The following is a 113,134-nucleotide window of genomic DNA, read 5'->3' as shown; positions in this document are numbered from 1 at the left end:
CGCGGACATAGCGGCGGAGCATCGCCCGCAATTCCCGGGTCGGGATGAGGTCATAAGGCAGCTTGTCAATGGCAAAGAACCGCAGGTCTTCCGGCAGGTCGCGCCCTTGTCCGCCATCGGCAAGTCGGGCGCGATAGATCAAATAACCGGGGTCGCAGTCAGCAACATCGAAGATCGAGTAAAGAAAGGTGTTGTCTGACAGCAGCTTGAGGGATTTGCCGTCGTCGAGCGGCAGTTCGCTGCCGGCCTTACGGCGTTTGGCCGTTGGCAGAGCCCAGCCACCGCTTCCATCCGCTCGCAGCAGAATCTCGCCGCTGGCTTCGATCAGATAACCGATGATCATGTTGTGCGAGGCCAGCCAGCCGGACGGCAGCGGATCCTTGACGCTGGCATATCGGCCGCGGCAAAAGCCGAGCGGCGCCGAAGGGCTCGTGCCGAAAGCCTGCACCTGGCCGATCAGGACGACATGATCGCCTGCATCGACCCTGTTGTAGGTCGTGCAGTCGAACCAGGTAAGGCTGTCCGTCAGGATTGGAGCGCCGGTATGAACTCGGTCGTGATTGACGGAGTGGAACTTATCGGGGGATTTCGAGGCGAAGGTCGCCGAGATGTCGACCTGTCCCTCATGTAGCAGGTTGACGGCAAAGGAATCCGCCATCGTAAAAGCAGCGAAGCTTGACGCCGATTTTGCGACGCAGACCAGCAGCAGCGGCGGATCGAGCGAAACCGAGGTGAAGGAATTGGCCGTCATGCCGCGCGGATCGCCGTCCGTGTCCCGCGTCGTGATGACGGTGACGCCGGTGACAAAGGTTCCGAAAGCCCGACGCAACGCGATTGGGTCGATAGGCGTCGGATTCTTTGCGGTTCCCGTGGTCAACATGGGATCAGCGCCTCCTGTTGGTTGTCAGTTGAAGGCTAACCGCAAGAGGAGCGACCTTCTTCCTTCACTCAGCTGGAAGAGCGCGGGAAATATTGCTGCTGTTTGCGGTAAGAGACGGGGGGGCCGATCCGAAAGGTCAGGTCGATTGATCTTCCGCCGAAGAACGACCTTCCGTGACACCATGCAGGTGAATGGCCAATTCGATGGCAAAGCGTCGCTCTGGCGTCTCGACATCGATGCCGAACATTTCCTGGATTCGCGACAGGCGATAGCGCAGCGTGGTTACGTGCAGGCCCATCGCATCGGCGCAGGCGCCACTGCGGCAGCCCTCCCTCAGATAAGTCGACAGCGTTTTCAGATAGGGCGTGCCATGCTGGCGGTCATGGGCGGCGATGGCGCCGACGCTTTCCTGAACGAAAGCGCGTACGTCGTCGACGCCCGCGGCCGCTACGAGCATCGGCAACGGCCCAAAATCCTGCCCGGACAGCGCACCGGTGCGACCGAACGAACGGGCGATGGCAATCATGCGGCTGCAGCGATCCCAAGCCAACGGATAATCCGTCAGGGTGGCGCAGGCGTTGCTGGCGATGACGATCGGTTCTTCGTCAAAATATTGGCCAAGATCCGCTGCGATGCGCCGCATCAGTTTCGATGTCCGCTCCTGTTTCCAGACGTCGTCATAGGGAATGAGGCACACCAGCCCGCCATCGATGGCCACGACGCACGCGGGAACGGAAGCTTGCTGCATGATACGAGCGAGACTGTGATGCAGATCGACGGACGTTCCGCCAAGATTCTTCGCGCTCTCGGGAAAGTCGACCACGACGATTTGCTGAGTCGTCATGAAATTGATGCCGAGCCGCTGGGCTCGCTGCTGGACATCTGCCGCGTCGCGCCAACGCCGCTCCACCACCTCGAAGAAAAGCTCGGTCTGTGTGCGGGTTTCGAAACGGAATCGGATGAAACTGCGCATCATTTGGACGCTGAGCGCGAACTTGGCGCTGTCAAGCAGCAACTGGTCCAGATCGCTGAAGGCACGCGACGTGGAAAAGATGATCAATGCCCCGACAAGTTGGCGGTCGACCGTCAAGGGCTCGATGCGGGCGGCGAGATTGAGCCGGGAGCTGCCGTCATCGAGAAAAAGCGTCGCCCCGCTGTTGCCGCCCCGCTCAATTGTATCGCGTGCTGCCTTTCCCAGTTGTCGGCTCAGCGGACCGGCCGCTGCTGATTGCCAAGCGGCATCATCGAACTGCACCTCGCTTGGCGAGCGGCCGGCGATAATCTGGTTCGCAGTAAAATCGACGACGACGACCGGATTGGGCAGCAGGCTGCCGACCATCGCCGACAATGAAGAAACTGAGCCGTCTGCAAGCACGTGTTCAAGTAGGGAGGTGTGCGCCTTGAGCGCCTTTTGCAACCTGTCTCCGGCCTGCCGTTCGGCTTCCAGCCGCTGCTCCCTCTCGATCGCGATGGCGCCGAGATGGACGATCATACCCAGAAACGCCAAATCCTCTTCCGGAACCTCCATGATATCTCGCGACACAACGCTCAGCACCATTGGCCGGCCCTCGAAGTCGCTGCAGTTCATAGGCATGACGAGGACGGTACGGTAATCTCGCTCGAAAGCTTCGCGGCGATAACCTGGAAACTCCGCGGATTCGCGCACGTCGCGGATATAGACTGGCTCGTTCCGCTTCAAGGCGATCAGCGAGGGGCTCGTCGCCAGTTCCCAACGGTCAGGGAGCGTTCGCTCGATCAACGTCGGATCATAGCGAACCATCACATGGGCATAACCATGAGCGGCATCGATCGACATGATCGAACCGAGCGTCCAGTTTGCATGGCGGCAGGCGGCGAAAACCAAGTGCTTCAGGATCATGACAAGATCGCCGCCGGAATTGATCTCACTCGCGACATCTTTGAGAACCGAGATTTGCGCCTTCCTGTCCACAATCGCTCCCTGCGCCACGACCCGCTGAGTTAGGCATGCGCGGGAGCTGAATTCTACATCGTTTCGAAGTGCCGGCCTTTCTGTTTTTCCTCCTTAACGAAGGAAGACATTCACCGTCGTTGCTCATTAGGTTGCGCCACAATCCAGCGAACAGATGAGGAATCCATGGATCTCGGAGTGAGAAAGTTCTGCACATTCATCGAGGAAGTATTCGTCGAGGGTGGCAAGAAAGCCGACCAACCGATCTCCATGGTGGTGGTCGCAGCCGTGTTGAAGAACCCGTGGGCCGGTCAAGGATTCGTTGAAAATTTGCGCCCAGAGATCCTCCGGTTGGCGCCGGGTCTTGGCGCCGAAATGACCAAGCGATTGGTGGCGCTCTTGTCGGCGGATAAGGTCGAGGCTTACGGCAAGGCGGCTTCGGTCGGCATCAATGGCGAGATCGAACATGCATCGGCGCTGATCCATACCTTGCGGTTCGGCAATATGTTCCGCACGGCGGTAAACGGCACGACCTATCTGAGCTTCACGAATACCCGCAACGGGCCAGGCGCCCTTCTTTCCCTGCCGATGACCCACAAGAGCGAAACCGGCAAACGCTCCCACTTCCTGACGGCCAACTTCCAGGTTCCGGACGCACCCGGTGCGGATGAGGTGCTGATCGCCATTGGCGCCTGTGATGGCGGGCGGGCGCATCCACGTATCGCCGACAGGTTCCAGGACATGGCGGAAATGGAAGCTGAGGGGCAGGCACGCTGAGCTTCGTCTTTCGTGGCAATCCCGGGGCGCCGAAATGACCTTCCTCTATGATGCCGATGCCGAACGCGGCGCCGAGTGGGCAGCGCTCTTTGCCGAACGTGCTCCCGAAATCGCCTTCCACTATTGCGCGGACGCGGTCGACCCGCGTTCGGTGAAGTATCTTGGCGTCTGGCATCCGCCCACAGACATAAGCGCGAAGTACCCGAACCTTGAGGTGCTGTTTTCGCTGGGAGCTGGGGTCGACCAGTTCGATTTCGACGCCTTGCCGGCCGGGTTGCCCGTCGTGCGGATGATCGAGCCGGGCATTTCCGACGCGATGGCAGAATACGTCACGCTGGCAGTACTGGCATTGCATCGTGATCTCCTCGCCTATCGTGTGCAGCAGGCGGGCGGCGTCTCGTAGACCGCCACCGTGGATATTGAGGTAAGACAAGCCGCAAAAAAAAGGGAGGCGCACCGCCGTGCCGCTACGCACGGGTCCCAGACTGCCTTAGCCGCATGACAACCGAGCGAATTGGCGCGCGCCGGAACCCAACCGCGCGATTTCTTCGGCAGGGGCAACGACCCTCCACGGCGTTCGGAGCGGCTCCCGTCCTCTAGGGATGACGCGCAAACCACAGCCTGGCGAACCTTTTGGCGAACCAGTCAATAAATCATTGATAAATAACGATAATGATGGGCACTGAGGGACCCGAACCCAACCAAGAACAGGCGCCAGGGTTCGCTGGGTCCTTAATTCGCGCCAGATGTATACATACCTTATGCGTCCGCTCTCGACCCTCCTGACATACTTAAGCATCACGTCGTTCGTCCCACGCCTATTCCCTGGCATGAGTGAAAAGGCGGATTGCCGGCCATTGGGCGATTACTTGCCGAAGTTTACCGAAAAGCTTTCCATCTTGTTTGGTCGCGGCCCGCACCTGAACAGCAACCCAGCCGGCTTTCATGGTCGCGCCGACATGACAATGGCAAACAATGGCGTGCAATTGCCAGTCCGATAGCTCGAAGAAGCGTCTGGCTTCGCCGTAGGTTTCATTCCTCAGTCCCTGCGCGCGCAACATCGGATCGGCGAAAGCAATGCTCAGCGGAGATTCAAGACCTTGCGCCTTGTCACGTACATCGAGGCGCATGTATTCGGTGCCGGGGAGTGCTCTGAGGCATCGGTCGGGAAACCGCTCGAGAAGCGCTGCCCAATGTTCCAGTCGCTGGCTTCGCGTCATCACCGAGCAGGCTGCATCGACTTCCGCGACCGCGTGCAGCTCTTCGAGTGTTTGGTGTTTCATGGCCATCTTCCTGTTCGCGGGCTGCTCTGCCTGCTGCAAAGCGCGCGACAGGTCGGAATAGCCCAGCCGTCCCTATGGCGCTCGAACATTCATTCGGCGGGAAAGTTCCATTGCAATCGAAATTTGTTTCAGGCGGCCAGCCTTGGGATCGGAAGCTACGCTCCGCCTGTGCCGGCGCCGGAGAATGTGACTATGAGCGGGGCATCTCGGCGACTATCCGAAGCGCCGCTCGCGGCGGGTGTTCATGATCACGCGAAGCCTAGCTTACTGCTTCCGGCCTCGCCGCGAACTTTGTCGATTGAGCGGATCGTCCGTCAGCAAGGAGCCCTTGATGAAACATCCGAGATCGATGGCAAAAGTGGCCGTCCCATCCGATCCATTTGTCGCGATCGCGAAACACGATCGGTGAAGCATACCGCCGTCCGACGGCATTCGCCTTTTCCTCTCTTGACTCGCTGGCCAAGGCGCAGACACACTAAATTTGCCGCATGGTTCAAGGGGAGGACCGTCGTGGAAAACAACACAGAATCTGACCGACAACTGGCGCTGCGCCTTTCGGCTTGGTTGCTCTTAGTGGGGCAAATTCTCTACGTCATCGTTACGCTGTTCCATGCCGGCGGGGATGCCAACAACCACCCAGTCATCTTCCAGGGTTACGCCGCCAGCGGCACATGGACTATGGTGCATGTAGCCCAGTTCGCTTGCACTGCCATTTTGCTGGCGGGCCTATTGACCCTGTTCTTTGGCCTTGACGTTCAAGGTGAAACTGCCAAGTGGACCGGGCGATTTGGCGCAGCTTTGACCGTTGTGAGCCTTTCACTGTACGCAGTGGTGCTGGCGGTCGACGGTGTCGCGCTCAAGCAAGCCGTGAACGCTTGGGTGAACGCTCCCGAGGCCGAGAAGGCGGCGCGCTTTGCAACAGCAGAGGCGGTACGTTGGCTGGAGTGGGGAACGAGAAGCTACGAGGCCTTTGCGTTGGGCCTGGCGTTGGTCCTCTTGGCTGTCACAGTAGCCTTAGCGGCGAAGATCCCGCGGCCGATCGCCTACCTGATGGCGCTCTCAGGTCTCGCTTACTGGCTGCAAGGCTGGACCGCCGGGTCTGAAGGCTTTTCGTCAACGCACATAATCGGCATCGAGGCGGCCGAGGTCCTAAATGTGATTTGGGCCGGATGGCTGCTCGTCGCATCCTGGAGGCGTCATTGATTCCGCCGCGTTCAAACACCGCGCAGGTAAGACGCCAGCGATGTTTTGACGGAGCCAATTAGTCTGCACGTCCGCCAAGGCGCCGTCGACATCTCAAGAAACTGATACACCCGCAGGCCGAATTCGCGAGACAGCAAACCCTAGAAAATCGCACGCCTTTGCCGCTGGAGAATCCCAAGAAAGCCAAGCGGCGCGTGGCTCTGGTGCTGGCCGCACAACGGGCAAAAGCCGGATATACATAAAGCCAAACTATCTCTCGAATGGATCAAACAGCAGCCACTAATACATGACAACGACGGATCGGTATTTTCCTGCTCTCCGTTGGATAGCAGACCACCGAGCATTGGCGGGTCGTCGAAGGTGCATTACAATCAGCAGCGCAGGGGTGGGGCTTAAATTGCGATTCTAGGAGGGAATACCTTGACTGAACAAAATGAGACTCAAAACGTCGATCTTATCGGTCTGACGGCAGATATCGTCTCAGCTTACGTCGCTAAGAACGCTCTCCCCGTAACCGAATTGCCCGGACTTATTGCTTCTATTCATTCGTCACTATCGGCAACGACCACCCAAAAGGCGGCCGAAAAGCCAAATCAGGAGCCCGCAGTCATTCCGAAGAGGTCTGTGTTTCCTGACTACATAATCTGTCTTGAAGACGGGAAGAAATTTAAATCTCTAAAGCGCCATCTAGGCGTGAACTACGGTCTGACGCCCAATGAATATCGCGAGAAATGGGGATTGAAGCCGGAGTATCCGATGGTGGCGCCGAACTATGCGGCTCGACGATCGGCATTGGCAAAGTCCAGTGGGCTCGGCCGCAAGCGCGCGGCAAAACCGGCGAAAAGCACCGCCAAAAAGCGTTCGTCACGATGAAAGCGGAGCCTTGCCCGTTTTTGCACGGGCTGCGAGGGGGCCACAGGTGACAGCCGACGCGCGAGTTTGTGATACGGGGCGGGGCGGAGTGTATCATTTTAATACAATCTTCAATTTGTAGACTCCTGCGATGCACCGGCAGCTACTGTCTCCGTCCAGACGCGAGGAGAAAAAAGCCCGGAGACCGGGAGGAAAACGATGTCCGTCCAAAAAGAAGACTATCGAACGAACAGAGCCGACTATTTGATCGCCGCTACGAAAGGCTTGCCGGCCGTTGATGTGGGCCGTGATGAGATACTGGAAAGAAGAAAGAAATCTCTGTGGCTAAGAGACCCGCGAACGGCCAGATTGGCCGCAAATCCGTGTGATAGCTTGCCGGAGCCAAGAGCCAAACCGCGAGGCAACTAACGGCTCTGGGGCTTCCGGCGACATCCTGCCCTTGGCTACTCCGGCTTCGTCCTTATGGATGCGTGCCGATCATTTCGGCAGAGATCTATATTTGTCGTCAGCCGGTGCCGTGTTTCGTTTCCGAGCCCCCGCCGGTTAGGCCCGGTGGCACGCCACCAAACCCCATGGCCACCGGGCCGCTCCCGTATCGGAGCCACGGACCGTTCGGCAATGCCTTCCACGGAGCGAAAATGCCCGCACCTGCGGCCCGGCCCCGTTCTCGATGGCCCATCGCGATGTCAGACGCCTGCTCGAAGGCTCCGGCTACAGCCAAATTTCCTTGGACCGCATCGATGCCGATATATTTGTCGGCCACGACCTCGACCAGGCCATCGAATTCCAGCTCGCTCTCGGACCGGCCGGCGAGGTCTACAGGGAGGCGGGGGACGAAGCCGTCGAGGTAGCCCGCGCGAATACCGAAGCGCTCAAGGCCGAACTGGCGCCGTGCTCGACGTCCGACAGTGTCGGGTGCTCCGGCTCGCGGCAGGTAACCGCAAGGCGGGACCGCTGATTAAAACAACGTCTCGGTTGGTCAGTCCATGATTCCGACCCACAGGTTGAAATCTGATACCTTCGTTGTGAAATCGGAAGCTGCCATTGCGTTTCGGTTCAAGACTCGTCGTCGCAGCGGCGGATCAGCTTACTGTAGCTATGGCCTCCGTATAGGTGTGAGATTCGGATAGCCCACTGGACGTTCCGACGAGAACAACAACAGCATCGGCTGAAATCGCGCCTTCGCCGACCAGCTTCCTTGCACCGGTCAGCGCAGCTGCGCTCGACAGTTCCAGATAGAGGCCGCAACGCGCCAACTGATCCTGATCTTCATGCACCTCGATGTCGTGTGTGACGACTGCCTTGCCGCCGCAGGACGCGATCGCGTCTATCGCCTGGTAAGTCACTGTCGACCCGCCGATCGAGACGAGTGTTGTACGGCCCGGGAATGTGCCACGATAATCTTCCCCGGCAAGCACCTTCGACAGGCGGGCGAACGGCTCCACGGCATGAACCCTTGGTGGGTCGACGAGAAAGCCTGCCCGCCGCAAATCGCAATAGCCGCGCGCAATCGCCCACAGCAGATCGGCCCTGGCGGTTGGAACCACGATGTCGGTGCAACGCCCCCCAAGATCGCGAAAGATCTCGAGTGCAATCGACCTCAAACCATCCACTCCGAACGGATTGCTGCCGACGGCTGGCAAAATGAAGTTTGTGGCCGGGTACCATTGTCCTGTCTTTACGCGGCCGACCATCGCCTGCCAGCGCCGTTCGGGCGTTTCGGCCGCCATCAGCGTCGCCCCATGCACTTCGATCGCGCGGCGCAAGTTGGGATTCATGTCCGGCGTCGTGACGACAACGCAGGCCAACCCGACATGAGCTGCATAGGCGGCAAGCGACGCGCCGGCGTTGCCGCTCGAGGCTGCCGCCACCGTGGTCGCGCCCGCATCCAGAGCTCTTTGGACAACAAATCGGCTCATGCGGTCCTTGTGCGATCCTGTCGGATTGGCGCCCTCGTTCTTCACGAAAAGATCTTGAACGCCCATTTCCCTGGCCAGTCCGTCCATCCGAACGAGTGGGGTATCGCCTTCGCCGAGCGTGGGATGGTCCGGATAGATTTGCCAGTCCGCGAGGCGATCCAGGGATTTGGGCAATTCAGCATATTCGATGGCGAGGCTGGCAGGCACGCCACGGTCGTGACAAGCCGGGCAGCCTTGATGGTAGTCTCCAAGCGCGAAGACCGTCCCGCAGCGCACGCAGCGCAGGCCGAACGCCAGCGGATTGAGCGCTCGTGAGGGCCTAAGCATGGAGAGCCTGAGAATGGTCAAGTCTAGGGCCGACATCCGCCATCAGCTTGAAGAGGCAGTCGCCGCGCTGTGTCAGCGACGGCACTCTGCGGCACGCCACGATCCCCGAGGATCCGAAATATAGCGTTTGCGGTTCGCGCGTCGGATCGTCGGGAAAATGGATGCGGGCAGCCAGCTGCCCTTTGGTGACTTCGTCACCAACCTTGGCGGCAGGTTCGAAGATACCCCTTTCGCGCGCATAGACGAATGCGTCGTGGCCGTTGACCGTCATCAGACGCGTTGGCGGGGCAGGTTCGACGGAAATGCCGCGCAAAATGCCGAGATCGCTGAGAACCCGGCGCAGGCCCGACAGGGCTAGCTTCAGTCCGTTTTGCGATAGGGTCGCCCCTCCCCCCAATTCCGTCGTGAGCGCCAGCGCCCCGCGCGCCTCCGCCGCGGCCGCGAGCGTGGTGAGACCGCCGCCGCCGGTCCCGTCGCTTATGAAGCTTATCGGCGCACCGAATAGTTTCAGCAGCCCAAGCAAGCGTTGATGCTCCTGTGCGGTACGCCCAGGGCGCACCAGCGCGCTCGCGATATAGTCGAGCGAGCGTCCGCCCGAATGAAGGTCGACGACAAGGTCAGCCATTGGGATCAGAACTTCGCTGACATAGTGGGCGATCATCTGGGTCGGCGTTCCAAGCGCGGCGCCCGGAAAGACGCGGTTGAGGTTGCCTTCGTCGAGTGGCGACACCCGCCGGCCGGCCTCCACCGCCGGATAGTTGAGAGCCGGGATGATGATGAGCCGCCCCGAAACCTCATGTGCTTGCGTTGCTCGGGCAAGACTGGAGAGTGCCACTTGCCCCTCATATTCATCGCCGTGGTTTCCCGCGATCAGCAATGCAGTGGGTCCCGAGCCGTTCTTGATGCACACCAGCGGAATCGGGATCCAGCCATAGGCCGACAGGTCGGTCGAATGCGGCAGTCGAAGGCAATCCGACTGCTTTCCCTCTGCAGCATAGTTGATTGGCGTCCATATCCGGGTTTTTGCAGACATGGCGGATTGTTTGTTCATCGCAGCACTTTCTCCAGGAAGCGGCGCGTGCGCTCGTGTCGCGGAGCCGTGAAGAAAATCGAGGGTGGAGAGATTTCGACCACCCTGCCCTCGTCCATCAAGACGACGTCGTCGGCTACCGCTCGCGCAAAGCCGGTCTCATGGGTGACGCAAATCATGGTCATCCCGCCTTTGGCCAGGTCGATCATCACATCCAAGACTTCCTTGACCATTTCGGGATCGAGCGCGGACGTCGGCTCGTCGAAAAGCATGACCCGCGGGTCGAGGCACAAGGCCCGCGCGATCGCCAACCGCTGCTGCTGGCCCCCGGAAAGCTGGGGCGGATACTTGTGCGCCTGCTCGGGTATCCTTACCCGCTCCAGATGGCGCATCGCGATGTCGGTAGCCTCCACCGCCGGCCTCTTCAGGACACGCCTTAGTGCCAGGATGCAATTCGCAAGCGCAGTCAGATGCGGGAAGAGGTTGAATTGCTGGAACACCATCCCGACCTCTGGACGGCCGTCTGCAGGGCGACCCGGGGTGCTCGTAGCCTCTTTGCCGCGGATCCGGATCGTTCCACGTTGATAGGTCTCGAGCCTGTTGATGCATCGCACGAGTGTCGACTTGCCCGAGCCGGACGGACCACAGATCACGACGCGCCTGCCAACTGGCATCGTAAGGCTGACATCCTTCAGCGCGTGAAAGGCGCCGTACCATTTGTTGAGACCAACAATCTCGATCGCGGTTGCCGCATCGCTCGCAACGACGTCGCTTCGATGCCAATTCGTGTCTGACAGGGAAATGGCATGCGCCATCGGTTCGCTTTCTCCGTTTAACGTTGAGAAGGCTGGGCGAGCTTGCGCTCAAGCAGTCGCACCAGCTTTGCCGCCACCAGCGCCAATGCCAGCAAGATAATTCCAGCGACAGCCAGCGGCTCGGCGTAGCGGTAGGTCTCGGACGCGACGTCGAATGCGCGTCCGAGCATTTCTGGCACCGCGATAGTGGCGAGATAAGGCGTGGCCTTGAGGATGGAGATGAAGTAGTTGCCCGCTGGCGCAGCTATGTTGCGGATCATCTGCGGGGCCAGCACCAAGGCGATCGTGTCCGCGCGCGAGAGGCCCAGAGCCTTCGCGGCCTCCGACTGACCCCTTGGAATTGCATCGATTCCTGCCTTGAACACCTCGGCGAGATAGCCGCTGAAGTAAATGCTGAGGCCAAGCACGCCAACGAGCATCGCCGGCAGCACGACGTTGAAGTGGGGAAGCACGAAATAGAGGAAGTAGAGCCAGGCCAGCGCCGGCGTGGAGCGGATGAAATCGATCACGAAGCGCAACGCATATCCTGGCACCGATCCCAAGCGTCGCGCGATCTCGAAGACGAAGCCGAGAGCGCAGGCGCCGATGCAGCTGAGCACCGTCACTTCGACGGTCGTTCCGATCACGCCGGCAATTGTCGGGACGGTCGAGAGGGCAAAGACAGGATCAAAATTCACCGGACAGGCTCCTTGCCGCGCCCGTCCGCAACTGCAGCCAGCGGCCGAATATCGTGATCGGGTAGCAGACCACGAAATAGGCAAGCAGAAGCGCCGTGTAGATCCCGAGGGGATTGTATTCGACCTCGGCCAGCTCCTTGGCCTGGAATGTCATGTCCGACAGGGTGATCAGCGAAACAAGGGCCGTGCCTTTGATCAGCTGAATGAGTTGGTTGACAAAAGTCGGTGCCATGGCCATCAGCGCCTGCGGGAGCTCGATCAGCAGCAGGGTGTGGTGACGCGCCAGACCGAGGGCCGACGCGGCCTCCCTTTGGCCTTTGTCGAGCGCCTCCAAGCCACCCCTCACCGCTTGGCTGCCGTACCCTCCCGCATTGAGCCCCAGAACCATGGCGCCCACCGTCGTTGCCGGCAGATGGATGCCGAAGCCCGGCAATGCGTAATAGAAGACGAAAAGCAGAATGATCACGGCCGAGCTGCGCCAGAACTCAATGATCAAGGTTATGGCGAAATGCGCAGCGCCCTTGGTCAAATACTGCGCGACGCCGAATGCCAAAGCGAACGGCACTGCAAACAAAAGCCCGAATGCCGTCACCATGGCGGTAACCTTGAGCCCGCCAAGAATGCCAAGAAAGATGTCAAGGAATGTCACGTTCTGAAGCCCAAAAGGTCGCACGACCGTTTGACCACCGGTCGTCCCATGAACAGTTCTGGCCTGCGCGCGGCGACGAGGAATCAGTTGCCGTTGCAGAGCTGATCGCTTTTGAGGTCTGGTGCTGTTTCTTCGTCGCTGAACCCGTACTTCGCCATGATCTTGGCCACGGTGCCGTCCGACTTTAGCGCCCGAAGCTGTGCATTGTACAAATCACGAAGGTCGCTGTCGTCCGTGCGGAATGCGATCGCTGAGTAGCCGAAACGATCTTGCCCGCCAGCACCCTGAAAGGGCGTCACGCGCTCCAGGCCGCTGATGTTCGCGTCGGAGAGGATACGGGCCACCGTCGGCGCTGAGAATGCCGCCACATCGATCCTGCCTGAGAGCAATGCCGACACGTTCGACTGGATGTCGGGAAACAGCTGCGTGCGATCCTGTGGAACTCCGGCGGCGGAGGCGTTCTTTGCGGTGGTGCTGCCTCGGCCGACGCCGAACCTGACGTTCTCACGCGCCGCTATGTCGGCATAGCTATGCACCTTCTTGGGATTTCCCTTCATCACGAGCGCCGCATCGGCGAGCTTGAGGTCCGGGTCGCTGAACGCGACGAGCTTGCAGCGTTCTGGAGAGATATAAAGACCGGCAGCGATCGCGTCGAAGCGGTTGGCGTTTAGCGCTGGTATCAAGGCGCCGAATTCCGCAATTACCATGTTGACCTTTGATACCCCCAATCGGGCGAAAGCGGCCCTGACGAGATCCGGGTGAAAGCCGATTGGCTCGCCATCCTTGCCGCGAAAGCCCCATGGGGCGCCATTCGAAATTCCGATCACGATAGTGCCTTCTCGCAGGACCCGTTCTCGCGTGGTTTCGGCGCGGCCGGCCGCTGCGACTGTCAAAACCGCCACGAACGCCAGAACCGCTGTTCGGCTACAAACGCGCGCTCTGCTCCGCATCGATTTCTCCTCCTGTGACGTTTGTCGTGGCCTATAAGGTAGACCAAGTATAACAGGTATGTCAAATTTTTGTTAAGTTCATATTCCGGTTTTGTGAAATGCGGCCCAGGGATGGACAATCCGGGTTCGGTCATGTAGGTATCCCTAGTATACCAGAAGTTGAGCGGGTCAATGGTTGGACAAAGCGCGAATGCACTTCACGAGACAGTGAGGCAGGAAATCATGCGCAGAGTGAACACGGGGGAGTACGCAGCCGGCCAAGCTTTGCCCTCCGCTGCCGCTTTGGCCGAAGAGTTTGGTGTAAGCTCAATCACCATAAAGCGCGCGTTGCGCGACCTGCAGCCGGCTGGCGTTCTACGCTCGGTGCCGGGGCTCGGTACATTCGTTCGCGAGCAGCGGCGGTTCATTCGTGATCTCGACTATTCCTTGACCTCGCACGCGGACGCGTTGCGTCTTGGTCTAAAACCCTCGATCCGGCTCCAGTCGTTCACCCAGGAGAAGATTGCCGATCCCGCGTTCGAGGTGCTCGATCCCCCAGCTGGTTTCATGCTTTGTGTGCGCAAGGTTATTTCGGCCGACGACATTGCGGTCATGTATGACACCTCCTACTTGCCCCGCTCGATCGATGACGAGGTCATCAATGATTTCGGGGACAAATTCATCGGTGACGCACTGCGTGAGCGCGGAACGCAATTTACCAAGACAAAGCTCCTCATCGACGCCGCGCCGGCGTCCGAGCAGGCGCAGCAGATTTTTTCCATTCCCAACGGTTATCCAGTGTTGCGGCGCCTTTATCGCCTCAGCACAGCCGACAGCTCGTTTTCGATCTTCGGTGTAACGGAATCTCCCTTTGACAGGTTGGCATGCACGGTTGAGCTCGAGGCGAGCTAGGCCGACGCGCCAACACTGCGGAACGGCAACAAGCGCCGCGACCATCCAGGAGGAACCATGCTTCCAGCCCCGCCGTCACCGGACGTCCCCCAGGACGAACTCTGCCGGCGCCTCGCCGCCGTCCGGCGTGAAATGAGTGCGCAAGATGCGCAATTCCTGGTTCTTACCGATCAGAAGAATGTCGAATATTTCACCGACTATCGCACGTTGTCCTGGGGGTATCACTCTCGGCCGCTGTTCTTGCTCATAGACCACAAAGACATCACAGCCGTCGCCAACCGGATCGAATCGCGCAATCTCGAATCGCGATCGCGCGATTTTTCCATTTCCTACTACGACGGCTACCTGGCTGAGGGGGCACGCGCGATCGTTCAACTGCTTTGGCTCCGCGACCCGGCCGCGAAGGCAAAGACGGCAATCGACTACGGCCAGGATATGCATGGCCGCGGCTCCCTGGAGCTCGTAGACGGCATACGCTCCCGTGGCGGGCAATCACAGCTCGGCCCCGCGACCAATCTGCTGTGGCGCACCCGTATGATCAAATCGCCTTTCGAGGCGGAGCTGAAACGCGTCTCGTTTGCGATCGTCAACGCCGCGTTCGACGACGCTGTCGCTGATGCCAGGCTTGGCATCACCGAGGTCGAGCTCTGCCGCCGGATCCAGTCCCGGATATTCGAATACGGCGCTGAGCGTGCCGACCCCATCGCCATGACGTTTTGTCGAGGACAGTTCAATTACGCGCGGCCGCCCGCGATGCGGCCGCTGGAAGTTGGCGAATATGCCTGGACGGATTTTCGGTCCACCTATGGCGGATACCCGGCGGACAGAAACCGGATCGCCCGTGGCGGCGAGCCCGAGTCCTGGGAGATCGAAGCCTACACAAACACCCGCGCGCTGACGATCGCGCTAGCCGAAGGCGTGAAGGCTGGAATGACGTGCGGGGACCTGTTCGGGGATTTCGAGCGGCTCTGGCGCGATGCAGGCCTGCCACCGGCATATGGACTTGTCTCGCGCATCGGACATGGCGGTGGCCTGGACGTGACGGAGCCGCCGTCTATTTCAAAAGACAATCCCGAGGTCATAACATCCGGAATGATACTCCATCTCGAGCCCAAGTTGGAGAAAGACGGGGCGGTCTTTCAGTTTGAAGAGGTAATTTATGTCGGTGACAAGGGAATCGAATTCTTGAGTGATCTGTCTCCAGAGCAAATCCCGGTGATAAACTAGCCGGGACCGTGGCATTTTGTAAGCTTTGGCGTTCGTAATTTAACCTGACACTTTCTTGCATTGTCGGACAATGTTTGTTCAGAGGCGTTTTTCCAGCGGCGGCGGGCAAGCGGCGAGAACAGCAAACGGGCGAGGATTATGAATTGTGCGATATTACCCAGCGAGGCCACGACAGCGGCGTTGAAGCCTCTTGTTGCAATATGCTCCCAGGACGTCGAATTTTACCTTATGCTGAGCCATATTCTGGAGGTGGACGGCTTCTCCAGCACACTGGCCAGCACCGATGACGAAACGCTTGAGCTGGCAGAGGCGACCACCGTCCAGGCATGGATTTTGGATTGCCGTGCCGCCAACCAGATGGCGGTCACCTGCGGACGGCTGAGGCAGGATCCGCGGACCGAGAGCCTGCCGGTCATCGCGCTCATAGCACCCGACGCGCAAAACCAGCACATCGGTCTGCTGAAGGCAGGGATCGACGAGTGTTTCGTAAGGCCAACGGCGCCGGCGAAACTGCTGATCTACCTACGCTCACGGTTGGGAAATCCGGTTCGCTCCGAGGCCGGTCTGTCACTCAGCTACGGCGGAATTGAAATGCAGATCGATACCCATCACGTGCGATGCAAGGGCGAGGAAATTCTTCTCGGGCCGATCGAATTCAAACTCCTGCGCTACATGCTCGAGAATCCGGAAAAAGTGATCAGCCGCGAAGAGCTGATCAAAATCGCCTGGCCGCGCAACGTCTTTGTCGGGCCGCGAACGGTGGACGTTCATATCAGCCGACTGCGACGATGCTTCAGGCAGTTCCTGCACGCTGACGTGATCCGCACTGTTCGACTTGGTGGCTACGCCCTGGAAGACCAATCACTCGCAAGAAGCTAAAGCGCGTCGCGCTGAAGCGACGCGCTTTTAAGCTTTTGTTTTGATGCATGTCGTTGTCCCAGAACCGCTGCACACTTCTCGGCGACATGCATTAGGCCGCAAATCCTGCCTTGCCGCCAACCCTTTCGCTCGTGACCAGTCGCCACGCGCTTCGAGCTCGTTCAGTCCGCCATCCAAGCGCGGGCCGATGAAGACCGCCAACCGGCCGGCCTTCATCGGCGAGCGCCCGCAACAATCAGTGCGCCTGCAAATATCGGATTGGTTTGCCAACGCTTATCACCTGCGCTGCCGCTATGATCCCTTGAGCGTCGATGCCGTAGTGTCGGTAGAGATCCGCAATGGTGCCGGTTTGCCCAAAGCGCTCGACCCCCAAGGCTCGAGTCCGGTGGCCATGGACACCGCCGAGCCACGAAAGCGTTGCTGGATGGCCGTCGACCAGCGTCACCAGCGGGCAAGTCCCTGGCACGGCCGCCAGCAACCGTTCGACGTGGCTGCGAGCGTGGCTTAGGCCTCGCTCACGGCCTCGCTGCGCCGCAGTCCAGCCCGCGTGCAGGCGATCGGCCGAAGTCACGGCCAACAGCCCGACGTCGCGACGATCTTCTGCCATGAGCCCGACCGCTTCGATCGCCTCGGGTGCGAGCGCTCCCGTATAGGCAATGACGAGCTGAGCGTTCGGGCCAGGAGGACGAAGCCAGTAGGCGCCGTTGACGATGTCCCCAGCCAGCCGGTCGTCGATGTCGCGCCTCGGCTGCTCGATCGTGCGCGTCGACAGCCGAAGGTAGACTGCTCCGCCGGCTGCATCGGTTAACCAGCTGACTTCATCTGGCTCCTTGGCCCCGTCACGCTGAATGTACTCGAAGGCAAAGCGCATAATGATCGCCAGCTCGTCGACAAAGGCCGGCTCAAAGCTTGCCAGGCCATCTTGCGCCATGCCGATGAGCGGCGTTGCTATCGACTGATGTGCGCCACCCTCCGGGGCAAGCGTTACTCCCGACGGCGTCGCGGCAAGGATAAAGCGTGCGTCCTGGTAGCATGCGTAGTTCAACGCATCGAGCCCGCGCTCGATAAACGGGTCATAGAGTGTCCCAACCGGCAGTAGGCGTTCGCCGAATATCGAATGCGAGAGACCAAGGGCAGAAAGCATGATGAAAAGATTCATCTCGGCGATGCCAAGTTCGAGATGTTGTCCCTTGGGCGAGAAGTCCCAGTTGAAGGTCGAAGGGATGCGCTCGCTACGGAAGAGGTCCGCGACTTCCTGGCGCGCAAACAACCCCCGGCGGTTTACCCAGGGACCGAGGTTCGTGGACAGGGTCACGTCAGGTGATGTGGTGGCGACGCGCTTTGCGAAGTCATCGTCGAGCTTGCCGATGCCGTGCATGATGAGGCCAAAGCCCTGTTGCGTCGACATGGAGCCCTGCGCGGTGAACTCGAGCCGGGGTGGCACGGGCACGGTCGGCGCGCGGTAGCGGCGCCGACCCTTCGATACGAAGGGGACTGTCTCGAGAAAAGCCTCGATCTCCCCTCCCCTCAGCCCCAGCCCTTCGAATGGCTCCCACTCGTGGCCCGCACGCACCGCCATTCTCTCACGCAGGATTTCGACCTGCGCTGGCGTCATCAGGCCGGCATGGTTGTCCTTGTGGCCCGCAAGCGGCAGCCCAAAGCCCTTGATTGTATAGGCGATGAAGCAGACCGGCCTGTCATGCTGGCGAGCCGCCTCGAAGGCCTCGAGAAGGCTCGGCAGGTCGTGGCCGCCGAGGTTGGTCATCAGCTGTGCCAATTCGTCATCGGATCTGTTGTTGATGAGCCGCGAGAAAGGTCCCTGATCGCCTAGGTCGTCAAGCAGGCGCTTGCGCCAGGTAGCGCCTCCTTGGAATGTCAGTGCCGAATAGAGTTGGTTGGGACATCGATCGATCCAGTCGCGCAGTCGCTCGCCGGCGGGCTCGGTGAAGGCTTCCTGCAGCAGCGAGCCGTATTTGAGGAAGGATGGCGACTTCCCATCCGAAGTTGCGAAACATTGTCTCGAAGCGCTCCCACAGTCCCTCGCGAACCACAGCATCGAGGCTCTGGCGATTGTAGTCGACCACCCACCATGTGTTGCGCAGCCCGTGCTTCCAGCCCTCCAGAAGCGCCTCGAAGATGTTTCCTTCATCGAGCTCAGCGTCGCCAATCAGCGCCACCATGCGGCCCTCCGGCTGGTCCTTTGCCAGTTCCTTGGCTCGCAGGTAGTCCTGTACAAGTGAGGAAAAGAGCGTGTGCGCAACGCCAAGTCCGACGGACCCGGTGGAGAAGTCCACGTCGTCGACATCTTTGGTGCGGGAGGGGTAGGACTGCGCGCCGCCGTAAGCCCGAAAAGCTTCGATCTGCTCGCGTGTTTGGTTGCCAAGAATATACTGGATGGCGTGGAAGATCGGGCTGGCATGAGGCTTGACCGCCACGCGGTCGGCGGGCCTGAGGACCGCGAAGTACAGTGCAGTCATGATCGTGGCCAGGGAGGCTGACGAGGCCTGATGACCGCCGATTTTCAGGCCGTCCTCACTCGACCGCAGATGGTTGGCGTTATGGATCATCCAGGTGGACAGCCAAAGCACCTTTTTTTCGATCTCCCGCAGATGCGACGGCTTGTTCATCGATACCTCCATCTCCATCGTAAGCCTGTGCCCAGAAATGTAGAGGCGTATCGAAAGTGAAAGTGGCTATTGTTGAGCGCAGTTGCGGGTAAAATTGGCTGCATGAGCGAAGAAACAGTCAAGGAGTGGTGAACTGTGCCAAGATCGGAAATCGACGAAATTGACCGCAGACTGCTCGTCTCGCTCCAGGAAGACGCGCGGCTGACGACCGAAGAACTCGGGCTTAGGGCCGGCCTGTCAGCCTCGCCCTGTGCGCGCCGCGTCCGCAACATGGAGACTGCCGGGATCATCAAGGGCTATGTCGCGGTGGTTGACCAGGCTAAGGTTGGCTTGCCGATCAGCGTGTTCGTGTCGATCAAGCTCGAACGCCAGCGTGAGGAGGAACTCGATCGGTTTGCAGCGGCGGTGGGGCGATGGCCAGAGATCGTCGATTGCTACCTCATGACCGGACAGCGGGACTATCTGCTTCGTGTCGTGGTGAAGGACCTGCCTGCCTACGAGGCCTTTCTCAAGCAGAAACTGACGAGACTCGAAGGGGTGGCCTCGATCGAATCGAGCTTTGCTTTGGGTCAGATCAAGCAGTCGACAGTTCTGCCGATGGTTAAGGAGGGATGAGGAATTGTGTGGGGCCGCCGCACGCCCGACCATGCCAGCAAGTGATGATCGAACAAGCCAATCGAGGGCCAGACCGTGATGCTGCCGATGATGTACACTTGTGGTGCCGCCTCTGTGTCCCGGGCCGAACCGCGCAATTAGATGTTTTGTTCCGCCGCAAGGTCGGCCGATCCGGCCGTCAGGCGCCGCGCCCCCAAGCTGATCCTTTCGTTGTCATGGACCGGTGCGTGGCGACACACGGGCGGTGGAAAATTGCTGCGGGAAAGAACCCGCGAGGCCTCAATGCCTATGCTGGCTGAAACGTGAAACCGCCTCGATGAGCAATCTGGTGTCGACGGGCTTCGACAGTCTTGGCGAATCGCGGAACTGATCGGGAAAGACGGTGGAGCTGTCATAGCCGGTGAGAAAAACAAAAGTGACATCGCGGGTGGCGAGGTGCTCGGCGAGCGGGAAGCTGCGTTCGCCATGCAGGTTGACGTCGAGCACCGCCCCGTCCAGCTCGACGCCATCGATCTGTTCGAGCGCCTCCTCGACGGAGGGCGCGGGACCGACGACATCGCACCCTGCATCGGTCAATTCGTCGGAGAGATCGAGCGCAACCAGGAACGAGTCCTCGACGACGAGGATCTTAAGGCCGGACAATGGGGCGCTCTTGTTCATTCGTGCTAGGCAACTGGTCGACAGTTTCCGTTCGGGGCAAGGGAATCTCAAGTCGGCACTCGAAGCCGGCGGGCCTGAAGTTCAAATCTACACTTCCCCTCAATTCGTACTTTAAACTCTGCTGGATGAAAGTTGTTCCAAAATTCATGCGGGATGGCTCTGCCACGGCCGGCCCGCCGATTTCCTTCCAGGTGACCGACAACATGCCCGGCTTCGCGAAGCCCCAGGAGACTTCGACGCGCCCGGTGTCGACGGAAAGCGCTCCGTATTTGGCGGCGTTGCTGGCAAGCTCGAAGAACACCATGCCGAGCGTCGCCGCCGTCACTCCATCGAGGTGGAGCGGCCGGCCGTGGACAACGAGGCTCTGGCGTTCGCTGCTGTAGGGAGAGAGCATCGCCCTGAGCAGCTGCTCGAGGTCGGCATCGCCCCAATTGTAGGACGACAGCACCTCATGCGTACGGGCCATCGCGTGCAGCCGATCCTGGAACGAGGTCGAGAATTCGCCCATCGAATTTGACGAGCGGATCATGCGCGAGGCCAGCGCCGTGATCGTGGCGAGGATGTTTTTTACGCGGTGCTGCAGTTCATGCAGAAGCCTTTCCTGGCTGCGTTCCGCTTCCTTGTGGTTCGATATGTCGACCAGGGTCGCAATCGCGCCGCGCACCTTGCCGGATTCGTCGAACAGCGGATTGGCCGACATCATCACGTCGATGCTCGATCCGTCCGACCGTGCGATCCGCGCCTCATAGCCGGGGATGGCCTTGCCCGTTCGCATCGCCTTCTGCAGGGGCTGATCGCCCGTTGCCACTGCAGCGCCATCGATCATCAGCGGCAGCCCGGCCGGCACCTGCGTCAGCTTGCCGTCCGTGGTGGCGCGCCGTCCGGCGAGTTCCGTCGCGCGGCGGTTGGCGCGGATCGCCTCGCCGTTGCCGTCCTCGGCGATAAAAATGCCTACCGGCACAAGGTCCAGGATAGTCTCCAGACTTTCGAGGCGGTTGCGCAGGTCGTGCGAGAGCGCGCCGATCTTTGCCTCCGCCTGGGCGATCTGGGTAACGTCGACGAAGGTGACGACGACTCCGGCGATGACATTGTCGACGGTGCGATAAGGCATCATGCGCATGATGTAGGCGTTGCCGCTTTCGGCGCCCTCGATCTGCCGTTCGATGGTGCCCAGCCGCCGCAGCACCTGCTCCATGTCGGCCTGAAGTCCGTCGGCGGCAAAGCGCGGGCGCACATGCGCGAGCGGCCGGCCGACATCGCTTTCAACCAGCCTGAACAGGTCGCGAGCGGTGGGCGTGAAGCTCTTGATGCAGAGGTCGCGGTCGAGGAAAACGGTGGCGATCTGCGTGCTTTCGAGCAGGTTCGCCATGTCGTTGTTGGCGCGGCTGAGCTCGTCGACGCGGATGTTGAGCTCGGAATTGACGGTCTGCAGTTCCTCGTTGATCGACTGCAGCTCTTCCTTGGAAGTCTCCAGTTCCTCGTTGGACGATTGCAGCTCCTCGTTGATGGAGGACAGTTCCTCGTTCGAGGACTTCAACTCCTCATTGGAGGATTCGAGTTCCTCCGTCGTGATCTGCAGCCGCTCTCTGGTTTCCCTCAGCTCTTTTTCGAGCTGGCTGACATTGGCGCTCTCGACATCGTCGGTCGTGTGGACCGGCTCGTCATCGGCCTCCGGCTTGATGCCGCCGATGTCGCGGAAGACCAGCATGTAGAGTGGGTCCGCTGAGCCGTCGGGCGGCAGCGGCTGCACGGCCAGGCTGATGGTCTGGCGTCCGCCATTGGTGCCTATGGTGATCTTGTTCTGGATCGCCACCTGTCCGGTGCTGACGGCCTTGTGGATCGCTGCCCGCAAATCCATGCGCAGCCCGCGCCTGGCCATGGAGAAGACGTTGTGGTCTGGAGCGCCGGCGGCCAGCTCCAGATACTTGCCAGTGCCTCCCGAGCTGTGCATCAGCTCGCCGTCGGCGTTGATGATGACATAGGCCGGCGCATAGCGCTCGACGAGGACCCGTTCCGCAACCTCCCGCAGGGTTGTCGCCGTCGCCGCCCGGCGCGCAAGCGGGGGCGCCTGCCTGGCCGCCGCCGCCAGCGGGAACTCCGGCAGCCGCTGCATGGCGACCCCGCTGCGCTTCTGGAAGATGCGGCTCGCCTTGTCGATGGTCGAGAACAGGCGCGCGTGGCGCGTTACGTTCTCGGATGATCCGAGGAAGAGATAGCCGTTGTTGCGCAGCGCGTAGTAGAAGATCGGGACGATCTTTTCCTGCAGCTCCGACCCCATGTAGATCAAAAGGTTGCGGCAGGCGACCAGGTCGAGCTTGGAAAAGGGCGGATCGCGCAAGAGATTGTGCGCCGAGAACAGACAGATTTCCCGCAGCTCGGCTGCGACGCGATAGGTGCCGTCCTCGCGCGAAAAGAACTCCTTCAGCCGCTTCGGTGTCACGTCGGTTGCGATCGTCGCCGGGTAGCGACCGGCGCGGGCGATTTCCAGCGCCCGCTCGTCGATGTCGGTGGCGAAGATCTGCAGGTTGGGCGAGGCAGCGCCTCGCGGCGCGTTCTCCTTCAAGAGCATGGCGATCGAATAGGCTTCCTCGCCGGTGGCGCAGCCAGGCACCCACACCCTGATCGTCTCGTCCGGCTTGCGGTTCTCGAACAGTTTGGGAATGACGAAGCGTTCGACCCCTTCGAAGGCCTGCGGATCGCGGAAGAAACTGGTCACGCCGATCAAGAGGTCCTGGAACAGAAGGTCCACCTGCTGCGGCTCGTCGCGCAGCCGCTCGTAGAAGGCGGCCGGCTCGTCGATCTGAAGCACCTGCATGCGGCGCTGGATACGCCGCAGGATGGTGTTGTCCTTGTAGCCGCTGAAATCATGGCCGGTGCGTGTGCGAAGCAGCGCCGCGATGCGCGAAAGCTGTTCCGCCACGTCGCGCTTGCGCCGGTCGCGCTCGCTTTCGGTACGGTTGGCGTGGCTGAAATAGCCGACCAGCTTCGCGGCCATTTGTTCCGCGGGAAGCACCATGTCGATCATGCCGCTCTGGACGGCGCTGCGCATCATGCCGTCATATTCGGCGCTCTCCTGGGCCAGCGTCAGCCCGCCGCGCTCCTTGATTGCCCTCAGCCCGATGGTGCCGTCGCTGCCCGTTCCGGAAAGGATTATCCCGGCTGCATTTTCCGCCTGGTCGTGTGCCAGCGAGGCAAAGAAATCGTCGATCGGCGTCCGCCTAGCGCGCATGGTGGCCATCTTGGCCACATGAAAACGCTGCCCCTCGACGGTCACCGAGACGCCCGGAGGCGTGACGTAGATGTGGTCGGGCTCGATCTTCAGCCCCTCTGCCGCCGTTTTCGTTTCGATCGCGGTCGAGCGCTGGATGATGCTTGCGAGCACGCTCTCGTGCTCGGCGTCGAGATGCTGGATCACCACATAGGCAAAGCCGCTGTCGACCGGAACTTCAGGAAAGAATTTCTGCAGCGCCCCGATTCCGCCCGCCGACGCGCCAATTCCGATGATGGGGAAGGGCGCGAACTCTTTCGCGCTTTCGCGCGAATTAGCCCTTGCCTTCCTTGTGCTTGCCTTCCTCGCCGACTGCGCCATCGTCTGTTGCCTGCACCCGTCTGCTTTCGAGGATGCGCTCGATCAGAGCGGCATCCGCTTCGTATTCCTTCGCCCGCCGGCCAAACTCGCTGGCGAGTTGGGAGCGATGCTGTGTCTTTTCCCGCTCCGCCATGCGCCGGGCGAACTCTGCCCGCTGCTGGTGCGATCGCAGCAGGCTCCACAGGATCTCGTCGGCCTCGATCGCCTGCGCTTCCATCACCGCGTCGGCGGTAAAGGCGTGCCCGGTATGGCACCGATAGCGCAGCATGTCACCGTCTTCGATCTCCCACAGCGGCCCGTGGCATTCCGGGCATGTAAACACCGAGAGTTCGCCAAGTCGATCTTCATTTTTCATCGTCGAATGCTCCAGTGCAGCGATTGCCGCTTCCAGCCTCACACCCGGCGGCGCAGCCAAGGTTTCCCCGGCCGGCTCGGCGGCCAGCTTCGCCAGCAAGCCGCCCAGCTCGGCCGCCGGTAAGCAATGGTCGATCTCGACGTAATGCAGCGCACTCTCCACCATGGAAGGTACCAGCGTGTCCTTCGGATGCTGGACGACCGTAAGCCCGCCAACAGCCTTGATGGCCCTCAGGCCGGCGGTGCCGTCGGAAAGGGAGCCCGAAAGCAGCACGCCGATGACGCTGGCGCCATAGCTGAGCGCCGCCGAGCGGAACAGCGGGTCTATCGCTGGCCGCGCGAGGTTTTCGCGCGGGCCACGCCGCAGCATCATGTGATCGTCATGCAGCAGAAGATGGAAGCCGGGCGGCGCCACATAGATGTTGCCGGCCTTGCAGGTCGCGCCGTTCTTGGCCACCGAGGTTTTGAGGGTTGCCACGCGATCGAGGATTTCCGGCAGGTAGCTGACCTGGCCGACATGGAGCACGATGAACACGGCTGCCGGCAGATCGGCGGGCAGGTCGCGCACGATCTGCTTCAGCGGTTCCACCCCGCCAGCGGAGGCGCCGATGACGATGATGAAACGGTTGCGCTTGGCTCGCCGCAAGCCTGTCTCCGTATCGCGAGCAGGTGAAATGCGGTTTCGATCGTAGGCCATGTCACTACTAAGGTTACGCCCGGCCCTAAATCATAAGTCGTTTAAGGGGACTCGGTTCCATGGAGGCGCAGGCCAGCCTGGACAAGTAGGCCCCCTTATCAAGCACACGGCGATTCTTCATCTTTGGGTCTTTTTCGACGTTTTGCTTCACAACCGGTGCGAGATCGGCGCAGCTTCCGCTGATCATCGAATAGGCGCGCGTGATTTCGGCGCCGAACAGATAGATCTGAGCCGGGTAATAGACCCACAGCAACACCACCATCAGCGCACCCGCGGCGCCGTAGGAGTTCGCGATCGAACTGCTGCCGATCTACCGGCTGATCAGCGACTTTCCGATGGTGAACAGAAGCGCGGTGACCAGGGCGCCGACAGCGACATCACGCCATTTGAGACTGCGGTCCGGCAGGATCTTGTAGATCGCGGCGAAGAGCAGCGTGATCAGCAGGAACGAAAAGATCATGTTGATGGAACTCACGACCAGTTCGTCGAACGGCAGGCGCTGGTTGACCACACCCCTCAATGCCGAGATTAGCCGCGCTCGCCGCGAGGGAGATCAGGAGCATGAAGCCGAGTGCCGCCACGAGGCCAAGAATCGCCGCCCTCGCCCGCACCAGGCTCGAAAACGAGATGTCGCTTGGTTCCACTTTCCAGATCTTATTCAGCGACTGCTGCATCTCGCCAAAGACGTCTGAGGCCCGCGAAGAGCTGATCAAAATCGCCTGGCCGCGCAACGTCTTTGTCGGCCCGCGAACGGTGGACGTTCATATCAGCCGACTGCGACGATGCTTCAGGCAGTTCCTGCACGCTGACGTGATCCGCACTGTTCGACTTGGTGGCTACGCCTTGGAAGACCAATCATTCGCAAGAAGCTAGGCCGCAAATCCAGCCTTGCCGCGAGAGCCTTTGGCCCGTGACCAGTCGCCACGCGCTTCGAGCTCGTTCAGTCCGCCATCCAAGCGCTGGCCGATGAAGGCCGCCAACCGGCCGGCCGTCATCGGCGAGCGCCCGCAACAATCACTGCGCCCGCAAATATCGGATTGGTTTGCCAACGCTTATCGCCTGGGCTGCCGCCATGATGCCTTGAGCGTCGATGCCGTAGTGTCGGTAGAGGTCCGCAATGGTGCCGGTTTGCCCGAAACGCTCGACCCCCAAGGCTCGAGTCCGGTGGCCATGCACACCGCCGAGCCACGAAAGCGTTGCTGGATGGCCGTCGACCAGCGTCACCAGCGGGCAGGTCCCTGGCACGGCCGCCAGCAACCGTTCGACGTGGCTGCGAGCGTGGCTTAGGCCTCGCTCACGGCCTCGCTGCGCCGCAGTCCAGCCCGCGTGCAGGCGATCGGCCGAAGTCACCGCCAGCAGCCCGACGTCGCGACGATCTTCTGCCATGAGCCCGACCGCTTCGATCGCCTCGGGTGCGAGCGCTCCCGTATAGGCAATGACGAGCTGAGCGTTCGGGCCAGGAGGACGAAGCCAGTAGGCGCCGTTGACGATGTCCCCGGCCAGCCGGTCGTCGATGTCGCGCCTCGGCTGCTCGATCGTGCGCGTCGACAGCCGAAGGTAGACTGCTCCGCCGGCTGCATCGGTTAACCAGCTGACTTCATCTGGCTCCTTGGCCCCGTCACGCTGAATGTACTCGAAGGCAAAGCGCATAATGATCGCCACCGTCAGCCGCGCGTCTTCCCGGAGCGAGACGAGCAGTCTGCGGTCAATTTCGTCGATTTCCGATCCTGGCACAGTTCACCACGACCGAAGAACTCGGTCTTAGGGCCGGCCTGTCAGCCTCGCCCTGTGCGCGCCGCGTCCGCAACTTGGAGACTGCCGGGATCATCAAGGGCTATGTCGCGGTGGTTGACCAGGCTAAGGCTGGCTTGCCGATCAGCGTGTTCGTGTCGATCAAGCTCGAACGCCAGCGTGAGGAGGAACTCGATCGGTTTGCCGCGGCGGTGGCGCGATGGCCGGAGATCGTCGATTGCTATCTCATGACCGGACAGCGGGACTATCTGCTTCGTGTCGTGGTGAAGGACCTGCCTGCCTACGAGGCGTTTCTCAAGCAGAAACTGACGAGACTCGAAGGGGTGGCCTCGATCGAATCGAGCTTTGCTTTAGGTCAGTTCAAGCAGTCGACAGTTCTGCCGATGATGTAGGTGCGCCGCAACGCGCTCCAGAGAACGAAGAGGGGCCAGCACCGTCGAGCCGGCATGCTGACCCCTCTGAAGCCCGCAGCGCTTTCCAAGGAGATGGGACACCTAGCGGCCAGCAGACTTGCAGTTGCCGAGGATAACGGCATCAGCGCCGAAAGGAAGAGGGTGAACGCCGACGGTTATGCCCTGCGGCGCTTCGAAAGCGTGCGCAGTAGATCAGATTCGTCGGTGGTGCCGTCATGGAAAAGTTGGAACAGTTCCGTGGCCAGGAATGCACGCTGCTCCCGGTCTTTCTTGGCTAGGCGGCGCTCATTGCACAAGCGGTCAAACACCCGCTGGAGCATATCCAGATCAGCGGGCCAGTAGACACCACTGGAACGCGACACTGACATGGCCGCCGCCCTCGGCGCGGTTTATGCAGACTATCTCATAGAACGGGTTCGGACGCGAAGAGAATACCGTGTTCAATTGTGGAACGAATTCACGGCTTGGTGATTTGCGGCGTAGCGGCCGATCCCTCCAGGTGTAACCGCTCCTAATTGCAGGAGGCCCGTCGCTTACGCTCATTAGCTGCGATGGGCCTTTTTTGTTGGAACAAATTCGTTGGCGCTGGGTTCTGGCTGACTGGGGACGTTTCCTATGGCTGAGAACGATCAAGAACGCGCCGAGCGCGTGCAGGCGCAGAAGGACTTTCGGGTGCAGTTTCTCGTGCGGGAAACCGGCATTACCGAAGCTCAAGCACGTGACCTTATCAAGATGCTCGGCAACAGTCCGAACTCACTTCTCCGCGAGGCGCGGTTGCTGGCAAATGATTAGCCGACAGTCCGCTTAGGCGAGCGGGTTAGGGAGTGGCGAGAACCAGCCTCAATCAATCGAACGGCATGCCTTCTTTCTTGACGGCAGCCTCGAAAGCGACTCGGGATATCATCGGGCGACAAATCGCCGGCCCGTGGCGAACACGCTCCGGAAATCATGTGGCGACCGATGCAGGCCAGTCTCTTTCTCAACGGACGTGAGGCAGGTTTCCGCAGAGGTATATGGCCAGTTTTGTTGCCGCCCGCTCCTGTCCCGCCGAACACGAAGATATGCGAAGGGGACCGTGACGGAGTCTGGAAATCTTCGATGTTGATATTGGCAAGGCCGCGAAGCTAGGAGCAAGAGAACAGCCACGAACCGTCACCCTTGATGACCCTCTTTGGGGAACCCATTCGCTGGCTGTGAATTGTTGCAATGTGGGTCGGTTCAGATTTGGGACCGTCTCTCGCAGCGAGCCCGGCGCCTATGCTCCCTAGCATGCGTCGGGCTTTATCTTATCCTCGACGCTAGAACCGCGCCGCCAATGCGGGCGGCTTCGTGATGTGCCCTCCCCCGGCGCGTTTATCCTGCTCGCGATCGCGCTCTTCTTTTCCGTAGGTGCCTTCACGGATTCTACAGAACTGACGCCAGTCGACAGTGTGATTTGCAGAGGTCCCGTCCAACTTGCCTAGTTTCGAATGCGTAGGGTTGGCCGAATGTCTGCCATATTTGGGGTAAAGGCTGGGGCATTCGGGAGGAATCCAATGCCGGCACTTACCCTGGCAGTCGAGATTGCAGACGCGGTAGCAGCGGCGAAGAAGCAGCGGCAGTCTTCGTTTGACGTGAAATCCAAGGCAAGGGAACTGGCGACGGCCCACCCCAATTCAGGGGCCAGCGTCGGTGATGTTACAGATATTCTCGAACAGGAGAGCTTGGCTGCTGGCCTTGTTCCGGTATGAGAGCCGGACCTCTAGCCCTCCGCTTGCACCCGAGCCTAAGCCACCGTAACGGGCCCGGGTCCACAGGGATCACTTTTTGACGATTGGGGCGGCCCGGAAGCCACCGCCCTTTGCCTCAACCGAGGCAACTTCCTTTTTGCGCGGCATGCGGTTCAATTCGCCGGCTCGTGCGCCTAGGCAAGCCGATCCAGACTTCGGTCAGCGCTCGGGCACTCATTTCATTTCCAGCGGCTTGTGGTTGGGCTACCGGTACTCCCATACGAGTTGTGGAGTGTTGCCGGCAGCTGCTGCGGCCTTTTGTTGGCTTGCGGGTGTGACTCTTCGGATGTCTGCTGGGTGGCGTCGAGGTCCGCGCCCCGCCACGTCGTGGGTATCGACAGTATGCTGGGAAATCGATTCGCGGAGATAGGCAACTGGGTAGCGGATCAGGCCGATGTCATTCACGAACCTAGGGCCGTATGCGTATAGGCGACCGCAATCGAGCCAGTTGTCGGAACAGCCAATCACGACCTTGGCTTCAGATTGGCGCAATTCGATTTCGTCGGGCAGGGATTCGAGGAGCGCCCTGATGGTGTCTGCCCTGAGCAAAGTCCCGTCCAGCCTCCATGTGGATGGGCTTCGAGAGCTGCACGACCGGATTTTATGTGCGCAGCACTGCGACGACGACCCTCGCCCGCCTCAGCGCCGCTCTGACCCCCCCGCAACCTTCAGACCGCCTCGGCGTTTGAACGAGGCCCGAGGTTCATGGGCAAGGAATATCAGAAGCGCAAAGACGGTCTGTCGCACCTTGACTTAGAGACGGCGGCCGGCGCGCTCGATATGCTACAAAACCGGATTCTGAGAGAGAACGGCTAGCCGCCCCCAGAGTGACCGCCCCTTTCTTCGGTACTGATCTACTGCCCATGCATCGGAACATTGTGGCGGAACCGATTATGCAATGATATCAATGCCTTGCTATATGAGTGAACTTGCGTACTGAAAACTAAAAAATCCCAAACCTTAACGCGCTGTTAAGGTTACGAGTATGTGAATTCGGACGAACTCGCTTGCGGTGGAGAGGTCATTTGTAGCCGCGCGTGCAACCACTCCACTCCTGGGCGGTATGGCTTGGATATCCCGCCCAGAATTGCACTAAGGTCGCAGCCCGGGACATCGTCGAGCGGTGGGCTCCTGCTGGTCAAGCGCCCAATGAAACCTTGGGAGCATCCGCGGATGCAGGTTCCAGCAACGGCACGCTTCGTGGACTGTGCCGTGCCAATCGGTGCACTTGCCTTCTCGACGGGCGCTATTCATTGGAGCGTTTGCCTACATGTCTGAGTTGCGGCACCTTGGTCGCTTTGATAGACAAGGCCCCCTCCCCTGCGCTTCCGGACGACGGTAGCCTTCAGAGATGATTGCCGCAGAGGCGAGTTGCACGTGTACAACGACGGCGTCCTCTTCGAAGCATCGAGGCGAAGCTAGAACAGCTGACAGTAACTTGGTCGAGATACCTCGCTCCGTGCGGCGTTGTGTCCGGGCCCGCAGGGACTCGCGCAAAGCAACTGTCGCATGGGAGAAATTGCCACCAACTGTACGAGCTGAAGCTGCTTCTTTTTGCTCCGTTTTCGGTCATGTGGCCCCCTGAGCGCGGCTGGGCCCGCCGCATTGATGTCCCAAGGATCGCTGCGGCGGCCTCGGCCGTCGCGTGCGCGGAGGATAACCCAAGCCGCGTGGTCGGCAATGCGAAGCAACAGGAGTTGCACACGTACAACTTTTGCCGACATGAGAACGCCGCTCCGGTGGGGAACTGCGCCCAAGCATTGCGCAAAGGGGTTCAGCCCACAGTGTCGGAGGTCAATTGCGCTACAGTCCCCGGCATTTCAAGATCGGTGGGGGAGCGAACGCTGCGCGAGCCGCGGCCATACAACAGGTCTGGACTGAGCTCAATTCGGCCGCTCGTCGAAGGGCTCCTTCTTTCTCGCGGCTTTCGATGCTCTTTCGCAAATCCAACCTCGCCAGATCGGCAGGCGGTGGAGCTAGCAGCGTTTGCCGCGCTGCGAGGCAGGATTAATGGGGTTCAAAAAGATCGGTCGTCGAGTGGCTTGCCAGATCCCAACAGGTGGCCCGGATCCGGCTCGGTGAGCGGGGCCCGCCAAGCATGGCACGGGCACAACTGTCGCCCGGGTGCAGCCAAAGGACGGATTAGTGCGGCGAAAGACGGCGCACGTCCAAATACCAAGGTGACGGGTCGGCAAGAGCCTCGCCGGCGCCCAACTGTCGGTCCCTTCGGTCCGACGCCTATTCCGGGAGGTCGCTTGATGTTCCACGGGATATCCCAAGGCGGACGCTGGGAAGCATTCGCCGCCGTGGTTCAGCCAACGCAACGTGTCACGGGAGGTGTGGTGACGAAAAGTTGCACACGTACAACTACGATGGCAGCGGCCGCCCCATCGCCAACAATTGGGCCTGGAGGCCAGTCGCTGGGATGACCGCCTCGATTTTGCGGTGACGGCGTTCGCTACGTGTCCAGGAGGAAGCTCGATGTCACGAGCCCAGCCAACGTCAAGACGAGACGGGGTCGGGGCGAGGCGGGGAAAGTTGCACACGGACAACTCCTGAGTAGCCATCTGCGCCGAAGCCCGAGAAAAAGGCCTGCGTGTCGCTAGGCTCGGGTGCATTTGCAGGGCGCTCGGCTGAGGGGAAGGAGGGGCGGTGCTCTCGCACGAAAGCGGTCGGGGCAAGCGGGCACAAAGATACCCTGAAAACAATCAGTAGCCTCTGATAGCAGGCGATGGAGTATGCCTGCACCTGGCGCGCCATTATTTGTGTAAATTGCAAGCCGCCGGCGACTCACTTAGGAGCTTGGCTCGTTAACCTTTTGGTAACCAAAAAGCATTTGTCGGCAGTTCAGAATCAGTCCATCCTGATCAGCGCATTTACGTCGCCCTTTGGCCAAAATGCGCAGATCAAGAGAGGGACGATGTTGGAGAAAGTCAACCAGAGCGTTCCAACGGGCGAAAGCCTTCGCGAACTCATTGCCGCCGACGCCACCGAACTGTCACGACAGCTGCAAGCGCACCAGGCGAGGATATTCCCGCCGACCGCGCAGAAGGGCATGCGCCTGTTTACCCCAGGCGAGGCCGCAGGTTTCATCGGCATTCACGAAGGCTATCTCCGGCAGATCGTTTCGGAGGGACATGGCCCGCAACCGCAGGCGAACGGCAGGCGATTGTATTCGGTGGAAGACATCGACCGGCTGCGTCAGGTGCTCGACGAACAGAACTCAAAGGGACCTGGAAAATACATACGCCACCGTAGGGCAGGGGAGAAGCTCCAGATTCTGTCGGTGATGAATTTCAAGGGAGGCAGCGCCAAGACCACCACGGCTGCCCACCTTGCCCAGTTCCTGTCGTTGCGCGGCTACCGGGTGCTTGCTATCGACCTCGATCCGCAGGCCAGCCTGTCGGCGATGTTCGGCCATCAGCCCGAACTGGATGTCGGGCCCAACGAGACCATCTACGGGGCGATCCGCTACGATGAGGAATGCCGTAGCATTCTCGAGATCGTGCGCTCGACGTATACGCCCAACCTACACCTTGTTCCCGGCAATCTCGAACTGATGGAATTCGAGCACGAAACGCCAAAGGTGTTGGCGAGCCGGCAGCCAGGCACGATGTTCTTCGCCAGGCTTGGTGAATGTCTGGCCGAGATAGAGAGCGCCTACGACGTGGTCGTCATCGACTGCCCGCCGCAATTGGGCTTCCTGACCTTGTCTGCCTTGTGCGCGGCCACGGCCGTCATCATCACCGTGCATCCGCAGATGCTGGATGTAATGTCGATGTCCCAGTTCCTGCTCATGACTTCGGATCTGCTATCCGTCGTGGAGAACGCCGGCGGCAACACCGACTATGACTGGATGCGCTATCTTGTCACCCGGTTCGAACCCAACGATGGTCCGCAAAGCCAGATGGCCGGGTTCATGCGTTCGATCTTTGGCAATCGGGTTCTCGAAAACGCCATGCTCAAATCGACCGCGATCTCCGACGCAGGGCTGACGAAGCAGACCCTTTATGAGGTTGAACGCGGACAATTCACACGCGGGACCTATGATCGTGCCCTGGAGAGCCTGACCCTTGTCAACGGTGAGATCGAGGAACTGATCCGCAAGACCTGGGGGCGGAAATAGCCATGGCCCGCAAGAACCTCTTCGAAGTGTCCGAAGCCACCAGCGAACAGTCTCAACCAGACGCAGCTAGAACGGCGCTTGTAAGGCCCCTGATGGGCCTGGACAGGCCTCTAAAGCCCGGCCGTCCGGTGGGAGCCATCTCGCAATCGCTCGAAAACATCAACTCGCGCGCACAGCGAGCCGAGGAGATCGAGCGTAAGCTGTCGGAAGGGCAGGCGATCGTTGAACTCGATCCCGGCCTGATCGACCAGTCGATCGTCATCGACCGCCTTGGGGTCAGCGATGAAGTGCAAGCCGGCCTGGTCGCGCAGATCCGTGAGCATGGGCAACAGGTGCCGATCCTGGTGCGTCCGCATCCAGACAGCGACGGTCGCTACCAGGTGGCCTACGGCCACCGGAGGCTGGCTGCGGTCAGGCAGCTTGGCCGACTGGTTCGCGCTGTCGTCAGGGACCTGAGCGACGAGCAGCTTGTCGTCAGCCAGGGCCAGGAAAACAACAGTCGCAGCGACCTTTCCTATATCGAGCGGTGCTATTTCGCGGCCAAGCTCGAAGCCAAGGGTTTCTCGCGCGACATCATCATGGCCTCACTTGGCGTCGATAAAGCGGCACTCTCAAAAATGATAGCGCTTGTCGCTCGTCTGCCGGCGGACATCATCGAAGCCATAGGCACCGCGGAATCGTTCGGGCGCCAGCGATGGGCGGAACTCGCCGACCTGCTCGACGAGCGCGGCAAGCGCGCCAAGGCGCTGAAGGCCATCCAGGAGCCGGAATTTGCCGCGCGTACCAGCGACGAGCGCTTTCAGGCTATCCATGATCTCGTCAAGACCACCGCAAAGAAGCCCGAAAGGACGGTATGGGCCGCCGCCAACGGATCCCGGCTGGTCAACATCAGTGACAGTGAAGCGAAGATGACCTTCGCTTTCGACAAGCGCATCGAACCGGAATTCGCGAGCTTCGTGCGGGAGCGCCTGCAAGCGCTCTATGATGAGTTCCGGCAACAGGTAACGGACTAAGGAGCACTCAACCGCAAAAGAAAAAGGCCCCCGAACGTCACCGCGCGGAAGCCCTTCTCAGTCGTGTAGCAACTCTGAGAATCGCAAATCCACGAATCACTGTCAAGAGTCTCGGCGTCGTTTTGGCGAGCAGGTTTCTTTTGCCTAGCAAATAGGCGGAAGGGAAGATGGGAACGCATACAGCAACGACGCCCTTTGGGCGGCGGCCGATGACGCTTGGGCTACTCGCCAGCCAAGTCGCGGTCGGTGAAATCGATGAGAAAGCTCGCGCTTCGAAATGGCAGGTGTTTCGCGATATCCGAGAGGCCAAGGAGGCGCTCGGCGCGACCGATCGTGCCCTGGCGATCCTGAATGCGCTTTTGTCGTTTCATCGCGCGGACGAGCTCACGGCAGAGGAAAGCCTGATCGTATTTCCTTCCAATGAGCAGCTCATCCGTCGTGCCAATGGCATGTCGCCGGCAACACTGAGGCGTCATCTGGCTAACCTGGTGACAACGGGCCTTGTCATCCGCCGCGACAGCCCGAATGGCAAGCGATTTGCGCGAAGAGGGGAGGGCGGTGCGATCGACCAGGCCTACGGGTTCGATCTCTCGCCGATCCTTGCGCGGGCAGAAGAGTTCAAAGCCCTGGCAGCGGCCGTCCAGGCCGAGCGCAAGGCGCATCGCCTGGTCAAGGAGCGCCTCACCATCAGCCGGCGCGACGTCGTCAAGATGATCGAGGCTGGCATCGACGAAGGCGTTCCTGGCAATTGGCAAGGGTTCATGCGCCGGTACGAAGCGATTATCGCCCGCTTGCCGCGGACGGCTGCACGCTTGACCCTCGAGACGATCTGCAACGAGCTGGAAGATCTTTGGATCGATGTGCATCAGGCGTTGGAATCTTTCATTAATTCGCAGAATCAGAACGCCAATGAGTCCCAATCTGAGCGCCACATACAGAATTCAAACCCACATGTTTCTTCTACCGATGAATCTGAACATGGCTTAGGAGAAACAGATGAAGCGAGCGGCGTTGGCGTCAAAAATGACAACGTGCGCGCACTGCCGAACCGGGATTTGCCGCTGGGGATGGTGGTGGATGCCTGCCCTGAACTTCTGACCTTGGCGCGCGACGGACATATCCGGACATGGCGCGATTTTGTGGAGGCCGCGGCCCAGGCCCGGCCGTTCATGGGCATCAGCCCCAGCGCCTGGCAGGAAGCAGTCGAGGTCATGGGGCTGGAAAAGGCGGCGATCACTGTAGCGGCAATCCTCCAGCGGTCCGACCGGATCGCCAGCCGCGGCGGTTATCTGCGCAATTTGACAGAACGGGCGCGCGACCAGAAGTTCTCGGTGTGGCCGATGATCATGGCGCTTTTGCGCGAAAAACTGGATGCGCACGCCAAGGCAGCCGGCAACAACGGAAGGTCTGTAACCGATCCCGCCGACGGCGATCGAGGTGTTACCGTGGAGATCAGCGAAGCGCTGCGCAAGAACATGAAAAAGAAGGGCTGGGAGCGGTGAGGGTGCTGGCGCCAGGCGTCGCACCATGGCGAGTGGTCCGCATAAGCCTCAGGCTATCTGTGGGGCGGTGCGGATCCTGGCTGGCGCCAGCTCAAAAGCGATATGCGGGTGGTGAGCGGTACTGCGTGGATGTCGACCAGACCCTATTCCAACTGCTTATCCGTCTCGACGCTTTCGGCCGCGTCGGACGTTTCGCTAGGTCGCTTCGCTCGGCTTATGGGAGTTCAATCTCGCCGTCTACCACGTGGTTAAGGTCGGTGCCCTCCGCCGTCAGCGTCATGCGGACGTTTAACTTCTTCTCGCCGCCGATTTGCCCTTCGCGCGCCGTCTCCTCGATCTTGCGCTGGGAGGTGACGCCGACTTCCTTCAGGAACTTGCGGATCGACATGTTGAAGGCGTCTTCGCTCATGGCCGAACTCCTCTGTGTCCGGAAGGGATTGTAAGGGAAGGCAAGGGATCAAGGAAGCAGGACGTGACGCTCGGTCCCATAGAAACAGATCCGAGCCGGGAGGAGGCATCGTATCCTTGAACTTGATCGGCCCTTGGAAGGAGGAAGAGCGGGCGCTTGCTGCCAAGCCGCTACCTGAATCGTTTCCCAATAATGCACAGGGGCCGTCTTTGTGCGGGTAGCAATGTTCCCGAGAGAACGGCTGGGGAAGCGTCAGACAATCAGCCTTGCCGCGCGTCCCAACTGCCGTTCCGCGTCGTTGTAGTAGCGCGAAGCTTGGCTGATCGATCGGTGCTGCGACTGCTGCATGGCTTCGACGAGGGGGATGCCACGGCGAGCGGTTTCGGTGAGGTAGCCGGCGCGCAGGCCGTGCGCGGAAATCAGCTGCGTATCGAGGCCTGCCGCGGCGGCGCGGCGCTTCAGGATCATGTTGACGGCCTGCGGGGTCAGCGCCCGCGGCTCGAGATTGCCCCAGCGGTCGATGCCGCGAAAGACGGCGCCTTCGGTGATCCCGGCCCGCGCGAGCCAGTCTTTCATGGTCAAAACCGGCCGGCCGATGAGCAGCACGAAGGCGTCGGTATCGGCTTGGGTCGTCTTGGTGCGCCCGAGGTGGATCGACAGGCACGGCAGTTTCTCGCTGTTCGGATCCTTCGGGTCGACGGGGACCGGATCTTCGTCCCTGAGCTGCTCGGCACGCAGGCGGGCGACCTCGCTGCGGCGGCGGCCGCCGGAGGCAAAGGCGGTGAGCAGCAGGGCGCGGTCGCGCAGGTCGACCAGCTTTTCGCCCGCGCAGGCCTTGAGTAGCGTGACGAGAATATCGGCGGTCACTGCCTTGCGGCTCTTGCGGCCGCGTGGCCGGGCGCTGGCGCGGACCGCGAGCTTGATGGCGCTCTGCAGGCTCGGCGCGTTGAATCGGCCCCTCAACCCCCGCCATTTCGTCAGCGTCGACCAGCTGGAGAGCCGCCGGCGCACCGTCGCGGGCGCATGCGGACCGTCGCTGCGCAGCAGGCCTTGCTCCTTCAGCGCAACTGCCACGTCTTGCGGCATGCCGTGCGCCAGATCGGTTTCGCGTCTGGCCGGGTCCCAGAGGTGGTGGGCGACGAACTTGATCAGCAGCGCCTCCGGCGCCGGCCAGGGCAGGGGTCTTCCGGTGGCGGCGAGCGACCACGCCTCGAGATAGCCGAGGTCGGAGGCGAGCGCGCGCAGCGAATTCTCGCCGATGCCTTCCTTGGCGAGGTGCCGAAGTGTGGCGACATCGTCGTCGGTGAGGAGCTCGGCCAAAAAGTCGCGGCGGTCGAAGGGCAGCACGGAATCGAGCGCGTCGAGGGCTTCGGCGCGCTGAACAACGCCGCGGTCTGGCGGATCGCCAAATTCAGCCGTCATTGGCGAATGGTCCCAGAACGACGACGGCTTCGCCGTGCGCGGCAGCGGCCAGCTTGCGGTCCAGCGTGGCGAGCGGCAGAGACCGCTCCAGCGCCAGCGCCAGATAGACTGCATCGTAGGCGCTCAGCCCATGCGCTTCGGCGAGCGCCATGACGCTAGCGTCCGCGCCCTGACCGGCATCCTCCAGCGGCAGGCGCCGCAGCCGGCCGAGCGCGGCGAGCGCCTCGCCGTCGTGGATGCGCCCGCGTCGCCGGGCGACAAGCAGGATGCTGCGGATTTCGTGCCAGAATAAGGATGGCACGGGGCAGCGGCCGCCAAGTCCCCCTACCAGCGCCTCGGCGGCCTGGCTGTGCTCCTCCGGCAGCAGCCAGGCGGCGGCGATGGACGCATCGAGGATCAAAGACATCAGTAGCGGTGCCCCTCGTGCTTCCAAGCCAGAATCTCCTCGGTGGTGACAGGCTTGGCCCGAGCCCGGGCGGCGCGGACCTCTTCGATCAGGGCGGTGAGGTCGGTATCCTTGCGGATCCTGCTGAGTTTGGCGATCGGATCGTTGCCGCGGGAAATGATCACCTCCTCGCCGGCTTCGACCTTGGCAAGGAGCTCCGACAGATGGGTCTTGGCTTCGGCAACCTTGACGGTGATGGTCATGACGGCGTGCTCCGGAAATTGGGCCCTGTGGTCGAGCGCAGCGTGGCCTGGCCCGGCGATCGGTGTTTTGGGCGACGATAGAGCCAAAAGCAGAGGTGGTCAACCGGTGAACCATCTCACTATCGATAAGAGCTACTTATCGATAGTGATATAGCCGCCAGTGGAAACCACCTATAAGTCAAGTCAAATGGCAGATAGCTGGACTATCGCGAATCAGCTATCGTGAAACCAATGACTTACGACATCGCCAAGCTGCCTCTGGAAACCCTCATCGGGCCGGTTGCCCGCGCCACCGAGCTGTTGGCTCGTCTCGACGAGCGGCTGTTCCGCTCTCCCATTCGTGAGGGCTGGATCGAGCGGCAGAATTTTGCTGACGCAACCGCTGCACTTTGGCTCGAGGGCGAGCTCGTCCACCTCGAGGACCTGGTGCTGCACGACGCGCACATGGATGTCCGAGCGCCGACCCACGAGCTCACCCGCGCGCATACGGTTTTGCGCGCCAGACGGCAAATTATTTCCCGCGCTCCGGACTGGGCGCTGAGCCGCGAGGGCCTTCGCCAGCTCACCGGCCGCGGCGCGGCGGAGCCGGCAGAAGGAGGCCGGGAAGGGGAGGGGAGTTTTGTGCCGGCGCTTGGCGCTGACGAGCCGATCGACACGGACGAGCCTGATCCGCTGGCGCAAGAGTTGGCGGCGATCGACGCCGTGCTGGAACGGTCGACCAAGGTGCTGGAAGGCGGAACGGCAGCGGCTCGCAAGGAGGCGGCGCCAAAAGCCGATCGTCCAGCTCTGGTCTACGATCTTGACTGGGACGAAGATGCCCGGCTGGCCGAGTGGCAGGGTGTGCTCGGTGAAACGCGCCAACTGCCGGTGATCCTGCGCGCGGCGATTCTGTTCGACACATGGTCCAGCATCGAAGTGCTGCAGCATGCGTCCTGGCTGGGGCCGTTGCTGGTGTCGGCACTCCTGAGGCAGGAAGGGCTCGCCGGCTGCCACCTCGCCTCACTGCATCTCGGCGCCAAGAATATCCCAAGAGAGCGCCGGCGGGCACGCAATCGCGACGACCGACTATTGGCCTGCATCGACGCCGTACAGGAGGCGGCGCTGGCGGGATTGAAGGAGCATGATCGCCTGGTGTTGGCAAAAAGCCAGATGGAGCGGCGGCTGCGTGAGCGCCGCGTCAGCTCGAAATTGCCAGGCTTGGCCGAACTCGTCATGTCGCGTCCACTCGTCTCCACGGGCATGATCCAGGACCGCCTTAAAGTCTCGAAGCAGGGTGCGCTCAACCTTGTCAGCGAACTCGGCCTGCGCGAGATGACGGGCAGGGGAAGGTTTCGGGCGTGGGGAGTGATTTGAGCGCCGCGGAGCTGCTTTCGTGACGCGGACCTCAGCCAGGGACATCGCCGTTCCATTTATCTTTAAGCGCCGACACGAATGCGCTGGTCAAGAGAAGTTCCCGTCTTGCGCGCTTCATTGAAGATTGCGCCCGCTGGGTCACAGACGGCTGGCGCGCTGCCGCCCCGCCGTTTTCTCGGCTTCTGTTGCAAGCCATGACACTGGTCTATGGGCGCCACGCCAGCGACCGCGGGGAACAGGAACTGTCCGCCCAACTCATGGGGTTTCTCAGCACCTCATTTGGAAGCGGCGAAACTACCCACGCCTGGCCGCAGCGCTTCTCACGAGAACTCGTCACGCCATGGCGCGCGATTGCGCGCAACTCCGAACAGGAGTGGGACGTCTGCGACGAGATGATTTCCGGCACCGACCCGTGCGCGATCTGGATGTGCCGTTGATGCATTTCGCCGGAAGGATGGAGGGAACTGGTCGCGTCAGCCTGAGCACCCTGCACAGCGCGAGGGGCAGAAAGTTCGACGCGGTCATCATGTACGGCGTAAACGCTTCCGACATCCCGGGCGCGCGCGATAAGCAGACACCCACGAGCCTTCGCGAAGCCCGGCGCTTGTTCTACGTCGGGGTGACGCGCCCGAAAAAACACCTCAGCCTGGTCTTTCAGGAGCACCACCATTCACCATGGGTCCCAGAACTGTATCAACGAAGTCAGCAGGATTGAAGCATACATAAGCTGCCGCAGCATGACGTTGTCCCCGAAGTTGACGTGGGCAGTCTTGTACCTATATATTCCCCAGGTCAACCAGAGAGGTCGCCATGGCTCGCGCGGCACCAAACACAAGCACCATAAAGTCCGACAGTCTGCAGGCAACGTTTCTTCGGCGCGCCACGTCGGCGCTCGAGCGCATGGCGGCAACCGCGTCGCCGAAAACGCTCTCCGAAGCTCTGGCGGCTCCGACCGATGCCGGATCGCTCGCACGTCTTCTGAGCCGGTCCGATGTCGTGGGGCCGGCCGTCATTGAGCTCGATCCGCTGGTTCCAGCCCTTGCCAGGAACGTCGAACATCGCAAGCTCTTGATCGAGCGCGCGGGCGGCACTTTGTCCGCCGAAGATGCGGGAAGTCTGCTCGGCATCTCGCGACAGGCCGTGGACAAGCGTCGGCGCGCCGGGTCCCTGCTCGCCCTCCGGGAGGGAAGCGACTGGCGTTACCCGGCTTGCCAATTCGATAATACGGATGTCGCCGCCGGCATTCCGGACATTGTTCAAGCTCAGGCCTCGTCTGGGCCGTGGGTGGCTCTGGACTTCCTGCTTGCGCCTGATTCCGCCCTTGGAGGGCGCTCTCCGCTCGAGGCTTTGAAGGCTGGCGATCGGGAGACAGTCTTGCGCCTGCTGCGCAGCGAGGCGCAGGACGGGTTTGCATGAAGTCTGGAAGTCGTCGGACCGCGCCGCGTGGCCCATCCGGCGCGGCGCCCCCGCCGCCCGATTGGCTTGGAAAGATTTCGCTACCTATCGACGAAATCGGCCCGGGACAGGTGCTCTACCGCGTTCACCGATCGTCGTTCGATCCGGTCTTCTTCGGTCCAGGTTCAGGCGTGCCGCCAACGAACCGCTTTGACTGCGCAAGCAGTCGGTTCGGTGTCCTCTATTGCGGACTGACCCTTCGTGGCGCGCTGGCCGAAACACTGCTGCGAAACCCGCAACGCCTCATGGTTGCCTCGACAGACATCGTTGGCCGGTCCGCGACGAGCCTCGTCTGCCCCCGGGCGTTGCGCGTTGTGCGTCTCCATGGGGCGGGTCTTCAAATCGTTGGCACAGATAATGCAATCTCAACCGGACCGTATGAGCCCTGCGCGCGTTGGTCCGATGCCCTGTGGGATCACGAGGACAAGCCAGATGGACTAGCCTACCAGTCGCGCCATGATTCCGGTGAAACCTGCCTTGCTCTCTTTGAACGACCGGACGTTCGCCTCACGGCCCAGCAAACGCGTCCCTTGTCGCAGATGCTGAGAGAAGTGGCGGAGGTTCTCAATATCTTCGGCAAGTCGGTATCCGAGCCGTCAGCATAGACCAATCCTCCAGACTTCGAATTTGGCGATTGCAGGTTCAAAATCCTGCCGGGCGCACCAAGGTCAACATCTCACCAGCTGGCAGTCCTAACATCAGCCCCACTTGCCAAATAGGCGACCGGCCGTTGCACCTGCGGCGGCACAGAGCAGGCAGGCCCCTGGAGCTCAAGTCCTATCCAAGGATAAGAAAATGGCAGACGAACCGAACCGGAATCCGACTGCTGACGAAATCGCTGGTATGCAGTGGTGGAATTCGCTTGCGTGATAGCCATCCGCGTCCTTGCGTTCCGCCATTGAGACGGCAATCGAAAGCGACAATCGGCCGAAGCTTTACAGCCAAAAAGGAAAGTCGGCGGCCCATCTTTCAATGGGCATTGCCTGAACCCGCCGACCTGCGGATTGCCATTGGCCCCGCGATTCGCAGCTTTGCCGGAACGAAGGTGTGCCGTCTAGCAATGCAGGCGTGTACAGTTCCAGGTGCGGAAGTTTTCAAGACTCTGCATCAAACCGCAGCCGCCGGATCCCGGGTTTTTCGTTCTGTGCCCCTGCACGGGCTGGCGGGCAGCCAGGGCCTATGAAGAAGCGCAACGGGCGGGCTTCCGATACTGGCGGAGGTTCCTGACAGGGCAGGAATCCCGGCTGGGAAATTCGACGGTGTCGGCCATTTCTTGCAGGAGCACCAGTCGCTGCCGTCATTCTCTGGCGGCGAAGCCGAAAGGCCCGACAGGGCCCGTTGTGGTCACTGCTCGGCGCGGCCAGTCACAGCAACATCCGAGCATGGAACAGAACTCGCTACATATAAGACATGCCCGCCGAGATGACCTGCCGACTCTGCTGGACTTGTATCAGCATCTTGCTCCAGGCGATGCGCGTCCGATGCTGGACCGCGCAGAGGAAGTGTTCGACCAGTTCATGGCCTTTGGCGGCAGTACAATTCTTATCGGTGAGGTCGGCGGGGTGCTGGCAGGTAACACGCACCGACTTTAGAAACCGAGGCTTCGGCAAGCGGCTCCTGCTTGCCGCATCAAATGCTGCGTGGCGGGCTGCTACAAGGTCATGCTGATGACGGGTTCGAAGAAGCCTGCAGCGATCAATTTCTATCTCAGCGCAGGTTTCGAACTCGAAGACGGGGTTCCAAAAACGTCGCATCCCTAACCGAGCGGAGTCATAGCCGAACGGCAGAAATGCCCGAGAAAAGGCCATCGGCAGAGTCACGCCGAACGGCAATCCCCATACGGTCTTACGGTTGACTCGCCACCTCTTTTCCGACACTTTGAATTGGTCAGGCCAATTTACCGATTCATATTGGTTTTGGGCGTTGTCTGGGAGGTTGGGCATCGATGCCGATCGAAGCCATCGTTCCGCGCCGGCTGTACCGGCAGGTTGCCGATCAGCTTCGGCAATTGTTCGACAGCGGCGAATACGCGGCCGGTGATCGCCTTCCCACCGAGCGTGAGCTGGCCGAGCGCATGGGCATTTCGCGGCCGACTATCCGCGAGGCGCTGATCGCGCTTGAAGTCGAAGGCCGCGTCCGCATCCGCGTCGGCTCGGGAATTTACGTGACCGAGCCGCCCCGCTCGGCTCCGCCGCCGAGCGCCGGAGAAGGGCCGTTCGAGCTTCTGCGGGCCCGCGAATTCATCGAAGGCGCAATTGCCGAGGAAGCCGCCCAGCATGTGAGAGCCGAGCATATTCGCATCTTGGACAGGGTGCTCGGGCGGATGGACCGGCAGCGCCACCCGACCAGGACCACGATTTCACTCGACCGCGAGTTCCATATGGGCGTTGCGGCCATCCTCGGCAATGCCGTTCTCGTGCGCGTCGTCGGCGACTTGTTCGACCAGCGCATGAATCCCTATTTCGAGCGGCTTTCGAGCTATTTCGAGGATCGCACCACCTGGCAGGCGGCTCTGGAGGAGCACCGAGCGGTGCGCGACGCGCTCGCGGCGCACGACCCCGGCGGAGCGAAGGCCGCCATGCGGCACCATCTGCGGCTGTCGCAAGAGAGGTTTTCGCGCAATTTCGGCGAGGGGTCCGCTGTCGCGGAGACTGCCGGGAAGAAGGAACCGCCCATCATTCACACGGAATGATCGGGCGCGGCAGTTCGGACGATCATCACAGGGAGGAGATCTTGCCATGAAATTCCGATACGCAGCAATTCTCGGCGCCATCGCCGCACTCGCCTTGCCGTTCTCGGCGGCATCGGCGCAGACCGCATTGAAATGGGCGCATGTCTACGAGACGTCCGAGCCTTTCCACACCGAATCCGTGTGGGCCGCGCAAGAGATAGAGAAGCGGACGAACGGCCGTTACCACATCGACGTGTTCCCGGCCTCGCAGCTCGGCAAGGAAGCCGACATCAATCAGGGTCTGACGCTCGGTACGGTCGATATCATCATCTCGGGCTCCAGCTTCGCTGCGCGCGAATTCCCGCCCATCGGCGTGACCTATTTTCCCTACACTTTCCGCGATGCCGATCATCTGCTCGCCTACACCAAGAGCGACATCTACAAGCAGCTTACCAAGGGCTACGAGGAGGCCTCCGGCCACCACATCGTCGCGACCACCTATTACGGCACGCGGCAGACGACCTCCAATCGCCCGATTGAGAAATGTTCCGACATGCAGGGGCTGAAGATGCGCGTTCCCGACGTGCCGGCCTATCTGGCCATGCCGCGCGCCTGCGGCGCCAACACCACGCCGATCGCCTTCGCTGAGGTCTATCTGGCGCTGCAGAACGGCACCGTCGAGGCGCAGGAAAATCCGCTTACCACGATCGAAGCGAAGAAGTTCTACGAGGTCCAGAAGAACATCGTGCTGACCGGCCACATCGTCGATCATCTCAACACGATCGTCTCGCAATCGCGCTGGTCGCAGCTTTCGGATGAGGACAAGGCGATCTTCACCGAGGTCATGCAGGAGGCGGCCGCCCGGGCGACCAAGAAGATCGTCGAGCGCGAGCAGAAGCTCGTCCAGTTCTTCAAGGACAAGGGCGTGAGGGTGACCGAAGTCGACAAAGCTGATTTCGAGAAGGCGGTAACGGAGAAGGTGAAGTTCGAGGATTTCGGCTATCGCAAGGCGGACTGGGAAGCGATCCGGGCGGTCAAGTAAGCAGCCCGGGCCCGGCGCCTGCCGCGCCGGGCCTTCTTTCTCGACCGAAGCAGCCAAAAAAATCCCGTTCTGCTGGAGCCGTGCCGATGACGCCAGAGGTCCACACCCAGGTCACCGCCGAGGAACTCGCCCACTCCTTCGAGGAGGAGGCGGCGCCTGTCGATCTGTCCCTCTATGCCGTCGAGGATTGGGTGACGCTGGCCGCTTTCTGGGGCATGGTGGTCTGCGTCTTCCTGCAGTTCTTCACCCGCTATGTCTTGAACAACAGCCTTGCCTGGACCGAGGAGGTCGCGATCAACTTTCTCGTGGTCGTCGTCTTCCTCGGCGCCGCGATGTGCGTGCGCCTGTCGCGCCACATCCATGTCGACGTGCTCTACCACTATTTGCCGGCGTCGGCCGGGCGCTTCCTCGCCCTCTTCGTCGACGCCGTCAGGATCGGCTTCTTCGTCTACATGTGCGTGCTGATGTGGCGGTACGTGTCGATCGTGGCCCGGGAGCGGATGACCACGATCGACCTGCCGCGCAACGTCTTTTTCTACGCGGTGTTCGCCGCTTTCGCCCTCATGCTCGTCCGATCGATCCAGGTCTTCGTCGGGAATTTAAGACGCGGCTATTCCGTGCTGGAGCGCCCGGGGGCGTTCGACGGGATCGGAGAATAGGCCCATGCTTCTTCTCATCGGCTCCTTTCTCGTCCTGATGCTGGTCGGCGCTCCCGTGGCGGTGTCGATGGCGACGGCTTCGCTGCTCTATCTCGTGATCTATGGCGTTGCGCCTGACATCATCACCGCGCAGCGCATGATCGCCGGCGTCGAGAGCTTTCCGCTGCTCGCCGTCCCTTTCTTCATCCTGGCTGGCAATCTGATGAACATCGCCGGCGTGACCGGCCGCATCTACAGCTTCGCGCTGGCGCTTGTCGGATGGATGAAGGGCGGCTTGGCGCAGGTCAACATCATCGGCTCGGTGATCTTTTCCGGCATGTCGGGAACGGCGCTCGCAGACGCCGCCGGCATCGGAACGATCGAGATCAAGGCGATGAAGGACCATGGCTACCCGGTCGAGGCGGCGGTCGGCGTGACCGCCGCCTCCGCGACGCTCGGCCCGATCTTTCCGCCGTCGCTGCCCTTCGTCATCTACGGCATGATGGCGAACGTATCGATCGGCGCGCTGTTCATGGCCGGCATCCTTCCCGGCGTCGTGATGACGGCATTGATGATGATCACCGTCGCGATCTTCGCGCATCGAAAGGGCTGGGGCTCCGATACGCCTTTCGAATTGAAGCAACTGGCCGCCGCGTCGGTCGAAGTGGTGGTGGTGCTCTGCTTTCCCGTGGCGGTCTACCTGGCTGTGCAGATGGGGTTCTCCATCAACGCCGCCGTCGGTCTGTCGCTTCTGGTTCTCATTGCCGCCGACTGGTATTTCGACTTCTCGGCCGTCATGGCGCTGATGACGCCGGTGATCCTGATCGGCGGCATGACGATGGGCTGGTTCACGCCCACGGAAGCGGCGATGGCCGCCGTCATCTGGTCGCTTTTCCTCGGCTTGGTCCGCTACCGGTCGATGACGTTCAAGACGCTGGCCAAAGCCAGCTTCGACACAATCGAGACGACTGCATCCGTCCTGTTCATCGTCACTGCAGCCTCGATCTTCGCCTGGCTGCTGACGGTCAGCCAGGCCGCGCAGGCCTTCTCCACATTCGTCTTTGCGCTCACCGACAACAAATGGGTGTTCCTCGTCCTCGTGAACATCCTCATGCTGGTCGTCGGATGTTTCCTCGACACGATCGCGGCGATCACCATCCTCGTGCCGATCCTGCTTCCGGTCGCCGCGGTCTACGGCATCGACCCGGTCCATTTCGGGTTGATCATGACGCTCAACCTGATGGTTGGCCTCTTGCACCCGCCGCTCGGCATGGTGCTGTTCGTGCTTTCGCGGGTCGCAGGCCTTTCGGTCGAACGCACGACGATGGCGATCCTGCCCTGGCTCGTACCGCTGCTCGTCGCGCTGGTCCTGATCACGTTCCTGCCGGTGATCACCCTGTGGCTGCCGATACAAATGGGGCTCGTCCGATGAGCGCCACCACGGTCGCGGCGATGCTGTTCGGTCCCGGGGATCTGCGCCTTACCCACTGCGAGCTGGGCGCGCTGGCGCCCGGCATGGTTCGCGTGCGGTTCGGGGCCGGCGGCATCTGCGGATCGGACCTGCACTATTTCCGCCATGCCCGGACGGGCGACTTCGTCGTCACCTCGCCGCTGATCCTCGGCCACGAGGTCGCCGGCCAGGTCGTCGAGGTCAATGGCGAAGCCGAAGGGCTGAAGGCCGGCGACCACGTGGCCGTCAATCCGTCGCGCTGGTGCGGGTCCTGTCCGCGCTGCCGCGAGGGCCGTCCCAACCTTTGCGACAACATCTACTTCATGGGCTCGGCCTCCAAGACACCGCACATGCAGGGCGGCTTCGCGCGCCTGTTCGACGCGACGCCGGCGCAATGCGTGAAGGTGCCGGCCGGTGTGTCCTTTGCCGCCGCGGCGCTCGCCGAGCCGCTGGCCGTCGGCCTGCACGCGGTGGAGCGGGCAGGCGATGTGAAGGGTGCCCACGTCGCCATCTTTGGCGCCGGCCCGATCGGCCTGCTCACCATGCTGGCGGCCAGGCTCGCCGGCGCCGGCGAAATCACCGTGATAGATATCGCGGCCGCACCACTCGCTTTCGCCAAGACCCTCGGCGCGGATCGCGTCATCGACATTTCCGGCGGCAACGACGAGCTCTCGGCGACGGCAAGGCAGGCTCCGTTGGACACCGTCTTCGAGATTTCCGGGACGGCGGCCGGGCTCGCATCGGCGATCCGCAATGTGCGCCGGGGAGGTACGATCGTCCAGGTCGGCAATCTGCCCGGCGGCGAGCTTCCGCTTCCCGCCAATGCGGTCATGGCGAAGGAACTCGATCTGAGGGGCACGTTCCGTTTCGGCGAGGAATTCCGCACGGCCGTCGATCTGATCGTCGCCGGCAAGGCCGACGTCGAGCGTCTCATCACCGCCAGGCGGCCGCTCGCGGCGGCGCCTGAAGCCTTCCGGCTTGCTCTCGATCGAAGCCGGAGCGTCAAGGTCCTGCTTACTGCCGACTGAAAGCTTCGAGAAGCTGCCGCTCGGCGCAAAACGCCGGCCGCTCGACCGCGACGCTGCACGACAAAACGACAGCGGGGGGCGCCTACGCGGCGCTCCAGGCCACCAAGCCGCTGACCTGGCCTTCGCGCTCTCCGACAGGCCCATCGGCCTGGCTGCTTGGATTGCCGAGAAATTTCGCGCCTGGAGCGATTGCGGCGGCGAACTCGAGCGCGCGATGCCTATCGAGACGCTGCTCACCGAATTTCGATCTACTGGTTCTCCGGCAACATCCCTGCGTCGTTGCGACTGTACAAGGAAATGCGCCTGCAACCGCTGACCTTCGATGCAGGCGAGCGGGTAAGCGTGCCGTTCGGAGTGAGCGTCTTCCCGCGCGAGCTGCCCATGCGCCCGCGTTCCTGGGTCGAACGCGCACTCAATGTTGTTCGCTGGACCTACGAGGATGGTGCTTCCTTCGGTATCGCAACTGTCCTTGGGACTACCCTGGCTCCGCCTTATGGATGCGTGTCGATCAAATGCGGCAGGCGCGTATCGTTGTTGTCAATTCTCGTACTTCTCCCAGACGCTAGCCAAATTCCACTGAGCCATCACAGTTTAGCGATGCAGGGTTGCCTTCTGAATGTTAAGCCTGCGGATCAAGACTTTTTATTCTGCGGTTTTCCCTTTCGCTTTGTCGAAGCCATCTTATCGAGTTCTTTTTCGCTCATTGACTTCTCCATGCTCTTGGAAGCACCCTTGAGCTCGCTTTTCTTTTTTTCTCCGCGCTTCGCTGCAAGGGCTGCGCCCGCGGCCATCTGCTGGGCCTGGATTTAGCAGGCATCTGCTTACTCCTTTTTCAGTCTGTCTCTCCCCTCTCCCTTTGAGAATTCCGGATAACGCGGGCTCTGGGGCGGCGGTTCCCGACTGCTCGGTCTTGCAGCAGGGGGCCCTGCTGCAAGACAGCTGAAAAAACGTCGCGGCACGGCCGCTGCTCGTGTCCGGCTCCCGGTGCACATGCACCAAGGCGAACGCGTTTCGGCAACCCGGGGAAAGAGCTCGGTTGGGCCGCAGCGTCGGGTGGGCACGACTTCCGCAGCTTGCGCTGCCGGTTCAGACATTGCGCCTGCGACAGATCGCGGTCGCCTATGCGGGTTAATATGCCCGCAGGTCCGAATTCACGCCTTCTTCGCAAATGCCCACACCATCAGCGGATACTCCTCATCATTACTGAGGTCTCTCCACAGGCCGTAGGCCCGCACCGGCCCGCCGATATGCGCTTTGGCGCAGGCTTTGTTGCCCCAGCCGAACACCTGCACGGCGTCCTCAGCGAAGCCGCCCTCGACCATTACCTGCTTCAGCCCCGCCGGCGTCCAGCGGTTGTAGTCGTGCGGCCTGGCATGCACCCGGAACAGGAATGGTGTCGCCACCATCGCCCAGCCGCCTGGCTTGGTCATCGCGTGAATGTTTGCAGCGGCCGCCAGCGGCCGCTGCACGTGCTCCAGCACCTGATCGGCAATCACAATGGAAAATTGTTCGTCGGTGCGGTCGCGGCAGATGTCGAAATCGGGGAAATCGACCGAGCGGTAGTTTGGGCACATCGCCCGCCAGCAGCGGTTCCAACCCGGCGAGATCTCGATCACGTCGCGAGATTTGCGGTTCGCTGCTTCGAGAAAAGTGGTGAAAGCTTCGATCTGGCGGATGCGCAGCCAGTTGCGGGAGTCATATCCGATCAGTCGCTTCACCGCGTGCTTGCCACGGTGTTTCAGCGCGCCGGCAAGGCTCGTCGTCATTTCGACCTCCTCCGCCGCCCGCCTTCATAATGCTCCTACATCGAAAAGCGTACAAAAGCATGACGAGGGAGACGGCGCCGAAGCGCCGTCTCCCTAAGAGACCCAGAGGTCAATAATCGCCGTTGTAGTAACGGTCGTCGCAGGGCGCGGTGTAGATACGGCCGTAGCGGTCCTGATAGCGGCAAAGCTGCTCGCCGCGCCGCTGTGGCGTGGTTGCGCTGCCGACGACCGCGCCAAGCAGCGCGCCGCTCGCCGCGCCGATCACCGTGCTCTTGGTGTTGCCGCCGATCGCCTGGCCGACCAGCGCGCCGCCGGCGCCGCCGACCAGCGCGCCGGTGGTGGCCCGTTGCTGGCCTTCGGTCTGTGTCTCGCATCCAGCAAGTGCCGCAGTCATCAGCACTGCCACAAAAACCTTCTTGATCATCATCTCCAGAACTCCTTCGAAGCCCCAAAGACCAACTGAAACAGGGGCGTACCTGGCCGAAGTGGGCTCGCATTGCGGCGGAACGGCGGCGCGCTTTCTCACGAAATGAGTCATGGTTTCCCGGCTGTTGAAGAGCATGGTCGCCAAACTGGAAAGACGCCCCGCATCGGCAAGTGTGATGCCCTTCATAGCGGCGTGCCCGGGATCGGCGGAACTTTCGTCGACGAATGATGTTCGCAGCGAATTTCTGTTTTAGAAAAACCTTAATTGCCGTATGGCAATGTCGGCAGACGGCTGGCGGGGGCCCGCCGAAGTTCAGGGGTCGGGTTAATGGCGTTGCCAGGCAGCGCCGAAGAGGTCGGGGCAATGAAACTAGCGTTATGGGAAGGCAAGTGCCCGGGCTGCGGCGGCACCGGCACTATGTTCGAATGCCCGAGATGGCGAAGCTCCAACGGCCATTGTTGCCCGGCGGGCACGCATCAGCACAGATGTCCTGGCGTAAGCGTGCGCTGCGCGGAGTGCGAAGGGACGGGCTCCAGCTGGCCGAGGGACACGCGACGTTCAGCTCAGCCGGCGTCGTGACTGCCTAGCGTATCGAGCCTTCAGACGCACCTGGATAGTCATGAGTGCGCCTTTGTCGGTCATCACGTGGTCTGGTGAAGTCGGCTCCGGAACGGGTTCGCCATCCTCGATGAGACCTCGACGTGAAAAGCGAGCGCCTGCTCGGCGAGCTGACGCACCTCCGCGATTGTCCGGCCGGCCGTGACGACACCGGGGAAGTCGGGAAAAGATAGGCCGAAGTCGCTGTCGTCCGCCTTGTGGATTACCCCTACGTATCCGCGCATGCCCATCACCCTTGTGCTCCGCGCATCGTCGCTCTGAACAATGCATTCGACATAAACTGAACGGGTATTCCTAACCAAGCCGCAGGCCGTCGATCGCTAAATTGACAGATCGGCACAACGGCGCAAGGCGATGGACAAGATTGCAGCGGCCCGCATCGGTCCTCGAGAGAGGCGAAGGGTTCGTGCTGCGCAATATCTGCGTATGTCCACCGAGCGACAGACTTACTCCATTGAAAATCAGCGGGATGCCATCCGCGACTATGCGGCTCTCATGCGCTACGACATCGTCGCAACATATGAGGACGCGGGCAGAAGCGGTCTCAACATCGAAGGGCGCCCGGCTCTGCGGCGTTTGCTGGCCGATGTTGAAAGTGGGCAGGCCGACTTCGAAACGATCGTCGTCTACGACGTGAGCCGTTGGGGGCGCTTCCAGAACATCGATGAAAGCGCTTCCTACGAATACCGATGCCAAAGGGCTGGCGTGCGGATCGAGTTCTGCGCCGAGCAATTTGCAAATGACGGGAGCGTCGGATCCGATGTGCTGAAGGCCATCAAACGCAGCATGGCCGCCGAGCTGAGCCGCATGCTCTCGCAAAAGACATTCATCGGCCAAACTCGGGTCGTCAAGATGGGTTTCCGCGGAGGCGGGCACGCAGGATATGGCTTCCGGCGCCTTCTCGTGGATGCATCAGGCAAGCCCAAGACCATTCTCAAACGGCATGAATGGAAGGCCCTGGCAACGGATCGCGTGGTGCTCGTGCCCGGGCCGGAATCAGAGATTGAAATCGTCCGCTGGATCTTCAAGCAATTCATAAAGGGCAAGCTGGAAGTCGAAATCGCCAGGGCGTTGAACGAGCGCGGCGTTCTCACGGACCTGGACCAGACATGGACGACCGCTTCGGTACGCTCGGTCCTGACCCACGAGAAATACATCGGCAACAATGTCTGGAACAGGACCTCCGAAAGGCTTCATCGCAACCGAGTGAAAAACCCTCCGAGCGCCTGGATCCGCGTAGAGAATGTGTCGGTGCCGCTCGTCAGCCGCAAGTTGTTCGAGCGTGCACGATCCGTCGCGCAGGCACGCCGTTCCCGTATCACCAACGAGGACCTGCTGGCGGACCTATCAAGGCTTCTGGAAGAGCGAGGATCGCTGTCGGGCTCAATCATCAACGCGACGCCAGGCTTCTCGACGAAAAGCATGTACATCCATCGCTTCGGAACCCTCCAGGCGGCTTACGACCTGGTCGGATATGAGGCATCGGCGAACTACCGCTACTTCAACGTCATCACCCAGCTTCATCGTCGCCGGATGGAGATCATTCAAGATCTTGTAGCCGCGGTCGGCCAGGCTGGCGGGCTTGCCTACTATGACTCCAAGAGACAGCTTGTCAGGGTTAATGAGGAATTCACCATCGCAGTGTGGATCGCGCGCTGCCGTCCGTCACCATACGGCTACTCTCATTGGCCGTTCCATAAGCGGCGTCTTACCGGGTCCGACATCTCCGTGTTGATCAGGATGCTGCCCGACAATGTCACAGTTCGAGACTTTTTAATCGTGCCCGCATGGGAGGCAGAGCACGCGGCCCCAATGCTTTCCCCAAACAATGGCGTTCGCCTTGATGCCTTCCTTTTCCAGTCGCTGGATCCTTTGGTGGAGATCGCAAGGCGAGCGCCGATCGGGGGAGCGGGATGACGCAAGCCGAAGCTTCTTCCATTGTGAAAAGCAGCCGACACGTCATTCATCTGACCGGCGATCTGCGGGAGCCTGCGGGACCGCTTCATAAATACGTGTTCCTTAGGATCTACAAAAATCTGAGCGAACGAATGCAGTGTTTCCTCAGCGAGGCGAATGCGTCGCGGGAGCATCTGGAGGGCGTCGTTGAAGCGCTCCGCCAGCTGCTGGCACTTGACGTATTTCGAGACCTGCTGAAGACGGAAGATTTGGCGATCATGCCAGCGGCACTGGCGAATAGAATTCTTGGCCCGGCTGCCTCTATCGCCGAAACGAAGCCGTACCAAACCGAAGCGACGAGCCAGCAGCTCATCGGAGGAATTTGCGAAGAAGTCCTCCACCTCCTGCAGGATTGCGTTGTACCGCCGAAGATGTTCGGCCTGCTGCGCCAGGTCGTGCCAAGCCGACAGATCGAGATTGCCCGGCTCATGCTCGCGTTGGAAAGGGTGAAGCTCAATACGGCAAGAGTTTTCATCGCGCTCACACCGCAGCCACAGCTTGCCGATTCTTGGAGCCCGCGGAAGCAGTTCGCCGGCATCGATGCCGCGCAGCTGGCCGCTATGGAAATAGAGTTCGCCGAGTTGGGCAGGACGTTCCAAAATGCCGCCGAACGTCATGGGCCCCGCAGCCTCGCCCTCGTGGCGGCAAGGGGCTATCTGGACCGCATCATGGGAAACGTGCGCGTGGTGAAATACCTGGCGCACAATTTTCCGGAGCGGTTTGCCCAGTTTCAATCGATCCTGGAACCCCTCGAGCGGACCCGAGTTCACTTGTCAGCCCACGAAGAACGCCGGGCGAAGCCCGGCGTTCTGAACTGCGTCAGACGATCAGTACCACGGGGTATGTGAAAGCGCTTCTTTTGCGCGGTGCTCGATCAATCATTTGTACATGCTGGCTCCCACTCAGGTGTGGAATCTCGAGCGATGTTGCGGAGCCGGGCAAGAACGGACGCCATGGCCGGCGTACAGGCCTCGATGCGAGCCTTCTCGACGAGGCGCTGCCCCCGCTCGCGCCCATCCGCCGCTTTTTTGATATGACCCAGGTCTTGGTTGCCTCATGGAGGGTCAAGTCGGCGGGCATCATAAGGACCATTCGCGCCTGACGCCGTAGGAACAGCGGTCTTCCGGCTACCCGGAAGATGATCGCGAGGCCGCATACCGCCGGGACTGCCGCGAAGGTGTTTGCGATTATCTCGCCAGGTTGCATCGCGACCGTCCCAAATATGCATGCCGTTCGGGTGAACGCCGGCTTCCCATATAATCTTGAGCCACGACTTCCATGGTCCCTATGCCAATTGTGCCCCCGAGCCGTTGCGGCCGTGGCGGCTAGGTAGGGCGTGAGTTGGTCGCTTCCAAAGTCAGACGGTGATGACTGCTCCTGCCCGGGTGCGGAGCTCACTGGTGAAAAATCATTGGAGACATGGAATAGTTGCCAGCCCAGCCTAGTAATTGGTGCGAAGAGGGAGATGTGGAGTGCACGGTCGCCCCCACGTCAACAACAGGGAGCGGCGGCGAGCACCGAGGATGGGTTGTCTCTCAGTGCTTTGCAGTCGGGAGGAGCACGCTCCCATTCGGCCCAGCGGTTGCCTGTCCCTGTCCCTGACCGCTGGGCCGCTTATCGACCCGGATAGGCGGCGCGTGATCTTAATCGGGCTAGGGAGACTTGTGGGCACTTAGACAGGATGAAAGCGACGTTGGACGTCATTCCGCATCTGGAAGATCTTTGGCGCTATGGCAGGGTACTTACCGGCAATGACTCCGACGCCGACGATCTGGTCCAGGAGGCTCTCGCCCGCGCGCTGTCGATGGCGGGCACTTACGACGGCACTCGTCCGTTGCTACCCTGGCTGATCAGGATCGTTCGGAACAGCTTCTTCACTGGGTCCAGTCGCGTGAGCGCCGAGAGGCGCCGCCTCGCGTCCTTGGCAGATATCTCCGATACAAGCTTGCCGCCTTCGCAGGAACATTCTGCCGAACTGTCGAATGTGAGGAAGGCTCTCGCACGGATGCCGACTGACCAGGCAGAGATACTGCATCTGGTAGGAGTGCTTGGCTTTACCTATTCCGAAGCTGCGGAACTACTGGGGATTCCCGCTGGAACTGTCATGTCCCGCCTCAGTCGGGCGCGTGCAGCCTTGAAGCAAAACTTGGAAAGCAATGGCGACAACGCTGTCGGCCATTTGAAGGTCGTGGGAGGGCGCGATGCGGTCCGATAATCCCGTTTCCGAAGAAGAGATCAATCGCTTCCTCGATGGCGAGCTATCGCCCTCGCAAAGATCTGACCTGCAGGCCCGGCTTGCCCGGCAGCCGGAACTGGCGGCCGAGGTGTTCGCCCACGCGCAACGCATGGAAGCGCTGCGCAACGCCCAGCCTCAGCGTTTGTTTCCGCCCGGCGCGAGCGTGGACAAGGCGAAGCGGCTGGAGGGCGCGTTTCGTCGAAGGAAAGTGCTTGCCCTGCTCCGGCTTCAGGTCGCCGCCGTCGCACTAATAGCGATCGGGTGGTCGGCGAACTCGTTGACCGTGCCGCTTCGCCAGGGAGGCAAGACGGCTGACGAAACCTTCATCCTGGCCGCGCGAGATGCCTTACGAGTCGCGCAGCTCAATGCAGGCCCCGAGAAAGGCACCGAGCTAAAGCAGGACAAGATCGAACGGCTGGTTGGCGCCGTAAACGTGAGTATGCCAGCCCTTCCGTCAGTATGGGTGGTCAAAGATGTCCAGGTGCAGCCCTGGAATGGTCAACAAAGCTTGGTTGTGACGGCTGATACACCAAGCGTTGGTCGCATCACCCTCGTCGCGGCTCCGATGAACGGTGAGGACGCAGTGCCACCGACCCCAGCCACTGACGGCCGGGTACCGACAATCTACTGGCAGTCGGGAGGGACGGCCTACGCCTTGATGGGCTCCGCCGCGCCGGATCGGCTCGAAGTGGAAGCAAAGCAAATCGAAGTTGCCACGCGGAGGAACGTTGCCCACAAGACAAGAGGTTGATCACAGCTCGATGGATCCGGAAGCAGAATTAGATGCCTTCGATATGGGCGCGTAAGCAACTGCATTCCGCCATCTGCCTGGAGCGGCTGCCTACCGTTCCGGTCCAAGTGCTTCGCCGCCTTCCGCAAGCCTTCAGAGAGATCTGCACGATGAACATTTTGTCTTTTGACAGGAGATATTACCCCTCTCCGTGTCCAATCTGCGTTGGGGCGGCTTTGGAGTCCGAAATCACGCTCCGCAAGGTGGAGTTTCAGTGTGCCTCCTGCGGCGCATTTGAAATCACTTCGGCGGCGCGCGCCGCGATGAAGGGACTTTCCCAGGAGAGCCGAGGGGTGTGGCTATCGCAGGCGCGGCAACAGCATTCAACAATCCCGCTGGTAGCTTGCGCGAACGAGGCGCTGTCACATGGCGCAGCGCTTTCAGAGGACCCAGCTCCATAACGGTCAAGGAAGTGCGATCGCGCCGGGCACTTCCTCACGGGCCGGCATGAGGCGGGGTGATTGCGGGGCCGTCACGCCGAAATGCCAGTCGTCTTTCTTCAAACACACAGGGAGGTAATTCGTGTTGGATTCAGCCGATGCGATGCGCAAACTGAAAGACTACGAGGAAGTTGGTTTGATCGGCTATCCTTGTGATGGGGAATACATTGCAATGGTGGCCAACAACAAACACGACCGCTGGTTACTTGGGGGCGAGCTGTGCGGACTGAATGGCGCCGTCGTCGCTGATCAAGCCGCCGCTTTGCACAGATACTACCCACAGAGATGTCGCCTTGTCTTGGCGACGATAAGGCACGACTGGATTATTGCTGTCCGAGACTATGGCCTCCCACAAACTGGCGAACGACCCGAGCTGCCGTCATGACCAACGGATCGGACGACCGAGAAACGAATGCTCTTGATGTGCGGCCTGCCGATATCCGCGCCGCGACAATGCTGCGGCAATGGGGATCGATGTCGTTCGACGCAGGTATCGAAATGGCGCTCGCCGAAGCCGCCGCTGAAATGAGGGTCGGGCGATCAGAGATCATTCGCCTTGCCCTTCGTGAATGGTTTGCGGCGCGCCAAAGGGCGCTTCTTGAGTGACGAAAGCGCGCCATATCGTTCTACGGCGCCGGATCGTGTGGGCAACCCCGCGTAAGCCTCAGGGGCGCCTGTTCGATCAGTGTCGGCCAAACCCTGAAAGCTCCGAGCCAAAAGGCAAGAGCCGGCCCTGCAACCCCTCCGCCGGAAATTCACACCGTTCGGTCAGTCATACTGAGCCACCACTTTAGAGCACTTCGCCAGGATAGACGCCCCACAAATGGGTTTGATTGACGAAGCCAGATGTCGCCCCTAGCGCTACAGCACACCACTTTCCGTCACACCGCATCAGTCTGACTCGCACGCGAGGTTCGAGCCAGGCAATGACGGGGCTATCAACTGTCGCTTTCTTGCGCAGCGCCACATTGTCCTTCATCCAGGGAGCGACAATACCGGTCCTGCGCCCTGACAAGAGCGGGCCATAGATCCATCCGGTGGTTCCCTCCCAATCCCTTACACGGCGCCAATTGTCATACTGCTGATAGATCTCCAGAGGGATGCCCGGTCGTGTCATGACCCATTCAATGTCGTAGCCGATACCCGGCCTAACACGCAGATTGGCGGACGAAGCTTTTAGCGACACGAAGCGCGGTAGAGGAAGAGCACTGACCTCCGCTCGCAGCCCTGTCGTGGTTGCGGGCGCCGATAGCAATACGGCTGTAAGAACGAAACGGGCGAGCGCGACATAAAACTGACGTCTGACCTGCCGGCGGACTGTCACGAACCCGAACAGTGCTACGGAATTCATGGCTGTTCACCTGCGAATGCGGAAGGGATCGATCAATCATCTGCCGCCATCAGAGGCGCCGCTCGTGGCGTGCTCCCGTTCAAGGCGAGCCCGGAACATCGCTCTGTGTGAGCTTATTCGACGAGCATGTGCGCTTCTCGGGCCGCATCGACCAATGCGTCCCTGGCAACGTCAGCCGCAATGCCGCCATTCATGGCCTGGCGGCAGGCACGTAGCGCCGCCAGATGCTTGTGGCTTCCGGCATTGCGCCAGTGCTTGGTGAGCAAGTCGACCGCTTGATTGGCGTTGGAAAGGTTCTTGATCTCGCCGGAAATGCCGGTGGCCACCGCCACCGGCCTTGAGAACCATGCTTCATACATGGCCACGCCTCCATTGCGATATCTGTCGCGCAAAACACTCGCGTCGCCGGGCGAAAATCTGGAGTGGCGGTCAACCCTTGGTATTATCCTGAGCCACGCTGTTCGTCGGGATTGTGTCCATCGCGGCCAATTTGTCCGCACACAGATCTGCGGCGCCTGGGGCATCCTTCTTCAAGCCAGCCAATTTCACCCACCCGCCGTCGCTGATGAAGCTATCTCTCTGGTAGGAAGACGTTCCCTTCAGCTTGGCCAGGTTCGCACTTGCGTTGGATGCAGTGATGAACTTTTCGACGCAAAGATTGGCGACCAGTTCAGCCCTTGCCTTGATGGCGGAGGTCTTCGCCATTTCCGAAGCTGTTCCTGCCGTGGTCCAACCGCCGGCCGTGAAACCGACTATCATCGTCAGCACAGAAACGCCCACAACCGACCAAAACCAAAGTGTCTTTGAGGGCTGATATTCGTCGAAGCGTTGCGAAAGTGTCTGATTGTTTTCCATCGTTTCCTCTTTTCAGATTCGCTCATTGCGACAGGTTGATTTCCCCCGTGCCGACCGACAATGGCCGGAAATCGGTCGATCGACCGACATGATGAGGTCCTCTGCAGGGGCAACCCAGCTTAGGAGACGAGGCAGGGGGATGCTGGGTCCGATTGGCAGAATTTTCGGTCGGGAGCACGTCGGCGCAGATACTCGAACACTCGCACCCATCTCCCGTACTTCAGCGCCTGAGACGATGTGCTTGAGCACCCGGAAATTCTCCAAAATCGCGAATGCGGACAAACTTCACCTCGATGGTGCATATACCGAGCCCGATCGGAAACTATTCCAGACCAGCGCAGCTACGTGAGGTCGCGGTGGGCTCGCGCAGCTCAGTTGACTAGCTCTGCGGCTGGACCGGCAGGACAAGACCCGCATGCCTTTGACGCCGGGACCGTGGCTGGTTCACTTTCGGCGGCGCGGTTGGCTGGCGCAAATGGCAGGCTGACAAAGGCGGACGTCAGCAATTGGGAGATATTGTTGAAAAGTCTGTGACCGTAAGCTGGTCCGGCATTGCGAACTCACTGGCGAGATCGACGGCGCGGCCTTCGCGGGCTGATCGCTGGGCGGCGAGGCCCATGACGACGGCCCACCAGCCATCTTGCGGGGTAACCTCAACACTGCCTTGCCCGCGTACTGCGGCGACAAAGCGGACGTGCTCGAAATAGGTCGAGCCGTTGTGATCGCCTGCCTCGAGCAGCCGCGGGTCGACTGAAATCTCCAGCAGGCGTGGCCCTGATGGATTGCGCGGACTGACGATCACCTCCGGCACTGGCGCGGCCCCCAGATGCGGCGGCCAGAAGCGACCCGGTCCGGGCACCCGGCATTCGATCTTTCCGTTGCCGCCGACGGCGCAGAGTTCCTCCTGGTAACGACTACCCTCGGCGAACATGCACAACTCCAGCATGGCGCGCGCGCCGCTCGCGAAATCGACCAACACGTAGCCATGATCGAGAATATCCGGCATCTCGCCGCCATAGCGTTCATCGAGATGGTTCACGGCCTGTCCCGCGCTCGCCATAATGCGGACAGGGTCGGATTTGAGGATCAACCGCATCAAGTCGAAGAAGTGGCAGCACTTTTCGACGAAGGTGCCGCCGGTATTGCGGTTGAAACGGTTCCAGTCGCCGACCTTGGCCAGGAAGGGGAAACGGTGCTCGCGAATGCTCAGCATGCGAATGCCGCCGGTGGCGTCGCCGGCCTGCTCGACGAAGGCGGCGACGGGTGGCATGTAGCGGTATTCCATCGCCACCCACATCAGCGGAAGCCGCGCTTTCAGCGCCGCGATGCGCTCCGTGTCGGCGGCCTCTGTGAAGAGCGGCTTTTCCACCAGCACCGGCAGTGGCCGGCGAGCGGCGATCTCCTCCAACTGGCCGAGATGGCGATGGTTGGGGCTGGCGATCAGAACGCAGTCGACCCCGTTCGCGGCCAGTAAGTCGGCGATCGACGCCACCGGTCGTGCACCTGGCGCCAGGGCCAGCGACGCCGCCATCATGCCGGGGTCCGGCTCCAAGATGGCGGCCACATGCGCGTCAGCCAACAGCGCGATGTTGCGGATGTGCTCCTGGCCCATCATGCCGCAGCCGACAATGCCATAGCCGATCGATGATTTGGTCATGCGGCGCCTTCCTTCCAGCACTTATTTGAAACGAGCGACGTAACGCGCCGCCTCCGGATCGAACCAGCTGCGGGAATATTCCACGCTGTCTCCGTCCCCGGCCCAGGCTATGCGTTCGACGAACCCCACGATCTGGCCCGGTGGCAGCCTGAAATCGGCCGGCGCCCAGTCCGGAGCGGGCGCGACGCCGACACGATCCTCGGCGCGAACGATCGAAAAGCCGAGGGCCAGACGGTAGTGGAGATAGAGCGATTCCGACAGGTCCTCGCGCGCTAGCCGATCGGCGCGGCTGGCGTCGAGCCAAATCTCCTCGGCTGCGGCCGCTTGGCCATCGAGCCGCCGCAGCCGACGGATGCGGTGGGCATCGTGGGCGCTGCCGAACTGCGGCAGATCGGACGGCTTGGGTAGCCGGTCGACCGACAACACCTCGGCGGTCGGCAGTCCGCCACCGTCGACGCGCTCCAGCCGGAAAAAGGCATAGACCCCGAGCAGATCGCCGCGCGCTCGCACATAGTTGCCCGATCCCTGGACGCGGTCGAGCAAGCCCTTCTCGGTGAGGTCGGCCAGCGCGCGCCTCAGCGTGCCGACGGCGATGCCGAGGCTCGCGGCCATCTCGCGTTCCGACGGAAGTCGCGCCCCGTCGGCCAGCCGTCCGGCCGCGATTTCACGGATCAGCATTTCACTGATTTGCAGGTGTACAGGCAGGGGACCGCGCATCTGGCTGGATCGGTGGCCGGGCTCGGCCCGTGTCAGCTGCATGTCCACGTTCTCCCGCGGCATCAAAATTGATACAGTATTGATCTACATCAAATCGAATGCTACGCAAGCCCCATCCGCCGCCAACGCAACGAGCTGTTGAAGGACCGGCAATGACCGTCGTCCCCATAACCTCACCGGATCTGGATGCCGTTGAAGTCGCCTGGTTCGCCGCGCTCTGTTCGGATGACTATCGCTATCTCGGCGTGTCGGATGGCGCGCTGCGCTCGAGTTGGGCGCACTGCTCCGAGATCGTGAAGACCTCCGAGGAGCTCGGCTTCCGCAACATCCTATGTCCGTCATCCTATCAGGTCGGCCAGGATACGCTGAGCTTCGTCGCCGGCTGCGCGCCGATCACGTCGAGGATCAATCTGCTCGCGGCCGTGCGCTGCGGCGAGATGCAGCCGATCATGCTTGCACGCACCCTCGCGACGATCGACCACATGCTTGAAGGCCGGCTGACGGTGAACATCATCTCATCGGACTTTCCGGGCGAGACGGCCGACAGCGCCTACCGTTACCAGCGCTCGCGCGAGGTGGTGCAGATCCTGCGCCAGGCTTGGACCCAAGACACGATTGATTTCGAGGGCGAGGTCTATCGTTTCAAGGGCGTCCCGACGGCGCCGGCAAAGCCCTACCAGCAGAACGGAGGGCCGCTGCTCTATTTCGGCGGCTATTCGCCCGACGCGCTCGAGCTTTGCGCGGAACAGTGCGACGTCTACCTGATGTGGCCGGAGACAAAGGAGGAACTCGCCGGCCGCATGAAAGCCGTGCATGAGCGGGCAGCGCGTCTTGGGCGCACGCTCGATTACGGATTGCGGGTCCACGTGATCGTGCGCGACACCGAGGCCGAAGCCAAGGACTATGCCCGCGAGCTGGTTTCGAAGCTGAACGACGAGCAGGGCAGGGCGATCCGCGAGCGGGCGCTCGATGCCCGATCGCTTGGCGTATCGCACCAGGCCAAGGCGCGTGAGACCGCCGACGCGGAAGGCTATGTCGAGCCGCATCTGTGGACCGGCGTCGGGCGGGCGCGCTCGGGTTGCGGCGCTGCGCTGGTGGGCTCGGCCGATCAGGTCCTGTCGGAAATCGAGGCCTATATGAAGATGGGCATCCGCGCCTTCATCTTCTCAGGCTATCCGCATCTCGACGAGGCGCAGTATTTCGGCACCAAGGTGCTTCCTGAACTCAATACGTGCTCGTTGCCGCATGCCTACGGGCGGGTGCCGGACCGGGTTCCGGCAACACCATTGGGAAGAGGGGAGCGCCACTGATGGAGCATTTCGTGTGCGACCCGCGTCTGTTGCGCAACGCGTTCGGGCGCTTCGCCACCGGTGTCACGGTCGTCACCACCGGCACCGCCGGCGGCCCGGTTGCCATCACCGCTAACAGCTTTTCGTCCGTCTCGCTCGATCCGCCGCTGGTGCTCTGGTCGATCGGCCGCCACTCGCGCCGCTTCGACGCCTTCGCCAATGCCGCGCATTATGCCGTTCACGTGCTGGCGGACGATCAGATCGACCTCTGCTGGCGCTTTTCGAAGTCAGGGACCGATTTTGCCGGTCTTGAGTTGGCGTGGAACGGTCACGGCGTGCCGCTGCTGCCGCGAGCGCTGGCGCGGTTCGAATGCAGCGTGGCGGACCGCTTCCCGGCAGGCGACCACATGATCCTGCTTGGGCGCGTCCTCGAACTGGAGACTCAAGAAGGCTCGCCGCTGCTCTTTGCCGGCGGCAGGTCCCGGCCTCAAGGCGAAGGATGATGACGCTCGGCGCCGGCGAGCGCTGGTGCGGTCGACTGGCGCACCACCAGGCGGCAGGCGAGTTCGACGCGGCGCGGCGGCAGCGTCGAATGGGCCAAGTCGTCGAGCAACAGGCTGAGCGCCGCCGAGCCGATCTCGCGCATGGGAATGTGCATGGCCGTCAGCGGTGGGTTGCAGAAGGCCGCCTGCGGCAGGTCGTCCATGCCGACGACGGAGACATCGGCCGGCACCGAATATCCGGCTTCCTGGATGCCGGCGATGGCGCCGAAGGCCAGGCTGTCGCCCCCCGTCAGCACGGCGGTGAAGTCGAGGCCGCGATCCGCGATGCGGCCCGTGACGGCCTTGCTTGCAAGCTCCGGAAGCCAGTCCTCGACCTCGACCACGAGATCGTCGAAGCCGGCGATGCCGCCTGCCATCAGCGCGTCGCGCCAGCCTTCGTAACGGCGCTCGATGGTGCGCCGGCCGCGCCGCATCAGGAACAGAATGCGGCGGTGGCCGAGACCGATAAGGTGCTGCGCAGCGAGCATGGCGGCGGAGCGGTTGCAGGGCGTCACGCTCGAATGGCGCATCGAGGGATCGTCGCCGTTGACGAGCACGATCGGCTTGGAAAAGCCGGCCGTCAGCGTAAGCACGTCTGCATCATCCAGCGTCAGAAAGAGGCAGCCGGCGACGCGGTCATCGCGTTCGGATTCGCGCAGGAGAGCGATTTCGTCCTCCGGCGCCGCAACCGGCCGGGTCACCAGTTCGACGCCCAGCAGCCGGGCGCGTTCGTTGAGACCGTCGAGGACGTGATAGGTGAACTGGCTGCGGGCACTGTCGACCATGGCCACGCTGCTTGCAGCCAGGATGACCTTGCGGCCGGCAACGGAGGCCGGGATGGCGTAATTCATCGACTTCGCCGTCTCGATGATCGCGGCGCGAAGCTCGTCCTTGACGCCGCCCACGCCGCTCAGCGCGCGGGAGGCGGTGCTAACGGAGACGCCGCACCGCGCCGCGATCTCTTCCAGTCGAACACGGCGGCTGGGGCGGCCGCGCTTGCCCTGGATCGTCATGGGTTCCCTCGCCTCCGGCAAAAATCGTCCAAAAATTCTGCAAAAAATTTTCATATTGCGCAAGAAAAATCCCTGTGGAACAGTTCTTGCGAGGCGGAAGAAACAGGAGGAGTGATGCCGCTTTCGGCCGAACGCCTGAATTCCGCGCTTGCGAGTCTCGTGGCCGGCATGACCGGCCTGCGCCATGACGGGCGGTTCGATGAACCCAATCTCGACGGGACGCCGGGAGACTACGTCAGCTTCGACAGCTGGGAATGGCCGCAGGGCGTCGGACTCTATGGCCTGGTCCGGCTATGGGCGCAGACGGGCGAGGATCGCTTGCTGCAGACGATCGAGGCGTGGTTCGACCGGCGCATCGCGGCCGGACTGCCTGCAATCAACGTCAACACCACCGCGCCGTTACTGGCGCTGAGCGAATTGTGGCGGCGCCGGCGCCAGCCGCGCTTCGAGCCGGTCTTGCGCGAATGGGCCGAGCGGGTGGTCACGGCCATGCCGCGAACGCCCGAAGGCGGCTTCCAGCACAATGTTTCGGACCGCGTCAACGATGACGAATTGTGGGACGACACGCTGTTCATGGTGGCGCTGTTTCTTGCATCCTACGGACAGGCCGCCGGTCAGCGCCGCTTCGTCGAGGAGGCGGAACGGCAGTTCCTCGTCCATGCCCGCTATCTCGCCGATCCGGCATCGGGGCTGTGGTTCCACGGCTGGACGTTCGATGGCCGGCACAATTTCGCCCGCGCGCTCTGGGGCAGAGGCAATGCCTGGATCACGGTGGGCATCCTCGACCTGGTGGAGTTCGCCGAGATCACGCCCTCGGTGCGGAGCTACTTGCTCGGCATACTGGAGACGCAGATCAAGGCGCTGCTCGGGCTCCAGTCCGAGTCGGGGGCATGGCGCACCTTGCTCGACGATCCAGGCTCCTACGAAGAGATCTCCGCCACGGCCGGTTTCGGCTATGGGCTGCTGAAGGCCGCAAGGCTCGGAATCGGTCCGGCGCAATGCAGGGCCGCCGGTCTCCGCGCCCTGGAGGCGGTGGTCGCCAACATCGACGACAAAGGGGTTGTGGCGAATGTGTCCTACGGCACGCGCATGGGCCACGACCTGCAGTTCTACCGAGACATCCCGATCCATCCGACGGGCTACGGGCAGGCGCTGGCGATCCTGTGCCTGACCGAAGGGGCGCGGCATCTGCAGTCGAAAGTGGAAGCGGCATGATGCGAACGCTCTACGGCGCATCGCCAGCCGACATTGCCGGCATGGATACGGAGCGGCTGAGAGCCGAATTCCTGGTCGGCGGCCTATTCCGACCGGACGAGATCGAATTCGTCTACACCCATGTCGATCGCATGATCGTCGGCGGCGCGGTTCCGCTCGCCAAACCGCTGATGTTCGGCAGCGGGGCCGATGTTGGCACTCCCTTCTTCTTCACGGCGCGCGAGATGGGTATCGCCAATCTCGGCGGCAGTGGCACGGTCGCCGTGGACGGCATGCGCTTTGCCCTGGCCAACCGCGACGTCGCCTATATCGGACGTGGCGCGCGCGAGGTGGTGTTGGAGAGCGACGATCCGCAGAGGCCGGCGCGCTTCTACATGAACTCGGTGCCGGCCGGTGCCGACATTCCCCACCGTCTCATCTCCAGGAGCGAAGCCAAGCCGCTGGTGCTGGGCGAGGAAGCGCGCGCAAACAGGCGCACGCTGCGCATGTATATCCACCCCGAAGTGGCTCCATCATGCCTTTTGTTGATGGGCATCACCGATCTCGCGCCGGGCAGCGTGTGGAACACCGTGCCGCCGCATCTGCATGAGCGGCGCATGGAGGCCTACTGCTATTTCGACCTTGCTGCTGCCGATCAGGTCGTCCACCTGATGGGCCGGCCCGACAATACTCGCCATCTGATGGTCGCCGACGGCGATGTCGTCCTGTCGCCGGCCTGGTCGATCCATATGGGCGCCGGCACCGGCCCCTACGCCTTCGTCTGGGGCATGACCGGCGAAAACCAGGCCTACACCGATGTCGATCCGGTAGCCGTGAGGGATCTGAGATGAACGCGGCCGCCCAAAGCGTCGAACCCGGCTTTACATTGCGCAGGCCGCTTGCGGCGGGACAGCCGGTCGTCTACTGGCGGCTCGGGTCGATCGCCGAGCGGCGCTACGATGTGGCCGATCAGCCCATGAGGGGGAGATGGACCCCTTCTTCTTCCTGACCAAGCACAAGAATTTCATTCCGCATGAATATCCGTGCCGCACGCAATTCGCAGCGGAACGTCGCGGCAAGCGCCCTCAGGTCGGCTCCGAAGTCAGCGGCGGGCGCATCTGGCTACCCTTCGCCTCGCCGCGCATCGACCTGTCAGGCTTCTGGTTCCGGCCGACGGTGCTAGGGACCTGGGCCGAGACGACCATCGACGCTGCGTCGGCCGGCGAGGCGCTGGTGCGGCTGCGCACCTGCGGCGGCGCCATACTTTTCGCCAACGGCGAGGAGGCCGGCTGGATGGCGCCCTACGGCCGCAATCTTGAAAGCGCCGAGGACTTCAAGATCATACTAAAGACCGGTCGCAACGAAATCCGGATATGGTTCGACGATCTCGCCGAACGCGATGCCCGCTACTATTTCCAGCTCGACTTTCTGTCAGGTCCGACTGCTGCGGTCGCGCTGCCGATCGAGGTCGAGGGCGCGGTCGCCGATGCGATGGAGGCGGCGCTCGACGACATGCGTTTCGAGCATCCCGCCTATGACGGCGGCGAGGTGGCGCTGATCACCGGCGTGTCCCTGCCGCGCGACGCCGCGGTCGCGGTCGAGATCGAGGGCGATTTCATGTCGATCGAGGCGCCGGTGCGCTTCGACTTCGCCCTGCCCGCTGGCCAGAAGCGTCTGCCGATCGCCGACACCGAGCAGTTGCCCGCCGACTTTCGTCATTTCAAGGTAACGCTGACAGTCGGAGCCCACGCCGCATCGCGCGTCTTCGGCGTGGAAATCTGCCACGCGCGCCGCCAGGGCGCCGCGCCGAAAACGCTCGCCGCGCGCATTGACGAGGCGCTCAATGAAGTCGCCGATCGCGCTGAGGCCGACACGGTACGCGCGCTGGCGCGGCTGGCGATCGGGCAGGCGGGCGCCGAGATAGACGCCATGATCTCCGGTTCGCTGCCGGCGATCGAGGATTGTCACGATTGCGCCGATTTCATCCTGGTGCCGTTGCTGTGGTGCCGCAAGGCTTATGGCGAACGGCTGGAAGCAGACCTGCGCGCGCGTGTCGACAAGGCCATCCTCGGCTACCGCTATTGGATGGACGAGCCCGGCAATGACGTGCAGTGGTATTTCTCCGAGAACCACGCGCTGCTCTTTCACACCGCTGCCTATATTGCCGGCGCCCTTCTGCCGGAAGCGCGCTTCGTGCGCTCGGGCCGCCCTGGCCGCGAGCACTCCGCCGTCGGGGCCGCGCGGGTGCGGGCCTGGCTCGATCATTTCGAGGCATGGGAAATGGCCGAGTTCAATTCGGCGCCCTACTTCCCGATCGACCTCAAGGGCCTTTGCGCGCTCCACGCGCTGGCTCCGGACAGGGACATCGCGGAACGCGCCGGCAAAGCGGTCATTCGCCTGCTGGAAATCGTCGCCCGCTCGGCCCATCACGGCATCCTCACCGGCGCGCAGGGCCGCTCCTATGAGCACACGCTGCGCGCCGCGCGCTCGCTCGAGCTATCGGGCGTTTGCCGCATGGTCTGGGGCAAGGGCAATTACGGCATGCGCTTCCACGCATTGCCGCAGCTTGCACTCTGCCTGCGTGACCACGGCATGAGCGTTCCAGCCGAGCTGGCGGCGATTGCCTCCATCACCGATGATATTGCCTGGGAATGGACTTTCGCGCAGGGACAGGACCGCTTTGCGCGGCTCTATCACCACAAGACGCGTCACCATGCGATGGGCAGCGCGGCCGGGTATCGCTGGAACCAGTGGGGTTATCAGGAAACTGTGATCCACGCCCGGCTGGGCAGAAATCCGTATGCGCAGATCTGGATCAACCATCCGGGCGAAGTCCTGCAGTCGGGATATGGCAGGCCGTCCTACTGGGGCGGCTCCGGTACCTTGCCGCGGGTCCACCAATACCGCGACCTCGCCGTGGTCAGCTTCACCTGCTCGGATGAGCAACCTGACTTCACGCACGCCTGGTTTCCGGCGGCTGTGTTCGAGGCCGTGCGCGTGGATGGGCATCGGGCGTTCGCGCAATCGGGCGATGCTTTCGCCATGCTGAAAACCGATGTGCCCCTGACGCCGGTCAAGACCGGTCCGACGGCCGGCAACGAGTTGCGGGCAGCGAGCCGCAGGGCGACATGGATCGTTCGCCTCGGCGACCGGACCGCCGATCTGCAAACGCTCGATGCCTGGGCGGCCGCTTTCGCGGACCTGTCCGTGCGGTCGGGCTCCCAGGGCGAACTGATTGTCGAAGATCCGGAATACGGCACCGTGCGTTTCTTCGCCGACGCAAGGGTCGTGGCTGAGGGGCGGATGCTCGATCCGGCCAACTGGACCGTGCGCGGCGATGCGACACGCATGAAACGCCAGGAATAGGAGGAAATCGGCTGCGGCCCTCGAGAGGAGAGGGCGGGGCGGCTTGAACGGTCGGGGCGCGGCCCCGGACAAAGGAGGAGACAAAGCATGACCAAGACCCGCACTTTGCTGGCCGCGATATCGGTCAGCCTGCTCGCATCGACCAGCGCCTTTGCCGGCGATGTGCGCATCATGTGGTACTCGGACGGTGTCGAAGGCGATGTCATCCAGGACCTTCTTAACCGCTTCATGAAGGACAACCCGGACATCCACGTCACGCTCGACAACGTCGCCTACAAGGTGATCCAGGAACAGCTGCCCATCCAGCTCGAAGCCGGTCAGGGACCGGATATCGCCCGCGTCACCAACATCAAGGAGCTCGCCCAGCACTGGCTCGATCTCAGGCCGCTGGTGGCTGATCCGAAATACTGGGATGACAATTTCGGCGACACGCTGGACTGGATGCGACCCGACGGCTCCAAAGCCATTCCCGGTTTCATGACCCAGCTCACGCTCACCGGCGGCTTCGCCAACAAGACGCTGTTCGAACAGGCCGGCGTGGCGTTACCCGGCGACAGGGCAAGCTGGGACGACTGGATCGCAGCCGCCGCCGAGGTAGCGAAGAGCCAGCAGCTCCCCGCTGCCTTCGCGATCGACCGTTCCGGTCACCGCATTTCGGGTCCGAATGTCTCCTATGGGGCGAATTACATCGGATCCGATGGCATGGCGGCAAAAGTGGACGACGGTACCAAGGCTTTCGTGACCAAGCTGGTCGACTGGACTGCAAAGGGGCTGATGCTGAAGGACACCTGGGTGTCCGCGGCAGGCTCGACCTACCGTGCCGCCGCCGACGATTTCATCAACGCGCAGATCCCGTTCTACTATTCGGGAAGCTGGCAGGTTGCCAATCTCTCGACCAAGATCGGCGACAGTTTCGACTGGGTGGCGACCGGCTCGCCCTGCGGCACCGCTGGCTGCTCGGGCGTGAAAGGCGGCGCAGCGCTGGTCGCCATCAAATACACGAAGAATCCCAAGGATGTCGCCAAGGTCATGGATTATCTGGCCCGCGAAGATATCGTGAAGGAGTTCAGCGAGCGCACGCTGTTCCTGCCGGCGCACAAGGGCGTGATCGAGAAAGGCGGACTGAAGTGGGTTTCGACCGACAAGAATGTCGGTCCGGCGCTCGACAAGTTCGTCAAGGCCGCAAGTGAGACGCTGCCGGCGGCCGACGCGCTGCCGCCGTGGAAGTGGGCCAACGCCTACTATGCCGCGCTGGTGACCCGTGTCAGCCAGGTGATGGCCGGCGAGCTCACGCTCGACGAAGCCTGGGGCAAGATCGACCAGGACATCGCCGACAAGGTCGCAGAGGCCAAGTGAGCGCCGCCGCGCCGCTCAAGGCATGGACCGGCGCCGCTCTCGCCGCGCCGGTCGTCTGGCTTGCATCGATCGTCAACGTGCCGCTCAAGTCCTGGCAGCGGGCGACGGGTACCGGCGGCATGGCCGCCTTCTTCCTTGCCCCGAACATGGCGATCTTCGGCATCTTCGTGCTGGTGCCGCTCGTCATCAATTTCTTCTATTCGGCCACCTCCGGAACGGCCTACTTCCTGCAGGACCGCACCTATGTCGGGCTGGAGCAATATCAGCGCCTGCTCGACTGCGGCAGCTATCTGGACCCTGCCACGTGCCGCGAGGACCTTTTCTGGAAGGCCGCGCACAATACGGGTCTGTTCGTCGTCGTGCAGGTGGCGCTGATGACGATCGTGTCGATCGCAACCGCGCTGATCCTCAACCGAGAGATCGTGGGGCGCAGTTTCTGGCGCGCGGTGTTCTTCTTTCCGGTGCTGCTGTCGCCCGTTGTCACCGGCCTGATCTGGCGCTGGATCCTGCAACGCCAGGGGCTGCTGAACCTGATCGTCCACGACATGGGAGGCGAGCCGTACAACTGGCTGACCGATCGTTTCTGGGCCTTCACCGCCGCCGTCAGCGTTTCGGTCTGGGCCCATATGGGCTTCTATACACTCATACTGCTTGCCGGCCTGCAGGCGATCCCGCGCGACCTTTACGAAGCAGCCGAGATGGACGGCACCAAACCGGCGCGGGTATTCTGGCGCATCACGCTGCCGCTTCTGATGCCGAACCTGCTTGTCGTCATCGTGCTGGCGCTGATCCGCGCAGTGCAAATCTTCGACGAGGTCTATGTGCTGACGGGAGGAGGGCCGGGCACCTCCACCCTCTATCTCACGCAATACATCTATGAGATCGGCTTCGCCTCGCTGCTGCGCAATCCGGGGTTGGCTTCGGCGGCTTCCATCCTGATGGGGCTGGTACTGGTTGTGCTTACCCTGCTTCAGCTGCAGGCCGGGCGCCGCGGCGAGCGGAAGGGAGCGCGCGAATGAGCGGCGTCGCGACATTCCTGACCCGCCGGCGCGGGGGGAGGGGCTGGCATTGGACGGACATCGTGAGCTGGCTGTGGCTCACCGGCGGCCTGGTGATCATGTTCGGCCCGGCCGTCTGGCTGGTGGGCTCGTCGTTCAAGACGCCAGCACAGCTTGCCGAGTTCCCGCCGACCATCCTGCCCTATGTCAGCCAGCAGGTGACGGTAGAAGGTCACGACAAGCCGCTCACCCTCTATAGGGTGACGCTGCCGGACGGCTCGACCAAGTTGCTGGCCGAGCTGCGCCGCATCGGCACCGTGGCGCAGATGGTGGACCCGAAGGCGCCGAACGATATCGTGAAAGTTAACATCGCCAGCCGTGAACCGGTGCGCGAAATCGGCTTCGCGACGGAGAACTACACCGAACCCTTCGTCCATTTCGACTTCCTGCGCTATCTTCGCAATTCGGTTTTCGTGACGGCAATGGCGACGCTAATCACGCTGCTCACCAATTCGATGGCCGCCTTTGCCCTGTCGAAATACAGGTTTCGCGGCCGCGATCTCACAATGCTGTTGATCGTCGGTACGCTGATGGTGCCGCTGTCGGTCATCCTGGTGCCGCTCTATTCGGTGGTGAGCGCTGTCGGCCTGCTCGATTCGCTGTGGGGCGTGATCCTGCCGACGGTGGCGACGCCGACCGGCGTGTTTCTGTTGCGCCAATATATGCTGACCATCCCGGACGAGCTGCTGGACGCGGCGCGCATGGACAATGCGTCCGAGTGGCAGATCTACTGGCGTATCGTGCTGCCTCTTGCCGCGCCGGCTCTCGCGGTGCTCGCGATCTTTTCGGTCGTCTGGCGCTGGAACGATTTCCTTTGGCCGCTGGTGGTCCTGTCGCGCAAGGAACTCTACACGCTCCAGGTCGGGCTCAACACCTATGCCGGCCAACTCAACGTGCAGTGGCATTACATCCTGGCGATGACCGTTGTGACGATGATCCCCGTCGTTCTCGTCTTCGTCTTCCTGCAGCGCTACATCACGTCCGGCATTGCCGGTTCCGGGCTGAAATGAGGGTCCCATGGGACGGATAACGCTGACCGACATCGATCGCGCTTACGGAAAGATGAAGATCCTGCACGACATCAATCTCGACGTCGGCAACGGCGAGATGCTGGTGCTCGTCGGTCCGTCGGGTTGCGGCAAGTCCACGCTGCTGCGCCTGATCGCCGGGCTCGATCGGCCGACTGGCGGCAGGATCGAGATCGACGGCGCCGATGTCACCGAGGTTTCGGCCGCGCGGCGCGGACTGGCGATGGTCTTCCAGTCCTATGCGCTCTATCCGCATATGAGCGTGCGGCAGAACCTTGCCTTCGGGCTCGAAAACATCCGCATGCCGAAAGCCGAGATCGACGCGCGCATCATTGAAGCGGCGCGCATGCTGGACATTGCGCCTTATCTCGATCGCCGGCCCGGTCAACTGTCGGGCGGGCAGAAGCAGCGCGTAGCGATTGGCCGTGCGGTGGTGCGCAATCCGACCGCTTTTCTGCTCGATGAACCGCTGTCCAACCTCGACGCCGAACTTCGCATCTCGACGCGCGCCGAATTGGCTGCGCTGCACAAACGGCTGGCAACCACGATGATCTATGTGACTCATGACCAGGTCGAGGCGATGACGCTGGCGGACCGCATCGTGGTGATGCGGTCAGGGCGGATCGAGCAGGTCGGCCGGCCGCTGGACCTCTACAACGCACCGGCAAACCTGTTCGTCGCCGGCTTCATCGGCGCTCCGCGCATGAACCTTTTGCCGGTCAAGGTGCGTTCCGCCAGCGGCACGCAGGTGCACGTCGAAGGTCCGGGCGGGCTTTCGGCCGCGATTGCGGCCGACGGGGCTGCGCTGAAGCCCGGAGATGAGGTCACACTTGGCATACGGCCGCATGACATCGAGCTCTCGGACGCCAGTAAGGGGTCGGTCGAAGCACGGGTGACGCTGGCCGAAGCGCTCGGACCGGAAACCGTTGTCCACGCCACCATCGCCGGCGACAACAGACTGGTCGCGGTGCTCAAGCGCCAGGAAGTTCAAACGCAAGGTCAGCCGATCAATCTCGTTCTGCCGCCGGAGCGGATGCATCTCTTCGATTCTGCCGGGCTACGGGTCGCTTCGCGCCGAGCAGCTCCCGCTAAAGCGTGTCACGACGAAAGGGATTTAGGCGACGCGCTTTAAATCTTTGTATTGATGCTGTCGTTCACCCAAAATTGCTGCGCACTTCTGGGCCGACCCGAATCTCTCGCAGCGAGATTTGGCGGAGAGGGTCGGCTTGTCTCAGAATGCTTGCTGGCGGCGGCTCCAGCGCCTCCACTCGCTTGGCCTGATCCGCGGGTCGAACAGCAATAGCGATCTCCACGCGCTGGGGTTCGACCTGACCGTCTTCGTCATGATCCGCACTCGTCATCATTCCAAGAAAAGGAGTGAGGCTTTCCGCGCCCATGTCGAGCGGTTGCCGGAGGTGATCGATTTCTATCGGATCGGCAGAGATTGGGACTACCTGATCAAGGTCGTGACGCAAGGCATGTCCGGCTACGATGCCTTCTACCAGAAACTGATCACGAACTTCGACCTTGCAGCGGTCACAGGCTTCTTTTCCATGGAGGCGATCTACGCCCGGTCGACCTGATGAACCTGCGATAACTCGGCGCCCGCATTTGGACCTCTCGCTGACCATCGGGCAAACCCTAGGCCAGCGCCAAGATTGGACGACGTCGTTGGCATTACCTGCTCGGTAAACGCCTCCGGCCGTGATGCCCTGGAGTTCTGACGAAGTTTCGCTCAGGTCCGCACTCGCAGCGCCCGTTCCAGCCGGTCGGCAATCTGCGTGACGACATAGGCAATCACCATGTAGATCACGACGGCAATTACGAAGGCTTCGAGGTAGTAGTAGTTCAGCGCCGCGGTCAACTGCGACTGGGCGAAGATATCGACAACCTCGATGGCGAACCCGAGGGAAAGCGCCTTCATGATGACCATCATCGAGGTCGTCAGGTCTGGAATTGCCGTGAGAGCCACCTGGGGGAATAGAATCCGCCGGAACAGTTGGCCGCTTGTATAGCCTAGCGAATGGGCGGCGTCCGACTGACCGGTATCGAAGGCGTTCAGAGCTCCCTTGATGATCTCCGATTGGAACGCGGCGACACAGCCGGTAATCGCCACGACCAGGATGACCCAGTTGGGAGTATTGTGTGCGTTGAAATCAATCCCGAGCAGCGAGAACAGGAACTGGAATGCCGGCGGCAGACCGAAATAGGCAAGGAAAATCACGATGACCATCGGGACGCCTTTGAAGACGATCTTGTAGGCCATAATGAGTTCTCGCAGCAGGGGGACCCGTCTGTATTCGATGAGCGCGAAAATGCTGCCGACTATCGTCGACAAGACGAAAATCAAGACCGCCATTCCAACGGTAACGGGCACGGCGCCCAGAATTTCTTGCGTGTCCTGGACTAAGATATCGGTATCAAACATGGTTAATACCCTTGGGTCAGACGCTTGCGATAGCAGCGTTTTTGATCGGAGCGGTGGTCGTCACCTCCAATGCTTGCATCGGCGAGCGAAGCTCGAAGAAGCGCACAATGAGCCAAGCGATCAGGCACATCAGCGAATAGATGACCGCCAGCACCAGGTACGTTTCGAACTGGTACTGATTGTAGTCGCGCTCCATGATCAAATGCGCGGTCGCCATCACGTCCGCCGCCCCGATATACATGACCAGCGCAACGTTGTGGATCAGGTAGATGATGGAATTTCCATAGCCCGGCAATGCAAAGTGCACCGCCTGTGGACCTACGACGCGAGCGATCTTCTGGCGAAAGGTGTATCCCAGACTGTCTGCCGCATCGTGCTGGCCGCGATCGACGGCCAGGTATGCCGGCCGCATGACTTCCGACAGATATCCCCCGTGGTAAAAGCTTAGTCCCACCATTGCAGCGACCGTCGGCGAGAAAAAATCTGCAGACCCGAACAGGGCCACCAATAGGGGAAGCCCGTAGAACGCGATGAACAACTGGAGGACGACTGGAACACTTCGGGCATAGGACACGTAGAGATCGGTCAGGTGACTGATCACCGGCATCCTGCGAACCCGAAGTGTTGTCGCCACGAGAGCCAGGCAAAAGCCGACTAACATGGCCGTGAACGTGATGGCGAGCGTCAGCGGCAACGCCGAGAGCAACTCGGGGATCATAGCAGAAACATCCACCTTGAAACGCTCCTTCTTGCAATTCAGTCTTGCCGCTGACTAACAAATATGGTCGCAGGCGATCGGCTTATTTCATGTACTGGACGATGCCCTCGCCGAACCATTTCTGCGAGAGCTTTTCGATCGTGCCGTCGTCTTTCAACTCCTTGAGGACCTTGTTCACATCGTCAGCCAAAACTTTGTTTTCATCCGACCTGTGAATGAGCATGTAGGTGTTGTTGCTGAAGACCGGCTCGGACGGCACGATATCGAGCTTCTTTTCCTCGATGACGGTCTGTTCGCCCAAATTCGAAGGCAGGACAAGCGCGTCGAACTTGCCGTTCTGAACTTCGTCCAAACGGTTCGGGTAGGGGATGCCCGCGCTCGATGCCGTCACGTCAAGCTTGTATTGCGGGTTCTCTTTCTGCCAGTTCATGATGAATTTGTAGGTTCCGCCGCCGGCCGTGGTCGGAACGATCCTCTTGCCGACCAGGTCTTTCATTTCATTAATGCCGCTGCCTTTTTTGCTGTAGATCTTCATCAGGCTGGCCCCCATCGGGTTTTCCGGGATGAGGAACTGCTTGGCGCGCTCAGGCGACTTGTAGTAGCCGCCGACCGCGATGTCGTACTTGCCTGTGGCGAGGCCGGTTTCCTGCGCGATATCCGAGACGCCTTCCATCTCGAACTTGTACTGCGGCAGCTTGGCATTGATCGCCCTCAGCAGATCAGGTTCATAGCCTTGCGGTTCGACGCCGATCGCGCCCCACGCCAGCGGCTTGGATTCCGCCGACGTGGCGATCTTGATCGTCCGGACCGTCTCGCCATGACTGATCCCTGCGGTTGCAAGGGCGATTGCGATGCCGCCGGCAACAGCCAGGGCAGCACGACGGGAAAGACTGGATGTGATTGCAGACATTTCTTAGGTTCCCTTCTTGTTGAGCTATTGAAAAGCGAGTTCTGACTGCAGGAATTGAGCAAGTCGCGGGCTGGATGGCGCGTCGAAGATCTCAGCCGGGCTGCCGTCGGCGGCAACCACGCCACGATCCATGAAGACGATCCGGTTCGAGATGTTCTTTGCGAATTGCATCTCGTGGGTCACAAGCAGCGAAGTGATCCCTGACGACGTGACATCCTTGATCACCTTCAGAACTTCGCCGACGAGTTCAGGATCCAGCGATGACGTCGGCTCATCGAAGAGCATCACGTCGGGCCGAACCGCCAGCGCACGCGCGATGCCGGTGCGCTGGAGCTGGCCGCCCGACAGCTGGGAAGGATAGCTGTCCCGCTTCGCCGAGAGACCGACCCGGTCAAGCTCTCGCAGCGCGATTTCACGCGCCTCGTCCGCGGATTTGCGCTGCACGACGACAAGCGGATCCATCACGTTCTGGAGGACCGTCATGTTCTTGAAGACATTGAATTGCTGAAAGACCATCGCCGTTCGAAGCCGGATCGCCTGGACAGCGGTCTTGTCGGCGCGCTGGTAGTCCATCCGGATCTGGTCGAATGCGATGGTTCCTGACGACGGCTTGGCCAGGTAGTTAATGCATTTCAGCAGCGTGGTCTTGCCGGTTCCGCTCGGGCCGATGATCGACACCACGTCACCTCGATTAACAGAGAGATTGACGCCGTTGAGGACCTGCGTGCTTCCGTAAGACAGCTTTATGTTTTTGAGTTCAAGCATTTCTGGTTGGCCCTTCAAAGTGTGAGACGGACTGGCTTGACTACACGCGACGTGATCACCCGCTCTCCGCGTGGCCCAGAACGTGCATCAGCCGGTTTGCCCAGCCGAAGATCGATATGGCGTGGATCAGATCGATGATCTCGGCGTCATCCATGCCGACGGATCGCAGCGAGGCGATATCGTCTGCCGTCGCTTCCGACGGCGCCGCCGACAGACGGCGGGCAAAGCTGTAGATTGCCGCATCGCGCGGCCCAAGCTTTTCGGGTTTGTCGAGGTACAGCGCGGTGACCACCTCATCGCTCTTGGTCAGCTCCGCATGCCGGCGGGCGTGAACGACGGCACAGAATTTGCAGCCGTTGACGATCGAGGCGCCCAACGCGCCAAGTTCGCGATCGGGGCGGGCAAGCCCGCCTTCGACATACATGATCGCGTTGAACAGGATCGTGCGGGCAAGATAGCTTTCGGGATCGTGCGCCAGGGTGCGCACATATTCCGAAACTTTCTTGGCAGAGGGCGTGACCTTCATCGCTTCGAGCTGTTCCGGCGTGGCCTCGGAGAGTTCGACCGGTGCGATATAGGGATGCCAATTCAGAGGCTTCAGGCGAACCGAGGAAATCATGCCGACCTCATCAATCGCAAGCCGGTCGCGACCCGCGCCTGGAAGTTTACGAAGGCGATCAGTTCGGAGAGCGCGACGATCTGAGGATTGTTTAACCCCGCCTGCGCCAGCAGCACGATGTGGCTCGCCTCTGCTTTTTTCGGCGTCAGCGTGATCAGGTCGACATGCTTGGCGATTGTCACCAATGGCTCCTCAAGATCCGTTTCGCCCCGCGCCAAGCTCAGAAGCTGCTCCGTCGGACCAAGCTGAGCCAGTTGCACATCATATTCGGCCATCAGTACGGGATCAGCATTGAGGGCGGCCATCCGACGGGCCAGAGCAACTCGCAAATTCGCGGCCAGCCCTTGGTCGTTTGCCGGTTGCAGGACGGAGAGGCGACATTCCTCCGCGCCTTGCACGAATTCGGGTCGAAACCGCCGCGTAGCGAAAAGGGCATCTTCCGGCGAAAGACCGGCGGCCTTGTCCATTGCGTCGATCACTGGACGGCCTCCTTCTGCAGCAGAGGTGTTGAATCGACCCATTCGTCACCGAAAAGTTCGGGGGTGTCGTAGGCGATCAGATTGGCGAAGTGGGTTTCGACATCTTCGGCAAAGAGCGATGCGGTAATGCCGCGGACCAGACGCTCGGCACCGGCACTGACGGCCGGAATATCGCCGGAGACCTTGCCGTGGGTCAGCATGGCAGCATCGTTGAAGCAGTGGATATGCGCCAGCATCGGGCAGGAGCCCGGGATGCGTTCGCGAAACTCGAAAGCGGGACCGAGATCGGGGGCCTCCGACATGCCGGCACGCGGCGGCCCCATATCGGGTGAATATCGACCATCCGACCAGGTGCGGATATGGGGGGCGAGCGCCGCAAACTCAGGGCGGTCGCTGAAGTCGTTTGAGAAGCCGGTCGCCGCGATCAGGAAGTCGTAGCGCATTGGCCCTTGTGTGGTTTTAACCAGAAGGCCTTCTGCATCTTGCTTTACCGCGACTATGCCGCAGTCGAGAAAGAACCGAGCGTTGGGATGGCGAGACACGCGGAGCGTCGATGAGCGCGGCGGCGGCGTCTGGGTCGAGGCGGTGTAGTCGAAGAATTTCCACTTCCAAGCATCGGGGAGGTGATAGATGCCGTGTACAACTCCCTGGCTGCCGATGCCGGTCAGCTTGTTGATGCGTGGCATTTCCTTGCGGCGGATCAACATGTCGACCGAGCCGGCGCCCGCCTCGAGCGCCGTTGCGGCATTGTCCATGGAAGAGGCGCCGGCGCCGATGACCGCCACTCGCTTGCCTTTCAGCGCATCGAAATCGATGTCGTCGGCAGAATGGGCCCAATAGGTGCGATCGATGCCCTTGAGGAAATCGGGCACGGCAAAACCGCCGAGGCCGGACCGACCCGTGGCCAGAACGAGATGGCGGGTGAGAACCCGGCCTGTTTCCGCGCCTTCGACATCGATCGCAATTAGATCATCGACGGGCGCGACACCGGTCATGCGCACGCTGTTTCGCACCGGCAGAGCAAGAACTTTGCGATACCAGACCAGGTAGTCCATCCACTGGCTCCTGGGGATTTTGTCCAGAGAGTACCACGCCGCAACGCCCCACTGTGCCGTAAACCAGGCGCGGAAGGTCAACTGGGGTAGGCCAAGCGAGGGGCCGTTCAGGGTCTTCGGCGAGCGCAGCGTTTGCATGCGGGCAAACGTCACCCATGGTCCTTCGAGCCCGGCCGGAGCCGCATCATAGGCAACAACATTGGTTATCCCGGTCAGCACAAGCTTTGCCGTGGCGGCAAGTCCGCACATGCCGGCGCCAATGACAACGACGTCGCGGACCGGCACGCCGTCATGCATTTGCCTGGGGACCCAGGGCTTGGCAGGGAGCTCGAGAAACTCGAGATCCTGGGCAAGCTGAGCTTCCAGTGCAGCAAGGCCTGCTGGGGTGGGAGTATGCTTCATATTCCGGTTCCGTGATTTGTACCCGACGCAGGATCGGTCACCAATTGTCCGGCCAGGGCTGGATCGAGTTTCCTGAAGCCGGCAATCGACCGTTCAGCCACCGCTTCGACCGCATCGATCAACGCCTGTGCAACTGGACGAAGGGGGCGGTTTGCTGCAGCCACGACGCCCCAATAAAAGAGAACGGTCACATCGATGGGCCGAATGACGACGCCGGGCAGGGGCACGCCATAGGCGGTGAGGGGATCGATGACTGCCGCGACCCCAGTCTTGCGCACGATCTGCAAGGCGCCGTAGGCAGTATTGGTCCGGATCACTGGGCCAGTGTCGATGCCCCGGGCCGCCAGCGCTTTGGCGACATGCAACTGAAAACGCAGCGGATTGAGCAGCGTGGCGACTCGGCGGCCGGCAAAACCCGAAAGCGGAACGACATCAAGCCTGGCCAGCGGGTCGTCCTCCCGCACGGCGGCAACATCAGGCGCCGAATAGAGCCGCAGGACATCCAGGCCGGGTGTGTCGAGCGGCAGGCTCGAAAACCCCACCTCGGCGCGTCCGCTGCGCACCTCCTGGGCGACGATCGAGGGAAGAAACTGCCCGAGATGCGTCTCGTGCGGAAGCTCGACACCCTGGAGCTCAGCCAGGGCCGTGGGGATCAATCCGGTGCCGATCGCAGAGGTTGTTACAATCTGCAGGATGCGCCCCCTGCCGGCGGCGATCATCTTGGCCCGCGCTGCGAGCTCAGTGAAGGACATCAGCAGGCGCCGCGCTTCCTCCTCGAAGGCGACCCCTTCTTCAGACAACTGCACGCGTCGACCGATCCGGTGCAGCAATTCGAAGCCAAGCTCGGCCTCGAGGTCTTGAATGGTGCGTGTAACCGCAGGCTGGGAACGCCCGAGCATGTCAGCCGCCTTGGTGATGCTGCCGCTGGCAGCAACCGCAAGGAAGGTCTGAAGGTCTCGGGTTTCCATGCTCTCCATACATGCGTAATCCGAATGATTGACATCGTCTCATTCGTTTTTGATATATGTCAAGGGGAAACTAATGTTCGCTGCGGCTTTGTGCATTTTGCCGGCTCATAGCTGATCGGGACGGGCCAATGACGGTTGTCGCGGCTCCAACTTGCGGAACCCACCTAATGAAAAATTGAAGCTGACCGACAGCAAAGGCGAACCATAAAGCCTGCAACAGGAGGAATATTATGCGCGTGAGTATTCTGGGCGCCGGAGCAATCGCTTATGGCCTTGCCGCCTATCTGGCGAATTCGGGACATTCGCCATCACTTTGGTCACCGTCGGGACAGCGCACCAAAGCCTTGGCTGCTGGGGATTTGTTGAAAGCGACGGGGGATATAGAGGCGACGGTTCCGGTACGCATTGCCAGGGACTGCAAGGATGCCGTCGCCAACGCGGACGTGGTGGTGATTGCGCTCCCGGCCTACGGCCACAAGATGGTGATGGATGCGGCCATCCCCCATCTGACTGATGGAATACCGGTCATCATCAGTTCGCATTGTTCGTTCGCGGCGCTTTATCTCTCCAGGCGATTGGCTGAACGCAAGGTCTCGTTGCCGATCGTCGTTTGGGGCACAACGCTATTGACTGGCCGCCAGCTCGGGCCGACCGAAGTCCATGTCACCACCATTCGCCAGAAGCTTGACGTTGCGACGCTGCCCTTCAAAGCCCAGGATGAAGGATACGAACTTTGCACAACCTTGTTCGATGATCGTTTCGTCAAGCGCGACGGGATGCTTGCGATCGCGCTCAGCAACCTCAATCCGCAAAATCATCTGGGAATTGCGCTTCTTAATCTGACGCGCATGGAAAAGGCCGAGCAATGGAGCCAGGGGGGAAACGTCACCCCTGCCGTCGGCCGCCTTATCGAGGCCCTGGATGCCGAACGGCTTGCCATCGCCAGCCATTTTGGCATCGCAGTTCGGACCGTCAAAGAGCATTTTTCGTTGTCGTTCCATGTTCCGATGGGAACCGTTTCGGAGATGAATCAGGAGATGGACCGCCAAGGCCGCGGTGGCTTTGGACCGACAACCATCGAAAGCCGCTATATTCTCGAGGACGTCCCGTTCGGGCTGCTGCCGACCGCATTGTTGGGTAAGATCACCGGGAACCCGGCCATACTCCACGAGTCCGGAATTTCGATCTTGTCGGCTGCTTACGGTCGCGATCTCAAGGCAGGCAACGATATTCTTCCTGCTCTTGGAATCGAGGGAATGTCAGACGTAGACCTCGCGAACCTTTCGCGCGAGGGATTCTAGCTAGGCACAGGGGATTGCGGGGCCAAGTCAGGCCCGGCGCGTGGCCAAACGCAAACGCGTCGCCATAGGGGAGGGGCGGCGTCGAGTTGCCACTGGCTAGTTACCGGAAATTCAACGAGCAGTCCTGGGATGTGAGGGCCAACTCAACGATGTCGCGAGCAAAACATTAAGATAGCTCGCGTGTGCCCTGAATATCACTCGTATATTAGGCCAATTTATCTGAAATAATCTGAGCACTTTCAGTCGGGCCTCCTGCCAAGTTGATTCGGTGCAAACATCCGACCAATCTTGGTTCCTGCGCTGGCGTGAGGCGTTTCAAACATTTGCCCACGGAGAGCGCATGCTCGTCGGACGCCTATCACATCTGGTCCTGCGATTATATCTGACGCCGACCGCGCTGGGAACAAGACCGCGCTGGGAACAAGGTTACCGCTTGCCAGGAGGAGTGCGGAGCAACATTGGCGTGGTGAAAACGTTGGGGCTTTGCGCTTGATACCCTGCCCGGTGAGCAGCAGAAGCATTATTCCGGCGATCGGTCGAAGACTGTTCGCCGCTTTTCCAGATTGGCGAGATGTCTGGCTTTCTTACCATGTATTTCACGTTCCCGGGCATGCCGACGCCTCTACCAGTCCTTTCTTTGTTTCTGAAATGAAAGGTCAGCTTCGTGGGACACTGCCTCGCAACGTCGCATTTTTCAAAGAAATGGCGTTGCAAATGCAACGCCATGATCCTTAACGCCGCGGAGAAAGGCAGAAGCGCCGATAAAGCCTGCCGCAACGCGGAACCCTGCTAGCCGCGTTGTGACTTTCGTTTCGCCTTCGGCGCCGGGCTAGCAGCAGTCTTGCGTCCAAGCCCGCTTGACTTGGCCAAGATCGATCTTTGGGCAGCGTAGTTCGGCGCGACCATCGGGTAATCTTGCGGGAGGTTCCATTTCTCACGGTATTCTTGGGGTGTCATACCGTAATGCACGCCGAGATGGCGCTTCAGCGATTTGAACTTCTTTCCGTCTTCCAGACAAATGATGAACTCGGGCGTCACTGACCTCTTGGGATTGACTGCCGGCTCCTGTTTCGGCCCGGGGGCCACGCGAACCTTGCCGATTCCGGACAGCGAGGAATGGATAGAGGCAATTAGTTCGGCGAGCCCGGCGACGGGGAGGGCGTTCTTGCTCACATAGGCCGAGACGATATCCGCCGTCAGGCCGACGAGATCAAGGTTTTGAGCCTCGCTTTGTTCGTTCAAGGTATTCACTCCTGGAGTTGAAATCTAAAGCCAGCCCCCCCGCACCCGGCTATGTACTTCAAGTTTGATGGCGCACCAATCCTATTGTTGCAAAACTTTTGTCGGCCTCAGACAAATGGCTGAAAGCACCGGTTTGCGGAAACCAACAATCCCGCACCGAGCAATTTCCTTTCCTGAATATCTTCAAAAGGAAGGAAGTCAAATGCTGGCCGCTGCGCAAGCAGTGCAACCGCGGGATGCCGGGCGATGCGGCGGTCCTGCTGACGCCCGAATTGAACGGCGAAGTTAGCGATATGGTGGCATCGCCCCTCTGATTGGCGACAAAATGATTCCGACTAGCTTATCTGGGACACCCCTGCAGGCTGAGCTTGCGTTCTGAAATCCTGACCTCCGCTTCTGCGCCTTTGCGATTTTAAAGGGAATGCCTTCCCTGGGCCGCGCCGTGGTCTCGGCCGACCTCTTCTGTGGGGGAGACCCCCAACGCCCCCAAGAGTGAGAGTGCTGACCGGATTTGTCGTGACGGGTTGAGGGCTGGGAGAGAGGCTCCCGGCGCCCGTCGCGGAGAACCGCCATGTCCAGACACCACCGCCATGCTCGCGCCGGCGCCAACCGCGCAAGCCTTTATGAGGAAATCACCGGCAAGGTCATTGCCGAGCTCGAAGCCGGGCGCTTCCCGTGGGTGCAGCCCTGGGGAACGTCGGCAGGGCAAGCACCGGTCGGCCTGCCGAAGAATGCCGGCACCGGCCGTGCCTATAGCGGCATCAACATCCTCATCCTGTGGGGCTCGGTCGTCCAATATGGATTTCCCGGCCAAGGCTGGCTCACATTCCGTCAGGCCCTATCCCTTGGCGGCAATGTCCGCAAGGGCGAGCACGGCACGACCGTGGTCTACGCCGACCGCTTCGTCCCCGAGGACGAAGAGCAGCGTGCCCGCGACACCGGCGAGGAAACACATGCCATTCCATTCCTCAAGCGCTTCACCGTGTTCAACGTCGCGCAATGCGAAGGGCTTCCCCAGGACATCGCCGTCGAGGTGCCGCCGCCTCCGCCGGGCATGATCGAGCCTACCGTCGAGATGCTGATCAAGGCGACCGGTATTGACTTCCGCATCGGCGGCGACCGCGCCTTCTATGTGCCCGCCCACGATTACGTGCGGGTGCCGCCGCCCGCCGCCTATTTCGAGCCGATCAACTGGCATCGCACGGCGCTCCACGAACTCGGCCACGCCACCGGGCACGCCTCGCGGCTCGGCCGCGACCTCAGCGGCTCCTTCGGCACCAAGAAGTATGCCTTCGAGGAACTCGTCGCGGAGATGAACTCGGCCTTCTGCTGCGCCGCGCTCGGCATCGTGCCGACTGTGCGTCATGCCGACTACCTCGGCTCCTGGCTCGAAGTGCTGCGCGAGGACAACCGCGCAATCGTGCGTGCCGCCTCGCAGGCCAGCAAGGCCGCCGACTGGCTCCTCGGTTTTCTGCCCGACGCCGGCCGCGCGGTTGACGGCGGCGAGAACGGCGAGCCTGAGATCGACAGGAGGGCGGCATGATCCTGCTGACCGACGAACAGCACGAACGCCTGCTGGCCAACGGCCGTGACCGCGGTGCCGACCACGTGCCTGTGGTCAAGTTCTTCAATCCACCGGGCGAGGGCGTCTGGCTCGCCACCGAGCTCGATGCCGACGGCGATACCCTGTTCGGTCTCGCCGATCTTGGCTATCCCGAGCTCGGCAGCTTCTCGCTCGAGGAACTGACGTCCGTTCACCTGCCCTTCGGCATGGGAATCGAACGTGACATCCTTTTTGCCACCCACCTGCCGCTATCGGTCTGGACCGAAGCCACCCGGCAGGCGGGCAGCACCCGTGCGGCAGAAGGCGTCGTCGCCTGGATAGCTCGCGACCGACGCGATGAAATCCTGACACCCCCGTCGTGGGCATTCTGAAACTCGCAAGACCGGCGATTCGGATTTCCGGGTTTCCGGCTTTGCGCTTCTTCGGAAAGCCGGCTTTGCGGCGCCGTCCTCAGAGTGAGAGGGCGGCGCTGCTCTTCGTGACGGGTTGGAGGTCGAGAGGAATTCCCGGCCGCCCGTCGCGGAGAAAAGACCATGGCGACCGCCAAGCAGAAGATCACCCTCCACGCCTCGCGCGACCTCCCCTTCAACAAGCTGATCCTCAGCCAGGCCAATGTCCGGCGCATCAAGAACGGGCAGTCGATCGAGGACCTCGCCGCTTCCATTGCACGACGTGGACTCCTCCAGAGTCTCAACGTCCGGCCAGTGCTCGACGGCGAGCGCAACGAGACCGGCATGTTCGAGGTGCCGGCGGGCGGGCGTCGCTATCGCGCCCTCGAACTCCTGGTCAAGCAGAAGCGGATGGTCAAGACCGAAGCGGTGCCCTGCATCGTCTCGGACGCGAACAGTGCGGTGCCGATCGAGGAGCATTCTTTGGCCGAGAACTTCCACCGCGAAGATCTTCATCCTCTCGACATGTTCCGGGCGTTCCAGACCCTCCACGACCAGGGCGCCACACACGAGGAAATCGCAGCGCGCTTCTTCGTCTCGGCCACCTTCGTGCAGCAGCGCCTGCGCCTCGCTAAGGTTTCGTCGAAGCTGCTCGACATCTATGCGCAAGACGGCATGAAGCTCGACGAGCTTATGGCCTTCACCGTCACCGACGATCGACGTCTTGGGGAAATCGAGGAAGCGCTGGAGCGGATCGAGAACAGACCGATGATTTACGATCCGGCGGAGATCCCGCGCGCGGGCGTCTTCGTCAGCATCAACCGCGATGGCGACCTCGTCGTCGATCGCGGCTATGTCCGGTGCGCCTGGCGCCTCGAATTGACTGGCTTCACGGACACGATGCGCGAGCGACTCACCGCCTATGGGCTCTTCCACGAGATCATTTCGTGGAAGCTCAGGATGTTCGTGGCGACCGATACCGCTGGCATCGCGGTGCTCGATCGCGTGCTCGGGCGCTTCCCCATCGAACGCGTCAGCGAGCGGGAGACCGCATGATGACCCGCCGCGATACCGCCGAACTCGCCCACCGTCTCGGCGAACATGCCGAGGCGGTGTGCCGGCACTACCTCTCGAATGGGCGCCGCTCCGGCAATTACTGGCAGGTCGGCGACGTCCGCAATGCGCCGGGCCGCTCGATGTTCGTCCGGCTCAGGAACTCGCCGAAAGGACCGGCGGGGAAGTGGACCGACGCCGCCACCGGTGAGCACGGCGACCTGCTCGACGTCATCCGTGATGCGCTCGGTCTCATCCACTTCAAGGACGTCGCTGACGAGGCACGCAGCTTCTTGGCGATGCCAAGATCGGAACCAGAACCGCGTTCTTCATGCGGCAATACCAATCCTGTTCCAACGGGATCGCCAGAGGCCTCGCGGCGGCTCTTCACCATGTCGCAACTGATCACCGGCACGCTCGCTGAGGCGTATCTGCGCGGACGCGGCATTACGACTTTGCGCGGAACCGGATCGCTCCGGTTCCATCCGCGCTGCTACTATCGACCCGAGGATCATGGCCCGACCGAGACCTGGCCGGCCATCATCGCCGCGGTCACCGATCTCGGCGGACGACAGACTGGCGCGCACCGCACCTGGCTCGATCCCGGCGGCAACGGCAAGGCGCCCATCGACACGCCGCGACGCGCGATGGGCGATCTCCTCGGTCAGGCCGTCCGGTTCGGCGTGCCGACCAGCGTGATGGCGGCGGGCGAGGGCATCGAGACGACGCTGTCGCTGAGATGCGCCTTGCCCGACATGGCTATGGCGGCGGCACTCTCGGCAGCCCACCTCGGGGCCATCCTGTTCCCGCCGACCTTGCGCCGGCTCTATGTCATCCGCGACAACGACCCCGCCGGCGACGGTGCCCACGACACCCTGGCAGGGCGGGCACGCGAGGCCGGGATCGAGGCAATCGCGCTGTCGCCGGCATTGGAGGACTTCAACGACGACCTCCGCCATTTCGGTCTCGACGCACTCCGGGCAGTAATTGCAGACCAGCTCATGCATAGGGACCGCCTGCGCTATCTGAAAACGGGCGGCATGATCCGGTAGGAGACGGGACGGGATTCGGTCCCGCCGGCGTCTTGATGACGGCCCGCCCGACAAGAGCCGCGACCCGGCCTTCGAGAGGGCGATCGGGCCCACAAACGGGCCGGCCAGGCAATGGCGGCGGCCGACTATTTTCCGGCGGCGCGCGACTGCCGGCGACTGCCAGCGGCCAGGAGCGACGCCTTTCCATCGCCAGACAAAATAGTCGGCCTCTGCCATCCTGCGCTGACGCTCCGCCCCTCCACTTCGCTCCGGGTGCCCGGCGCCCCGCCTGTGGGCTTTCGTCGCCATGAAGGCCGCGAGGGTCGCGGTCCAGGCGACGGGAGATCCCCATGAGCGAGCACGACGACACCGAGCCACACCACGCATCGTCCCCGACCGACCACGTTCTTACCGAACTCCAGCTCTATGGCTGGCGCCCCTTCACGGACGAGCCCGATCCGCGAACGCTGCCCGATGGCGATCATGTGGCCGGAGCGGTGGCCGACATCTTCGATACCCTGATCGCCACCCTGGCCGATACGCGCCTCGAACCCGATCTCGACGACCTGCTCTGGTCCGTTACCAATGTCTTCCATCGCGCGGTGCTGCGGATCGAGCGCCAACTGGACGACAACGAGCAGGCCCAGCGCCGCTTGCAGCGGGAACAGGACGGCACCGAGATCAAGGCGGTCGAGCTCGAGAACCTCACCGCCCAGGGCCAGACCATGCTCGAGCGGCGGGACGCCTTCGAACTCATGCGCGACCAGGCCGCCGATCAATACGAGCAGTACAGCGGTTCGGCCTGGCGGCCGCGCACCGGGTCAATGGTCAACCATCGGCATCTCAACGCCGCGCTGGTCGACAGCCGGGACTTCCTCGCGGCCCGACGCAAGGCCGACACCGAGGTCATGCTGCCAGCCGGTTCGAAGATCGCGCTGACCGGCGGCCTCGACTTCAATGATCATCAGCTGATCTGGGACGTGCTCGACAAAGTCCACGCCAAGCATCCGGACATGGTGCTGATCCACGGCAAGTCGCCGAAGGGCGCCGAGCTGATCGCCGCCAAATGGGCCAGCAATCGCAAGGTTCCCCAAATCGGCTTCGCGCCCGACTGGGAGAAGCACGGGCGCGCCGCACCGTTCAAGCGTAATGACGCGATGCTCGATGTCTTGCCGATCGGGGTCATCATCTTCCCAGGAACGGGCATCCAGGACAATTTCGCCGACAAAGCCAGGAAGCTCGGCATCAAAACGTACGACTTCCGTAAATGGGGCGGCGCGTGAGCGCCGCCTTTCAGCATCACAACCTACTTGCGCCTGGCGCTTGCTGCCATCGTTGCTCTCCGCTGGCCGCATTTTCACGCTTGCGGTCTCGCACTGCCATCATTCGCAGCCGCTACGGTGAGGTTTTGGCTCACGACACGCGCAGCAATCCTCCGCATCATCGTCGATTACAGCCGTCGCGGCCGCAATCTTCCTTTAATTCCAGATTCTCCTTCTCATGCACCCCGCCTGGCTGGAGCTTCTCGTTCTGCTTGTCTTCGTGACACCGTCGCATGTTGCCGGCTTTGATACCATGTTCGGCACCATGAGGCTGGTTAGGCCCGTCTTGAGGCCTTGCCGGAATCTTGTCATTGTCGGCGCGATTTGCAGCCGGCGTCACTGCGTCCATGCGCGTAATGGCACCGCCCGGACGCGCCGGCCACAACCATGCATGTCTCATGACCGTCCGCTGGCTGTCGGGACCGATGGCAGGCGGAATGCCGCATTCGCATCCTGATCACGGCGGTGGCGAGCGGCCGGGCGAGCAGCGAGTCGATCAACGCGGGCTGGCGTGATGCGAGCGCCGACACCCTGATCTGCTTCAGCACTAATCTCTACACGCGCCATGAAGCGACACGGGAGAGGGCGCCCTATCCCTGCTGAGCTGTCCGAGACCATTGGGCAAGCGCCTGGTTCAAATACGAGCATGGCACAACGAAAGCACGAGCAGGCCCTTGGCTGATCGAGATGGCCAGGCTCTCCTGAGGTCCTTTCCGGCTGGTCGATTGCTCCAATACGGCCTCTCTTTTGGCTTGATCTGGCCGAAGATCAGCTTCGCTTCGATCGCCTAAGGCGCAACAGCGCCGTCAAACTATCTTCCCCTTCCGGCCAGAGCCGGAGTTCCTCGCGAGACAAGATAGTTCCTCCTCTGCTGTCCAGGCCCCTTCGGGGTGCGCCCTCGATCGCCTTCGGCCTGCCGATCGCCATCGAGGCCGCAATGGCGCGGGCTCGATCCAGAACCAAGGAGAACCGTCATGGCCACCATCGGCAACTTCAAGCAGTCCGGCAACAACGAGTTCGCTGGCGAGATCGTCACTCTTTCGCTTCAGGCCCAGAACGTCCGCGTTGTTCCAGACAGCCGCGCCAGCGGCGAAAATGCCCCCAGCCACCGGGTTTTCGTGGGCCGAGTCGAGATCGGCGCCGCTTGGGCCAAGAAGTCCAACGAGGGTCGCAACTACCTGAGCCTCAAGCTCGACGATCCGAGCTTCAGCAACCCGATCTACGCCAATCTCGTAGAGGACGAAGAGGGCGAAGGGTTCAGCCTGATCTGGTCTCGCCCGACGCGCCGTAACGGCGACTGAGATATTCCTCTCATCGGCCCGCCCGGTGCGCCGGGCGGGCCTTCTCGTAAAACCCACACTGAGCGCTGCAAGTCGCCGACAGCGAACCCCGCATCCATGCGACGACGTCACCGTCCGCCATGATCTACCGGTAACCGCGATTGCGTTTAGTCCGCTCCAAGCGCAGGAAAGCGAGACCGGCTTGAGCGTCTCCGTCAAAGGTCTCGATCTTTTCGCGGCCCCTCGTTCCAATGCGGCCCCAGGCGCGCACCAACGACGTTCCTCCAAACAGGGTAGGCTGGAGCGCCAGGCTGTAGAAGCGTGCCATGTTCCGTTCGGGATCTACACGCCTTAGACAAATTGGTTTTGTTTTGCCAGCGACCATGCTCGTCATTGTCAGCTGGCGCCCGCCGATCGTCCAATTCATTGATTGAATCGACCGAGCCCCTGGGATTCAATTTATTGATGAAAGCCAGGCTGCAGGGAGTCCCAGCTTTAAGGACTATCAGGAATCTCACCTTCGCCCGAAAGCTCACTGACCAGGGACAGCAGGGAGGCGATAGCCTCGGGCCGCATCCTGGAAACAAGACGCATAAGGGCCATCCTGTTCGCGGCCTCATTGGACGACTTGCCGAACAGATGCGGCGCCGCCGCGTAAATCATCTCGATTGGAGCAAGACCGAAGATCTCACAAAGGTGAACCAGCCGCGTTACATTGAGCTTGGATTCGGATCGTTCATATCGTCCATAGACCTGGCCAGAGATGCCAAGCAGTTCAGCGAGCTGCTCACGATTCAAGCCCTTCTTGCGTCGTGTCGAAGCCAAAAACTCGCTCAACGCCTTGTCCATCTCGTCCAGCGAAACCACGCCGTTGAAACCAGGCTTACGCCACAGCGGGCGCTCAAAATCCGGCTCGCTCGTCTCGACCAGCCCACGCGCCGCGCGGTAGCTTTCGTTGGCCTTACCCGCCATAGAACACCATTTTGCCCCTTGCTGATCGTGACCCGACAATTTCGGTGACGATATACCCACGCTCACCATCCCAGCCTTATAACCTTATATGCAAAGTGATGCCAAGAATACCCCGCCGACGGCATTTGCCGGCATTTTCATAACCAATACGGTAACGCTGGGCCGACAAAACGATGGTCGCGGATCAGAACCCGTTGTCATCAAGAAATTTGCGGATTGCGGTCTCGACCAGAAACTGCATGGACGTCTCCGAGGCGAACGAGGCCAGCTTCAGTCTCTTCTTGGTCTCACGATCGAGATGGACGTTTACGAAGTTCTGAACTCCCTTCATCCGCTCTTGCTTGAGCCGGCGAAGCGCCTTCCGCGCATCGGTCCGCGTCTGCAGGGCGTCATCATCCGCCGCGGGGTTGGATTCTAAACGAACTGGCGCGTCCGGTCCGATATTTTCCAAAGACCGCATTGGCGCAGGTTGGGATTTCCGCGCCGCGGTCAGGAACTCGGCCGCTGCCAACTTTTCATCCCGCTTCAACGGACGAGCCCTCTTCGCCTGAGAGTAGGGAATCAATCTCTTCGACGAGTGCTAATGTTTCTCGTCGTGCTTTGGCGATTGCCGGCGTGACCGCCTGCATCTGCAATGTGCCAAGGCCGCTGTGGATGTCCTTGTAAACGTTGCGTTCATGCACTTCGGTCTTGAACAGGTAAGTCCCGGCGTGTTCGACGATGATTGGTCGAATTTTGCGGTAAAGTTCGGTGTGGCAGACCGGTAGAGTAATGCGTGTCTTCAGCACGCCGTGTCGGCATGCTGCTCCGTACGTCTTGTTGACGCGTCGAACGACCTCCAGGCATTCGATTGCGCCGACGACCTCCCGCTTCGACGGCTGCACTGGCGAGATCACCAGATCGGTGCGCGCGATCACGCCATCTATGATTGAAGTGTCCTCACCGGGCGTGTCGACAAGCACGTAGTCAAAAACGTTTGCCTTGCTCTCGAAGAAGGCCGCGATTGCCTTGCCTGTCTTCGGACCAAAAACGTCTAGGCCTTCGGCTTGATTGCCCTTGTCATGGCAATCGCTCCACCACTTCATAAGATTGCTGCGCGGGTCGATATCGAGCAAGCCGACGCTTCGGCCTCTCAGGGCATATTCGCCTGCTATGTTCATCAGCGCCGTGGTCTTTCCTGCGCCGCCCTTGCCGTTGATGGCGGCGATGACTGCCGGCATGGCCGTTACTCCTTTGTGTGTTTGTAGAGCCATGCAGATCTATGGCGCCACGATCGAACAGACGTGGAGAAATGTAACCATATTGGCTATGGAAATAAAGAGATAGCCGGCCATAAAGCGTATTCGCGTTACCAAATTGCTTGGCAGGATACGGAAAATGTGTTACATTTTTCCTGCAATCGAGGGACAAGCCCTCGATCCGCGGCCTGCGGCCGCAACCGCTATGATCAAGGATGCGTTTGTCGATGGCTCGCAGCCGCTCGGAAGTGTCGAAACGAAGGAATAAGGTGGCGCATTTCCGCTTGTCGCCAGCCGAGTTCGATGCGCTGGAGGCGGCCGCCGGCGCCGCCGGCTTGACCATTTCGGCCTTCATCCGGTCGCTTTCCCTAGAGGGCGCCGGCGTATGGCCGTTCCTCGGAGCGGAGGACCGCGCGGTGCTCGACCTGCTTGCCGACGGAATGCGTGCGATCGGTGCCAACCTCAATAAGATCGCACGGGCCATCAACACCGGCAGGGTGCCGGTTGAGGGAGAAGTCGCCGGCAGCATCAAAGACGCGCATATCATCGCGACGACGGTGGCATCTGAACTTGCAGCGATGACCAGGCGCTCGGCAGCAACCCGGCGTGAAGAGGATTCCTGATGGAGTTCTTCCCTGGCGCCTTCGAGCGCGAGTGGGAGCGCCGGCGCGCCATGCTGATGCATGAGATGCGGCTCGGCCAAGTCGAAAAGGTCGACTGGGATGAGCCGCGAAGGGGAGGGGCGGCGCGGCTTGCTGAAGAGGGTTTTCGTAAGTTCGCCCGCTCGCCCCGGCGGAATGGTGGCAGCCACTTGCGTTGGACGCATGGCGAGGCCGGCTCGAGCGGCCGCTCGATGCGGGCACGGTTTGCAGCGCTGGCACGCGGAAGCCAGCCGGCCGTGGTCAAGCTCGCCTCCTACGGCGGAGGCGCGCGAGCAGCGGCTATGATGAGCTACACGTCACGAGGCGGGGAACTCGCCGTCGAGAACGAGCGCGGCGAGCGCGTGCTCGGCAGGGATGCTGTCGCCAAACAGTGGGCGGAGTGGGATCATCTCTTCGACAATCGTGCCGCCAGCCGCGATCTCGCCGTATTCCATGTCTCGATCAATTCAGCCTCGCTGAGCAGCGACGTCGACCAGGACGACCAGCTGCGCGAGATCTTGCGATCCGGATTTGGCGATCGACAGTTCGTCTACACAGCTCGGAAACGGGATCCGGATGAGCTTTATGTGAGCGGTGTCGTCGTCCTGCGCGACGGGAGCGGTGAGCGGCTGACTGGCGACCGTAAGGCTGCGGAGATCGTTCAGCAGCGCTACGACGACACCGACGCCGGCCGAGACATCGAGGCACGGTTCCGGTTCCACGGCTACGGCAATGGTGTGGAATGGGGCACAGCCCGTATACGCCAGCTGGTCGCGAGAACCAATGGGGAGGTTCGCGATAACACCGGCCGATTGATCGGTGACGCCGCCCTAGCGGGCGATCTGGTGCAGAAGGAATGGCGCAAGGCACTGCACAGCCGCAAGGGCAGGGACGTCATGCACCTGATCATTTCGGCGCGGGCGGGCACGGATGCGTCGGCCTTCGAGGGAGCCGTTCGTGAGTTCCTGGGCGAGCAGTTTGCGGGGCATCGCTATGTGTTTGCGGTTCACGATCCGGCGCGCGATCCCAAGGAGATGGAGGAAGGCGGCAAGCGTCCACACATCCACGCCCATGCGATCGTGACCGTGCGCTCGGAAACCGGAGGGCGCATCGTCACGAGCCCGCAGTTGTTCCGGGAATGGCGCTCCGTGATGGCCGAGAAAGCCCGGGAGCAGGGCATCCACATGGAGCTCACCGACCGCCGCGAGTTTGCCGGCGCTCCGGCCTATACGCGCAACCAAGTGCGCCCTGTCAGCTATCGCGGCCGGACCGAGCACGAAGGCACGAGCCACGCCGCGCAGGCCCGTTATCGCGCAAAGCGGTCGAACCGGATCAACCTCGCAGCCTCGGACCGTAGCAGACAGTACGCGGCGAAAGCGGCCGAGATTTGGAACGAGATCGCCAATGAGGAGCGAGGTATGCGCGAAGGCGCCTTTGCGATGCAGCAAAGGGCACGCTTCGACGGCTTGGCTGAGAACAATCAAGCTGGTCGTGCTTTTGCGGCGAGGGACCGGGAAACGGTCAAGAACGCTATCGGCATGATGGAGTTGGTTGACTTCGTGAAAGGCGAGGATGGAAAAATGCGAGAGATGACGCGTCAAGAGTTCGAGGCCTATGAAAACCGTGTGGAAGCGGTTCTAGCGTCTTTGGGACGGACACTCCATGCAACTGATCGCGCCGAATTCGACAAGATTGCTGCGACGGTCCGCGAGGTGGTGGACATCCGCCGCGAGTTCCTCGAACTGTTGGAGAGGCAGGCTGGGTTCAGCTCCATCGAGACTATTCGCCGGGATCACACTGAAGAGATCCGCACGGGAGATGAGCGGCGACAGTTGCAGGATGCGGACTTCTCCCACATGGCGGAAGGTGACGTAGGTGCTGAAGGAAGCACAAAGGGCGACCGGGATCGGCGGCATATAGGCGGGGAGGGGCACACCGCCCAACAGGATCTGTTCGACAGTGCGGTTGCTCGCCATGGCGAGAGTGCGGTGCGTGAAGGTGGCGAGATCTTGGCCGAGTACGATGCTGCCTTCCAATCGCTCGATCGCGCCGCGACTAGATACTCGAGCGACTATTTTCGCGCCGACATATCTGATGATGAGCGCACAGCCGTTCGCGCTGACTATGCAGCGGCGTCGAATAGATACGACGCCGTACTCCAAAGCTACGCTCGCGAGGCCCTCGACGGGAACACGTATCTTTACGAGCAATCGAAGGGCGAGGAAAACCTGCTGATGGCGCTGAAGGAGGAGGCTACTCATCGAGCGGCTCGTCGGCGCATCGACATGTATGATCCGTCGAGGAACTCCGCTGTCAGGAACAATGACGAGCAGGCGGTTTGCGCTGGCGACGAGTTGTTCGCACGGATCGACAGCGCGAGGATGGAGGCCCATAGTCTTTATGAGCCGGAAACCAGGGATAGCCGTTCAGCGAGTTCGTCCGGTCGTGCCGAGACGGAAGCCGAGCAAGATGCACGGGTCGCGAGGCAGACCGAGGCTGAGAGCAGGCATAGGGATCTGCTACGAGAAGCGGCGAGAGCGGCGCTGGACGGCAACAACTATATCCGCGAGATGGCAACGATCAGACACGACCTGAACAACGAAATCCATCTGGAAAGCCGGCGCCGTGTGGAAGCGGAACAGTCGCGTGACGAAAACGTCGATGGTGTATCCGGACGGTTCGAACTTGGTGACCGTGGAGCACGGTCAAACGAGGAGTATAAGGCGGACGCTCCGCAGCAGCATGTACCACGTCTGCGGCGGATCGAGTTGGAGATCGAGAGACGCCAGGACCGTGGTCGCGACGATCGAGGGAGGTAGGACATGAACAACGACTAGCTCAACATCGAAGATACCAGCGGCGGCCCACCAATCCGACCGACGGACGTCTGCAACAATCGAGACAATGACAGGTGCTTTCTTCAGCGAGTTCGAAGAGTGCCGTCCACAGCTATGACGAGGGCTGTCAGCCTTGAGCGCCTGATTCAGACGGCGGCCGTCATCCGCTAGAGTCGCAAGCCTCCCATCGCGTCTTTCAATGTCTGGGAACCTAGAATGGAGACGGTACGGGAGTGCCGTTTTCTTGCAAATCTGGAAAATCTGGATATTATGGAGATCGATAGAGGAGAGCACTGCCATGCGGCAATTCACGACAGGCGATCTCAACAAGCAAGTTGGCGACGTCACCGACGCCGCTGCCCGCGAACCCGTCGTCCTCACCAAACACCGGAAACCCCGGTTCGTGCTGATGAGCTACGAGCACTACGAGCGGATGCGTGCTGGAGGGGACCCGCGTCGTGTCTATCGCGTTTCTGAGATGCCGGAGGAGCACCGCGATCTTTTCTTGGCGGAGATCGATCGGCTGGCGCGCGGCGAGGGTTACGACGATGAGCAATGATTTCCTGCCTGGTCAAGTCATCGACTACGCCCTACCTCTGGGCCTGGCAGCACGAACGCGGCGAGACCGAAGGCGGGAAAGCCCGGCCCACTTGTGTCGTCGTGGTCGTCCGCAGTGCGAATGACGGTCTCAGCCATCTGGCGCTTCTGGCGATCACCACCCAGCCAGCGCAGGCCGATCGCGTCGCGGTGGAGGTTTCCGACATTGAATGCCGGCGAGCAGGACTGAGCGACATCAAGCGGTGCTGGATCGTCGTCGACGAATACAATTACGACATTGCCGAGCGCTCCTGGTATATCGAGCCTCACAGTAAAATCCTCGGCCGTTTCAGCAAGGCGTTCATGATGAAGGTTGCCGCAGCCTTCGTAGAAGCACGGGCATCCGGACGGCGTGTCAGCCGCCTGGATTGACATCCTGATAGCTACAGTCGCCTGCAGAACCTGGCCCGATCGTTTGGAACTCCTCGCTTCCCGACGTGGTGTGCCTGACGGGCACCTGCGGTTCGGGCGGCCGGGCGCGCAAAGTTAAAATGTCCCACTTCTGCAAAGTAGGAATGTCAGCGACCGCATTGCTAGCTGGGGACCGTGCGGCAATACCCCGATAGAGTTGTTCACGACGGATGGTGGCGCAGAACTGGCGAACAGCGGTCTGGAACGCCCGGGATCTTCTGGAGGCCCTTTTCCTGGTTCCACGCTACAGTCGTGCAGGTGGTGCCGGATCTATTTGTCATTCGCCGCTCAACAATCTTCGACAAAACTTCGATACGCCGGAACTCGCGTTCGCTCATCAGAACCAATCCCACCAGCTGTCTCCCTCAAAAACGGCGCCCGGGAGAATGGCATCCAGCAAAGGGGAAGCGACATTCGTACTTTGCAGAAGTGGGACATTTTAACTTTGCGCCTACACGCACGTGTCGCATAACAAACATTATGGAACAGGAAGAAGGCGATCAGAATCAATATGTTAGTTCGTCCAGCGACCGAGGCTCCCAAGCGCGCTCAAGGCGATTAACAGCATGCTCGAGACGGCGATCAGCACCGCGGCGGTGACTGCGATCGTCCGCTTGGGATGCCAGTCTCATACTTGCCGCCGAAGAATGGACAGGAACCAGCCGCGCTTGGAATCTTGCCCGCCGTGGCCGCAACTCGGAATTTCGGCGGCGGAAGCTCGTAGGCGAAACGGTTGGGTTCGAACTCCTTGCGCAGGCGTCGCACTTGTCTTGCGATAAATTTCTCAATTTTTACAAGCGCTTCACAATTATACCTGGTTCTCTCACCAACTGTTGCAAGTGGCTAACCGCCCTTGCGTCGGCAATACACTGTTTGGCCAGCTTCTTGGCGGCGATTTCGGCCGGATCGCAGCCGGGGCTTCCGCCTTGTGCTCGTAGATCCACCTCCGACGAAGTGCGCGGTCTTCTTTAGGAGGATTTCCGGGTCCTGAGGGCTAGCCGTTTCAGTGCCAGTTGGCTTCATGTCCACGTCAAAACCCACCCTGGAAGATCCCTTTTCAATACCGATTGCGCAAAGGATGCAGGGGTTCGTCCAAAATGCTGTTGGTTCAGAGGCCCATAGCTTCAGCCGCTTGGCTCAAAGGCTGGAACCTGCGTCAGGATGGAAAGTTCTTGAGGATGGCAAATCACCCGATCATCAGCGCACTCACCTCAATCGGCACGTTGACCTCTCGGCCCGCAGCATTCCTGGTCCTGCTGGCTTACGCGGCGCTTTGGTTGGTTTTCGACAGGGAGAGTTTGAATTGGCATGGAGCGGCTACCCTCTTCACCTGGGCTATGACGCTGTTCATTCAGCGGGCAGAGCATCGCGACACTCAGGCCATCCACGCCAAGTTGGACGAGATGCTGCGGTCCAATAGCTCGGCTTCAAACATCACTCGCATCGACGATGAAGAACCTGAGGAAATCGAAAAGCGTCGCAACCGTAAACAGCAGGGCGATTGAGATGTCCCATTGCAATGCGTGGCGCCACCCGCAGGCGCTCGAATGGTGAGTTCTGGTCGAAAGGGTGCGGAGGTTCGTCCCGCACAGTTTCGACGGGGCAGATCCGCAATTCGCAAGAAGCATGAACAGCTATTCCCAGGGGCAGATGTTCGACGCGAACGCCGTGCAAACGCTCGTCAATGGCGACGAGATTTTTCCGGCCATGCTGCAAAGCTCCGCCTTATGGATGCGTACCGATCATTTCAGCAAGGACTTATGTTTGTCGTCAGCCGGCGCCGTGTCTCGCCCCCGAGCCCTCCGCCGGTTAGGCCCGGCGTTTGCTGGCCTACCCCGTCAGCCTGCCGGGCCGCTCTCGTGTTAAAGGGCAGCAGATGGCTGCGGCGTCAGCCTGAAGCTTGGCCGCCTCGTATCGAGCAACCTTGACCTGCTCCGCCTCGGAACTAAGGCCTGTTCGATCCTGCGCTCCAGTTCGGCCTTGGCGGACGTGGAGCCGTCATGCATCCCGCCGTGCGGCAACCGGACAAACCGGAACCAACGCGGAAAATGACGGTTTCCTAATGGAAGGGATGGCAATAGAGGATGCGAGGAATGGTTGAACTTTTGAACTTGGAAATGGCGGCCGCCAGACAACGCGCCAAGCAAGCCGAACTCTCCCTCAAGCAGGCAAAGACTATGCTCGACGACAACCACGGGCTTGCGATCAGTCTTGCACTTTGCAGCCGCATACGAGCCGGGCAAGCGCGAGCGAAAGCAGCCAAGCGGCGGCTGCTGAAAATGGTGCCGCCCACAAGCGCGCATTGAGGAGCCCCATGACGATGCTGTTCGAACCGCTCGACTCGCACTACGAAGAGCGCGCCAATCTGCACCGGGCCGCGCGGCTTGAGCTGCTTCACGATAGGTTGGCGAAGCGGCTGGATCGGGTTGACCGCGCTGCCGAAGAGGTTGAGCAGGCGGTGGCCTTATTGGTTGATGTCACCCATGGATCGGCCGTTGAGGCTTTCCGAGGCGCCATTTTCTCCAGAAGCTTATCGACAGCTTTTTTTCAACTGGAAGCAGGCCAGACGCTCGGGCTCTGACTTGGGAGGGTGGGCCCGCCCCTGCGGCTTATGGCGATGGGGAAGCGTCTAGGGCGCAGCCCAGGAAAATACCGCTTTCGTGCAACCGCCGCACTTCCCGCCAAATGTCGCCTCCGAAAAGATCTAGAAACCGGCAGGCGTTAACGTGCGGGAGCTGGGCCAGGATGGTTCGCGCCTCAGCCAGATCTGCGTCATGCTTCAGTTTCCGGCGCTCGGCCTCTTCGTCCTTGGGGGGTTCCGCAAGCCTCTCCTTTCGTCTCTCCAGAGCTCGCGCCTTTCGGCGAGCGGGCCTGAGTTCGTCCAGCGTCGGCTGCCACCACCCTTTCGATCGTTCCGTTGATCCGGCAGGGCGCCGGGCCGGCCACGTCTTGACCAGTTCAGTCAAAGTCGCCGGCCGCCATCTGGTCCAGACATGGTCGACGGCCGCTCCCGTCAATTGGGGGTAGAACTCTGCTAATTCCGAGACATCAGCGAGCTCGCCTGAAATCTCCGTGAAGACAATAATGCCGTACTGCGCCGTGGCCACAGGGCGGCCGAGCGGAGGAAGCTCTTCGGCTGGAACCGGATAGCGATGGCGCCTGCGTTCGGCATAGCGCAGCTTGGCAGCTTGGTGTTCAGCGGTGTGTCTGGTGGCTTCCCGTCGCCGTTTCCGCTCTTCCGGCTCGGCGCGTTCGGCAGCTCTTTCGATGCTTGGCCACCGGCGCAGCAGCTCCTCATAGGCGCGAAAAGGCACCCTCCAGGCCCGCAACTCGTCATCCCAACTCGCCCATGGAACGGCTCGCAGCTCCTCGAGAACGGTCCTGGAATAGGGCGTGCGGATGCGCAGGTCGTCCCCGACTTCCAGATACGGGCTCGACAGCGGATCGAAGGCAAAGGCATCCCGTCCCTTGCTGTCGTCATGAGCCGCGCGCGAAGCCGCCTCTTGCGCCAGCCAGCGCTCGATCCGCCGCGCCGCTGTCTTTCCTGGCACGAACCAGCTCTTGCGCTCGTCGCTCCACCTGGCGCGCGGGAATGCCTGCTGGAACCGCTCAACCGCCGATCGATCGTACGGAAAGCGCGCTTCGGCACCAGGAGCCTTCTGCGGCGCGGTAAGGGCCTCGAATTTATCCATCGGATTGCGACCGGCAGCACTGCTGGCAAAGAACGCTGCACAAGCCGTTTGGGTTCAAGCCACACAGCGGCAGGGCCAACCGAATGCAGATGTCCGAAACCGCCCACGAGCCCAACCAGGGAAACCTTCCCGGCACTCGACGGTTAATCCGGATCCGGAGAGAATCGATTCATGCCGGAACGAGACGAAAAGGAACCTGGGGCCGACCGGCCTAAGAAACCCCGTTCGTGTCCGCTGAAAGGCGAAGAGGCGGAAGTGAACCATATTGTAGAAACGCAAAACATATCGCCGGCACAGGCGCGGGAGCTGGTGCGGCGCTATGGGAACGATTGGCGCAAGATCGAGGAAGCCGCCAAAATCTACAAGGAAGACAGCTAGGCATTGCAAAGGACCCGGAAGACAGTTCGAGATCGTCGGCTGAGATGACCGCATGGTCACAATCGCAACCTTCAACGTAAACGGCGTCAACGGGCGTTTGCCGGTCCTCCTCAAATGGCTGGACGAAACCAGATACGATATCGTCTGCCTGCAGGAGCTCAAGACGTCCGATGAGAGGTTCCCTATCGATGCCATCAGGGAGGTGGGTTACGGCGCCATCTGGCACGGTCAAAAGTCTTACAACGGGGTCGCAATTCTTGCCCGTAACACTCAGCCCCAAGAGCGCAGGCGCGGCTTGCCCGGCGATCCAGACGACACACACAGTCGCTATATAGAGGCCGAGGTCGATGGGCTGGTAATCGGCTGCATCTATCTGCCGAACGGGAACCCGGCCCCAGGCCCGAAATTCGATTACAAGCTCGCCTGGTTCCAGCGTTTGATCGGCTACGCCCGCACGATGCTCAAAGAAGAGACGGTCCTCTGCGGCGATTACAACGTGGTTCCTACGCCGATCGATGCGGTGGCTCCGGCAAGGTGGCTTGGCGATGCCGTGTATTTCCCGCAGAGCCGTCAGGCTTACGCCGATATGCTCAAGATGGGCTGGACGGATGCGGTTCGGCAAATTCACCCGGACAAGGGCGTCTACACTTACTGGAACTTCTCCTACCGAGGCGGTTACGACCGCAGCTCCGGTCTGCGGATGGATCATCTCCTGGTGAGTCCAGCGCTTTCAAACAGGCTTCAGAGCGCGGGCGTCGATGTTTCGGTGCGCGGTTGGGAAAAGCCAAGCGATCATGCCCCCGCCTGGATCGAATTGATTTAGCTCGAGAAGGGCTGATAGCGCTCTTAGTTGAAAGCACTGCTGCTCCGGACGGCCAGCACATACGTTGGTTAACCGGCGGCTCGTGCCGCCGATGTCGAAAGGCCGGTCGATGCCGACAAGCTCACGCTGAACGCGGCTAGAAGTCCCGCCTCATCAAACGAGAGGCTGACCCGACTCACCCTGGAGAACATGCCTTCTAGCAATTGCATGCCGAACCCCTTGCGTTTGACGGCCGCAACGACCGGTCCTCCGCTTTCACGCCATTCAAGCTCTAGCCGGCGATCTGGCCCTTGTTCGATGAGTCCCCAGGAAATGGAAACCGTGCCGGTTGCATTCGACAATGCACCGTACTTGATCGCATTTGTCGTGAGTTCATGGAAGGCGAGCGCAAACGACAGCGCGATATTGGGTTCCACCCAAACCTCGTCGCCGCTCAACTGAAAACGTTCCATCGGAGCGTGGGGCCTAATTGAAGCAGCTATCAGCTCTTCGAGATCGGCACCCCTCCAGTTCTCATGCGTGAGGACGTCATGAGCTTTGGCCAGGGAGACCAGTCGGCTGGACAGGGTCCGCTTAGCCTCGGCAAGGCTAGTGGAATTGCGGATCGTCTGGCTTGCGATTGATTGAACCACGGCAAGGGTATTCTTGACGCGATGGTTTAGCTCGTTGACCAGCAGCTTGCGCTGTTCTTCTGCGCGCTTGCGATCGGAGATGTCGAGGCTGATCTGGACAGCTCCTATGATGCCTCCCTCCGGATCACGGATTGGCCGCGCGCTTGACAACAAGTGGCGCCTCCCACCGGACGGGAGCGTGTAGGAAAACTCTTCATTGTCGGTGAGTTCGCCACGCATTGCCCGGCTCAACGGCCGGTCTTGTCGGCTCACCATACGGCCATCCTTCTCGGCCACCGTGTCTATCACCAGGTCCGGAGCGCCGAAGGCCTTGGGGGTATCCGTCGGTAAGCCCATCAGCTCTGCCGCGAAACGGTTGCGGATAACCTGCAGGGCTTTCGGATCATAGGTGAACCAAACCCCCGCCGGCACCGTCTCGAGCACGGTCTCCAACTCGAATTTGCGCTCCGCAATGGCTCGCTCGGCACTGACGAGCGCATTTGCGATCGTGTCGAATTCCATGACTGTAGTGGTCAGCGGCTCCACCTTGGCGCCTCTGCCGAGGGCGTCAGCTCTCGCGGCCAATTCGGCTGCAGCCCCCGTGAGGCGTTTTCCCACGACGTAGGCCAGGCAGCCGGAGATGAAAAGCGCCACAAGAGCAATTCCAACGATGGCTGCAAGAGAGCGCCAGAGAGGCGATTGGACCGCTGAAAGCGGAATATTGGCCATATAGAACCAGTCCGAATATTGGGAGCGGTAGTATCCTACCAGTTGCGTCAAGCCCTGGTCGTTGCGAAACGTGAAGGTGCCGGAGCGGCCCACAATCTTTTCCGGATACTCCGGGAGACCCGGCTTTCCGCTCATTTCTTCATGCGAGGTGGATCGCGCCACATAATTGCCGTCGCGGTCGCCGACCCCTACGGTCCAACCCTCGGGCACGGCCCGCATCATGACATCGCGAATACGCGAGGTGGGGATGGTAATCGAAAGAAGCAGGTCGTCGCGTGCTGGGATCCGCACTCGCTCACTGATGGCGACACGATAATGTTTTCCATCGCTGCCGGCGAAAACATTGCTGACGACAAACTTGGCCGCTCCGAGCTGGCGGCGCTCCCATTCTGAAAGTGGCGCGACAGGCGGCAAGCTTGCGCCTTGCGGGGCGGTCGTATTCAGCAATTGACTGCGGCTGAAATCGCGAAGGAGAATGATGCGGTCCGAACCCTGTGCCCGGCTGAGCGCCTCGGTGCGAAATGCCTGCAGATCGCCAGTGGCAAGTGCAGTCGATTTCGACAGCCCGTCAACAATCGTCTGGAGATTGTTGAGCTCTCCCTCGACGATCAGCGACGCCTGCCGGGCTGTTTGCTGGGCGTCCTGCTCGAAGCGAGACCGCTCGTGCACTGCGTATTGAATGAGCAAATACGTCGCGAAGAGCCAGACGGGAACCACGGCCGCAGCTATCAGACCCCACAAATGCGAACGAGCCGATCGAAGAGGCAATCCTGGCACTCCCCCTCAGTTGGCAGCTACCATAATGCCAAGACCACGAGGAGCAAGCACCCCGTTCAATCGCCGCTCGTAGGCGGTAAACGAGCATGCGTACATCGCCCAAATTCGCCTACGCAATTGGCACGCCTGACCTTGCTGAGTGACCTACGCCGCCTTTCTCCCTGCCGCCCGGAAAGGGTGATCCATGGTGAATGCGTCCGGCCGAATGTTTCGCTCGACTTGCGCCCAGGTGACAGGGCGCGCGATGGGGAAGCCGGGCCGCGCCCGAGGCGAGTACGCGCCGACCGCCGTGTTGCCGCGGCCATTGCGCAGATAGTCAAGGAAGATACGACCTCGTCGGGCTCTTGGATCTGCCGACAGCAGGTAGCGATCGGGATCAGTGTCGACGAGGCACTGGGCAAGCGACTTGGCCAGCTGCCGGGCGCCATCGTGAGTGATCTTCACTGCCAGCGGCGCCATCAGATGGATGCCCTTGCCGCCCGTGACCTTCGGCCGGCTTTCCAGACCTGCCGCAGACATGATGTCGCGCAGCGCCAGCGCGGTTTCGGTTACTTCCGCCCATTCCACGCCCTCGCCCGGGTCGAGGTCGAGGACGAGCCGGTCAGCATGTTCGATGTCGTCGACCGTGGCGTTCCAGGGATGCAGCTCAACTGCATCCATTTCGACAAGCCCGAGCAAGCCGGCCAAATCGTCGACCCACACCCGGGTGCCCTCCCCGCCTTCCCGCTTCTTGATGCGCAGCTGATGCACCGCGGCCGGGATCTCGGGCAGCATCCCCTTATGATAGAAGGTTGTGCCGAAGGTATGGCGGACGATCTTCAGCGGCCGCCGGCCAAGATGCACCAGCGCCTGATCGGCAACATGCTGCCAGTAGCGAATAAGCTCATCTTTGGAAGGCGAGACCGCGTCGGGCAGGAGTTGCAGGATGTTTTCGCGCGGGACGCGGTGGTCCTTGCCTGACGCCTGTCGCTGCGAGGGCGCAGACGGTTTTGCCGGGATCGCCACCAGGTCCTCGCGCAGGCCCTTGAAAACGGCCTCGCGCAAGACGCCGCGATCGGTCACGCCGCTGAACTGCACCTCGGCCAGGACTTCCGGCCTTACCCACGTGGCTTTCGGCTTATCGACGTCAACCGACAATGGCGATTTGTCGATGACCAGCGGATCAAGCCGCTCGCGAACGCGCCGCGCCACCTCAAGCGTGTAACCGCTCTGAGCCTTCCCTGCATACAGCAGCCGATCATCCTCCCGCCTGCCGATGTAGAGCGATGCGATCCGGCGCGGCTCAGCGCCGAGCTTCTCGACGAAAGCCACGATCGGAAAGGTGTCGCTCTTGATGCATTTGACCTTTACCCAGCTCGTCTGCACGCCGGAGCGGTAGGGTGCGTCCGCCCGCTTCGAGACAATCCCCTCCAGGCCCATCCGGCAGGCATGGTCGAACATCTCCCTTCCGCTTACCTCCAGATGTTCGGCATAGGTCAACGTCGGCGCCTTGTCCTTCAGCAGCTTCTCCAGCGCTGCCTTCCGTTCGACCAGCGGCCGGTGCCGCAGATCGCGGCCGTTGAGGTACAGCAAATCGAAGGCATACAAGATCAGCCTCGCGGAGTTTGGCCTGCCCAACTCGCGCTCCAGCGCCTGGTAGTCGGGCAAGCCAGTGTCACCGAGAACGACAGCCTCGCCATCAATAATCGCAGATTTCACCGGCAAGCCTGCCGCCGCCTGGACGATCCTCCTGTAGCGATGCGACCAGTCATAGCCGCGGCGCGTGAAGGCTCTTGCCATTCCGTCTTCCACGATGAGCTGGGTCCGGTAGCCGTCGTATTTGATCTCGTGCAGCCAGTCGCCGTCTTCGGGGGCCTTCGCGACAAGCGTTGGCGATTGGAACTCGATGAAGGAAAGCCGGTCTTTGCCGCTGCTCATGCACGCGCGCCTCGAGGACCATGACTCAAGCCCTGGGGCTGCTGCCGGTTCCAGGAATTTTAGCGAAATTGTATATATGCAGAGCGCGGCGCTTTTTTCCATGTTGCTGCCACGGGCAATCGGTTTGGTTGCCCGATTGTCGCCTGTGCCGACAGGGACCAGCTTTCAGGTGATTCATAACGCACAAAATAGCATACGCTCAGCGCAGCTTGTGGCTGTCGGTTCAGGATCAACCCTCTTTTCCCTAGTACCCTTCCCTGTCACTGCGACCGAAGATGCGGCGCGAAGCGGCCTCGCGTGATTGGGCCCCATTCGAGTTTCGGCGCTCCCAGCAACACGTCCCGCTGACGGTAGGTTCTCGTCTTGATCGGATTCCCGCCGCGTCAAACGACTGCGGACGGTCCAATCTTGCTTCGACGAACGCGTCGATTCGTCGAATATCCAAGGCGTATCCTGGTGTGAATTCCGGGCGTGTTGGTGAAAAGGCACGAAAGTATGGGACCGTTATTCCGATTCCCAAGAGCAATATCAGGCGATGATTCCAAGCCTAAACTGAGGAGGGGAATCACGGGCAGACTTCTCACCGTTTCGGCCTCTCGGCGCATAGAATTGTGTCTTGTCGTGGATGACCGGGAAGAAGAGGTCAGCGTTCGAGACTTCAGGCTCCGCCCATATACGAGACTTCAGGCTCCGCCCATATAAATGTCCATGATCTGACGGTCGTCGCGCACGTCTTGCGGGCTGCCCTCGAAGCGTTTCGAGCCGGCGGCCAAGATGTAGAGCTTGTCTGCGATCGGCATGGCTTCGCGGATGTTCTGCTCGACCATCAATATGCCGATGCCTTGTTTCGTCAGCGTCGTGATGCGCTCCAGCGTCTCGATCACCATGGCCGGCGACAGGCCGGCGGAAGGCTCATCGAGCAAGATAAAGCGTGGCTCCGAAACCAGCGCGCGGGCCAGCGACAGCATCGCCTGCTCGCCGCCCGACAACGCGCCGGCCGCCGTTTTGCGCCGCCTGGCCAGCGACGGATACTGGTCGATCAATGTCTCAATGCGCCTTTCCACCAGCCGCTTGTCGGCGATAGCGTAACCACCCATGCGCAGGTTCTCCATCACCGTCAGGCGCGGGAACACGCCACCGCCCTGCGGCATCAGCACCAGCCCCTGCCGTACCACCTCGTGCACTGGCAGATTGGACAGCACGGTTTCGCCAAGGCGGGCGGCACCATTCCACACCGGTAGCGCCCCGGCGATCGCCTTTAGCAAGGTGGATTTGCCGCAGCCGTTCGGCCCGAAGATGCAAGTGATCTTCCCGACCTCGGCCGTCAGCGAGATGCCATGGACGATCTCCTGCTTGCCGTAGCCGGTGACGATGTTCTCGGAGGCCAGCGTGCTCATTGCGGGCGCCCCAGGTAGGTCTGCATGACTTCAGAATTGCGCACGATGTCCTCGAAGGCGCCGCTTGTTACCACCCGTCCCGAATCCATGACGATGATTCGGTCACAGACGTTGCGCACCATTTCCATGTCATGTTCGATGACGAGGAAGGACACGCCCTGTTCGCGTAGCCGGGCAATCGCTTCCAGGATAATCTTGCGGATGTTGGGGTGGACTCCTGCCGTTACCTCGTCGAGCAGGATCAGCGATGCCTGCCGCATGACTGCGCGACCAAATTCCAGCAGCTTCTGCTGACCGCCGGACAGGTCCGAGGCGCGGTTGTCGGCGACATGCTCGAGCCTGAGGAGGGAAAGCGTCTCGGCCGCGCGCTCGTGGGCGCCCTGCCAGTGACCTTCCGCCGCCGCCGCAAGAAGGTTCTCGGTCACCGTCATATTGTCGAACAGGGCCGGGATCTGGAAGGTACGGGCGAGGCCGAGCCGGGCGATTCTGTGCGCGCTCATTCCGGCGACTGCACGGCCGTCGAAGCGGATCTCGCCCTTGTCCGGCATCACGGCTCCGGAGACGAGGCTGAACAGCGTCGATTTTCCGCAGCCGTTGGGGCCGATGAGTCCGGCGATCTCGCGCCGCCCGACTGCCAGTTCGACGCCGTTGGCGGCCTTGATGCCGCCGAAATGCTTGAAGAGCCCGCGCACGCTCAGGATCGGATCGGCTTCCGACTGTATCCCGCCGCTCATGAGTGCCCTCCCTCACCGCTGCCGACCAGCTTGTCCAGGGCCTTATCCAGCGCGTCGTTCTTGCGCCTTGCGAACAGGCCGGCGATGCCGTTGGGCAGAAATAGCACCACCAAGACGATAGCGGTGCCGAGGATGGCGATGTAGAAGGCGGTGTCGCCCCAATACATCCAAATGAGTCGGTTGACGACGAACAACGCGACGCCGCCGATGGCCGGTCCCCACAGCGTGCCCAGGCCGCCCAGCAGCACCATCACCACCATCTGGTCGGTGATGTCGCCGCCGAAAACGGACTTCGGATTGATGAAGGTGACCCAGTAAGCGAAGATGGCGCCGAAGACGGACGCCGTGACAGCGCTGAGCACGAAAGTCTGCAGCTTGACCAGGGCCGTATTGATGCCCATCGCCTCTGCCGCTGGCTCGTGGTCGCGTAGCGCCTTCACCTTCAGCCCGAAGCGGGAACGCTCGAAGAGCGCCCAGGTGAGGAAGTACGTCAGCGCGGCGGTACCGAACATGGCGAAATAGAAGAAGCGTTCGTTGAGATACGGCGGCAGTCCGATACCACCGATGCCGCCGGTGAAGTCCATCGCCGAAGCGAACTGGATCAGCACCTCGGCAAAGGCCCAGGTGGCGATGGCGAAGTAGGCGCCGCGCAGCCTCAGCGTCGGTGCGCCGATGATGAGCGCGAACACTGCGGTCACCACCATGCCGGCGGGAATCGTGGCCGGGAAAGGCAAGCCGAACGGATCGCCCATCAGGAACGCGGTCACATAGGCGCCGAGGCCGAAAAAGGCTGACTGGCCGAAATTGATGTAGCCGGCATATCCGCCCAGCATGTTCCACGAGCAAGCGAGCCCCGCCCACATCAGCGCGCCTGTGGCGATGCGCAGCCAGTAATTGTTCACCGTCCAGGGCAGGACGCCTAGCATGACGATGATGACGGCGAGGAGAACGAGGCCTAGCCATCGCGGCTTGGTCGGTAGCAGCGCCATATCAGAGCCCCCGCCGCAGGATCCCACGCGGGGATACCAAAAGCACTAAAAACAGCGTGGTGAAGATCGCCAGCAGCGAATAGCTGGCACCGACATAGGTCGAGACGAAAGCTTCGATGACCCCTAGCAGAAGCGCCGCCACCAGCGCTCCCTCGACAGAACCCAGACCGGCAAGCACGGCTACGAAGAAGGCAAACAGTGTGTAGCGCAGGCCGACCTCCGGATTGACCGAATAGATCGCCGCCATCAGGACACCGGCCATTGCGGTGATGCCGGCATAGAGGCCATAGACATTGGCGCTCAGCCGTCCGATGTTGACCCCCATCAGCGCGGCATTGTGCCGGTTCTCGGCAGTCGCGCGGATCGCCAGTCCGTAGCGGGTGCGATAGAGAAACAGGAAGAGCCCGCCGGCGATCGCCGCGGCGAACACTGCTGCCACAACCCGGATCAATGGAACCGTGACCGGGCCGATCGCCAGGCTTTCGCCGCTCAGCGTGGTTGTGACGTTGCGGGTGTTGAAGCCCCACACGGTCAGCATGCCGCCGCGCAGTAGCGTGAACAAGCCGAAGCTGAGCGCCAGCGCCATCAACTCCGGCCGCGCCGTGCGGCTGTTACGAACATTATAAAGCACCGGGCCGATCAGATAGCCGAGAGCGCCGAAAAGGACGAAAGCCAGCGGGATCGCGAGGAAGCCATCGAGCCCGAGCCAGGCGGTGATATAGTAGCCGAGGTAGCCGCCCAATACGACCCAGCCGCCGACCGCGAAGTCGATGACGTGCAACACCCCGAAGGCGAGCTGGAAGGCGATGGTAAAGGTGGCGATGACGCCGCCGATCAGGAGGCCATTCAGCAAGGTCTGGAGAAAAAGATCCAAAGCGGCATCCGTTTTTCGTCAGGGAACGGGAAGGTGGATATTCTGGCAAGCCCGGATGGGCAAAGCGAACGGTCCATCGTTTTAAAGCTATGCGCAACCGGTGCCGCGCCCATCGGCAGATGCGGGCGGCGAAACCGTCCGCATCTGCCCGGCACGCCTATTTCCAGGCCGGCAGTGGGTAGATGTAGTCGGCTGCCGCAGCCTCCTTCGGCCCGACCGCGACGGTCTTGCCGCCCTGGATCTGGACCAGGACCGGCACGGGCTGGATGTTGTCGTGGTAATGCGGGCCGTCCTTCTCGAACTTGATCGGCCCGTAGAAGGTCTGGATATCGGTTTCGGCGATGGCATCCTTCAACGCCACCCGGTCCTCCGGCGTCAGCGCCGGCTTCTTGCCCAAGCGCTTCAGCGCATCGCCCAGCACCAGACCGCTAGCCGCGCAGGCGGCGGCCGTATAGTCCGGCTCGCCTCCCAGTTTCTTCTGCGCCATCTGGGAGAAATCTTTGGCCGTGCCGAATACGTCGTCCTTGTAGGACACGGTAGGCAGCCATACCACCACGCCCGTCGTGCCGTCGGCATCGGGGCCGAGCGCCTGGGCGAAGGCGGGATTGGTAATCCCGTAGTGCATGATCAGCGCCTTCGGCCGGTAGTTCAGCGACTTCGAGGTCTTGACCACATTGATCAGTACCTCCTCATGGCCACCGACCGCGATGATGTCGGGATTGAGCGCGGCGATCTTCGAGATGACCGGCGTGAGGTCCCCTTCCGGCGGCACCAGCTCGTAGGTGACTAGGTCGAGGCCGGCGTCCTTGGCGCCGTCGCGAAAACCTTCGCCCGTCTCCTTCGAGAACGGCTCGTTGACGCTGATCACAGCCACGGTCTTCGCGGCCGGTTTGGACAGCTTCGCCAGCACGCCGAGCGACAGGCCCGAAGTTGTATCGACCGCCGGGATAATGCCGAAATTGAACTCAGGCTTCGCCTTCCAGACATTGGGCGATTCGGCCGAACCAGAGATCATCGGCACCTGGTACTTCTGGCAGATCGGCTGTACGGCAATGGTCGAGCCGCTGGTGTAGGGACCGAACAGCACGTCGACCCCGTTTTGCACGATCAGCCGCTCGGCGGCGTCTGCACCGGTCGCCGGGCTGCTCTGGTCGTCGCCGTAGAACATCTCGACCTTGAAGCGGTCACCAGCTACCTCTACGCCGCCCTTGGCGTTGATCGCATCCGCCCAAAGGTCATAGCCCTGTTTGGTCAGGTTGCCGCCAAGAATGTTCTCGCCCGAGAGCGAGGTGATCACGCCCGCCTTGAAGGTCGCGGCTTGGGCGCGCGCCGTTCGCACGAACGGCATGCCCAGCGCACCGGCGCTGATGGCCATGGCGCTGCCGCCAAGGAACCGACGGCGCGAAAAAGAACGGTCGATTGGAGCCATTTTGCAAATCCTCCCTTGCTTTTCATGGCGGTGAAGCCGTTTCCGGTTACTTTCCCACCGATACTCCGATTGGAAACCGGTGGAATTCGTTTACTTCGTCATGGGCAGCCCGTTCGCTCAGTGTCGAAGCCGGTTCAAATCAACACGACTCTCCTCACCGGCCAATCGCGTGAGCAGCTTGAATCACACTCCCTTCGTGCGGACGACATCGATTTGACGTACACGGACTCCAGCCCGATAGGCCGGTCGTGCAAGACCTACCTCGATCGCCGGTTCGCCAAATCCATATATAGCTCCCGACTTGGCAGTTCCCATGTCTGAGCCGTCGCCTGGACAATTTTCTCCCCTTTGCAGTTTTTTTGTCATGCGACGGAATTTTTGGGCCATTTTGCTCGGGAATTTTGTCTCGATCCCGATTGCCGGGTCTGGTCATTGTCGTCACCAGTTGGTCGCGATGTATTTGGGTTGGAGATATTCAAGCAGGCCGTGATGCCCTCCTTCCCGGCCGAGCCCGCTTTGCTTCATCCCTCCGAACGGCGCTGCCGGGTCCGAGACAACGCCACGATTGATGCCGACCATCCCACTTTCGATGCGTTCGGCGACGCTCAGGGCGCGCCTGAGGTCACCACTGTAGACGTAGGATATGAGGCCATACTCGGTGTCGTTCGCTAGCCGTACAGCCTCGTCTTCCGTATCGAAGGGCGAGACCGCTGCGACCGGCCCAAAGATCTCTTCCTTCGCGATATCCGAATGGGGTGCTACGTCGGCTAGGACTGTCGGCGGATAGAAGAAGCCCTCGCCGGACACTGGTGCACCGCCCGTTTCGATACGCGCCCCACGGGCAACGGCATCCTTCAATAAGCGATCGACTTTCTCCACCGCGGTCGCTGTAATAAGCGGCCCGAGCTGGGTCGTCGCTTGAAGACCCGGCCCCACCGAAAGCGACGACATTTCCTCGGTAAGCCGGCGGACAAAAGCGTCGTAGATGCCGCGCTGGACATAGAAGCGATTCGCCGCAGTGCAGGCTTCTCCGCCGTTGCGCATCTTGGCGACCATGGCGCCAGCGACGGCATCCTCAAGATCCGCATCATCGAACACGATGAAAGGAGCGTTGCCACCGAGTTCCATCGAACAACTGATGACCCGGTTGGCGGCCTCGCGCAGCAGGATGCGACCAACGGCGGTCGACCCCGTGAATGACAGTTTGCGCACCCGACTGTCGTGCAGCATCGCGCTCACCACAGGCCCTGCGACCGTGGTCGTCACGATGTTAACGACACCTTCGGGCAGACCAGCTTCCATGAGGATCGCGCCGATCGCCAACGCGGTCAGCGGGGTCTCGGCCGCCGGCTTCAGTACGCACGTGCAACCCGCCGCGAGCGCCGGGGCGATCTTGCGGGTCGCCATGGCAGCGGGGAAATTCCAGGGCGTGACGAGAACGGCAATGCCAATCGGCTGGTATTGAACCAGGATTCGATTTGCACCGCCCGGTGCATGGCCTATGTCGCCGAGAGTACGCACCCCTTCCTCAGCGTACCAACGGAAAAACTCTGCGGCATAGATTACCTCGCCGCGAGCGTCCGGGAGCGCCTTGCCGTTCTCCAGAGATATCAGTTGCGCGAGCCATTCGGCATGATCGAGCATGAGCTGATGGCAGCGCATCAGGATGTCCGATCGCCGGCGTGAGGGTGTTTGCCTCCACATCGTCGCAGAGGCCTCCGCAGCATCGATCGCCCGGATTCCGTCGGTGACTGCACCGTCTGCGACAGATGCAATCGTGCGCCCATTGGAAGGATCCGCGACATCAAACCGATTGCCGCCGGTTGCACTTATCCATTTGCCGCCCACCAGCAGCTCTACAGGAGCTCCAGCAATGATAGCCCCAGCATCCGCGCGAAAAGGTTCGATATCCCTTGCTGGCTGAGTCACACTCGTCCTCTTGCGGCTTTAGAAAACCCGTGCAACCAATCTGTGAATTGCTGGGACCAATATGAAATTGGTATTGAAACCGGTGTCAAGATAGATCAAATTGGTTGCGGAAAAATTTGCCGATTCGTTCTGGAGTGGGCCCCTATGACGGTCGTTCTGAGGGATTTCATCGAGGCGGAAGGATTGCAGCCAGGCGACCGGCTGCCACCTGAGCGCGACCTAGCGGTCAAGCTCGGTTTGCCGCGCACGGCCCTGCGGCGCATGCTGGCCGAGATGGAGCAAGAGGGGCGCCTGCTTCGTCATGTGGGGCGTGGCACTTTCGTCGCCGAGCGCGGCGCTACCGCAAGCGCTCCGTACCGCGCACAGAATGCCTCCCGGAAGGAACTGTGGACTTATCCCGCTGAGGTCTTCGAAGCACGATTAATCATCGAGCCGAAGGTGGCCGCGCTCGCGGCGTTGCGAGCGACGCCCTACGAAACCGAAGAGATGCAGAAGGTCATCCAGCATAGCAGTACGGCCGCGACTCTTGTGGAGTTCGAGCGCTGGGACGCCGCGTTCCATCAATTGGTAGTGGCGGCGGCCCGCAACGGATTGCTGGCCTCGCTCTACGAAGGTATTCACGCGCTTCGGGCGGGGCGGCTTTGGGGACGCATGAAAGAGCAGTCTCTGACGAAAGAGCGTATGCAGGAGTATACGGCTCATCATCGCGCGATCTTGCAGGCGATCATTGACCGGGATGGTGGGCAGGCCGAACAAAGAATGCATAACCATATCTTGACCGCGAGAGCCAACATTCTCGGATCAGAGACAATGTCCTAAGAAGGTATCGCCAACAATACTCAGACTGCCGTACACCTCCGAGCGGGATGGCGGCCTTCGAACTCTGCTCGCTTGTCGCTCTATTCAAGGCGAGGCACCTGAGCTGTTTAACAGGACGGACGGGGTGCGCGCGGATTGCCCCCGAAAGCGCTGGTAAAATGAGTGTCAGGCGGATGAGATCGAAGGTCCCGGCGATTGCACCGCGGGCCTACGCGTAAGGAAGAGCAAGGTCATGACCTCTTTGCTTCGGGCTGCCGGCGGCGCATGGCGCGCTTGTCCCGCCATTCGTAAAGGGAATAGACAAGCGGGATGAACCACGGCTTGCCGCGGTAAAATGGTACGGCCTTCGGCGCGGGGTCGAAATCGAAGGCGGATTGCGCCTTTTCGGCTTCGCTGAGGATCTTGAAGGCGGCCTTCTTGCCCAGCCAGCGGGCCCAGACCACTCCGGAACCGCAGAACCCCGTGGCGTAAACCGTATTGCCCGAGGTGAAAATCCGCGGCACCATGTCGCGATGCATAGCGACCTGGCCAAACCAACTATGCGTCAGGCCAACGCCCTCCAGCTCGGGGAAAATGCGGCCAAGTTCGCTGCGCAAATGGTTGGTCGGCGCC

Annotated in this window: 106 protein-coding genes, 1 tRNA gene and 10 pseudogenes (2 of these 117 only partly in view); 61 read left to right on the top strand and 56 right to left on the bottom strand. The window is 61.3% G+C overall.

The genetic code is table 11. The annotated features are described in order from the left end of the window. Together EJ071_RS15610 and EJ071_RS15605 are read right to left on the bottom strand one after the other, a co-directional pair. A protein-coding gene (locus tag EJ071_RS15610; protein WP_126098642.1) for a flavin reductase crosses the window boundary here: on the bottom strand, positions 1-880 show its 5' portion. It extends 107 nt beyond the left edge of the window; 880 of the gene's 987 nt are visible here — the first part of the coding sequence; its start codon is at positions 878-880; its stop codon lies beyond the left edge, outside the window. Between the two features lie 136 nt (positions 881-1,016). Continuing rightward, complete coding sequence (locus tag EJ071_RS15605; RefSeq protein ID WP_126098641.1) at positions 1,017-2,831, bottom strand: helix-turn-helix domain-containing protein; 1,815 nt, start codon at positions 2,829-2,831, stop codon at positions 1,017-1,019. Between the two features lie 165 nt (positions 2,832-2,996). Between EJ071_RS15605 and EJ071_RS15600 the strand changes: the two genes are divergently transcribed. Both EJ071_RS15600 and EJ071_RS15595 read left to right on the top strand, forming a co-directional pair. After that, entirely contained in the window at positions 2,997-3,587 is a 591-nt protein-coding gene (locus tag EJ071_RS15600) for an amino acid synthesis family protein (RefSeq protein WP_126098640.1), read from the top strand. A gap of 34 nt (positions 3,588-3,621) precedes the next feature. Beyond that, positions 3,622-3,990 carry a hypothetical protein gene (locus EJ071_RS15595; RefSeq protein WP_126098639.1) on the top strand — a complete coding sequence of 123 codons (369 nt, stop codon included), beginning with the start codon at positions 3,622-3,624 and terminating at the stop codon, positions 3,988-3,990. Positions 3,991-4,405: 415 nt separating this feature from the next. On the opposite strand, the gene EJ071_RS15590 is transcribed toward EJ071_RS15595, so the two are convergent. After that, positions 4,406-4,870, bottom strand: a complete 465-nt coding sequence (locus EJ071_RS15590) for a hypothetical protein (RefSeq protein ID WP_126098638.1) — start codon at positions 4,868-4,870, stop codon at positions 4,406-4,408. A gap of 510 nt (positions 4,871-5,380) precedes the next feature. Here EJ071_RS15590 and EJ071_RS15585 point away from each other — a divergent pair. From EJ071_RS15585 to EJ071_RS15570, 3 genes are all read left to right on the top strand, one after another. Then, positions 5,381-6,073: a hypothetical protein gene (locus EJ071_RS15585; RefSeq protein ID WP_126098637.1), complete on the top strand. Its 693-nt coding sequence runs from the start codon at positions 5,381-5,383 to the stop codon at positions 6,071-6,073. Between the two features lie 420 nt (positions 6,074-6,493). Further along, on the top strand, positions 6,494-6,946 hold the full coding sequence (locus EJ071_RS15580) for a MucR family transcriptional regulator (protein ID WP_126098636.1): 453 nt from the start codon (positions 6,494-6,496) through the stop codon (positions 6,944-6,946). A 670-nt stretch (positions 6,947-7,616) separates the two neighbouring features. Continuing rightward, the gene (locus EJ071_RS15570) at positions 7,617-7,904 is read left to right on the top strand and encodes a hypothetical protein (RefSeq protein WP_126098634.1); all 288 of its coding nucleotides are present in this window, start codon (positions 7,617-7,619) and stop codon (positions 7,902-7,904) included. A 124-nt stretch (positions 7,905-8,028) separates the two neighbouring features. On the opposite strand, the gene EJ071_RS15565 is transcribed toward EJ071_RS15570, so the two are convergent. The 6 genes from EJ071_RS15565 to ehuB all read right to left on the bottom strand — a co-directional run bounded on the left by EJ071_RS15565 (position 8,029) and on the right by ehuB (position 13,265). Then, a complete protein-coding gene (locus tag EJ071_RS15565; RefSeq protein ID WP_189521489.1) occupies positions 8,029-9,213 on the bottom strand; it encodes a pyridoxal-phosphate dependent enzyme in 1,185 nt (394 codons plus the stop codon). Continuing rightward, positions 9,185-10,243 (bottom strand): succinylglutamate desuccinylase/aspartoacylase family protein, encoded by a 1,059-nt coding sequence (locus EJ071_RS15560; RefSeq protein ID WP_245460257.1) that lies wholly within the window; start codon positions 10,241-10,243, stop codon positions 9,185-9,187. The genes EJ071_RS15565 and EJ071_RS15560 overlap by 29 nt, the downstream gene beginning before the upstream one ends. After that, the gene (locus EJ071_RS15555; protein WP_126098632.1) at positions 10,240-11,037 is read right to left on the bottom strand and encodes an amino acid ABC transporter ATP-binding protein; all 798 of its coding nucleotides are present in this window, start codon (positions 11,035-11,037) and stop codon (positions 10,240-10,242) included. Before EJ071_RS15555 ends, EJ071_RS15560 begins: the two co-directional genes overlap by 4 nt. Before the next feature lie 17 nt (positions 11,038-11,054). Then, entirely contained in the window at positions 11,055-11,642 is a 588-nt protein-coding gene (locus tag EJ071_RS15550; RefSeq protein WP_348628145.1) for an amino acid ABC transporter permease, read from the bottom strand. Between the two features lie 61 nt (positions 11,643-11,703). Beyond that, positions 11,704-12,309, bottom strand: coding sequence for an amino acid ABC transporter permease (locus tag EJ071_RS15545; protein ID WP_245460256.1), 606 nt, complete (start codon positions 12,307-12,309; stop codon positions 11,704-11,706). 137 nt (positions 12,310-12,446) lie between these two features. Next, positions 12,447-13,265 carry an ectoine/hydroxyectoine ABC transporter substrate-binding protein EhuB gene (gene ehuB / locus EJ071_RS15540; RefSeq protein ID WP_245460336.1) on the bottom strand — a complete coding sequence of 273 codons (819 nt, stop codon included), beginning with the start codon at positions 13,263-13,265 and terminating at the stop codon, positions 12,447-12,449. Positions 13,266-13,535: 270 nt separating this feature from the next. Here ehuB and EJ071_RS15535 point away from each other — a divergent pair, with 270 nt between their 5' ends. From EJ071_RS15535 to EJ071_RS15525, 3 genes are all read left to right on the top strand, one after another. After that, positions 13,536-14,204: a GntR family transcriptional regulator gene (locus EJ071_RS15535; RefSeq protein ID WP_210211922.1), complete on the top strand. Its 669-nt coding sequence runs from the start codon at positions 13,536-13,538 to the stop codon at positions 14,202-14,204. 57 nt (positions 14,205-14,261) lie between these two features. Continuing rightward, a complete protein-coding gene (locus EJ071_RS15530) occupies positions 14,262-15,431 on the top strand; it encodes a M24 family metallopeptidase (protein ID WP_126098627.1) in 1,170 nt (389 codons plus the stop codon). A gap of 228 nt (positions 15,432-15,659) precedes the next feature. Continuing rightward, positions 15,660-16,310, top strand: coding sequence for a response regulator transcription factor (locus tag EJ071_RS15525; RefSeq protein WP_189521488.1), 651 nt, complete (start codon positions 15,660-15,662; stop codon positions 16,308-16,310). Positions 16,311-16,545: 235 nt separating this feature from the next. Here EJ071_RS15525 and EJ071_RS15520 read toward each other — a convergent pair. Next, a pseudogene (locus EJ071_RS15520) lies at positions 16,546-18,937 on the bottom strand (transketolase). Between the two features lie 135 nt (positions 18,938-19,072). Between EJ071_RS15520 and EJ071_RS15515 the strand changes: the two are divergent. Then, positions 19,073-19,552, top strand: coding sequence for an Lrp/AsnC family transcriptional regulator (locus EJ071_RS15515; protein WP_126098625.1), 480 nt, complete (start codon positions 19,073-19,075; stop codon positions 19,550-19,552). 279 nt (positions 19,553-19,831) lie between these two features. Here the strand turns inward: EJ071_RS15515 and EJ071_RS15510 are convergent, their stop codons facing one another. From EJ071_RS15510 to EJ071_RS39470, 5 genes are all read right to left on the bottom strand, one after another. Continuing rightward, entirely contained in the window at positions 19,832-20,194 is a 363-nt protein-coding gene (locus tag EJ071_RS15510; RefSeq protein WP_245460255.1) for a response regulator, read from the bottom strand. Then, the gene (locus EJ071_RS15505; protein WP_126098623.1) at positions 20,181-23,801 is read right to left on the bottom strand and encodes a CheR family methyltransferase; all 3,621 of its coding nucleotides are present in this window, start codon (positions 23,799-23,801) and stop codon (positions 20,181-20,183) included. Before EJ071_RS15505 ends, EJ071_RS15510 begins: the two co-directional genes overlap by 14 nt. Beyond that, positions 23,755-24,801, bottom strand: a complete 1,047-nt coding sequence (locus tag EJ071_RS15500; RefSeq protein WP_245460254.1) for a chemotaxis protein CheB — start codon at positions 24,799-24,801, stop codon at positions 23,755-23,757. Before EJ071_RS15500 ends, EJ071_RS15505 begins: the two co-directional genes overlap by 47 nt. 76 nt (positions 24,802-24,877) lie before the next feature. Beyond that, complete coding sequence (locus tag EJ071_RS39475; RefSeq protein WP_245460253.1) at positions 24,878-25,114, bottom strand: hypothetical protein; 237 nt, start codon at positions 25,112-25,114, stop codon at positions 24,878-24,880. A gap of 48 nt (positions 25,115-25,162) precedes the next feature. Next, positions 25,163-25,363, bottom strand: coding sequence for a YhjD/YihY/BrkB family envelope integrity protein (locus tag EJ071_RS39470; protein WP_245460252.1), 201 nt, complete (start codon positions 25,361-25,363; stop codon positions 25,163-25,165). Between the two features lie 50 nt (positions 25,364-25,413). Here EJ071_RS39470 and EJ071_RS15490 point away from each other — a divergent pair, with 50 nt between their 5' ends. Continuing rightward, positions 25,414-25,725, top strand: a complete 312-nt coding sequence (locus tag EJ071_RS15490; protein WP_126098621.1) for a helix-turn-helix domain-containing protein — start codon at positions 25,414-25,416, stop codon at positions 25,723-25,725. Positions 25,726-25,866: 141 nt separating this feature from the next. On the opposite strand, the pseudogene EJ071_RS15485 reads toward EJ071_RS15490, so the two are convergent. Beyond that, positions 25,867-26,514 (bottom strand): annotated as a pseudogene (locus EJ071_RS15485) (transketolase); the annotation flags it as partial. Between the two features lie 107 nt (positions 26,515-26,621). Here EJ071_RS15485 and EJ071_RS15480 point away from each other — a divergent pair. Beyond that, positions 26,622-26,996 (top strand): annotated as a pseudogene (locus tag EJ071_RS15480) (Lrp/AsnC family transcriptional regulator); the annotation flags it as partial. A 176-nt stretch (positions 26,997-27,172) separates the two neighbouring features. Here EJ071_RS15480 and EJ071_RS38525 read toward each other — a convergent pair. Next, the gene (locus EJ071_RS38525) at positions 27,173-27,385 is read right to left on the bottom strand and encodes a hypothetical protein (protein ID WP_189521487.1); all 213 of its coding nucleotides are present in this window, start codon (positions 27,383-27,385) and stop codon (positions 27,173-27,175) included. Between the two features lie 247 nt (positions 27,386-27,632). Here EJ071_RS38525 and EJ071_RS38520 point away from each other — a divergent pair, with 247 nt between their 5' ends. From EJ071_RS38520 to repC, 5 genes are all read left to right on the top strand, one after another. After that, positions 27,633-27,809, top strand: coding sequence for a hypothetical protein (locus tag EJ071_RS38520; protein WP_189521602.1), 177 nt, complete (start codon positions 27,633-27,635; stop codon positions 27,807-27,809). A 743-nt stretch (positions 27,810-28,552) separates the two neighbouring features. Further along, positions 28,553-28,747, top strand: coding sequence for a hypothetical protein (locus tag EJ071_RS15470; protein ID WP_126098620.1), 195 nt, complete (start codon positions 28,553-28,555; stop codon positions 28,745-28,747). A 2,959-nt stretch (positions 28,748-31,706) separates the two neighbouring features. After that, positions 31,707-32,912, top strand: a complete 1,206-nt coding sequence (repA, locus tag EJ071_RS15460) for a plasmid partitioning protein RepA (RefSeq protein WP_126102601.1) — start codon at positions 31,707-31,709, stop codon at positions 32,910-32,912. 2 nt (positions 32,913-32,914) lie between these two features. Beyond that, a complete protein-coding gene (gene repB / locus EJ071_RS15455; protein WP_126098619.1) occupies positions 32,915-33,925 on the top strand; it encodes a plasmid partitioning protein RepB in 1,011 nt (336 codons plus the stop codon). Between the two features lie 167 nt (positions 33,926-34,092). Further along, complete coding sequence (gene repC, locus EJ071_RS15450; protein ID WP_126098618.1) at positions 34,093-35,427, top strand: plasmid replication protein RepC; 1,335 nt, start codon at positions 34,093-34,095, stop codon at positions 35,425-35,427. 214 nt (positions 35,428-35,641) lie between these two features. Here the strand turns inward: repC and EJ071_RS15445 are convergent, their stop codons facing one another. The 4 genes from EJ071_RS15445 to EJ071_RS15430 all read right to left on the bottom strand — a co-directional run bounded on the left by EJ071_RS15445 (position 35,642) and on the right by EJ071_RS15430 (position 37,906). After that, positions 35,642-35,836: a DUF6494 family protein gene (locus EJ071_RS15445; RefSeq protein ID WP_126098617.1), complete on the bottom strand. Its 195-nt coding sequence runs from the start codon at positions 35,834-35,836 to the stop codon at positions 35,642-35,644. A gap of 252 nt (positions 35,837-36,088) precedes the next feature. Further along, the gene (locus tag EJ071_RS15440) at positions 36,089-37,258 is read right to left on the bottom strand and encodes a tyrosine-type recombinase/integrase (RefSeq protein WP_126098616.1); all 1,170 of its coding nucleotides are present in this window, start codon (positions 37,256-37,258) and stop codon (positions 36,089-36,091) included. After that, positions 37,248-37,664 carry a type II toxin-antitoxin system VapC family toxin gene (locus tag EJ071_RS15435; RefSeq protein WP_189521486.1) on the bottom strand — a complete coding sequence of 139 codons (417 nt, stop codon included), beginning with the start codon at positions 37,662-37,664 and terminating at the stop codon, positions 37,248-37,250. The genes EJ071_RS15440 and EJ071_RS15435 overlap by 11 nt, the downstream gene beginning before the upstream one ends. Beyond that, the gene (locus tag EJ071_RS15430; protein WP_125002582.1) at positions 37,664-37,906 is read right to left on the bottom strand and encodes a type II toxin-antitoxin system prevent-host-death family antitoxin; all 243 of its coding nucleotides are present in this window, start codon (positions 37,904-37,906) and stop codon (positions 37,664-37,666) included. Before EJ071_RS15430 ends, EJ071_RS15435 begins: the two co-directional genes overlap by 1 nt. Before the next feature lie 231 nt (positions 37,907-38,137). On the opposite strand from EJ071_RS15430, the gene EJ071_RS15425 reads away from it, so the two are divergent. The 6 genes and pseudogenes from EJ071_RS15425 to EJ071_RS38290 all read left to right on the top strand — a co-directional run bounded on the left by EJ071_RS15425 (position 38,138) and on the right by EJ071_RS38290 (position 41,379). Then, the gene (locus EJ071_RS15425) at positions 38,138-39,259 is read left to right on the top strand and encodes an RHE_PE00001 family protein (protein WP_126098615.1); all 1,122 of its coding nucleotides are present in this window, start codon (positions 38,138-38,140) and stop codon (positions 39,257-39,259) included. A gap of 194 nt (positions 39,260-39,453) precedes the next feature. Beyond that, entirely contained in the window at positions 39,454-39,696 is a 243-nt protein-coding gene (locus EJ071_RS39465) for a hypothetical protein (RefSeq protein ID WP_245460251.1), read from the top strand. Next, on the top strand, positions 39,672-39,974 hold the full coding sequence (locus EJ071_RS39460; protein WP_245460250.1) for a 3'-5' exonuclease: 303 nt from the start codon (positions 39,672-39,674) through the stop codon (positions 39,972-39,974). The genes EJ071_RS39465 and EJ071_RS39460 overlap by 25 nt, the downstream gene beginning before the upstream one ends. Before the next feature lie 95 nt (positions 39,975-40,069). Then, positions 40,070-40,675: a helix-turn-helix domain-containing protein gene (locus EJ071_RS15415; protein WP_126098614.1), complete on the top strand. Its 606-nt coding sequence runs from the start codon at positions 40,070-40,072 to the stop codon at positions 40,673-40,675. Beyond that, a pseudogene (locus EJ071_RS15410) lies at positions 40,672-41,304 on the top strand (RES family NAD+ phosphorylase); the annotation flags it as partial. The gene EJ071_RS15415 and the pseudogene EJ071_RS15410, both read left to right, overlap by 4 nt. Further along, positions 41,269-41,379: transfer RNA gene (locus EJ071_RS38290), tRNA-Arg, on the top strand. The pseudogene EJ071_RS15410 and the gene EJ071_RS38290, both read left to right, overlap by 36 nt. Positions 41,380-42,111: 732 nt before the next feature. On the opposite strand, the gene EJ071_RS38515 is transcribed toward EJ071_RS38290, so the two are convergent. Further along, complete coding sequence (locus EJ071_RS38515) at positions 42,112-42,657, bottom strand: hypothetical protein (protein ID WP_189521485.1); 546 nt, start codon at positions 42,655-42,657, stop codon at positions 42,112-42,114. 2 nt (positions 42,658-42,659) lie between these two features. Here EJ071_RS38515 and EJ071_RS15400 point away from each other — a divergent pair, with 2 nt between their 5' ends. The 5 genes from EJ071_RS15400 to EJ071_RS15380 all read left to right on the top strand — a co-directional run bounded on the left by EJ071_RS15400 (position 42,660) and on the right by EJ071_RS15380 (position 47,543). Continuing rightward, on the top strand, positions 42,660-43,406 hold the full coding sequence (locus tag EJ071_RS15400; protein ID WP_126098612.1) for a FadR/GntR family transcriptional regulator: 747 nt from the start codon (positions 42,660-42,662) through the stop codon (positions 43,404-43,406). A gap of 46 nt (positions 43,407-43,452) precedes the next feature. Further along, on the top strand, positions 43,453-44,427 hold the full coding sequence (locus tag EJ071_RS15395) for a sialic acid TRAP transporter substrate-binding protein SiaP (RefSeq protein ID WP_126098611.1): 975 nt from the start codon (positions 43,453-43,455) through the stop codon (positions 44,425-44,427). Positions 44,428-44,513: 86 nt separating this feature from the next. Beyond that, positions 44,514-45,086, top strand: coding sequence for a TRAP transporter small permease (locus tag EJ071_RS15390; protein ID WP_126098610.1), 573 nt, complete (start codon positions 44,514-44,516; stop codon positions 45,084-45,086). 4 nt (positions 45,087-45,090) lie between these two features. Continuing rightward, complete coding sequence (locus EJ071_RS15385) at positions 45,091-46,497, top strand: TRAP transporter large permease (RefSeq protein WP_126098609.1); 1,407 nt, start codon at positions 45,091-45,093, stop codon at positions 46,495-46,497. Further along, complete coding sequence (locus EJ071_RS15380; protein WP_126098608.1) at positions 46,494-47,543, top strand: L-idonate 5-dehydrogenase; 1,050 nt, start codon at positions 46,494-46,496, stop codon at positions 47,541-47,543. The genes EJ071_RS15385 and EJ071_RS15380 overlap by 4 nt, the downstream gene beginning before the upstream one ends. A gap of 632 nt (positions 47,544-48,175) precedes the next feature. Here EJ071_RS15380 and EJ071_RS15375 read toward each other — a convergent pair. The 4 genes and pseudogenes from EJ071_RS15375 to EJ071_RS15360 form a co-directional block, all read right to left on the bottom strand. After that, positions 48,176-48,360: pseudogene (locus tag EJ071_RS15375) on the bottom strand (DUF3008 family protein). A 334-nt stretch (positions 48,361-48,694) separates the two neighbouring features. Then, positions 48,695-49,309: a methyltransferase domain-containing protein gene (locus EJ071_RS15370; RefSeq protein ID WP_126098607.1), complete on the bottom strand. Its 615-nt coding sequence runs from the start codon at positions 49,307-49,309 to the stop codon at positions 48,695-48,697. A 109-nt stretch (positions 49,310-49,418) separates the two neighbouring features. After that, complete coding sequence (locus tag EJ071_RS15365) at positions 49,419-49,736, bottom strand: YMGG-like glycine zipper-containing protein (RefSeq protein ID WP_126098606.1); 318 nt, start codon at positions 49,734-49,736, stop codon at positions 49,419-49,421. Between the two features lie 641 nt (positions 49,737-50,377). Next, positions 50,378-50,578: a type II toxin-antitoxin system HicB family antitoxin gene (locus tag EJ071_RS15360; protein WP_245460249.1), complete on the bottom strand. Its 201-nt coding sequence runs from the start codon at positions 50,576-50,578 to the stop codon at positions 50,378-50,380. 130 nt (positions 50,579-50,708) lie between these two features. Between EJ071_RS15360 and EJ071_RS15355 the strand changes: the two genes are divergently transcribed. From EJ071_RS15355 to EJ071_RS15330, 6 genes are all read left to right on the top strand, one after another. Continuing rightward, positions 50,709-52,271, top strand: a complete 1,563-nt coding sequence (locus EJ071_RS15355) for a recombinase family protein (RefSeq protein ID WP_189521484.1) — start codon at positions 50,709-50,711, stop codon at positions 52,269-52,271. After that, complete coding sequence (locus EJ071_RS15350) at positions 52,268-53,158, top strand: plasmid partitioning protein RepB C-terminal domain-containing protein (RefSeq protein WP_126098605.1); 891 nt, start codon at positions 52,268-52,270, stop codon at positions 53,156-53,158. The genes EJ071_RS15355 and EJ071_RS15350 overlap by 4 nt, the downstream gene beginning before the upstream one ends. A gap of 845 nt (positions 53,159-54,003) precedes the next feature. Further along, the gene (locus EJ071_RS15345; RefSeq protein WP_245460248.1) at positions 54,004-54,525 is read left to right on the top strand and encodes a sigma-70 family RNA polymerase sigma factor; all 522 of its coding nucleotides are present in this window, start codon (positions 54,004-54,006) and stop codon (positions 54,523-54,525) included. Beyond that, positions 54,512-55,297: a hypothetical protein gene (locus EJ071_RS15340; protein WP_126098603.1), complete on the top strand. Its 786-nt coding sequence runs from the start codon at positions 54,512-54,514 to the stop codon at positions 55,295-55,297. The genes EJ071_RS15345 and EJ071_RS15340 overlap by 14 nt, the downstream gene beginning before the upstream one ends. Before the next feature lie 561 nt (positions 55,298-55,858). Next, a complete protein-coding gene (locus tag EJ071_RS15335) occupies positions 55,859-56,161 on the top strand; it encodes a hypothetical protein (protein WP_126098602.1) in 303 nt (100 codons plus the stop codon). Beyond that, complete coding sequence (locus EJ071_RS15330; RefSeq protein WP_126098601.1) at positions 56,158-56,382, top strand: ribbon-helix-helix protein, CopG family; 225 nt, start codon at positions 56,158-56,160, stop codon at positions 56,380-56,382. The genes EJ071_RS15335 and EJ071_RS15330 overlap by 4 nt, the downstream gene beginning before the upstream one ends. A 184-nt stretch (positions 56,383-56,566) precedes the next feature. On the opposite strand, the gene EJ071_RS15325 is transcribed toward EJ071_RS15330, so the two are convergent. The 5 genes from EJ071_RS15325 to EJ071_RS15305 form a co-directional block, all read right to left on the bottom strand. Next, positions 56,567-57,127, bottom strand: a complete 561-nt coding sequence (locus EJ071_RS15325; protein ID WP_126098600.1) for an SH3 domain-containing protein — start codon at positions 57,125-57,127, stop codon at positions 56,567-56,569. A gap of 113 nt (positions 57,128-57,240) precedes the next feature. Continuing rightward, positions 57,241-57,486 carry a DUF982 domain-containing protein gene (locus EJ071_RS15320; protein ID WP_126098599.1) on the bottom strand — a complete coding sequence of 82 codons (246 nt, stop codon included), beginning with the start codon at positions 57,484-57,486 and terminating at the stop codon, positions 57,241-57,243. 70 nt (positions 57,487-57,556) lie between these two features. Continuing rightward, positions 57,557-57,982 (bottom strand): hypothetical protein, encoded by a 426-nt coding sequence (locus EJ071_RS15315; RefSeq protein ID WP_126098598.1) that lies wholly within the window; start codon positions 57,980-57,982, stop codon positions 57,557-57,559. Between the two features lie 499 nt (positions 57,983-58,481). Further along, on the bottom strand, positions 58,482-59,639 hold the full coding sequence (locus EJ071_RS15310) for a Gfo/Idh/MocA family oxidoreductase (RefSeq protein WP_126098597.1): 1,158 nt from the start codon (positions 59,637-59,639) through the stop codon (positions 58,482-58,484). Between the two features lie 21 nt (positions 59,640-59,660). After that, the gene (locus EJ071_RS15305) at positions 59,661-60,398 is read right to left on the bottom strand and encodes a GntR family transcriptional regulator (protein WP_245460335.1); all 738 of its coding nucleotides are present in this window, start codon (positions 60,396-60,398) and stop codon (positions 59,661-59,663) included. Positions 60,399-60,508: 110 nt separating this feature from the next. On the opposite strand from EJ071_RS15305, the gene EJ071_RS15300 reads away from it, so the two are divergent. Both EJ071_RS15300 and EJ071_RS15295 read left to right on the top strand, forming a co-directional pair. After that, on the top strand, positions 60,509-61,666 hold the full coding sequence (locus tag EJ071_RS15300) for an LLM class flavin-dependent oxidoreductase (protein ID WP_126098596.1): 1,158 nt from the start codon (positions 60,509-60,511) through the stop codon (positions 61,664-61,666). After that, positions 61,666-62,148 carry a flavin reductase family protein gene (locus tag EJ071_RS15295; RefSeq protein ID WP_126098595.1) on the top strand — a complete coding sequence of 161 codons (483 nt, stop codon included), beginning with the start codon at positions 61,666-61,668 and terminating at the stop codon, positions 62,146-62,148. Before EJ071_RS15300 ends, EJ071_RS15295 begins: the two co-directional genes overlap by 1 nt. Here the strand turns inward: EJ071_RS15295 and EJ071_RS15290 are convergent. Further along, on the bottom strand, positions 62,133-63,200 hold the full coding sequence (locus EJ071_RS15290; protein ID WP_126098594.1) for a LacI family DNA-binding transcriptional regulator: 1,068 nt from the start codon (positions 63,198-63,200) through the stop codon (positions 62,133-62,135). The two genes, EJ071_RS15295 and EJ071_RS15290, sit on opposite strands and share 16 nt — an antisense overlap. 114 nt (positions 63,201-63,314) lie before the next feature. Here EJ071_RS15290 and EJ071_RS15285 point away from each other — a divergent pair, with 114 nt between their 5' ends. The 8 genes and pseudogenes from EJ071_RS15285 (at position 63,315) to EJ071_RS15250 (ending at position 72,799) form a co-directional block, all read left to right on the top strand. Beyond that, positions 63,315-64,415, top strand: a complete 1,101-nt coding sequence (locus EJ071_RS15285) for a glycoside hydrolase family 88 protein (RefSeq protein ID WP_126098593.1) — start codon at positions 63,315-63,317, stop codon at positions 64,413-64,415. Beyond that, on the top strand, positions 64,412-65,245 hold the full coding sequence (gene kduI, locus EJ071_RS15280; protein ID WP_126098592.1) for a 5-dehydro-4-deoxy-D-glucuronate isomerase: 834 nt from the start codon (positions 64,412-64,414) through the stop codon (positions 65,243-65,245). The genes EJ071_RS15285 and kduI overlap by 4 nt, the downstream gene beginning before the upstream one ends. Then, positions 65,242-67,760 (top strand): annotated as a pseudogene (locus EJ071_RS15275) (hypothetical protein). The gene kduI and the pseudogene EJ071_RS15275 overlap by 4 nt, the downstream one beginning before the upstream one ends. Before the next feature lie 87 nt (positions 67,761-67,847). Next, positions 67,848-69,116 carry an ABC transporter substrate-binding protein gene (locus tag EJ071_RS15270; RefSeq protein WP_126098591.1) on the top strand — a complete coding sequence of 423 codons (1,269 nt, stop codon included), beginning with the start codon at positions 67,848-67,850 and terminating at the stop codon, positions 69,114-69,116. Positions 69,117-69,184: 68 nt separating this feature from the next. Beyond that, positions 69,185-70,135: a sugar ABC transporter permease gene (locus EJ071_RS15265; protein ID WP_245460334.1), complete on the top strand. Its 951-nt coding sequence runs from the start codon at positions 69,185-69,187 to the stop codon at positions 70,133-70,135. Beyond that, complete coding sequence (locus EJ071_RS15260) at positions 70,132-71,184, top strand: carbohydrate ABC transporter permease (protein WP_126098590.1); 1,053 nt, start codon at positions 70,132-70,134, stop codon at positions 71,182-71,184. The genes EJ071_RS15265 and EJ071_RS15260 overlap by 4 nt, the downstream gene beginning before the upstream one ends. 7 nt (positions 71,185-71,191) lie before the next feature. Then, positions 71,192-72,334, top strand: a complete 1,143-nt coding sequence (locus EJ071_RS15255) for an ABC transporter ATP-binding protein (RefSeq protein WP_126098589.1) — start codon at positions 71,192-71,194, stop codon at positions 72,332-72,334. A 31-nt stretch (positions 72,335-72,365) separates the two neighbouring features. Next, positions 72,366-72,799: pseudogene (locus tag EJ071_RS15250) on the top strand (Lrp/AsnC family transcriptional regulator). A gap of 138 nt (positions 72,800-72,937) precedes the next feature. Here EJ071_RS15250 and EJ071_RS15245 read toward each other — a convergent pair. The 8 genes from EJ071_RS15245 to EJ071_RS15210 form a co-directional block, all read right to left on the bottom strand. Then, positions 72,938-73,630, bottom strand: coding sequence for an amino acid ABC transporter permease (locus tag EJ071_RS15245; RefSeq protein WP_126098587.1), 693 nt, complete (start codon positions 73,628-73,630; stop codon positions 72,938-72,940). Positions 73,631-73,646: 16 nt separating this feature from the next. Further along, positions 73,647-74,363, bottom strand: coding sequence for an amino acid ABC transporter permease (locus EJ071_RS15240; protein WP_126098586.1), 717 nt, complete (start codon positions 74,361-74,363; stop codon positions 73,647-73,649). Between the two features lie 67 nt (positions 74,364-74,430). Beyond that, the gene (locus EJ071_RS15235; RefSeq protein ID WP_126098585.1) at positions 74,431-75,258 is read right to left on the bottom strand and encodes a transporter substrate-binding domain-containing protein; all 828 of its coding nucleotides are present in this window, start codon (positions 75,256-75,258) and stop codon (positions 74,431-74,433) included. Between the two features lie 24 nt (positions 75,259-75,282). After that, a complete protein-coding gene (locus EJ071_RS15230; protein WP_126098584.1) occupies positions 75,283-76,023 on the bottom strand; it encodes an amino acid ABC transporter ATP-binding protein in 741 nt (246 codons plus the stop codon). Between the two features lie 55 nt (positions 76,024-76,078). Next, positions 76,079-76,642, bottom strand: coding sequence for a peroxidase-related enzyme (locus tag EJ071_RS15225; RefSeq protein ID WP_126098583.1), 564 nt, complete (start codon positions 76,640-76,642; stop codon positions 76,079-76,081). Continuing rightward, positions 76,639-77,121 carry a hypothetical protein gene (locus tag EJ071_RS15220; protein WP_126098582.1) on the bottom strand — a complete coding sequence of 161 codons (483 nt, stop codon included), beginning with the start codon at positions 77,119-77,121 and terminating at the stop codon, positions 76,639-76,641. Before EJ071_RS15220 ends, EJ071_RS15225 begins: the two co-directional genes overlap by 4 nt. Continuing rightward, positions 77,118-78,578, bottom strand: coding sequence for an NAD(P)/FAD-dependent oxidoreductase (locus EJ071_RS15215; RefSeq protein WP_126098581.1), 1,461 nt, complete (start codon positions 78,576-78,578; stop codon positions 77,118-77,120). Before EJ071_RS15215 ends, EJ071_RS15220 begins: the two co-directional genes overlap by 4 nt. Then, on the bottom strand, positions 78,575-79,546 hold the full coding sequence (locus tag EJ071_RS15210) for a LysR family transcriptional regulator (RefSeq protein ID WP_126098580.1): 972 nt from the start codon (positions 79,544-79,546) through the stop codon (positions 78,575-78,577). The genes EJ071_RS15215 and EJ071_RS15210 overlap by 4 nt, the downstream gene beginning before the upstream one ends. 230 nt (positions 79,547-79,776) lie before the next feature. On the opposite strand from EJ071_RS15210, the gene EJ071_RS15205 reads away from it, so the two are divergent. Continuing rightward, positions 79,777-80,847: an NAD/NADP octopine/nopaline dehydrogenase family protein gene (locus EJ071_RS15205; protein WP_126098579.1), complete on the top strand. Its 1,071-nt coding sequence runs from the start codon at positions 79,777-79,779 to the stop codon at positions 80,845-80,847. A 789-nt stretch (positions 80,848-81,636) separates the two neighbouring features. On the opposite strand, the gene EJ071_RS15200 is transcribed toward EJ071_RS15205, so the two are convergent. After that, positions 81,637-82,089, bottom strand: coding sequence for a MucR family transcriptional regulator (locus EJ071_RS15200; RefSeq protein ID WP_126098578.1), 453 nt, complete (start codon positions 82,087-82,089; stop codon positions 81,637-81,639). Between the two features lie 98 nt (positions 82,090-82,187). On the opposite strand from EJ071_RS15200, the gene EJ071_RS15195 reads away from it, so the two are divergent. From EJ071_RS15195 to EJ071_RS15170, 6 genes and pseudogenes are all read left to right on the top strand, one after another. Next, the gene (locus EJ071_RS15195; protein ID WP_126098577.1) at positions 82,188-82,403 is read left to right on the top strand and encodes a hypothetical protein; all 216 of its coding nucleotides are present in this window, start codon (positions 82,188-82,190) and stop codon (positions 82,401-82,403) included. Positions 82,404-82,660: 257 nt separating this feature from the next. After that, the gene (locus tag EJ071_RS15190; protein ID WP_126098576.1) at positions 82,661-83,632 is read left to right on the top strand and encodes a zincin-like metallopeptidase domain-containing protein; all 972 of its coding nucleotides are present in this window, start codon (positions 82,661-82,663) and stop codon (positions 83,630-83,632) included. Continuing rightward, entirely contained in the window at positions 83,629-84,024 is a 396-nt protein-coding gene (locus tag EJ071_RS15185; protein ID WP_126098575.1) for a DUF2958 domain-containing protein, read from the top strand. Before EJ071_RS15190 ends, EJ071_RS15185 begins: the two co-directional genes overlap by 4 nt. A 162-nt stretch (positions 84,025-84,186) precedes the next feature. Next, positions 84,187-84,759, top strand: a pseudogene (locus EJ071_RS15180) (ParB/Srx family N-terminal domain-containing protein); the annotation flags it as partial. Between the two features lie 338 nt (positions 84,760-85,097). Next, entirely contained in the window at positions 85,098-86,147 is a 1,050-nt protein-coding gene (locus tag EJ071_RS15175; RefSeq protein WP_126102596.1) for a toprim domain-containing protein, read from the top strand. Between the two features lie 329 nt (positions 86,148-86,476). Beyond that, positions 86,477-87,409, top strand: coding sequence for a DUF2493 domain-containing protein (locus EJ071_RS15170; protein ID WP_126098574.1), 933 nt, complete (start codon positions 86,477-86,479; stop codon positions 87,407-87,409). Positions 87,410-87,566: 157 nt separating this feature from the next. Here EJ071_RS15170 and EJ071_RS15165 read toward each other — a convergent pair whose 3' ends face one another. After that, the gene (locus tag EJ071_RS15165; RefSeq protein WP_126098573.1) at positions 87,567-87,797 is read right to left on the bottom strand and encodes a hypothetical protein; all 231 of its coding nucleotides are present in this window, start codon (positions 87,795-87,797) and stop codon (positions 87,567-87,569) included. Positions 87,798-88,422: 625 nt separating this feature from the next. Between EJ071_RS15165 and EJ071_RS15155 the strand changes: the two genes are divergently transcribed. Continuing rightward, the gene (locus EJ071_RS15155) at positions 88,423-88,749 is read left to right on the top strand and encodes a DUF736 domain-containing protein (protein ID WP_126098572.1); all 327 of its coding nucleotides are present in this window, start codon (positions 88,423-88,425) and stop codon (positions 88,747-88,749) included. A gap of 124 nt (positions 88,750-88,873) precedes the next feature. Here the strand turns inward: EJ071_RS15155 and EJ071_RS15150 are convergent, their stop codons facing one another. From EJ071_RS15150 to EJ071_RS15135, 4 genes are all read right to left on the bottom strand, one after another. Continuing rightward, on the bottom strand, positions 88,874-89,056 hold the full coding sequence (locus EJ071_RS15150; protein WP_320275625.1) for a WGR domain-containing protein: 183 nt from the start codon (positions 89,054-89,056) through the stop codon (positions 88,874-88,876). Positions 89,057-89,223: 167 nt separating this feature from the next. Beyond that, positions 89,224-89,700, bottom strand: a complete 477-nt coding sequence (locus tag EJ071_RS15145; RefSeq protein ID WP_189521483.1) for a helix-turn-helix transcriptional regulator — start codon at positions 89,698-89,700, stop codon at positions 89,224-89,226. Between the two features lie 184 nt (positions 89,701-89,884). After that, positions 89,885-90,211, bottom strand: a complete 327-nt coding sequence (locus tag EJ071_RS15140) for a hypothetical protein (RefSeq protein ID WP_126098570.1) — start codon at positions 90,209-90,211, stop codon at positions 89,885-89,887. Between the two features lie 4 nt (positions 90,212-90,215). Next, positions 90,216-90,920: a ParA family protein gene (locus tag EJ071_RS15135; protein WP_126098569.1), complete on the bottom strand. Its 705-nt coding sequence runs from the start codon at positions 90,918-90,920 to the stop codon at positions 90,216-90,218. A 245-nt stretch (positions 90,921-91,165) separates the two neighbouring features. Here EJ071_RS15135 and EJ071_RS15130 point away from each other — a divergent pair, with 245 nt between their 5' ends. The 7 genes and pseudogenes from EJ071_RS15130 to EJ071_RS15095 all read left to right on the top strand — a co-directional run bounded on the left by EJ071_RS15130 (position 91,166) and on the right by EJ071_RS15095 (position 98,005). After that, the gene (locus EJ071_RS15130; protein WP_126098568.1) at positions 91,166-91,561 is read left to right on the top strand and encodes a plasmid mobilization relaxosome protein MobC; all 396 of its coding nucleotides are present in this window, start codon (positions 91,166-91,168) and stop codon (positions 91,559-91,561) included. After that, positions 91,561-94,398 carry a hypothetical protein gene (locus tag EJ071_RS38510; RefSeq protein ID WP_189521482.1) on the top strand — a complete coding sequence of 946 codons (2,838 nt, stop codon included), beginning with the start codon at positions 91,561-91,563 and terminating at the stop codon, positions 94,396-94,398. The genes EJ071_RS15130 and EJ071_RS38510 overlap by 1 nt, the downstream gene beginning before the upstream one ends. Before the next feature lie 316 nt (positions 94,399-94,714). Next, complete coding sequence (locus EJ071_RS15120; RefSeq protein ID WP_126098567.1) at positions 94,715-94,975, top strand: type II toxin-antitoxin system prevent-host-death family antitoxin; 261 nt, start codon at positions 94,715-94,717, stop codon at positions 94,973-94,975. Then, positions 94,965-95,385, top strand: a pseudogene (locus tag EJ071_RS15115) (hypothetical protein). The gene EJ071_RS15120 and the pseudogene EJ071_RS15115 overlap by 11 nt, the downstream one beginning before the upstream one ends. A 1,136-nt stretch (positions 95,386-96,521) precedes the next feature. Beyond that, a complete protein-coding gene (locus EJ071_RS15110; RefSeq protein WP_348628144.1) occupies positions 96,522-96,929 on the top strand; it encodes a low affinity iron permease family protein in 408 nt (135 codons plus the stop codon). 588 nt (positions 96,930-97,517) lie between these two features. Then, a complete protein-coding gene (locus tag EJ071_RS15100; protein ID WP_126098566.1) occupies positions 97,518-97,730 on the top strand; it encodes a hypothetical protein in 213 nt (70 codons plus the stop codon). Between the two features lie 8 nt (positions 97,731-97,738). Then, positions 97,739-98,005: a hypothetical protein gene (locus EJ071_RS15095; protein ID WP_126098565.1), complete on the top strand. Its 267-nt coding sequence runs from the start codon at positions 97,739-97,741 to the stop codon at positions 98,003-98,005. Between the two features lie 250 nt (positions 98,006-98,255). On the opposite strand, the pseudogene EJ071_RS15090 reads toward EJ071_RS15095, so the two are convergent. Further along, a pseudogene (locus EJ071_RS15090) lies at positions 98,256-99,116 on the bottom strand (hypothetical protein); the annotation flags it as partial. Between the two features lie 171 nt (positions 99,117-99,287). Between EJ071_RS15090 and EJ071_RS15085 the strand changes: the two are divergent. Then, positions 99,288-99,494 carry a hypothetical protein gene (locus EJ071_RS15085; RefSeq protein WP_126098564.1) on the top strand — a complete coding sequence of 69 codons (207 nt, stop codon included), beginning with the start codon at positions 99,288-99,290 and terminating at the stop codon, positions 99,492-99,494. 52 nt (positions 99,495-99,546) lie between these two features. Then, the gene (xth, locus tag EJ071_RS15080) at positions 99,547-100,317 is read left to right on the top strand and encodes an exodeoxyribonuclease III (protein ID WP_126098563.1); all 771 of its coding nucleotides are present in this window, start codon (positions 99,547-99,549) and stop codon (positions 100,315-100,317) included. Between the two features lie 68 nt (positions 100,318-100,385). Here xth and EJ071_RS15075 read toward each other — a convergent pair whose 3' ends face one another. From EJ071_RS15075 to EJ071_RS15040, 8 genes are all read right to left on the bottom strand, one after another. Continuing rightward, entirely contained in the window at positions 100,386-102,374 is a 1,989-nt protein-coding gene (locus tag EJ071_RS15075; protein ID WP_245460247.1) for an HWE histidine kinase domain-containing protein, read from the bottom strand. A gap of 204 nt (positions 102,375-102,578) precedes the next feature. Then, positions 102,579-104,351 carry a DNA ligase D gene (gene ligD, locus EJ071_RS15070; RefSeq protein ID WP_126102593.1) on the bottom strand — a complete coding sequence of 591 codons (1,773 nt, stop codon included), beginning with the start codon at positions 104,349-104,351 and terminating at the stop codon, positions 102,579-102,581. Positions 104,352-105,034: 683 nt separating this feature from the next. Continuing rightward, on the bottom strand, positions 105,035-105,748 hold the full coding sequence (locus EJ071_RS15065) for an ABC transporter ATP-binding protein (protein WP_126098561.1): 714 nt from the start codon (positions 105,746-105,748) through the stop codon (positions 105,035-105,037). Next, the gene (locus EJ071_RS15060) at positions 105,745-106,482 is read right to left on the bottom strand and encodes an ABC transporter ATP-binding protein (RefSeq protein WP_126098560.1); all 738 of its coding nucleotides are present in this window, start codon (positions 106,480-106,482) and stop codon (positions 105,745-105,747) included. The genes EJ071_RS15065 and EJ071_RS15060 overlap by 4 nt, the downstream gene beginning before the upstream one ends. Continuing rightward, positions 106,479-107,471 carry a branched-chain amino acid ABC transporter permease gene (locus tag EJ071_RS15055; RefSeq protein ID WP_126098559.1) on the bottom strand — a complete coding sequence of 331 codons (993 nt, stop codon included), beginning with the start codon at positions 107,469-107,471 and terminating at the stop codon, positions 106,479-106,481. Before EJ071_RS15055 ends, EJ071_RS15060 begins: the two co-directional genes overlap by 4 nt. 1 nt (position 107,472) lies before the next feature. After that, a complete protein-coding gene (locus EJ071_RS15050; protein WP_126098558.1) occupies positions 107,473-108,345 on the bottom strand; it encodes a branched-chain amino acid ABC transporter permease in 873 nt (290 codons plus the stop codon). A 157-nt stretch (positions 108,346-108,502) separates the two neighbouring features. Continuing rightward, positions 108,503-109,720 (bottom strand): amino acid ABC transporter substrate-binding protein, encoded by a 1,218-nt coding sequence (locus EJ071_RS15045; protein WP_210211921.1) that lies wholly within the window; start codon positions 109,718-109,720, stop codon positions 108,503-108,505. A 492-nt stretch (positions 109,721-110,212) separates the two neighbouring features. Further along, entirely contained in the window at positions 110,213-111,682 is a 1,470-nt protein-coding gene (locus EJ071_RS15040; RefSeq protein WP_189521545.1) for an NAD-dependent succinate-semialdehyde dehydrogenase, read from the bottom strand. Positions 111,683-111,847: 165 nt separating this feature from the next. Here EJ071_RS15040 and EJ071_RS15035 point away from each other — a divergent pair, with 165 nt between their 5' ends. Beyond that, complete coding sequence (locus tag EJ071_RS15035; RefSeq protein WP_126098555.1) at positions 111,848-112,522, top strand: FCD domain-containing protein; 675 nt, start codon at positions 111,848-111,850, stop codon at positions 112,520-112,522. Between the two features lie 230 nt (positions 112,523-112,752). Here EJ071_RS15035 and EJ071_RS15030 read toward each other — a convergent pair whose 3' ends face one another. Beyond that, positions 112,753-113,134 carry the 3' portion of an FAD-dependent oxidoreductase gene (locus EJ071_RS15030; RefSeq protein ID WP_245460246.1) on the bottom strand. The gene runs 848 nt beyond the window's last position, so only the last 382 of its 1,230 coding nucleotides appear in the window; its start codon lies off the right edge, out of view; its stop codon occupies positions 112,753-112,755.

Source organism: Mesorhizobium sp. M1B.F.Ca.ET.045.04.1.1 (assembly GCF_003952465.1).
Classification (GTDB): domain Bacteria; phylum Pseudomonadota; class Alphaproteobacteria; order Rhizobiales; family Rhizobiaceae; genus Mesorhizobium; species Mesorhizobium shonense.
This window is presented reverse-complemented; position numbering and strand designations above follow the sequence as displayed.

What these genes read in the sequence shown, in the direction of transcription:
- EJ071_RS15155 (WP_126098572.1), top strand. Translation starts at nt 88,423, where the DNA reads ATGGCCACCATCGGCAACTTCAAGCAGTCCGGCAACAACGAGTTCGCT.
- EJ071_RS15330 (WP_126098601.1), top strand. Translation starts at nt 56,158, where the DNA reads ATGACCAACGGATCGGACGACCGAGAAACGAATGCTCTTGATGTGCGG.
- EJ071_RS15065 (WP_126098561.1), bottom strand. Translation starts at nt 105,748, where the DNA reads ATGAGCACGCTGGCCTCCGAGAACATCGTCACCGGCTACGGCAAGCAG.
- EJ071_RS15295 (WP_126098595.1), top strand. Translation starts at nt 61,666, where the DNA reads ATGGAGCATTTCGTGTGCGACCCGCGTCTGTTGCGCAACGCGTTCGGG.
- EJ071_RS15570 (WP_126098634.1), top strand. Translation starts at nt 7,617, where the DNA reads ATGGCCCATCGCGATGTCAGACGCCTGCTCGAAGGCTCCGGCTACAGC.
- EJ071_RS15035 (WP_126098555.1), top strand. Translation starts at nt 111,848, where the DNA reads ATGACGGTCGTTCTGAGGGATTTCATCGAGGCGGAAGGATTGCAGCCA.
- EJ071_RS15270 (WP_126098591.1), top strand. Translation starts at nt 67,848, where the DNA reads ATGACCAAGACCCGCACTTTGCTGGCCGCGATATCGGTCAGCCTGCTC.
- EJ071_RS15135 (WP_126098569.1), bottom strand. Translation starts at nt 90,920, where the DNA reads ATGCCGGCAGTCATCGCCGCCATCAACGGCAAGGGCGGCGCAGGAAAG.
- EJ071_RS15600 (WP_126098640.1), top strand. Translation starts at nt 2,997, where the DNA reads ATGGATCTCGGAGTGAGAAAGTTCTGCACATTCATCGAGGAAGTATTC.
- EJ071_RS15230 (WP_126098584.1), bottom strand. Translation starts at nt 76,023, where the DNA reads ATGCTTGAACTCAAAAACATAAAGCTGTCTTACGGAAGCACGCAGGTC.
- EJ071_RS15545 (WP_245460256.1), bottom strand. Translation starts at nt 12,309, where the DNA reads ATGGTGACGGCATTCGGGCTTTTGTTTGCAGTGCCGTTCGCTTTGGCA.
- xth (WP_126098563.1), top strand. Translation starts at nt 99,547, where the DNA reads ATGGTCACAATCGCAACCTTCAACGTAAACGGCGTCAACGGGCGTTTG.
- EJ071_RS15285 (WP_126098593.1), top strand. Translation starts at nt 63,315, where the DNA reads ATGCCGCTTTCGGCCGAACGCCTGAATTCCGCGCTTGCGAGTCTCGTG.
- EJ071_RS15490 (WP_126098621.1), top strand. Translation starts at nt 25,414, where the DNA reads ATGAAGCCGAGTGCCGCCACGAGGCCAAGAATCGCCGCCCTCGCCCGC.
- EJ071_RS15175 (WP_126102596.1), top strand. Translation starts at nt 85,098, where the DNA reads ATGACCCGCCGCGATACCGCCGAACTCGCCCACCGTCTCGGCGAACAT.
- EJ071_RS15590 (WP_126098638.1), bottom strand. Translation starts at nt 4,870, where the DNA reads ATGAAACACCAAACACTCGAAGAGCTGCACGCGGTCGCGGAAGTCGAT.
- EJ071_RS15060 (WP_126098560.1), bottom strand. Translation starts at nt 106,482, where the DNA reads ATGAGCGGCGGGATACAGTCGGAAGCCGATCCGATCCTGAGCGTGCGC.
- EJ071_RS15380 (WP_126098608.1), top strand. Translation starts at nt 46,494, where the DNA reads ATGAGCGCCACCACGGTCGCGGCGATGCTGTTCGGTCCCGGGGATCTG.
- EJ071_RS15235 (WP_126098585.1), bottom strand. Translation starts at nt 75,258, where the DNA reads ATGTCTGCAATCACATCCAGTCTTTCCCGTCGTGCTGCCCTGGCTGTT.
- EJ071_RS15325 (WP_126098600.1), bottom strand. Translation starts at nt 57,127, where the DNA reads ATGAATTCCGTAGCACTGTTCGGGTTCGTGACAGTCCGCCGGCAGGTC.
- EJ071_RS15290 (WP_126098594.1), bottom strand. Translation starts at nt 63,200, where the DNA reads ATGACGATCCAGGGCAAGCGCGGCCGCCCCAGCCGCCGTGTTCGACTG.
- EJ071_RS15595 (WP_126098639.1), top strand. Translation starts at nt 3,622, where the DNA reads ATGACCTTCCTCTATGATGCCGATGCCGAACGCGGCGCCGAGTGGGCA.
- EJ071_RS15215 (WP_126098581.1), bottom strand. Translation starts at nt 78,578, where the DNA reads ATGAAGCATACTCCCACCCCAGCAGGCCTTGCTGCACTGGAAGCTCAG.
- EJ071_RS15430 (WP_125002582.1), bottom strand. Translation starts at nt 37,906, where the DNA reads ATGACCATCACCGTCAAGGTTGCCGAAGCCAAGACCCATCTGTCGGAG.
- EJ071_RS15435 (WP_189521486.1), bottom strand. Translation starts at nt 37,664, where the DNA reads ATGTCTTTGATCCTCGATGCGTCCATCGCCGCCGCCTGGCTGCTGCCG.
- repC (WP_126098618.1), top strand. Translation starts at nt 34,093, where the DNA reads ATGGGAACGCATACAGCAACGACGCCCTTTGGGCGGCGGCCGATGACG.
- EJ071_RS15205 (WP_126098579.1), top strand. Translation starts at nt 79,777, where the DNA reads ATGCGCGTGAGTATTCTGGGCGCCGGAGCAATCGCTTATGGCCTTGCC.
- EJ071_RS38515 (WP_189521485.1), bottom strand. Translation starts at nt 42,657, where the DNA reads ATGCCCAACCTCCCAGACAACGCCCAAAACCAATATGAATCGGTAAAT.
- EJ071_RS15530 (WP_126098627.1), top strand. Translation starts at nt 14,262, where the DNA reads ATGCTTCCAGCCCCGCCGTCACCGGACGTCCCCCAGGACGAACTCTGC.
- EJ071_RS15085 (WP_126098564.1), top strand. Translation starts at nt 99,288, where the DNA reads ATGCCGGAACGAGACGAAAAGGAACCTGGGGCCGACCGGCCTAAGAAA.
- EJ071_RS15150 (WP_320275625.1), bottom strand. Translation starts at nt 89,056, where the DNA reads ATGGCACGCTTCTACAGCCTGGCGCTCCAGCCTACCCTGTTTGGAGGA.
- EJ071_RS15415 (WP_126098614.1), top strand. Translation starts at nt 40,070, where the DNA reads ATGGCTCGCGCGGCACCAAACACAAGCACCATAAAGTCCGACAGTCTG.
- repA (WP_126102601.1), top strand. Translation starts at nt 31,707, where the DNA reads ATGTTGGAGAAAGTCAACCAGAGCGTTCCAACGGGCGAAAGCCTTCGC.
- EJ071_RS15100 (WP_126098566.1), top strand. Translation starts at nt 97,518, where the DNA reads ATGGTTGAACTTTTGAACTTGGAAATGGCGGCCGCCAGACAACGCGCC.
- EJ071_RS15525 (WP_189521488.1), top strand. Translation starts at nt 15,660, where the DNA reads ATGCTGAGCCATATTCTGGAGGTGGACGGCTTCTCCAGCACACTGGCC.
- EJ071_RS15470 (WP_126098620.1), top strand. Translation starts at nt 28,553, where the DNA reads ATGCCGGCACTTACCCTGGCAGTCGAGATTGCAGACGCGGTAGCAGCG.
- EJ071_RS15185 (WP_126098575.1), top strand. Translation starts at nt 83,629, where the DNA reads ATGATCCTGCTGACCGACGAACAGCACGAACGCCTGCTGGCCAACGGC.
- EJ071_RS15055 (WP_126098559.1), bottom strand. Translation starts at nt 107,471, where the DNA reads ATGGCGCTGCTACCGACCAAGCCGCGATGGCTAGGCCTCGTTCTCCTC.
- EJ071_RS38525 (WP_189521487.1), bottom strand. Translation starts at nt 27,385, where the DNA reads ATGTCAGTGTCGCGTTCCAGTGGTGTCTACTGGCCCGCTGATCTGGAT.
- EJ071_RS15560 (WP_245460257.1), bottom strand. Translation starts at nt 10,243, where the DNA reads ATGAACAAACAATCCGCCATGTCTGCAAAAACCCGGATATGGACGCCA.
- EJ071_RS15350 (WP_126098605.1), top strand. Translation starts at nt 52,268, where the DNA reads ATGACGCAAGCCGAAGCTTCTTCCATTGTGAAAAGCAGCCGACACGTC.
- EJ071_RS15190 (WP_126098576.1), top strand. Translation starts at nt 82,661, where the DNA reads ATGTCCAGACACCACCGCCATGCTCGCGCCGGCGCCAACCGCGCAAGC.
- EJ071_RS15425 (WP_126098615.1), top strand. Translation starts at nt 38,138, where the DNA reads ATGACTTACGACATCGCCAAGCTGCCTCTGGAAACCCTCATCGGGCCG.
- EJ071_RS15370 (WP_126098607.1), bottom strand. Translation starts at nt 49,309, where the DNA reads ATGACGACGAGCCTTGCCGGCGCGCTGAAACACCGTGGCAAGCACGCG.
- EJ071_RS15245 (WP_126098587.1), bottom strand. Translation starts at nt 73,630, where the DNA reads ATGTTTGATACCGATATCTTAGTCCAGGACACGCAAGAAATTCTGGGC.
- EJ071_RS15210 (WP_126098580.1), bottom strand. Translation starts at nt 79,546, where the DNA reads ATGGAAACCCGAGACCTTCAGACCTTCCTTGCGGTTGCTGCCAGCGGC.
- ligD (WP_126102593.1), bottom strand. Translation starts at nt 104,351, where the DNA reads ATGAGCAGCGGCAAAGACCGGCTTTCCTTCATCGAGTTCCAATCGCCA.
- EJ071_RS15365 (WP_126098606.1), bottom strand. Translation starts at nt 49,736, where the DNA reads ATGATGATCAAGAAGGTTTTTGTGGCAGTGCTGATGACTGCGGCACTT.
- EJ071_RS15385 (WP_126098609.1), top strand. Translation starts at nt 45,091, where the DNA reads ATGCTTCTTCTCATCGGCTCCTTTCTCGTCCTGATGCTGGTCGGCGCT.
- EJ071_RS39465 (WP_245460251.1), top strand. Translation starts at nt 39,454, where the DNA reads ATGACACTGGTCTATGGGCGCCACGCCAGCGACCGCGGGGAACAGGAA.
- EJ071_RS15300 (WP_126098596.1), top strand. Translation starts at nt 60,509, where the DNA reads ATGACCGTCGTCCCCATAACCTCACCGGATCTGGATGCCGTTGAAGTC.
- EJ071_RS15260 (WP_126098590.1), top strand. Translation starts at nt 70,132, where the DNA reads ATGAGCGGCGTCGCGACATTCCTGACCCGCCGGCGCGGGGGGAGGGGC.
- kduI (WP_126098592.1), top strand. Translation starts at nt 64,412, where the DNA reads ATGATGCGAACGCTCTACGGCGCATCGCCAGCCGACATTGCCGGCATG.
- EJ071_RS15225 (WP_126098583.1), bottom strand. Translation starts at nt 76,642, where the DNA reads ATGATTTCCTCGGTTCGCCTGAAGCCTCTGAATTGGCATCCCTATATC.
- EJ071_RS15440 (WP_126098616.1), bottom strand. Translation starts at nt 37,258, where the DNA reads ATGACGGCTGAATTTGGCGATCCGCCAGACCGCGGCGTTGTTCAGCGC.
- EJ071_RS15130 (WP_126098568.1), top strand. Translation starts at nt 91,166, where the DNA reads ATGGCTCGCAGCCGCTCGGAAGTGTCGAAACGAAGGAATAAGGTGGCG.
- repB (WP_126098619.1), top strand. Translation starts at nt 32,915, where the DNA reads ATGGCCCGCAAGAACCTCTTCGAAGTGTCCGAAGCCACCAGCGAACAG.
- EJ071_RS38510 (WP_189521482.1), top strand. Translation starts at nt 91,561, where the DNA reads ATGGAGTTCTTCCCTGGCGCCTTCGAGCGCGAGTGGGAGCGCCGGCGC.
- EJ071_RS15165 (WP_126098573.1), bottom strand. Translation starts at nt 87,797, where the DNA reads ATGGACGCAGTGACGCCGGCTGCAAATCGCGCCGACAATGACAAGATT.
- EJ071_RS15045 (WP_210211921.1), bottom strand. Translation starts at nt 109,720, where the DNA reads ATGGCCATCAGCGCCGGTGCGCTGGGCATGCCGTTCGTGCGAACGGCG.
- EJ071_RS15320 (WP_126098599.1), bottom strand. Translation starts at nt 57,486, where the DNA reads ATGTATGAAGCATGGTTCTCAAGGCCGGTGGCGGTGGCCACCGGCATT.
- EJ071_RS15305 (WP_245460335.1), bottom strand. Translation starts at nt 60,398, where the DNA reads ATGCAGCTGACACGGGCCGAGCCCGGCCACCGATCCAGCCAGATGCGC.
- EJ071_RS15095 (WP_126098565.1), top strand. Translation starts at nt 97,739, where the DNA reads ATGACGATGCTGTTCGAACCGCTCGACTCGCACTACGAAGAGCGCGCC.
- EJ071_RS15400 (WP_126098612.1), top strand. Translation starts at nt 42,660, where the DNA reads ATGCCGATCGAAGCCATCGTTCCGCGCCGGCTGTACCGGCAGGTTGCC.
- EJ071_RS15555 (WP_126098632.1), bottom strand. Translation starts at nt 11,037, where the DNA reads ATGGCGCATGCCATTTCCCTGTCAGACACGAATTGGCATCGAAGCGAC.
- EJ071_RS15505 (WP_126098623.1), bottom strand. Translation starts at nt 23,801, where the DNA reads ATGGCGCAGTCGGCGAGGAAGGCAAGCACAAGGAAGGCAAGGGCTAAT.
- EJ071_RS15535 (WP_210211922.1), top strand. Translation starts at nt 13,536, where the DNA reads ATGCGCAGAGTGAACACGGGGGAGTACGCAGCCGGCCAAGCTTTGCCC.
- EJ071_RS15445 (WP_126098617.1), bottom strand. Translation starts at nt 35,836, where the DNA reads ATGAGCGAAGACGCCTTCAACATGTCGATCCGCAAGTTCCTGAAGGAA.
- EJ071_RS15110 (WP_348628144.1), top strand. Translation starts at nt 96,522, where the DNA reads ATGCTGTTGGTTCAGAGGCCCATAGCTTCAGCCGCTTGGCTCAAAGGC.
- EJ071_RS15145 (WP_189521483.1), bottom strand. Translation starts at nt 89,700, where the DNA reads ATGGCGGGTAAGGCCAACGAAAGCTACCGCGCGGCGCGTGGGCTGGTC.
- EJ071_RS15255 (WP_126098589.1), top strand. Translation starts at nt 71,192, where the DNA reads ATGGGACGGATAACGCTGACCGACATCGATCGCGCTTACGGAAAGATG.
- EJ071_RS15315 (WP_126098598.1), bottom strand. Translation starts at nt 57,982, where the DNA reads ATGGAAAACAATCAGACACTTTCGCAACGCTTCGACGAATATCAGCCC.
- EJ071_RS15170 (WP_126098574.1), top strand. Translation starts at nt 86,477, where the DNA reads ATGAGCGAGCACGACGACACCGAGCCACACCACGCATCGTCCCCGACC.
- EJ071_RS38520 (WP_189521602.1), top strand. Translation starts at nt 27,633, where the DNA reads ATGGCTGAGAACGATCAAGAACGCGCCGAGCGCGTGCAGGCGCAGAAG.
- EJ071_RS15355 (WP_189521484.1), top strand. Translation starts at nt 50,709, where the DNA reads ATGGACAAGATTGCAGCGGCCCGCATCGGTCCTCGAGAGAGGCGAAGG.
- EJ071_RS15310 (WP_126098597.1), bottom strand. Translation starts at nt 59,639, where the DNA reads ATGACCAAATCATCGATCGGCTATGGCATTGTCGGCTGCGGCATGATG.
- EJ071_RS15360 (WP_245460249.1), bottom strand. Translation starts at nt 50,578, where the DNA reads ATGCGCGGATACGTAGGGGTAATCCACAAGGCGGACGACAGCGACTTC.
- EJ071_RS39475 (WP_245460253.1), bottom strand. Translation starts at nt 25,114, where the DNA reads ATGGTGGTGTTGCTGTGGGTCTATTACCCGGCTCAGATCTATCTGTTC.
- EJ071_RS15390 (WP_126098610.1), top strand. Translation starts at nt 44,514, where the DNA reads ATGACGCCAGAGGTCCACACCCAGGTCACCGCCGAGGAACTCGCCCAC.
- EJ071_RS15395 (WP_126098611.1), top strand. Translation starts at nt 43,453, where the DNA reads ATGAAATTCCGATACGCAGCAATTCTCGGCGCCATCGCCGCACTCGCC.
- EJ071_RS15340 (WP_126098603.1), top strand. Translation starts at nt 54,512, where the DNA reads ATGCGGTCCGATAATCCCGTTTCCGAAGAAGAGATCAATCGCTTCCTC.
- EJ071_RS15120 (WP_126098567.1), top strand. Translation starts at nt 94,715, where the DNA reads ATGCGGCAATTCACGACAGGCGATCTCAACAAGCAAGTTGGCGACGTC.